The following is a 112,064-nucleotide window of genomic DNA, read 5'->3' on the forward strand; positions in this document are numbered from 1 at the left end:
GGCGCGCGCCCCGCCGGCGGGGCCCCGGGGGGTTTCCCCCGGCCCGCCCCTCCGTCGTAGGCGGTGACGCCGGGCCTACGGCCCGTTCCCGCCGCGGCCGCCGCCATTGCCGTGGCTGCCGCCGATCAGGTCCGGCGGGATGGAGATGTCGGGCCAGGGGCTGCCGCCGCCGTTGTCCCCACCGCCGTCGCCGGGCTTGCCGTCGTCGTGGCCGCTCTCCTCGTCCTCGTCGTCGCGCTTGTCCCGGTCGCCCTTGCCCTTGTCGGGCTCCGGGATGTGCACGGTGTTGAAGCCGGGCGCCGGCTTGCCGTCCAGCGCGCCGCTCATCGCGTCCTTCCAGATCGGTCCCGGGACCTGACCGCCGAAGACCTTGTCGTGGTAGACGCCACCGATGGTGATGCGCTCCATCGGGACCTGCTTGGCGCCGGCCGCGCCGACCCAGACCGCACCGGCCAGGTTCGGCGTGTACCCGACGAACCAGGCGTTGTGGCGGCCGTCCGTCGTTCCCGTCTTACCGGCGTTGTCCCGGCTGGTGAGCCCCGCCTGCCGGCCCGTACCCGAGTCGACCACGCCCTTGAGCAGGGTGTTGATCGTGTCGGCGGTCTTCTCGGACATCGCCCGCGAGCAGGTCGACTTCGGCACCGGCAGGCTCTTGCCCTGCGCGGTCGTGACCGACTTGATGAAGACCGGCGTGCAGTACGTGCCGCGGTTGGCGAAGGTCGCGTACGCGTTCGCCATCGTGAGCGGCGACATGCCCTCCGTGCCCAGCGAGATCGCGGGCACTTCCTTCAGCTTCTGCCCGTCGGCCTGGATCACGCCGAGCTTGCTGGCCATCTGCGTCACCGGGCAGATGCCGACCTCGGAGATCATCTGGACGAAGTAGGTGTTGACCGACTTCGCCATGGCCTCCTTCATGGCGTACGGCCCGACTTCCTGCTCGTTCTCGTTCTCGACCGTGTCGCCGGTGTTGATCCACGGCCTGTCGCAGGTCTGCACGGGGCTCGGGTACGGCATGTCGTACGGCGCCGAGTAGGTCTTCGTCGCCGGAATGCCCTGCTCTATGGCCGCGGCCGCCACGAACGGCTTGAAGGTCGATCCGGTCGGGAAGCCGTAGGCCGAGCCGCCCATGTTCTTGTTGGCGGAGAAGTTGATCGTCGTCTCGTTGCTCTTGAAGCCGTACGGGCGGGACTGGCCCATGGCGATGACCTTGCCCGTGCCCGGCTCGACGAGCGTGACCGCCGTGGCGATCTTGTCCGACTGGTAGACGTGGTCCTTGATCGACGCCTGCACCGACTCCTGCGCCTGCGGGTCCAGCGTCGTACGGATCTTCAGGCCGCCCTGGTTCCAGACCTTGGCCCGGTCCTCCTTGGTCTTCCCGAAGACCGGGTCGGACAGGAAGACCTCGCGCACGTAGTCGCAGAAGAAACCCGCGCCGGTGACGGCCGTGATGCAGCCGTTCTTCGGCCGGCTGACGTTCAGCTTGATCGGGGTGGCCTTCGCCCGGTCCGCCTCGGCCTGCGACACGTCGCGGACGTCGGCCATGCGCTGGAGCACGATGTTGCGCCGCTTGCTCGCCTCTTCGGCGTCGTTGACCGGGTCGTAGCGGCTCGGCGACTGCACGATGCCGGCCAGCAGCGCGGCCTCCTCCAGCTTCAGGTCCTTGGCGGACTTGCTGAAGTAGCGCTTGGACGCGGACTCGACGCCGTACGCCTGCTGCCCGAAGAAGGTGATGTTGAGGTAGTTCTCGAGGATCTTCTTCTTGCCCAGCTCCTCCTCGACCTGGATCGCGTACTTGAGTTCGCGCACCTTGCGGCCGAGCGTCTGCTGGGTGGCCTGGGCGACCTTGGTGGGGTCGTCGCCGGCCTCCTCGACGAAGACGTTCTTGACGTACTGCTGGGTCAGGGTCGACGCGCCCTGCGAGACTCCGCCCGACTGGGCGTTGCGGTTGGCCGCGCGCAATACGCCCTTGAGGTCGATTGCCCCGTGGTCGTAGAAGCGCGCGTCCTCGATCGCGACGATCGCCTTCTGCATGTACGGGGAGATGTCCTTCAGGTCCACGACGGTGCGGTCACGCGAGTAGACCGTGGCGATGGGCTCGCTGCGCGCGTCGAGGATGGTGGTGCGCTGACTCAGCGGCGGCGTCTTGAGGTTCGCGGGGATTTCGTCGAATCCCTCGACCGTTCCCTTGGCCGCGAGCCCCAGCGCTCCGGCCGCCGGCAGCGCGATGCCCGCCAGTACAGCTCCGGAGAGCGCGGCGACACCGAGGAATTTGGCGGCCTGCTGGGTCCCGGTGAGACCCCCGCCCGAGCGCTTCTTTGGCATGGGGGCAGCCTACGTTCTCATTCGCCGGACACACGTATATGCCTTGGCCTAAGCTGCTCCCAACTGTCACAGCAGTGCGGTTTCGCATCAAGCCCCCTGACACCCCCGGCGTCAAATCCCCCCGTATCGAAAATCTGGCAGAGGCATGTCCGAATACGCCTCATGCGTCACCGGGATTCCGTTGTGGCCTTGCCGAACTGCCCTGCTTCGCCGGGTTGGTCACGTATGCCCTCGGGTCACTCCGTCGGGTGATCTGTCGCTTACGCATAGTCCGTTCGGGCCATTCAAGATTGGGCCCGAAGGGGGTGTTGCGCTGTGCCCACCTTCCGTAACGTCCTCAACTGGCAGCGGTGAATATGCCGCTGCCGCCGTGGGGGAGCCTCGATTCGGGAGAGGACGGCGCCGGTATGGGCTGGGTAACCGACTGGAGTGCGCAGGCAGCCTGCCGCACTACCGATCCGGATGAACTGTTCGTACAAGGAGCAGCGCAAAACAGGGCGAAGGCGGTGTGCACGGGATGTCCGGTGCGGACCGAGTGCCTGGCCGACGCGCTGGACAATCGCGTCGAGTTCGGCGTGTGGGGCGGTATGACGGAGCGGGAACGGCGCGCGCTTCTGCGCCGGCGCCCCACCGTCACGTCCTGGCGCCGGCTCCTTGAGACCGCCCGTACTGAGTACGAGCGCAGCACGGGCATTCTGCCCGAGGACGACGAGAGCGGGGCGTTCATCGAGTACGCGGCTGTGGGTTAGCCCGACCGGAGCTATTCCGGCCGGACGGACTCACCGGGCTCGACGGCCTCAATGTCGGCGAGCCGGTCAGCGATGGCCCGGAGCCCTGCGAGGTCGTGTACGTCGCCGGGGAGGGCGGCTACTTCGGCAACCGCCACCTCGGGGTGGAGTGCGGTGAAGCGGTCGCGCGTTCGCTGTTCACGCGCGAGGACGTGCATGCGTTCCGCATGCAGGCGCAGCAGACCCGCGGTCAGCTGTTCGACGGTGTGGGTGCCGCTGGTGCGGGTGCCGCTCTGGCTCTCGGAGTTCTGATCCGCGGTCTGATCCGTCTGGTCCGGTGAGGATCCGCCTTCGGCTTCGGGAGAGGTGGCCGAGGAGTCACGAACTCCAGCCTTCCCGGTCCCCTGATCCACAATGCCGCCCTCGTCAAGATTTTCTGCGGCGGCAAGGGCCCGTTCGGCCGAGAGCTGAGGGGCGCCGCTGCCGTGGACCCGGTTCAGTACGAGTCCGGCGAACGGCATCTCCTCCGCCGCCAGCCGCTCGACGAAGTACGCGGCCTCGCGCAGGGCGTCCCGCTCCGGTGCGGCGACCACCAGGAACGCCGTACCGGGCGCCTGGAGCAGCCGGTACGTCGCGTCCGCCCGCGTGCGGAAGCCGCCGAACATGGTGTCCATCGCCGCCACGAACGTCTGTACGTCGCGGAGCAGTTGGCCCCCCATCAGCTTGCTGAGCGTGCCGGTCATCATCGACATGCCGACATTGAGGAACTTCATCCCTGCCCGGCCGCCCACCTTCGCGGGCGCCATCAGCACCCGGATGAACTTGCCGTCCAGGAACGAACCGAGGCGCTTGGGCGCGTCGAGGAAGTCCAGCGCGGAGCGGCTCGGCGGGGTGTCGACGACGATCAGGTCCCACTCGTCGCGGGCCCGCAGCTGGCCCAGCTTCTCCATCGCCATGTACTCCTGCGTGCCCGCGAAACCGGCCGACAGGGACTGGTAGAAGGGGTTCTCCAGGATCGCGCGGGCCCGCTCGCCGTCCGCGTGCGCCTCGACGATCTCGTCGAAGGTCCGCTTCATGTCGAGCATCATCGCGGACAGCTCGCCACCGGCCGTCTCGTCTATGCCCTTCACCCGGCGCGGGGTGTTGTCGAGTTCGTCGATGCCCATGGACTGGGCCAGCCTGCGGGCCGGGTCGATGGTGAGGACGACGACCTTGCGGCCGCGCTCGGCCGCCCGTACCCCCAGAGCCGCCGCGGTCGTCGTCTTGCCGACACCGCCCGCGCCGCAGCACACGATGATGCGGGTGGCCGGGTCGTCGAGCAGCGGGTCGATGAGCAGCGCGGGCACCGTGTCCATGGCGTCGGTGGTGTCCGTGGTCTCCAAGGTCATGAAGTTCCCCCAGGGGCGATACGGGTCCGCAGTTCCTTCGCCAGCCGGTACAGCCCCGCGAGGTCCATGCCCTCGCCGAGCAGCGGCAGTTCGTACGTCGCCAGATCCAGCTGGGCCAGCACGGCGCGCTGCTCGCGCTCCAGCTCGACGCGCTGGGCGTGCTCCGCGGCCTGTTCGAGGAGCGGGTCGACGAGGCGCTCGGCGAGGCCGCCGCGGCGCGCGCCGCCCAGGCCGGCCTGGGAGAGCGCCTTGGCCACGGAGGTGCGCTGTTCGCCCGCCGCGGTGCGCAGGGCGTCCTCGTCGAGGAGGTGCGGGCGGACCATGTTCACGATGACGTTGCCGACGGGCAGTTCGGCGGCGTGCAGCTCGGCGATGCCGTCGGCGGTCTCCTGGACCGGCATCTCCTCCAGCAGCGTCACCAAGTGGACGGCGGTCTCGGGCGACTTGAGTACGCGCATGACGGCCTGGGCCTGGTTGTGTATCGGGCCGAACCTGGCCAGCCCGGCGACCTCGTCGTTCACGTTCAGGAAGCGCGTGATCCGGCCCGTGGGCGGCGCGTCCATCACGACGTAGTCGTACGAGAAACGGTTCTGCTTGTCCCGGCGGCGGACCGCTTCGCAGGCCTTGCCGGTGAGCAGCACGTCTCTGAGACCCGGCGCGATGGTGGTCGCGAAGTCGATCGCGCCGAGCTTCTTGAGCGCCCGGCCGGCCCCTCCGAGCTTGTAGAACATCTGGAGGTAGTCGAGAAGGGCGCGTTCGGCGTCTATCGCGAGGGCGTACACCTCCCCGCCGCCCGGTGCGACCGCGATCTTCCTCTCCTCGTACGGAAGTGCTTCCGTCTCGAAGAGCTGCGCGATCCCCTGCCTGCCCTCGACCTCCACGAGGAGGGCGCGTTTGCCCTCCGTCGCGAGGGCGAGCGCGAGTGCCGCGGCCACCGTGGTCTTTCCGGTACCGCCCTTGCCACTGACGACCTGGAGCCTGCTCACGCCTTTGAGCCTAACCAGTCGGCGCCCGGGCTACGCAGGAGGTGTCTGTGGCAGGCACTACAGTCGCCGTATGACCAAGTGGGAATACTCGACCGTGCCCCTTCTCGTGCACGCGACCAAGCAGATTCTGGACACCTGGGGCGAGGACGGCTGGGAGCTCGTCCAGGTCGTGCCCGGGCCCAACAACCCCGAGCAGCTGGTGGCCTACCTGAAGCGGGAGAAGCAGGCATGACCGGTGTTGTCGAGGCGAAGCTCGCCGAGCTCGGCCTGACGCTTCCGGAGGTCGTACCTCCGATCGCCGCGTACCAGCCGGCCGTGCAGTCGGGCGTGTACGTCTACACCGCGGGCCAGCTCCCGATGGTGGAGGGCAAGCTTCCGTGCACCGGCAAGGTCGGTGCGGAGGTCACGCCCGAAGAGGCGAAGAACCTGGCGCGTACGTGCGCGCTGAACGCCCTGGCCGCCGTCAAGTCGGTCACCGGCGACCTGGACCGCATCGCGCGTGTCGTGAAGGTCGTCGGCTTCGTCGCCTCCGCCGCGGACTTCACCGGCCAGCCGGCCGTGATCAACGGCGCGAGCGAGCTGCTGGGCGCGGTGCTCGGCGACAAGGGTGTGCACGCGCGCAGCGCGGTCGGCGTGACGGTGCTGCCGCTCGACGCGCCGGTCGAGATCGAGATCCAGGTCGAGCTCACCTCAGCCTGACGGCGGCGGCGCCGGTCCGGATCTTCCGGGCCTCTGATCCTCTCGAACATCCAACCGGGAGCGGATAGCCTCCGGCCATGTCCAATGGTCAGTGGTACCCGCCCGAGTGGCCGGACCGTATCCGTGCCCTCGCCCGTGGTGAACTCACCGCCGTGCCCCCCAAGAGGGCCGCCACCGTGATGCTCCTGCGGGACACGGCGGGGGGCCCCGCCGTGCACATGCTGCGCAGACGCGCCTCCATGGCCTTCGCCGGAGGCGCGTACGCGTACCCGGGCGGCGGCGTGGATCCGCGCGACGACGACCATCAGGTGGGCTGGGCGGGCCCGTCCCTCGACCACTGGGCTCGGCGCCTGGGCGTGGACCCGGCGTCGGCGCAGGCCATCGTGTGCGCGGCGGTGCGTGAGACGTACGAGGAAGCCGGTGTGCTGCTCGCGGGCCCGACGGCCGGCACCGTGGTCGGCGACACGACCGGGGACGACTGGGAGGCCGACCGGCAGGCGCTGGTGGAGCGGGAGTTGTCCTTCGCGGACTTCCTCCAGCGGCGGTCGCTGGTACTGCGCTCCGACCTGCTGGGTGCGTGGGCGCGCTGGATCACCCCCGAGTTCGAGCCCAAGAGGTACGACACGTGGTTCTTCGTCGCGGCGCTGCCGGCCGGCCAGCGGACCCGTAACGCCTCGACGGAGGCCGACCGCACGGTGTGGATCAGCCCCGCGGAGGCCGCCGCCGGCTACGACAAGGGCGAGCTGCTGATGATGCCGCCGACGATCTCGACGCTGCGTACGCTCCAGCCGTACGCCACGGCCGCCGGGGCGCTCGCGGGCGCGGCGGAGCAGGACATGACGCCGGTGCTCGCGCAGGCGCGCCTGGAGGGCGACCAGGTGGTTCTGAGCTGGCCGGGCCACGACGAGTTCACGAAGCGCATCGGGGGCACAAGGGGCTCGGAGCAGGCTGGAAGCACCGGAAGCACCGGAAGCACCGACAGCACGGGAGGCACCGCATGACCGACGCAGCCGCGCTTCCCGGACAGCCCCGCGGCGGGGTCCTCTCCGGGCCGGCCACCGACCGCGCCGTCAACGTCCTCGCCCCGAACGCTTCGGCGATGACGCTCGACGGCACCAACACCTGGATCGTCTCCGAGCCCGGCTCGGAACTGGCGGTCGTCATCGACCCGGGGCCGCTGGACGACCTACACCTGCGGGCGGTGATCGACACGGCGGAGAAGGCGGGCAAGCGCGTCGCGCTGACCCTCCTGACGCACGGCCACCCCGACCACGCGGAGGGCGCGGGGCGCTTCGCCGAGCTGACGCGTACGTCGGTGCGGGCCCTGGACCCCGCGCTGCGGCTCGGGGGCGAGGGGCTCGCGGCGGGGGACGTCATCACCACCGGGGGCCTGGAGCTGCGTGTGGTGCCGACGCCGGGGCACACCGCCGACTCGCTGTGCTTCCACCTGCCGGCGGACCGGGCCGTACTGACGGGCGACACCGTCCTCGGGCGCGGCACGACGGTCGTGGCGCACCCGGACGGGCGGCTCGGCGACTACCTCGACTCGCTGCGGCGGCTGCGTTCGCTGGCGGTCGACGACGGGGTGCACACGGTGCTGCCGGGCCACGGGCCCGTGCTGGAGGACGCGCAGGGCGTGGTCGAGTACTACCTGGCCCACCGGGCGAACCGGCTGGCGCAGGTCGAGACGGCCGTCGAGAGCGGGTACGTGAGGGCCTCGGAGGTCGTCGCCCACGTGTACGCGGACGTGGACCGGTCACTGTGGCCGGCCGCCGAGCTCTCGGTGCGGGCGCAGCTGGAGTACCTGCGGGAGCACGGGCTCATCTAGCGCGAGCGGGCGCGGACTCGGTCAGGGGGCCGGGAACGCGGAAGGGCCGCCCCTGTCAGGGGCAGCCCTTCCGGCGTCCGTACGCTTCGCCCGTCCTAGCGCGAGCGCTTTGCCAGCCGCTCCACGTCCAGCAGGATCACGGCCCGCGCCTCCAGGCGCAGCCAGCCGCGGCCCGCGAAGTCCGCGAGGGCCTTGTTGACCGTTTCGCGGGACGCGCCGACCAGCTGGGCCAGCTCTTCCTGCGTCAGGTCGTGCACGACGTGGATGCCCTCCTCGGACTGCACACCGAAGCGGCGTGACAGGTCGAGGAGCGCGCGGGCGACACGGCCCGGCACGTCGGAGAAGACCAGGTCGGACATCTGGTCGTTGGTCTTGCGCAGCCGGCGGGCGACCGCGCGGAGAAGGGCCGTGGCCACCTCCGGGCGGGCGTTCAGCCAGGGCTGGAGGTCGCCGTGGCCGAGGCCGAGCAGCTTGACCTCCGTCAGGGCGGTGGCGGTGGCGGTACGCGGGCCCGGGTCGAAGAGCGACAGCTCTCCGATCAGCTCGCCGGGTCCGAGGACGGCCAGCATGTTCTCGCGGCCGTCGGGGGAGGTGCGGTGCAGCTTCACCTTGCCCTCGGTGACCACGTACAGGCGGTCGCCGGGGTCGCCCTCGTGGAAGAGGGCGTCGCCGCGAGCGAGCGTCACCTCACTCATCGAGGCGCGGAGCTCCGCGGCCTGCTCGTCATCGAGCGCCGCGAAGAGCGGGGCGCGCCGCAGAACGTCGTCCACGAGTTCTCTCCTTGTCGACCTGCTCATCACGGGAACCGTGGTCACCATGATGCCGGACGGTAAAACAGTGCGATCAATCACAAGTTTGACGTACCGGCGTGCCCGACCGTGCGGCAGGGGGCCGATTGGGGTGGCAATTGGCTGTGACCGGGGCGGATGTCAGTGCCGGGCTTTAGGCTGGCCGGGTGTCCAAATCGCCGGTGAGAGTGGAGCCCAAGGGGGCCGGACAGGTGACCGAAGGCCGTAATTCCGCTGTGGGCGAACAAGTTCCGGCCCAGCCCAAGAATGCCGCAAAAGAGGTAAAACCGACCAAGCCTGCGAAGGCTGCGGGGAAGGCCGCGACGCCCGCTGCGAAGCCCGCGACGGCGGAGAAGCCGGCGAAGCCCGCCAAGCCCGAGTCGCGCCTCGCCATGGTCCGGCGCGCCCGCCGGATGAACCGTGAGCTGTCCGAGGTCTATCCGTACGCCCATCCCGAGCTCGATTTCGAGAACCCCTTCGAGCTGCTGGTCGCCACCGTCCTCTCCGCCCAGACCACCGACCTGCGGGTCAACCAGACCACCCCGGCGCTCTTCGCCAAGTTCCCCACGCCCGAGGACATGGCGGCCGCGGACCCCGAGGAGCTGGAGCAGCTGATCCGGCCGACGGGATTCTTCCGTGCCAAGGCGCGATCGCTGCTCGGCCTGTCCGCCGCTCTCCGGGACAACTTCGACGGCGAGGTCCCCGGCCGTCTGAAGGACCTCGTCACGCTGCCCGGTGTCGGCCGCAAGACCGCCAACGTGGTCCTCGGTAATGCGTTCGGCGTGGCCGGCCTGACCGTGGACACCCACTTCGGCCGACTCGTGCGGCGCTGGAAGTGGACCGAGCACGAGGACCCCGAGAAGGTCGAGGCGGACATCGCCGCGATCTTCCCCAAGACCGAGTGGACGATGCTCTCGCACCGGATCATCTTCCACGGCCGCCGCGTCTGCCACTCCCGCAAGCCGGCCTGCGGCGCCTGCCCGATCGCGCATCTGTGCCCGTCCTACGGCGAGGGCGAGACGGATCCGGAGAAGGCCAAGAAGCTCCTCAAGTACGAGATGGGGGGCTATCCGGGACAGCGGCTGAAGCCCCCGCCCGGCTACCCGGGCGCGCCCGCGCCCCCGCTGGGGGCCGCCGAGTGACGTGGGCGCGCGATTGCGCGGAACGAACGGGCCCGGTTCGGGCGTTGTGACGACGGGGGTGCCTATGACGCGTGGGAGCGAGACATACGACGGCGGGGTGGCCGCGGCTGCCGGGACCGCCGAGCCGGCCGGTCCGGCCGAAGTCGCCGTGACGAGCAGCGGGCTGCCCGCCTGGCTCGACCCGGTGGCCGAAGTCGCCCGGTCCGTACGTCCCGAGCAGCTCAGCCGCTTCCTGCCGCCGGAGAGCGGCGCCGGGCGCCAGTCGGCCGTACTGATCCTCTTCGGCGAAGGGGAGCAGGGACCTGAGTTGCTGCTCATGGAGCGGGCCGGCAGCCTCCGCTCGCACGCCGGGCAGCTGAGCTTCCCCGGCGGCGCCCTCGACCCCGCCGACGGTGATCCGGAGACGACGGGGCCGCTGCGTGCGGCGCTGCGCGAGGCCGAGGAGGAGACCGGGCTCGATCCCTCGGGTGTCCAGGTCTTCGGCGTACTGCCCCGTCTCTACATCCCCGTCAGCAATTTCGTCGTGACGCCCGTTCTCGGCTGGTGGCGCGAGCCGAGCCCCGTCGGCGTCGTCGATTCCGCCGAGACGGCTAGCGTGTTCACGGTTCCCGTGGCGGATCTCACGGACCCGGCGAACCGCGTGACGAGCGTGCATCCGCGCGGCCACACCGGCCCGGCGTTTCTGGCCGGACCCGCTCTGGTCTGGGGTTTCACGGCCGGCGTGATCGACAAGATCCTTCACTACGCGGGCTGGGAGCGGCCCTGGGACCGCTCCAGGCAGGTCCCGCTCGACTGGCGCGCGTGACAGGGTGGCCATGTGAACGTCCTGGACATCTTGTTGCTGGTCGCGGCGGTGTGGTTCGCGATCGTCGGGTACCGACAGGGATTCGTCGTCGGCATTCTGTCGGTGATCGGCTTCCTGGGCGGCGGCCTGGTCGCGGTCTATCTGCTGCCGTTCCTGTGGGACCAGCTGACTGACGGATCGGAAGTCAGTTCGACCGCCGCCGTCGTCGCGGTCATCGTCGTGATCGTGTGCGCCTCGGTGGGCCAGGCCTTCACCACCCACCTCGGCAACAAGCTCCGCAGATACATCACCTGGTCGCCCGCCCGCGTCCTGGACGCCTCCGGCGGCGCGCTGGTCAACGTCGTCGCGATGCTCCTGGTCGCCTGGTTGATCGGCTCCGCGCTCGCGGGCACCTCGCTGCCCACACTGGGCAAGGAGGTCCGTAACTCCAAAGTGCTCCTCGGTGTGTCGCGCGTGATGCCCGACCAGGCGAGCATGTGGTTCACGGACTTCAGCTCGGTGCTCGCCCAGAACGGCTTCCCGCAGGTCTTCAGCCCCTTCTCCAACGAGCCGATCACCGAGGTCAAGGCTCCGGACCCGGCGCTCGCCGGCAGCCCCGTCGCCGCCCGCGCCAAGAAGTCCATCGTCAAGGTCGTCGGTACGGCGCAGAGCTGCGGCAAGGTCCTCGAAGGCACCGGCTTCGTCTTCGACAGCCGCCGTGTCATGACCAACGCGCATGTCGTCGGCGGCGTGGACGAGCCGACCGTGCAGATCGGCGGCGAGGGCCGCCGGTACGACGCCACCGTGGTGCTCTACGACTGGGAGCGCGACATCGCCGTACTGGACGTCCCCAACCTCGACGCACCCGCGCTGGAGTTCACGGCCCCCGACCGCGACGCCCGCAGCGGCGACAGCGCGATCGTCGCCGGCTTCCCGGAGAACGGCGCGTACGACGTCCGGTCCGCCCGCGTCCGCGGCCGGATCAACGCCAACGGCCCCGACATCTACCACCGCGGCACGGTCCAGCGAGACGTCTACTCGCTCTTCGCGACCGTCCGGCAGGGCAACTCGGGCGGCCCGCTGCTGACGCCCGACGGCAAGGTCTACGGCGTCGTCTTCGCCAAGTCCCTCGACGACGCCGAGACGGGATACGCCCTGACGGCCGACGAGGTGCGCGAGGACGTCCGTCTCGGCCGGGTCGCCAACCAGCAGGTCGACAGCCAGGGATGCGCGCTCTGAGAAGGCGCGACTGAACGGGCGCGTTCCGGGAGGGCGCGCCCCGAGAGACGGCGGGTACAGCAGATGCGTCTGACCATCCTCGGGGGCGGCGGCTTCCGTGTCCCTCTCGTGTACGGCGCGCTCCTGCGCGACCGCGCCGGGGGCCGCGTCACTCACGTCACCCTCCACGACCTGGACCGGGCCCGGCTGACCGCCATCGCCCGGGTCCTGGCCGACCAGGCCGACGGGGTCACGGACGCGCCGTCCGTGACCGTGACCACCGACCTCGACGAGGCGCTGCGCGGCGCCGACTTCGTCTTCTCCGCCATCCGCGTCGGCGGACTGGAGGGCAGGGCCGCCGACGAACGGGTCGCCCTCGCCGAGGGCGTCCTGGGTCAGGAGACGGTCGGCGCGGGCGGCATCGCGTACGGACTGCGCACGGTGCCGGTGGCCGTCGACATCGCGCGTCGCGTCGCGCGGCTCGCCCCCGACGCCTGGGTCATCAACTTCACCAACCCGGCCGGACTGGTCACCGAGGCCATGTCCCGCCACCTCGGCGACCGAGTCATCGGCATCTGCGACTCGCCGGTCGGCCTCGGCCGGCGCGTCGCCCGGGTGCTCGGCGTGGCGGACCCGGCGCGGGCGCGGCTCGACTACGTCGGGCTCAACCACCTCGGCTGGCTGCGCGGGGTGTACGCCGACGAGCAGTCCGGGACCGGCGCCGCGGTCAATCTGCTCCCGGCTCTGTTCGACGACGAGAGCGCGCTGACCTCGTTCGAGGAGGGCCGGCTCTTCGGACCCGATTGGCTGCGCTCGCTCGGGTCCGTCCCCAACGAGTACCTGCACTACTACTACTTCAACCGCGAGACGGTCACCGCCTACCGTGAGGCGAAGCAGACCCGCGGGGCCTTCCTCCGCGACCAGCAGGCCCGCTTCTACGAAGGCATGGCGGACCGCGCGACGGCGTCGGGCGCCCTGGCCGCGTGGGACCGCACGCGCGCCGAGCGCGAAGCCACGTACATGGCGGAGAACCGGGAGGCGGCGGGCGCGGGCGAGCGCGCCGCCGACGACCTGGAGTCCGGCGGGTACGAGTACGTCGCGCTCGCCCTGATGCGGGCCATCGCCCGCGACGAGCGCGCCACGCTCATCCTCAACGTCCGTAACCGGGGCACCCTGTCGCTGCTCGACGCGGCAGCCGTCGTCGAAGTCCCGTGCCTGGTCGACTCGACCGGCGCCCGCCCCGTCGCCGTATCACCGCTGACCGGCCACGAGGCGGGCCTGGTGGCCGCGGTCAAGGCGGTGGAGCGGTGCGTACTGGAAGCGGGGGAGAGCGGGTCGGCGCGGGCGGCTGTGAAGGCGTTCGCCCTGCACCCGCTCGTCGACTCCGTCGGGGTGGCGCGCAGGCTCCTCGACGGCTACCGCAGCGCGCACCCCGGACTCGATTACCTCAAGTCCGGGGCTCGGTAGCGTCCGTAGCGTCGGTAGGTTCAGGTGTTTGAGTAGTAGCTTCAGTCGCGGGGATGGCGCAGCCGCGCCGAGACCCAGCGGGCCCTGCGGCGGAGGATGCGCGGAATCCCGATCGCGCGGGAAGGCGGGCCGTGGCCCTGATCCTGCGGACCGCCCCCTTCGTGGGTGCTCAGCGCTGTGGCCGAGCGGCGGTTGCGTGCTGCGTCACCGTAGTCGTGCGTCCAGCCCATACCCCGACGTTTGCCCGTGCCCCAAGGTCCGTAATCGCGTCGGGGGCAGCCAATTGGCCTATGCGCGAGGCAATTGGCTGTTCGTAGGACAAGCGTTCAAGCGAGGTATGGCGGGCTGACGTCCGATCAGCGGTCGGGCTCGGGATCCTTCAGCCAGTTGACCAGCTCGGCCGAGAAGGCCGCCGGGTCCTCCTCGTGCGGGAAGTGGCCGAGACCGTCGAACAGCCGCCACCGATACGGTGCTTCGACGTACTCACCGGAACCCGCGGCGCTTCGGGTGCGCATCACCGGGTCCAGCGAACCGTGCAGATGCAGCGTCGGCACCCGTACGGGCCGTTTCATGCGTCGGTTGAACTGAATGCCGTCCGGCCGCGCCATCGACCGCACCATCCAGCGGTACGGCTCGATCGAGCAGTGCGCCGTCGACGGAATCGACATCGCCCGCCTGTACACGTCGACGTCCTCGTCGTCCGGCAGCCGGGGACCCGACCAGTCGCGGACCAGCCGGCCCACCAATGCCGCGTCGTCCGCCATCAGCTGACGCTCCGGCAGCCACGGCCGCTGGAAGCCCCAGACGTACGATCCGGCCCGCGTCTGCGACACGTCGGAGAGCATCGCCGAGCGCCAGCGCCGCGGATGCGGCATCGAGGAGACCGCGAGCCGGCGTACCAGCTTGGGCCGCATCACGGCCGCCGTCCACGCCAGGTAGCCGCCCAGGTCGTGGCCGACGAGCGCCGCGTCCGGCTCGCCGAGCGAACGCACCACACCCGTGATGTCGAGCGCGAGGTTCGCCGGGTCGTAGCCCCGCGGCGTACGGTCGCTGCCGCCCACGCCCCGCAGGTCCATCGCCACGGCCCGGAACCCGGCGTCGGCCAGCGCGGTCATCTGGTGCCGCCACGTCCACCAGAACTGCGGAAAGCCATGCAGCAGCATCACGAGCGGCCCGTCCCCGACTTCCGCGATGTGGAAGCGCGCGCCATTGGCCGCGACGTCGCGATGGGTCCATGGGCCGTCGGGACGTACGACAGAGAGGGGGGAGGCGGAGCCGGAATCTGGGGCGGTCATGTGGATGAGCGTGCCACAGCCACCGCCTTGTCACCGACCTGGCGCGGATGAGGCTTGACGCCCTGGAGCACGGCCGCGGTCTGCTTGGCCGAGGCGATGCTCTTCTCCGGGGGCTTGACCTTCTTGAACTTGGTGACGGCGATCAGCGCCAGCAGACCCGCCAGCAGCAGAAACGCTCCGCCCACGATCAGGAAGGACCAGGCGAGCCCGAGCCCCAGGTTGTGGATGCCGTACGCCGCGGCGAAGCTCAGCACCGGCAGGGAAAAGAGCGCGAACACCCCCGCGACACCGATCGCCGTGCCGCCCGTGCCGACGCGCTTGGCGTCCTGTCGCAGCTCGGCCTTGGCCAGTGCGATCTCGTCGTGCATGAGTGCGGACATCTCGGCGGTCGCCGACGCGACCAACTGGCCGAGGCTGCGGTCGACGCTGTCAGCCGTCGCTGTGCGGGCGGGGTCGCTCATCGCTCTCTCCCTCTTCTACGTCTACTACGTCGTGTGCGTGGTGCGTACTGCGTGTTGTGCGTCTGCTACGTCTGCTACGTCTGTACCTGATGTCGAATCATGCCGGACTGTCGTCCTTGCCGCTGGATGCCCCCGCGAGTTCCGCCAGCCTGCGGTGTTCGGCGGCCTTCGCCTCGTGGATCGCGGCCATCCGCAAGTGGTACTCCGGCTGGCCGAGCTCGTAGATGTCCGGGATGCCGTCCTGGTCCTCGTCGCGCTCCTCGTCCTCGACCATCGCGCGGTACTTGCGTACCCGCAGCTTGAGGAGAATCCCGGACAGCAGGGCGGCGAACAGCGATCCGATGAGGACGGACGCCTTGATCCGGTCGGTGAGCGCGGCGTCCCCGGTGAAGGCGAGTTCCCCGATGAGCAGCGAGACCGTGAAGCCGATCCCGGCCAGGGAGGCGATGGCGAAGACGTCCGGCCAGGCGAGGGCGTCGTTGAGCTCGGCCTTGGTGAAGCGGGCCGCGAGCCACGTGCCGCAGAAGATGCCGAAGGCCTTGCCGACCACCAGCCCGAGGACGACGCCGAGCGTCTCGGGCTGGGTGAATACGCCGCCGATCGCACCGCCGGTGACGGAGACGCCGGCCGAGAACAGCGCGAACAGCGGCACGGCGATGCCCGCGGAGATAGGCCGGACCAGGTGCTCGATGCGCTCACCGGAGGAGGGCGTGTCGCCGTTGCCGTCCCGGGTGCAGCGCAGCATCAGGCCCATCGCGACACCGGCGATGGTGGCGTGTACGCCGCTGTTGTACATCAGGCCCCAGATCACCAGGGCGAGCGGTACGTAGAGGTACCAGCCGCGCACGCGCTTGCGCAGCAGCAGCCAGAAGACGGCCAGGCCCGCGACCGCGCCGCCGAGCGCGGCGAAGTTGAGGTCGCTGGTGAAGAAGACGGCGATGATCAGGATGGCGAACAGGTCGTCCACGACGGCCAGGGTGAGCAGGAAGGCGCGCAGCGCGGACGGCAGCGAGGTGCCGATCACGGCGAGGACGGCCAGCGCGAAGGCGATGTCGGTGGCCGTCGGCACGGCCCAGCCGTCCAGCGACCCGTCCCCGGCCAGGTTGACCACGACGTACACGAGGGCCGGTGCGAGCATGCCGCTGAGCGCGGCGATCACGGGGAGGGCGGCGGCCCTGGGGTCGCGCAGTTCGCCGGCGACCAGTTCGCGCTTGAGCTCGATGCCGGCGACGAAGAAGAAGACGGCGAGAAGACCGTCGGCCGCCCAGTGCTGGAGCGAGAGGTCGAGGCCGAGGGACGCGGGGCCGATGTGGAAGTCGCGTACGGACTCATAGCTGTCGCTGAGGCCGGTGTTGGCCCAGATCAGCGCGACGATCGCGGCTGTCAGCAGAAGCACGCCGCCGACCGTCTCGGTGCGCAGCGCGTTCGCGACGTAGGTGCGCTCGGGGAGCGAGAGCCGTCCGAGGAACGTGCGGGTGCCGGGCGGGGGCGGCGGTGCCGACGGGCTGGACGGTGCGGTAGGGCGGGGCGCGGCCACGGGTGAGACCTCCGGTCGGTGGGCAGCATGGAGCACATTGCCGACCAGACTTCCCGGCACCCCTGTGGAGTTTTGACGCGTTCCTGACGCGAGCGACCACTCTACCGGGGCGCGCAAGGGTGCAATCCGGTGATCTTCACTTTACGAGCAGAACGGACAGAACGGTCAGTCGGCACGGAGAGCCGACTGACCGTTCTGGACCCTTGACGACGTGTCCGGAGCCCTCAGTCCTCGCTGGACGCGCTCGGAAGCTTCGTCTGGATGAGGTCCATCACCGAGGAGTCGGTGAGCGTGGTGACATCACCCAGCTGCCGGTTCTCGGCGACGTCCCGCAGCAGCCGTCGCATGATCTTGCCGGAGCGGGTCTTGGGCAGCTCGGCGACCGGCAGGATCCGCTTCGGCTTGGCGATGGGGCCGAGGGTGGCGCCGACATGATTGCGGAGTTCGGCGACGAGGGTGTCCGTCTCGGACGCCGTACCGCGCAGGATCACGAAGGCGACGATCGCCTGGCCGGTCGTCTCGTCGGCCGCGCCGACGACCGCCGCCTCGGCGACCGATGGGTGGGAGACGAGCGCCGACTCGACCTCGGTGGTCGAGATGTTGTGGCCGGACACCAGCATCACGTCGTCGACCCGGCCGAGCAGCCAGATGTCGCCGTCGTCGTCCTTCTTGGCGCCGTCACCCGCGAAGTACTTGCCGGGGAAACGGGACCAGTACGTGTCGATGAACCGCTGGTCGTCGCCCCAGATCGTACGGAGCATGGACGGCCACGGCTCGGTCAGGACGAGGTAGCCGCCGCCCCCGTCGGGGACCTCGTTCGCCTCGTCGTCGACGACGGTCGCGCCGATGCCGGGCAGGGCGCGCTGCGCGGACCCGGGCTTGGTCGCGGTGACGCCGGGCAGCGGAGAGATCATCATCGCGCCGGTCTCGGTCTGCCACCAGGTGTCCACGATCGGGGTCTTGCCGGCGCCGATGTTCTCCCGGTACCAGATCCACGCCTCGGGGTTGATCGGCTCGCCGACCGAGCCGAGGATGCGGAGACTGCTCAGGTCGAACTTGGCGGGGATGTCGTCCCCCCACTTCATGAACGTCCGGATCGCGGTCGGCGCGGTGTAGAGGATCGTGACGCCGTACTTCTGCACGATCTCCCAGAAGCGGCCCTGGTGCGGGGTGTCGGGCGTGCCCTCGTACATGACCTGCGTCGCGCCGTTGGCCAGCGGTCCGTACACGATGTACGAATGCCCGGTCACCCAGCCGATGTCGGCCGTGCACCAGTAGACGTCGGTCTCCGGCTTGAGGTCGAAGACGGCGTTGTGGGTGTACGCGGTCTGGGTGAGGTAGCCGCCGGACGTGTGCAGAATGCCCTTCGGCTTACCCGTCGTGCCGGACGTGTAGAGGATGAAGAGCGGGTGCTCGGCGTCGAAGGCCTCGGGGGTGTGCTCGGCGGACTGGCGGGCGACGATCTCGTGCCACCACACGTCCTTGCTGTCGTTCCATGCGGTGTCCTGGCCCGTGCGGCGTACGACCAGAACGTGCTCCACCTGCGGGCACTTGGCGACGGCCTCGTCGATGGCGGGCTTGAGGGCGGAGGGCTTGCCGCGCCGGTAACCGCCGTCGGAGGTGATGACGAGCTTCGCGTCGGCGTCCTGGATGCGGGAGGCGACGGCGTCGGCCGAGAAGCCGCCGAAGACCACCGAGTGCGCGGCTCCGATGCGGGCGCAGGCCAGCATCGCCACGGCGGCCTCGGGAATCATCGGCAGGTAGACGGCGACCCGGTCGCCCTTCCGCACGCCCAGCTCCGTCAGGGCGTTGGCCGCGCGCGAGACCTCGTCCTTGAGCTCGGCGTAGGTGATCGCGCGGGTGTCGCCCGGCTCGCCCTCGAAGTGGATGGCGACGCGGTCGCCGTGGCCGGCCTCGACGTGGCGGTCGACGCAGTTGTACGCGACGTTGAGCCTGCCGTCGGCGAACCACTTGGCGAACGGCGGGTTCGACCAGTCGAGCGTCTCGGTCGGCTCGGTGGCCCAGGTGAGCCGCCGGGCCTGCTCGGCCCAGAAGCCCAGCCTGTCTGCCTCGGCCTGCTCGTACGCCTCCGCCGTGACGTTGGCGTTCGCGGCCAGCTCGGCAGGCGGCGCGAAGCGGCGCTCCTCCTTCATGAGGTTGGCCAGGCTTTCGTTGCTCACGACATCTCCCATTCCCAGGGCGTCCGATGTGTCCCGTGCCCTAGCTCATCAGTCCCGTGCCCGGGTGACAAGAGCCTTCCGGAAATTGGTTTAGACCTGTGAGCTGCGGCGGGCCGCATCCGGGCCGGTGTTCTTGGCGGCGTACGGCCCTCCTCGCCGTCCGGCGCGGGGAGGGCCATACGGTCTCACGGACGCGGCGCCGGATCGGTTCAGGCGCGTCGGTTCAGGAGCGCGCCGCCTGGAGCCAGCCGTCCGCCTCCGAGTCCTCGGCCGGGCCGACCCGGTCGAAGACCTCCTCGGTCTCCCCGATCCGGACCCCGTCCTGGAGCAGGTACGCCTGGGCCTCGCCGACATGGAAGTACATGCCGTGCAGCTCGAGCGTGCCCTCGTCGAGCCGCCGCCGCACCGCGTCGTGGGTACGCAGATGCTCCAACTGCTGGACCACATTGGTCAGGCAGAGCTGCTCGACCGCGTCGGCCGGCAGCCGCCCCGAGATCCGCGCCCAGGAGTGCTTCCTGCTGCGCATCCGTTCCAGGCTGGGCGTACCGTGCCGCAGCCAGCGCCGCAGCGGTGTCCGGGCTCCGTCCGGCGGCGTGTTGAGCGGCGTATTGAGCAGTGCCTGCATCGCGCCGCAGCCCGAGTGCCCGCAGATGGTGATGGACTGCACCTTCAGTACGTCCACGGCGTACTCGATGGCGGCTCCCACCGAGTCGTCCGCGCTCTCCGCACCGGGCGGCGGCACCAGATTGCCCACGTTGCGTACGGTGAAGAGGTCGCCGGGGCCACTGGACGTGATCATGCTCGTCACCAGGCGCGAGTCGGCGCAGGTGATGAAGAGCTGCGACGGCGTCTGCCCCTCGCGGGCGAGCCGCGCCAGCTCCTCGCGCACCAGTGGTGCCGTATTCCGCTGGAACGCACTCAGCCCGGTCGCGAGTTGGCCTGCGCTTGCGCCGGCCCGGCCCGGGTCGGCAGACGACGGGGCGGTGGCGTGGTCGTCGCAGTGGTGGTTGCGCCACGGGGTCCACGGCCTGCAGCAGGTGTGGGTGGAGTGCGCGCTGCGAGGGGTGGTGCCGGTGGGACCGTCGGAATCGGCGCCGGAGGACGGGCCGGTGAAGCGGTGGCCGGAACGCCCCGTGATCTCCACCCGACCGCCCTGCGCGGCATGGGTGTCCTGCCAGTCCTTGAGCGTCTCGTAGGCCGCGTGGTCCATGAACGACCCGTCCAGTTCCACGACCGCCCCGGACCCTTGGGGCACCTGGTGCAGTGCCCGGCTCAGCCGTGGCACCGCCAGGAAGGTCAACTGTCCGCGCACCCGGATGTGGTGGACGCCGTCCGGTGTCGTCTCCGTGGTGACATGGGTCTTGGCCAGCCGGTGGAGTGCCACCGCGACTGCCACCGCGACCCCGATCGCCACACCTTCCAGCACACCGAGGAGGACGACCCCGGCGATCGTCACCACGTAGACGAGCATCTCCCGGTGCCGGGAGGCGCTGCGGATGTGCGTGATGCTCACCATCTGGAAGCCGACGAGCATCACCAGCGCGGCGAGCGCGGGCAGCGGGATCAGGTCGAGGGCGGGCACGAGGAACAGCGCGGCGAGCACGATCCACAGGCCGTGCAGCATCGTCGAGTGCCGACTGACCGCACCCGCCGACACGTTGGCGACGCTGCGTACGGCGACACCGGCGACCGGCAGTCCGCCGAGCGCGCCGGACACGACGTTCGCGGCGCCCTGCCCGGCCAGTTCACGGTCCAGATTCGAACGCGCCACCTCGGTCCGTGGCTGCTTGCGGGCGGCCACCAGTTTGTCCACGGCGACGGCCGACAGCAGTGACTGCACGCTGGTGACCAGCGTGACGGTCAGCACGGCCGCGGCGATGCCGAGCACCGGACCGTGCGGCAGCCCCGGTAGCGCGTGACTGGTCCAGGACGGCAGGTCGACGTGCGGCACGTTCATCCCGGCCAGCGCGGAGAGCGTGGCCGCGGCGGCCACGGCGACCAGGGCGGCCGGGACCTTCCGGGCGACCCGGCCCGTACGCCCCGGGATGCGCGGCCAGATGAGCAGCACGGCGAGGGTGAGGACGCTCACCACGGTGGCCGGCCCGTGCAGGTCGGCCAACTGGGCGGGCAGGACCCGGACGTTGTCGACGGCGGAGCTTTCGGGGCTGCCGCCGAGGACGATGTGCAGCTGCGCCAGCGCGATGGTGACGCCGATGCCGGCGATCATGCCGTGCACGATCGCCGGACTGACGGCGAGGGCGGAACGGGCCACGCGCACGGCGGACAGAGCGAGTTGGGTCACGCCGGCCAGGACTGTGATGGCGCAGGTGACGCGCCAGCCGTACTGCTGGATCAGGTCGGCGGTGACCACCGTGAGACCGGCGGCCGGCCCGCTGACCTGGAGCGGAGCGCCGCCGAACCGGCCGGCGACGAGGCCGCCGACAGCGGCGGCGACCAGGCCGGCCTGGAGGGGGGCGCCGGTGGCCAGGGCGATGCCCAGGGAGAGCGGCAGCGCGATCAGGAAGACGCAGATCGAGGCGGACAGGTCCGCTCCCGCGATACGCAGACGGGGCCGGCGGCCACCGCTGGGCGGGGGGCTGTGCGGACGCTTGAGTCGGGATGCGCCGGTGGCGCGCGAGGAGCGGTCGGTGCGGGTGGGGACGCAGGCAGACATGGTTCCCGTCTCCTCCGGGGCAGCGCGGTCGCGGAAAGTGGGACGCGGCCGTGGGTCACGGCGTGCAGCGGCGGGATTTTCAACTCTCGGTAAATGAATAGTAATGCAGAGTAAAGAACTAAAGGGGTGAATAGGTGCAAATGGCTGAAGCTTCACCTGTTTCAGTGAATAAATAATTTAAGCGGCTTGTCATATCAATCCCTCTGTCGGGGCGTGCGAGGTTTGCCCGGCTGTGTCGGTTTTCAGCTCATACGACTGACGGAAGAGGGTGGGCGGAATGATGGCCGCCAAGAAGAGGATCGTCTTCGGCGTCACCGCCGTGGCCTTGGCCGGCGCGCTCGCCGCCTGCTCGGGGCCGGGCGGCCCGGGCTCACCGGGCCCCGAGCAAGGCGCCCACGGAGCAAAGAAGAACGCGCCGAAAGCGGCGCCCAAGAGTGCGGTACGCCTGATCGGCGACGGCTCGACGGCGTACACGGGTCGGCAGCCGCACCTGCCCAGGCCCGAGCGGCTGAAGCCCGGTCAGAAGCCTCCGCAGTTCGTGGTGTTCTCGTGGGACGGAGCCGGCGAGGACAGCCAGCGGCTCTTCTCCCACTTCCGCGAGGTCGGCAAGAAGTACGACGCGACGATGACGTACTTCCTCAGCGGTGTGTACCTGCTACCGGAGGACAAGCGGCACCTCTACGACCCGCCGCAGCATTCCACGGGCCGTTCGGACATCGGCTTCAACGACGTCGCGGGAATCAGCGACACGGTCGACCAGCTGCGCGGCGCCTGGCTGGAGGGCAACGAGATCGGCACGCACTTCAACGGCCACTTCTGCGGCAAGGACGGCGGTGTCGGCACCTGGTCCACGGACGAGTGGAAGAGCGAGATCGCACAGGCCAAGGCGTTCGTGAAGCGCTGGAAGACCAACTCGGGCCTGCAGAACGCCAAGCCGCTGCCGTTCGACTACGACAAGGAGCTCGTCGGCGCCCGCACCCCGTGCCTCGAGGGGCAGAAGAACATGATGCTGGCCGCGAAGGACCTGGGCTTCCGCTACGACTCCAGCGGGGTCGGCAAGCAGGTGTGGCCGAAGAAGACCGAGGGCCTGTGGGACATGCCGCTCCAGCTGGTCCCGGTGCCCGGACGAGCCTTCGAAACGCTCTCGATGGACTACAACTTCATGGTCAACCAGTCGGGAACGGTCAAGGGCGATCCGTCCCGGCACACGTTCTGGGGCAACCAGATGCGGGACGGCCTGCTGGAGGCCTTCGACCGTTCGTACAACGGGAACCGCGCCCCGCTGATCATCGGCAACCACTTCGAGTCCTGGAACGGCGGCACGTACATGCGCGCCATCGAGGAGACGATCAAGACGGTCTGCGTGAAGCAGGACGTGCGCTGCGTCTCCTTCAGGCAGGTGGCCGACTGGCTGGACGCGCAGGATCCGCAGGTGCTGGAGAAGATGCGCACCCTGGAGGTCGGAGCGGCCCCGACGGAGGGCTGGGCGTCATTCCTGACCGCCCAGCCCGCGCCCGCAGCCGCGTCCGGCCACCCGGACGCCGCCCACCCCGACGCGGCTGAGGCGAGCGCCGGTGTGCCCTCCCCCGGTCAAGCCGGCTGAACGGCCCTGACCTCCGCGAACCGCTCCCCGAGGACGAAGGCGGGATCGACCTGCGTGGCCGGGCAGATCCCTCTTCCGGCGCCCCTCGCACCGCTCGGCGCCGGGGGCGCCTCCCGGGCTTCGGGTCGCCGCGCCGGACTCCGTCCATCCGGCCCGCCTCCACGCGTGGGCCCGACGGCGGCTTCAGGAGGGCTGGGAAACCAGCATCGACTCCCTGAGCACGAAAGCGGGATCGACCTGTGCGGCCAGGTCGGTGCCCGTCTTCGCGTTGCCCCAGCTCTCGGCGTTCTTCAGGTGGAAGTGCACCATCTGGCGCGTGTAGCGCTCCCAGTCGCGCTCGGAGTACGAGTCCTCCGCGGCATTCTGCAGGGCCTGGAGGGCGAGGCGGTTGTCGGCCTCCAGAAGCTCGAAGCGGGAGGGGCGGCCCTTCTCCATCGCGCGGACCCAGTCGGACGCGCGGACGGTGACCAGAAGGTCGTCGCCCACCTGCTCGCGCAGAAAGTCGATGTCGTCCTGGCCCTGCACCTTGTTGCCGATGACCTTGAGGGATACGCCGTAGTCCCGGGCGTACTCCTTGTACTGGCGGTATACGGACACCCCCTTGCGGGTCGGTTCGGCCACCAGGAAGGTCATGTCGAAACGGGTGAACATGCCGGAGGCGAAGGAGTCGGAGCCGGCCGTCATGTCGACGACGACGTACTCCTCGGGACCGTCGACGAGGTGGTTGAGGCACAGCTCGACCGCCCCGATCTTGGAGTGGTAGCAGGAGACGCCCAGATCCGACTCGGTGAACGGGCCGGTGGCCATCAGCCGGATCTCACCGTCGTCGAGCCGGACGGTACGGGCGCACGCGTCGTACACGGGGTTGTCCTCATCCACCCGCAGCAGACGCGAACCCTCTCCCGGCGGCGTCGTCTTGATCATGGTGGTGGCGGAGGCGATGCGGGGATTGGAGCCGCGCAGGTAGTCCTTGATGAGGGACAGGTGCGCGCCCATCGCCGGCAGCGCGGCGGCCTCGGCCTCGTCGAGGCCGAGCGCGGCGCCCAGGTGCTGGTTGATGTCGGCATCCACGGCGACGACCGGGGCCTCGTTGGCGGTGAGGTGGCGAATGAAGAGCGAGGACAGCGTCGTCTTGCCGCTGCCGCCCTTCCCTACGAAAGCGATCTTCATGTTCGCCAAGGGTAATCGCATGATCGCGTGCCGTGCGCACGGTGAGTGAAGAAGACCACTCCAAGGTGGGGCGCGTGCCAAGGGTGCGTAGGCTTCTTACTTATGAGTACGACTGCTGATCCACTCGCGGCGCTGGTCGCGCTGCCCGGCGTGCCCGAGGCCGTGGACTCCGTACGCAAGGCCGTCGACCGGGTCTACGGGCACCGCGTCATGCGGCGCCGCAGCAACGAGATCACCGCGGAGGCGGCCCTGCGGGGCTCCCGCGGCTCGGCGGCCCTTTCGGGTGCGGACTGGGCGCTGGAGGAGGTGCGCCGGCGTACCGACTTCAGCATCGACGAGGAGTCCCGGAGGGTCGGCGCGGCGCTGCGGCTGACCGCTGAGGCCGGGCAGTTGCTCTCCATCTGGCGCCAGTCGCCACTTCGGGTCCTGGCCCGGCTGCACCTGGTGGCCGCGGGCGGCGCCGGGGTGTCCGACGAGCTGGTGGGCCGGCCGCGGCTCGCGGGCGAGACGGTGGACGAGCCCCTGGTCGAGCTGCCGCTGCCCGGCGCCGACGAGGTGGCGGGCCGGCTCGAGGGACTTTCGGAGCTCATCATCGCGGGCGGTTCCGCGCCGGCGCTGGTGACGGCAGCCGTGGTGCACGGTGAGCTGATGGCGCTGCGGCCCTTCGGCTCGCACAACGGCCTGGTGGCGCGCACCGCCGAGCGCATCGTGTTGATCGGCAGCGGCCTCGACCCGAAGTCGGTCTGCCCGGCGGAGGTCGGGCACGGCGAACTGGGGCGCGCGGCGTACGTCGCGGCGCTGGAGGGCTACGTCTCGGGGACCCCGGACGGCATGGCGGCGTGGATCACGCACTGCGGGCGCGCGGTGGAACTGGGGGCCAGGGAGTCGACGGCTGTGTGCGAGGCGCTTCAGCGCGGAGCTGCCTGAGCTTTCCCGGCCGCTTCAGGCCCGGACAAGGGGTTGCGGCGGTACCAGTAACTGGTACCGCCGCTGGCATGTCCGCCGAGTTACCATGCGTCCTCGAATTTATGCCCATCAGGTCGGGAACTTTGCCCGTCACCTGGTGCGGTGGCCCGTAATCGACGGGTCGACGTCGCGTGGGTGCTCAACTTCCATGCTCGGTCCGTGGGGCCTTACTGCGTTCTCGGTCATCCTCTCGGATGTCCCTGGTCTCGCGGGCCGTTAAATCCTTTGTACTCCTGAAGCCGGGGAAGCGAAAGCCCTGGACGTGCTTCTTTGCATTCTGGTTCAAATGCGGGCAAAGCTTTCGTATTGTCTGCGGGCCCGCCTCCGGCCGGGCCTGCGGCTGACGTACCAGACCAGGCCGGCGGTCGCCGCGGCCGCTCCGACCGCGGCTGCGGCGACGAGCGCGGGGCGGGGCGGCATGGAGAACGCGGGCAGTCGCTGCTTGAGGCGGACCGGCCGGTTGAAGACGAGAATCGGCCATTCGCGGGCGACCGCCTCGCGGCGCAGCGCCCGGTCCGGATTGACCGCGTAGGGGTGGCCGACGGACTCGAGCATGGGGACGTCGGTGGCCGAATCGCTGTACGCGTAACAGCGCTCCAGGTCGTACCCCTCGGATGCGGCGAGCTCCTTGATCGCCTCGGCCTTGGTGGGGCCGTACGCGTAGTACTCCACTTCGCCCGTGAAGCAGCCGTCGTCACCGACGACCATCCGCGTTGCCACGACGCGGTCGGCCCCCAGGAGCTCACCGATCGGCTCGACCACCTCCGCCCCGGAAGTGGAGACGATCACGACGTCGCGGCCGGCCGTGTGGTGCTCCTCGATGAGGGAGGCAGCCTCGTCGTAGATGATCGGGTCGATCAGGTCGTGCAGCGTCTCGGCGACGATCTCCTTGACCTGCTGGACGTTCCAGCCCTTGCAGAGCGCGGAGAGGTACTCGCGCATGCGCTCCATCTGGTCGTGGTCCGCGCCACCGGCGAGGAACACGAACTGGGTGTACGCGGTGCGCAGAGCGGCTCTGCGGTTGATCAGTCCGCCTTGATAGAAGGACTTGCTGAAGGTCAGCGTGCTCGACTTCGCAATGACGGTCTTGTCGAGGTCGAAGAAGGCGGCTGTTCGCGGCAAGGAGCGTTTTTCCACGAGGCGAGCATAGGCGCCCACCATTCGGCGTACGCTGTGGCGCGTGGGTTTGCCTGAGAAGGCTCTCGGGTACACCATGGAAGTCACGGATCGTTCGCGACCGTGCTACCCCGGTCCGACTCCTCCCCCCCCGAGTCGGCCGTGGAGACGACCCCCGTTCTCCCCCCCGACGGGGGTCGTCGCATGTCCGGATGCTTTTCTGCCTTCCGGTTCGGATCATTTCTCCCCCTCTTGGCCTGCGGCCGAAGCGGCCTTCCCCTGGTGAGACGTGTCACGCTCCGTAGTCGTTCCGCCGCTCTCCGGAAGTCACTGGTATAGGTGAGCGGGATATTCACAACCGATGAGTTGTCCCCGGTTTTTCAGCAAGATCCACACGATTTTCCGGATCCCCGCACGGTGATTCCGTTCGCGAAGTTCGTGAACAGAAGGAATCGCAGTGAGAGGGGGCGGAGATCGTGGCCGGATCCATCACACCCGATCGACCGCAGGCCGCCGGAGCACGACAGGGCGGACCGCTGATCGTCACCGAGGACGTCGACCTGCTCGACGACCTGCTGCGGCTGTGCGCGGCGGCCGGCGCGGAGCCGGAAGTCCATCACGCGGTGCCCGAGCGCCGGGGCAGCTGGGAGAGCGCGCCACTGATCCTCGTGGGCGACGACGCCGCCGAGCGGGTTCGCGGTGCGGTGCTCGGACGCGGGGGAACACGCAGACGTGGCGTGATGCTCGTGGGCAAGGACCAGGACGACCCGCACGTGTGGCGGCGCGCGGTGGAGATCGGCGCCGACCATGTGCTGCGGCTGCCCGACGCGGAGAGCTGGCTCGTGGAGCGCATCGCCGATGTGGCGGAAGGCGTCGGGCGGCAGGCGGTGACCGTGGGGGTGCTCGGCGGGCGGGGCGGCGCAGGGGCGTCGACTCTGGCGTGTGCGCTGGCGGTGGCGGCGGCTCGGACGGGGCTGCGCACGATGCTCATCGACGGCGATCCGCTGGGCGGCGGCCTCGACGTACTGCTCGGCGGGGAAGCCGTGGAAGGCATGCGGTGGCCCGATTTCGCCGAATCCAGAGGGCGGGTCGGCAGCGGCGCGCTCGAGGAGTCGCTGCCCGAGCTGCATGCGCTGCGCGTGCTGAGCTGGGACCGCGGCGACCGTGTGGTGATCCCGCCGGAAGCGATGCGCGCGGTGCTGGCCGCCGCGCGAAGGCGCGGCGGGGTGGTGGTCGTCGACCTGCCGCGACGGGTCGACGAGGCGGTGGCTGAGGCCTTGGCGCAGCTGGACCTCGGCCTCCTGGTGGTGCCCGCCGAGCTGCGCGCCGTCGCGGCGGCGAGCCGGGTGGCGTCGACCGTGGGCATGGTGCTGCGGGATCTGCGGGCCGTGGTGCGCGGGCCGTACGCCGCGGGCCTGGACGAGGAGTCGGTGGCAAAGCTGCTCGGGCTTCCGCTGGCGGGCGAGCTGCCGGTGGAAGCGGGGCTGCTGGAGGCACAGGCCGGTGGAACGCCGCCGGGCGGGAGCGCGCGCGGGCCGCTGGCGCGGTTCTGCACGGCGTTCTGGGAGCAGGCGCTCGCCGGGGGCGGTGTCTCATGAGCACACGCATGCTGGACGCGGTGAGGCAGCGGCTCGCCGAGAGCGGGGCGGAGCCGACGCCGGCGCGGGTGGCCGCGGCGCTGCGCGCACAGGGGCGGCTGCTGGGGGACGCCGAGGTGCTGGGAACGGCCGAGGAACTGCGCTGCGAGCTGGTGGGCACGGGGACGCTGGAACCGCTGCTCGCCGACCCCGCGGTGACGGATGTGCTGGTGTCCGCACCGGACCGGGTGTGGGTGGACCGGGGCGGCGGCCTCGAGCTCACCGGGGTTTCCTTCGCCGACGCGGCCGCGGTGCGCAGGCTCGCGCAGCGGCTCGCGGCGGCGGCGGGGCGGCGGCTGGACGACGCGAGGCCGTGGGTCGACGCCCGGCTGCCCGACGGCACACGGATGCACGCGGTGCTGCCACCGGTCGCCGTCGGCTCCACGTGCCTGTCGCTGCGGGTGGTGCGGCCGAAGGCGTTCTCGCTGGCCGAGCTGGTCGCAGCGGGGACGGTGCCGCCCGGCGGGGAGGTGGTGCTGCGGGGACTGATCGAAGGCAGGCTCTCGTACCTGATCAGCGGAGGCACGGGTACGGGGAAGACCACGCTCCTCTCGACGCTCCTGGGACTCGTGGGGGAGCGGGAGCGGATCGTGCTGGCCGAGGACTCGGCGGAGCTGAGACCCGATCATCCGCATGTGGTGCGCCTGGAGTCACGGCCCGCGAACCAGGAGGGCGCGGGGCAGGTCACGCTGCAGGACCTGGTACGCCAGGCGCTGCGGATGCGGCCCGACCGGCTGGTGGTCGGCGAGGTGCGCGGGGCCGAGGTCACGGAGCTCCTGGCCGCGCTCAACACGGGGCACGAGGGCGGGTGCGGGACCGTGCACGCCAACGCGGCGGCGGATGTCCCGGCGCGGCTCGAGGCGCTCGGTGCGGCCGCGGGACTCGACCGGGCCGCGCTGCACAGCCAGTTGGCCGCGGCTCTGAACGTGGTGGTGCACCTCGCGCGTGGGCGGGGCGGGCTGCGGCGGGTCGCCGAGGTCCATGTGCTGGAGCGGGACGCGGCGGGGCTGGTGGTGACCGTGCCGGCGCTTCGGTGGGGCGCGGAGGCCTTCTCGTACGAACGCGGCTGGCCCCGGCTGCGTGCGCTGCTCGGGAGTGCGCTGTGACGGGCGCGGGCGTGGGGCCCGTGTGCGCGGCTGCTGTGTGCGCGGGGGCGGCGGCGTGGCTGCTGGCCGGGCGGGACCGGGATGTGCGGCGGGCGCGGCTGATGCTCGCGGGCGGGGTGGTGGATCCCGGCGGCCCGGGCGTGCTGTGGGAGCGGCTGATGACGCCGGTGTGGAGGCGGCTGGGGCGGGAGTGGCTGTGTGTGCCGGTGGCGGTGCTCGTGGCCGTGCTGGGCGCTTCGGTGCTGCCGCTGGTCGCGGGGGCGGCGGCGGTACCTCTGGTGCGGCGCCGATTGCGCGCCGGGGTGCGGCGCCGGGAACGGGAACGGCGGGCGGACGCGGTCATCGCGCTGTGCGGGGCCGTGGCGGGCGAGCTGCGGGCCGGGAGACAGCCGGACCAGGCGCTCTTCACCGCCGCCTCGGGCACCGGTGGGCTCGGTGGGGCGGAGTCCGAGGTGATGGCGGCGGCGCGGTTCGGTGGCGACGTACCGGACGCGCTGCGGACGGCGGCGCGGGAGCCGGGGGCCGACGGGCTTGCCGGGGTCGCCGCGTGCTGGCGGGTGGCGGTGGACGGCGGCGCCGGTCTCGCGGCAGGGCTCGACCGGCTGGAGGGCGCGCTGCGGGCCGAGCGTGACCAGCGGGAGAACCTCCGGGCCCAGTTGACGGGGGCCTGGGCGACGGTGGCGCTCCTGGCGCTGCTTCCGGTGGCCGGGCTGGTGATCGGCACCGCGCTGGGGGCGGGACCGCTGCGGGTGCTGCTGCACACGCCGGCCGGGCTCGGGTGCCTTCTGGTCGGCGGGCTGTTGGAGGGGGCGGGTCTCTTCTGGGCCCGGCGGATCGTACGACGGGGGGAGAGCCCATGTTGAGCGGTGAAGTTGTCCACAGGCTGGGTGCGGTGGTGTCGGTCGCGGCCACTGCGGTGTGGCTGGTGCTCGCGCTGGCCGGGCGGCGGCGGGAGCGGTCGCACCGCAAGCGGCTGGAGGCGCTGCTGGCCATGGAGGCAGCGGGGAAGGCCGGGCGGGACTTCCGGCGAGGGTGGCGGTGGAGGCCTGAGTACGGCGTGCGGTTGCTGCGCTGGGGCCCGCCGGTGGGAGCCGCCGCGACGGGCTATGTGCTGGTCGGAGGGCTGAGCGGCTGCGCTGTCGGTGCGACCGTCGCGTACGGGACCTTCCGGTGGCAGCGGCGCGTGAGCAAGCCGCGTGGAGACGGCCCGGTCGATGCCCGGCAACTCCCGCTGGCCGCCGATCTTCTGGCGGCTTGTATCTCGGCCGGTGCCGGGCCGCGTGAGGCGGCGGAGGCGGTGGGGGATTCGCTCGGCGGCCCGGTGGGCGAGCGGCTCGCGCGGACCGCCGCCGAGCTGCGGCTCGGAGGCGAACCGGCGGACGCGTGGGGCCGGCTGGGCGCGATACCGGGCGCTGCGGGACTGGCCCGCTGCCTGGAACGGGCGGGCGCCTCGGGGGCCCCGGCGGCCGAACCCGTTTCCCGGCTGGCCGAGGGCCTCAGGGCAGAGCGGGCCAGGGAGGCCTCGGCCCGGGCCCAGCGGGCGGGCGTGCTGATGGTCGGGCCGGTCGGGCTGTGCTTTCTGCCCGCCTTCCTGGTGGTCGGAGTGGCGCCCGTGGTGATCGGACTGGCGAGCGGACTGATGAACGGCAACTGACCTTGGGGGTCGACATGTGGGTGTGGATGCGGGTGCGGGCACACGGGCTGGTGCGTGGGGTGGCCGGCGGCGGTGACGCGGGGATGACGACGTCCGAGTACGCGATGGGGACGATCGCGGCCTGCGGCTTCGCGGCGGTGCTCTACAAGGTGGTCACGAGCGACATGGTCGCGTCGGCTCTGGAAGCGGTCGTGGGGAGGGCGCTCGATGTGCCGTTCTGAGGCTTTGAGAGGCGCGGACCGGGGTTACGTCACGGCGGAGGCCGCCGTGGTGCTGCCGGCGCTGGTGCTCTTCACCATGGCGCTGGTCTGGGCGCTGATGGCGACCTCGGCGCAGATCCAGTGCGTGGACGCGGCGAGAGCGGGCGCCAGGGCCGCCGCACGACAGGAACCGGAGGCCGAGTCGGTCGCGGCGGCCCGGCAGGCGGCGCCGCGCGGGGCGCACGTCACGATCGGCAGGCAGGGCGATCAGGTCCGCGTGACGGTCGAGGCCCCCACGCCGGGCCTGGGGGCGCTGTCACTGACCCTGCGTGCGGAGGCGGTGGCGCCGGCCGAGGAGACCGTGGGGGTGGCGGTGTGAAGCGGAGGTGGGGCAGCGGTGTCCGGTCCGGCCGGGCCGGGTGGGGTGAACGGGGGTCGGCCGCTGTGTGGGGACTGGTGGGGGTGGTCGTCCTGGGGGTGGTGTTCGCGGGGGCGCTGGCGGCGGGGCAGGCGGTGGTGGCCCGGCACCGGGCCGGGGGCGCCGCGGATCTGGCGGCGCTCGCGGCGGCGGGGCAGTGGATGCGGGGTGAGGCCGCCGCGTGCGGTGAGGCGGCGGAGGTCGCAACGGCTCAGCAGGTGCGCCTGGTGCGGTGTTCCGTGGACGGCGAGATCTCCGACGTTACGGCGGAGGCCGCCGCAGGGCCGTACAGCGTGGCTGTGAGGGCCCGGGCGGGCCCCGCCGGACCCGTGGCCGCCGGGCTCACTCCGAGGGGCTCTCAGCGACCTCTGGAGGCTTCTGGCCACCGGGGCCGCCACCGTGCCCATCGGGATCAACCGGGCCGCCCCGGTCATCCGGGTCGGCCGGGGCTCCCCTGAGGAGCACCGTCAGGAGGCGGACGGCGGCCCGCTTGTCGAGGGGATCGTTGCCGTTGCCGCACTTGGGCGACTGGATGCAGGAGGGGCAGCCCGCCTCGCACTCGCAGGAGGCGATGGCCTCGCGGGTGGCGGTCAGCCACTGACGGGCCGTGTGGAAAGCCCGCTCCGCGAAGCCCGCGCCGCCCGGATGGCCGTCGTACACGAAGACCGTCGGCAGCAGGGTGTCCGGGTGGAGCGGGACCGAGACGCCGCCGATGTCCCAGCGGTCGCAGGTGGCGAAGAGCGGGAGCATCCCGATGGAGGCGTGCTCGGCGGCGTGCAGGGCGCCGCCCAGCTGCTCCGGGTTGACGCGGGCGGCGTCGAGCTGGTCCTCGGTGACCGTCCACCACACGGCGCGGGTCCGGAGCGTGCGGGGAGGGAGGTCGAGTTTGGTCTCGCCGAGCACTTCGCCGGTGATGAGTTTGCGACGGAGGAAGGAGACGACCTGGTTGGTGACTTCGACGGAGCCGAAGCAGAGGCGGCCCTCGCCCCAGGGAACCTCGGTGTCGGTCTCCAGTACGGAGACGGCCGTGGTGTCGCGGGCAGTGGTGGAGTACGGCGGATTCGCCTCCTCGACCAGGGCCACCGCGCCGTGCGGGTCCTCCAGGTCCAGGTGGCGCACCAGGTACGTACGGCCCTGGTGGAGGTGGACCGCGCCGTCGTGGACGGAGGCGTGGGCGGCGGACGCGTCGACCGTGCCGAGCAGCCGGCCGGTCTCCGCCTCGACGATCTGCACGGGCCGCCCGCCCTCGCCCCGGATGTCCGTGAGGTCGGCGGCCCGCTCCCGGCGGGTCCAGTACCAGGACTGGCCCCGGCGGCGGAGGAGGTTGGCGGCCTCCAGCTGCGGCATCAGTTCGGCGGCGGCGGGGCCGAAGAGCTCCATGTCGGCATCGGTCAGCGGGGTCTCGGCGGCGGCGGCGCACAGATGGGGGGCGAGGACGTACGGATTGGCCGGGTCGAGGACGGTCGACTCCACCGGTTGGCGGAACAGGGCGTCGGGATGGTGGACGAGGTATGTGTCCAGCGGGTCGTCGCGGGCCACGAGGATCGCCAGGGCGCCCTCGCCCCTCCGGCCGGCCCGCCCCGCCTGCTGCCAGAGGGAGGCCCGGGTGCCGGGATATCCGGCGATCACGACGGCGTCCAGCCCCGACACGTCGACGCCGAGTTCGAGCGCGGTCGTCGCGGCGAGCCCGAGGAGCTGTCCGGAGTGCAGGGCGCGTTCCAGAGCCCTGCGTTCCTCGGGGAGGTAGCCGCCGCGGTAGGCGGCGACCCGAGCGGGGAGGGAGCGGTCCACGGCGGCCAGGCGTTCCTGGGCGATGAGGGCGATCAGCTCCGCGCCGCGCCGCGAACGTACGAAGGCCACCGAGCGGACGCCCTGCACGGTCAGGTCCGTGAGCAGGTCGGCGGTCTCGGCGGTGGCGGTACGGCGGACGGGCGCGCCCTTCTCGCCCTGCAGTTCGGTCAATGGCGGCTCCCAGAGGGCGAACACCAGTTCACCGCGCGGGGAGGCGTCGTCCGCCACCTGCCGGACGGGAAGGCCGGTCAGGCGGCCCGCGGACACGGCCGGTTCCGCGGAGGTGGCGGACGCGAGCAGGAAGACCGGATTCGCGCCGTAGCGGGCGCACAGGCGGCGAAGGCGACGGACCACCTGGGCGACGTGGGAGCCGAAGACGCCGCGGTAGGTGTGGCACTCGTCGATGACGACGAAGCGCAGAGCCCGCAGGAAGGAGGCCCAGCGGGGGTGGGAGGGAAGTATTCCCAGGTGCAGCATGTCTGGATTGGTGAGGACGTAGTTGGCGTACTGACGTACCCATTCGCGTTCCTCGACCGGCGTGTCGCCGTCGTAGACCGCCGGCCTGACGGCGTTGCCCAGCGGCGCGGCGAGGGCCTTCACCGCGCGGCGCTGGTCGGCCGCGAGGGCCTTGGTGGGGGCGAGATACAGGGCTGTGGCGCCGCGCCCGTTCGGTGCCTCGGAGCCGTCGAGGAGGGTGGTGAGGACGGGGGCCAGATAGGCGAGCGACTTGCCGGACGCGGTACCGGTGGCGATGACGACGGACTCGCCGTCCAGGGCGTGCTCCGCGGCCTGCGCCTGGTGGGTCCAGGGATGTTCGATCCCGGCGGCCTGGATCGCCGCGATCACTTCCGCACGGATGCGGTCGGGCCACACTGCATGAGAACCCGCACGTGGGGGCAAGTGCTCCGTATGAGTGATGCGCGAGGAGCGGCTCTCGCCTGCGGTGAGCCGGTCGAGGACCGTACGCGGAGAGGGGCGCGCACCCGTGTTCTCCGTAAGTCTGCTGGGACGGTGATTCTTGGCCATCGGCACCGAGTGTGTCACTGGCGTGAAGGACAATGGTTCCAAGGCATCGTGCATGCCTGCAGGTAAGTGATTGAATGCCATCGCGGCTGGCGTTCCGTCCTCTGGCTCCGCCGGGGAGACCTCAGGGGGGCGGCCGCTCGATAGCAAGGTGCTGGAGGATCCGTGGACCTGTCCCTGTCGACTCGCAACGTGTCTGGACCTGGTGGCGACCGTACGGTCGTCGAGGTCGGTGGCGAGATTGATGTGTATACCGCGCCCAAGCTGCGCGAGCAGTTGGTCGAGTTGGTGAACGACGGCAGCTACCACCTGGTTGTCGACATGGAAGGCGTGGACTTCCTCGACTCCACCGGACTCGGCGTGCTCGTGGGTGGACTCAAGCGCGTCCGGGCCCATGAGGGCTCGCTGCGACTGGTCTGCAACCAGGAGCGCATTCTCAAGATCTTCCGAATCACCGGGCTGACCAAGGTGTTCCCCATTCACACCTCGGTCGACGAAGCCGTCAACGCCACCGACTGACGGCTTCCGGGAGACCGGAAGAAGGAACAGGGGCACCGGGCCGCAGGCCTGGGCCCCTGAGAAGCACGCCCGTACGTCCGAGGGGGACCGCAGATGGCCACCGTTGAACTCCGCTTCAGCGCCCAGCCCGAGCACGTCAGGACGGCCCGCCTGGTGGCGGCCGCCGTGGCGCGCCGTGCCGGGGTGGACGAGGCGGTTCTGGACGAAGTCCGACTCGCGGTCGGCGAAGCGTGCACCCGTGCGGTGGGACTCCACCGCAGCAATGGCATCTCGGCTCCGGTCCGGGTCGCACTGACCGAGGAGGAGAAGTCGTTCTCCATCGAGGTCGGGGACGAGGTGCCTGGTTCGGGCGGCGGTGCGGCCGGATCGGTTCCCGGGGTGCGCAGCACCACGGGGCCCGGGTCCGGCGATGCCGGCGTCGGCTCGGCGTCCGACTCCGACGCCGATTCCGACGGTGAGGACGAGATGGGGCTGGCGGTCATCAGCGGACTCGTCGACGATGTCGAAGTCGTCTCCGGCGCGTCCGGTGGCACCATCCGCATGAGCTGGCCGACGACACCCACGACCGTTCTCCCCTGATTTCCGGCCGGTCCCGTGGACCGGATCTTTTCCGTGAGGCCCTGCTGAGCAGGGCCTTTCGTATTTCCCTGGATCTTTGCCGGAGATCATTCCGGAATCGACAATGCGTTTGCCCCATTACCGCCTTTGAGGAGATGGGGGGAACGCGATCATTTGCTGAGTGGCAAGCGAAGGTCAATTCGGTTTGCGGCGCTCTGTTTTGATCAGGTTCCGCTCCCTACAATCCGTCCACATCTTGAGCGCTGAGCGTCAAGGAGGACGAATGGCGGGGCTCTTTACAACGGATCAGCTGGACCACCCCTCTACTCTCGCGGCCGCGGTACTCACCGACGAGAACCGGATCATCGTGATCGTCATCGCCGTAGTGGCACTGGCGGCCCTGGTCGTCGCCCAGCTGCTGGTACGTCAGGTACTGGCAGCCGGCGAAGGCACCGACAAGATGAAAGAGATCGCGGCGGCCGTGCAGGAAGGCGCGAATGCCTATCTCGCACGTCAGTTGCGCACACTCGGCGTTTTCGCCGTCGTGGTGTTCTTCCTGCTCCTGCTGCTTCCGGCTGACAACTGGTCGCAGCGCGCGGGACGTTCCGCGTTTTTCCTGGTCGGCGCGCTTTTCTCGGCGGCGACCGGATACATCGGGATGCGGCTGGCCGTACGCAGCAATGTCCGCGTGGCAGCCGCCGCGCGTGAAGCCACGCCGGCCGAAGGCGAGCCGGAAAAGGATCTGACAGCGGTCGCGCACAAAGCGATGAAGATCGCTTTCCGTACGGGTGGCGTGGTCGGCATGTTCACGGTGGGCCTCGGCCTGCTCGGAGCCTCCTGCGTCGTCCTCGTCTACGCGGCCGACGCGCCCAAGGTTCTGGAGGGTTTCGGTCTCGGCGCCGCGCTCATCGCGATGTTCATGCGAGTCGGCGGCGGCATCTTCACCAAGGCCGCCGACGTGGGCGCCGACCTGGTCGGAAAGGTCGAACAGGGCATCCCGGAGGACGACCCGCGCAACGCCGCCACCATCGCCGACAACGTCGGCGACAACGTGGGGGACTGCGCGGGCATGGCGGCCGACCTCTTCGAGTCGTACGCCGTCACACTCGTCGCGGCACTCATCCTCGGCAAGGCCGCCTTCGGTGACGCCGGACTGGCCTTTCCGCTGATCGTTCCGGCGATCGGCGTGGTCACCGCGATGATCGGCATCTTCGCGGTCGCCCCGCGGCGCGCCGACCGCAGCGGAATGACCGCCATCAACCGCGGCTTCTTCATCTCGGCGGCCATCTCCCTCGTCCTGGTCGCGGTGGCGGTCTTCGTCTATCTGCCGTCCTCGTACGCCGACCTGGACGGTGTGACCGACGCGGTCGTCCGTGGGCACGACGGCGACCCGAGGGTGCTGGCGCTCGTCGCCGTCGCCATCGGCATCGTGCTGGCCGCTCTGATCCAGCAGCTGACGGGTTACTTCACGGAGACGAACCGGCGCCCCGTCAGGGACATCGGCAAGTCCTCGCTGACGGGACCCGCGACCGTCGTCCTGGCCGGCATCGCCATCGGTTTGGAGTCCGCCGTCTACACCGCGCTGCTCATCGGTCTCGGCGTGTACGGCGCCTTCCTGCTCGGCGGTACGTCGGTCATGCTCGCCCTCTTCGCGGTGGCCCTCGCGGGCACCGGCCTGCTCACCACCGTGGGTGTCATCGTCGCCATGGACACCTTCGGCCCCGTCTCCGACAACGCCCAGGGCATCGCCGAGATGTCCGGCGACGTCACAGGCGCGGGCGCGCAGGTCCTCACCGACCTGGACGCCGTGGGCAACACCACCAAGGCCATCACCAAGGGCATCGCCATCGCCACCGCGGTCCTCGCCGCGGCGGCGCTCTTCGGCTCGTACAAGGACGCCATCGCGACGGCGCGCGACGACGTCGGGGCGAAGGTGAGCGAGCTGGGCCTGCAGATGGACATCTCGCAGCCCAACAACCTGGTCGGGCTGATGCTCGGTGCCGCGGTCGTCTTCCTCTTCTCGGGACTGGCGATCAACGCGGTGTCCAGGTCGGCGGGCGCGGTGGTCTTCGAGGTGCGGCGCCAGTTCCGCGAGCACCCGGGGATCATGGACTACACGGAGAAGCCGGAGTACGGCCGTGTGGTCGACATCTGCACCAAGGACGCGCTGCGCGAGCTGACCACACCCGGCCTGCTCGCCGTGCTGACCCCCATCGCGGTCGGCTTCTCCCTCGGCGTCGGCGCGCTCGGCGCGTTCCTCGCGGGCGCCATCGGCACCGGGACGCTGATGGCCGTCTTCCTCGCCAACTCCGGCGGGGCGTGGGACAACGCCAAGAAGCTCGTCGAGGACGGCCATCACGGCGGCAAGGGCAGCGAGGCCCATGCCGCGACCGTCATCGGCGACACCGTCGGCGACCCGTTCAAGGACACCGCCGGCCCGGCGATCAACCCGCTGCTGAAGGTGATGAACCTGGTGGCTCTGCTCATCGCTCCCGCGGTGGTGCAGTTCAGTTACGGCGACGACGCCAACGCCGGGGCGCGGGCGGTGGTGGCGACGCTCGCGATCGTTGTCATCGTCGGCGCGGTGTACGTCTCCAAGCGGCGCGGAATCGCCGTGGGTGACGAAGACAACTCCGCGGGGGCCTCCGGACGGGTGCCCAAGCCGGCGGATCCGCCGGTGGCGTCCAAGATCGTCTCGTAGTACTTCGCGACACCTGCTGTAACGCCTGCTCAGAAGGCGGGCGGACGCCGTGTGCTGATGCGGCGTCCGCCCGTCCTCGCTGTTTTCGGGGCTGTCCCGTGAGGTGCCTCTCCCTTGGTGCAAATGGCTTCAATACCCCATGGACCGGACGTACGGCATGCGGATGTCGCCCACTTGGCGTGTATGTTCCGGGGCCGAGAGCCTTGGAAGGGACCAATCCGGTGAACAAGAAGTTTGCGGCCGCGCTGTCCGGCGGCGCGGTACTGGTAATGGCGCTGTCCGGCTGCAGCAGCGACGACAGCGACGACAAGGTCAACGACTGGGCGAAGACGGTCTGCGACCAGGTGCAGCCCCAGTTGAAGAAGATCTCGGACGCCAACACCGCCATCCAGAAGCAGACCGCGGACAACAGCAAGCCCGTCGACGTCCAGCGGACCGACTCCCAGGCCTTCCAGCAGATCTCCGACGCCTACAAGGCCATGGGTACCGCGGTGGACAAGGCGGGTCCCCCGCCGGTCGACGACGGCGAGACGACCCAGAAGGAAGCGGTCCAGGAGCTCAACGCCTCCTCGGCGGCGTACGCCGGCCTGAAGAAGCAGGTCGACGAGCTCGACACCAAGGACCAGGCGAAGTTCGCGGACGGTCTCAAGGGCGTCGCGGACGAGCTGAACAAGATCAGCAAGAGTGGCGACCAGGCGCTCCAGAAGCTCCAGTCCGGCGAGGTCGGCAAGGCGATGGCCAAGCAGCCCGGCTGCCAGAAGCCGGGCGCGAGCACTGCCGCCTCGCCCGACGCGAAGGCGTAATCGCCGCGCGAAGAGCCCTGTTGCGGCGCGCTCGGCCGCTGTGACGGCGCGCGTACGGCCCTGCCCGCGTGGTCCGGAATCCCGAAGAGGGGCCGGGCCGCGCGGCTTTTGTCAGTGGGAGCGGTGACAATGGCCGGGTGAGTAAGACCAGCCTTCCCGCGCCCGAAAGCTCCGCCCGCCTGCGCGACGCGCTCCTCGCCGCCGACTTCACCGCCGACGGGCTGCTGGAGCTGCTCGGCGCGCCCGCGTACGCCGCGCTCGCCCGCAGCGAGACCGTTCCCGCGTTGCGGGCCACCCGCGGTGACAGCCCGCTCGAAACGCTCGTGCGGCTCTTCCTGCTCCAGCAGGCCGTGCCCGTCGGCCGTGCCGGGGCCGCCCTGCCCCTGGAGCAGTGCCTGGCCGACGGCTGGCTGGTGCGCGAAGGGGCGGACGGGGGCGACAGCACGGGCGACGCCGTACGGGCGACCGTGGACGTACGGCCGTACGGCGGCGAGGAGGGCCAGGACTGGTTCATCGTCTCCGATCTCGGCCGCGCGGTCGGTGGCGCCGGGGGCGCGGGCACCCGAGACGAAGCGGTGGTCCTGGGGGTCGGCGGCGCCTCCACCACGCTCGCCGGCATCACTGTCCGTACGCCGGTCACCCGCGCCCTCGATCTCGGCACCGGGTCCGGCATCCAGGCACTGCACGCGGCGCAGCACGCCGTGCGCGTCACCGCCACCGACCTGAATCCGCGCGCACTGCACTTCACGCGCCTGACGCTCGGGCTCTCCGGAGCGCCCGAAGCCGACCTGCGCGAGGGCTCGCTCTACGAGCCGGTCGGCGAGGACACGTACGACCTGATCGTGTCCAACCCGCCCTTCGTCATCTCGCCGGGTGCGCGGCTGACCTACCGGGACGGCGGGATGGGCGGGGACGATCTGTGCCGCACGCTCGTTCAGGGAGCGGGAGAGCGGCTGAACGACGGGGGGTACGCGCAGTTCCTCGCCAACTGGCAGCACGTGGAGGGCGAGGAGTGGCAGGAGCGGCTGCGCTCCTGGGTGCCGGCCGGGTGCGACGCGTGGATCGTGCAGCGCGAGGTGCAGGACATCACGCAGTACGCCGAACTGTGGCTGCGCGACAGCGGCGACCACCGCACCGGCCCCGCGGAGTACGCCGCGCGTTACGACGCCTGGCTCGACGAGTTCGAGGCCCGCAAGACCAAGGGCGTCGGCTTCGGCTGGATCACGCTGCGCAAGTCCGGCGCCGAGAACCCCTCGATCACCATCGAGGAGTGGCCGCACCCCGTCGAACAGCCTCTCGGTCCCGTCGTGCGCGCCCATTTCGAGCGTCAGGACTATCTGCGGTCGCACGACGACGCGGCGCTGCTCGCCGGTCACTTCAGGCTGGCCGACGAGGTCGTGCAGGAGCAGATCGGGCTGCCGGGAGCGGAGGACCCGGAGTACGTGGTGCTGCGCCAGAACCGCGGCATGCGGCGCGCGACGAAGGTCGACACGGTCGGCGCGGGCTTCGCCGGGGTGTCCGACGGGTCGCTCAGCGCGGGCCGCATTCTCGACGCCATCGCGCAACTGCTGGGCGAGGACCCGGTGCTGCTGCGGGACCGTACGCCCGAGGCGATCCGGCTGCTGGTCGAGCAGGCCTTCCTGGAGCCGCTGGACTGAGCTGCCGGACTGAGCCGCGGGCCGAGTCGCCGGGCCGGCCAGCGGGGCGCCCCTGCCGCCCACGCGCCGTTCACCGGCAGTTCGTATCCAGGTCGCCCGGCGGTGATTCGCAGGTGCCAGCCTCACCGTCCGGGGAGCCAGGTCGGCCGACGGTGACGGCGAGGGTGAGGGGTACGACGATGGAGAGCGGGCCGGCAATTTTCGCGGGAGCGGCGTTCACGGTGTTCGGAGCCGGGCTGCTCTGGTGGACGGGGGCGCGCGCCCTGCACCGTGCGCCGGTGGCGTACGGAACGAGCCCCGCGATCTCCTTCGCGCTGGCCACAGCCTTCGGAGCGGCCTTCGTCGTTCTCGGAGTGTGGTGTTTCGGCCGGATCTGATCGGAAGAGATCCACACGGCATCTGCACGAGGTCTTCAAGGGGGTCCCGCAGAGGCGGTCGGGCGGTCCGGGCGGCAGGAATGCCGGGAGTCGGGTTACCGTTCGAGTGGCCGTTGCGGGCTTTTGCCGTTTGACACGGGGACGGGTTGTACCGTCACACTCCGCAGCGTCACGTACAGACCACTGAGTGTCGACCGGAGAGAAGAGCCAAGTTGTCCCCGACCAGCGAGACCGCACACGGCGGCCGCCGACTCGTCATCGTCGAGTCGCCCGCCAAGGCGAAGACGATCAAGGGCTACCTCGGCCCTGGCTATGTCGTCGAGGCGAGCGTCGGGCACATCCGCGACCTCCCGAACGGCGCCGCCGAGGTGCCCGACAAGTACACGGGCGAGGTGCGCCGCCTCGGCGTCGACGTACAGAACGACTTCCAGCCCATCTATGTCGTCAATGCCGACAAGAAGTCGCAGGTCAGGAAGTTGAAGGAGCTCCTTGCGGAGTCCGACGAACTCTTCCTCGCCACCGATGAGGACCGCGAGGGCGAAGCCATCGCGTGGCACCTCCTGGAAGTGCTGAAGCCCAAGGTCCCGGTCCACCGGATGGTCTTCCACGAGATCACCAAGGACGCGATCCGCGAGGCCGTGGCCAATCCGCGCGACCTCAACAAGCCCATGGTCGACGCCCAGGAGACGCGCCGCATCCTGGACCGTCTCTACGGCTACGAGGTCTCGCCGGTCCTGTGGAAGAAGGTCATGCCCCGGCTGTCCGCCGGCCGTGTCCAGTCCGTCGCCACCCGCCTTGTCGTCGTCCGGGAACGCGAGCGCATCGCTTTTCGTTCTGCTGAGTACTGGGACCTGACCGGCACGTTCTTCACGGGACGCACCGGTGACGCCTCCGACCCGTCCTCTCTGGTCGCCCGCCTGACGACGGTCGACGGCCGGCGTATCGCCCAGGGCCGCGATTTCAACTCCGTGGGACAACTCAAGAGTGATGTCCTTCACCTCGACGAAGCGAACGCCCGCGCCCTGGCCGTCGCGCTCGCCGACTCGCCGTTCGCCGTCCGCTCGGTCGAGTCGAAGCCGTACCGCCGCTCGCCGTACGCCCCGTTCCGTACGACGACCCTCCAGCAGGAGGCCTCGCGCAAGCTGGGCTTCGGCGCGAAGTCCACGATGCAGGTCGCGCAGAAGCTGTACGAGAACGGCTTCATCACGTACATGCGTACCGACTCCACGACGCTCTCCGACACCGCGGTCCAGGCGGCCCGTGCCCAGGTGACGCAGCTGTACGGCTCCGAGTACCTGCCGGACAAGCCCCGCACGTACGCCGGCAAGGTCAAGAACGCGCAGGAGGCGCACGAGGCGATCCGCCCCTCGGGCGACCGCTTCCGCACCCCTGCCGAGACCGGCCTGAGCGGCGACCAGTTCCGGCTGTACGAGCTGATCTGGAAGCGCACCGTCGCCTCCCAGATGAAGGACGCCGTCGGAAACAGCGTGACGGTGAAGATCGGCGGCCGGGCGAGCGACGGCCGGGACGCCGAGTTCTCCGCCTCCGGCAAGACGATCACCTTCCACGGCTTCATGAAGGCGTACGTCGAAGGCGCCGACGACCCGAACGCCGAGCTCGACGACCGCGAGCGCAGGCTGCCGCAGGTCGCCCAGGGCGACGCGCTCACCTCCGAGGAGATCTCGGTCGACGGGCACGCGACCAAGCCCCCGGCCCGCTACACCGAGGCCTCGCTGGTCAAGGAGCTCGAGGAGCGCGAGATCGGCCGCCCGTCGACGTACGCCTCGATCATCGGCACGATCCTCGACCGCGGGTACGTGTTCAAGAAGGGCACGGCGCTCGTGCCGTCCTTCCTGAGCTTCGCCGTGGTCAACCTGCTCGAGAAGCACTTCGGCCGGCTCGTCGACTACGACTTCACGGCGAAGATGGAGGACGACCTCGACCGCATCGCGCGGGGCGAGGCGCAGGCCGTGCCGTGGCTGCGGCGCTTCTACTTCGGTGAGGGAGACGCCGACGCCGGTGTCGCCCCCGGTGGTGCGGCGGACGCCGGCAACGGCGACGGCGACCACCTCGGCGGCCTCAAGGAGCTCGTCACCGACCTCGGTGCGATCGACGCCCGTGAGATCTCGTCCTTCCCGGTCGGCGACGGCATCGTGCTGCGCGTGGGTCGCTACGGCCCGTACATCGAGCGCGGCGAGAAGGACGACGAGAACCACCAGCGCGCCGATGTGCCGGAGGACATGGCGCCGGACGAGCTGACCATCGAGTACGCCGAGGAGCTGCTGGCCAAACCGAGCGGCGACTTCGAGCTGGGCGCCGACCCGGAGACGGGCCGCCAGATCGTGGCGAAGGACGGCCGGTACGGCCCGTACGTCACGGAGATCCTTCCCGAGGGCACTCCGAAGACCGGCAAGAACGCGGTCAAGCCGCGCACGGCCTCGCTCTTCAAGTCGATGTCCCTGGACACGGTCACGCTCGCGGACGCGCTCAAGCTGATGTCGCTGCCGCGCGTCGTCGGTACGGACGCCGAGGGCGTCGAGATCACCGCGCAGAACGGCCGGTACGGCCCGTACCTCAAGAAGGGCACGGACTCGCGCTCGCTGGAGACCGAGGACCAGCTCTTCTCGATCACGCTGGAAGAAGCGCTGGCGATCTACGCCCAGCCCAAGCAGCGGGGTCGCGCGGCCGCCAAGCCGCCGCTGAAGGAACTGGGTACGGACCCGGTCAGCGAGCGTCCGGTGGTCGTGAAGGACGGGCGCTTCGGCCCGTACGTCACGGACGGCGAGACGAACGCGACGCTGCGGACCGACGACAGCGTGGAGGACATCACCCCGGAGCGGGGTTACGAGCTCCTCGCGGAGAAGCGAGCCAAGGGCCCGGCGAAGAAGAAGACCGCCAAGAAGGCTCCGGCCAAGAAGGCCACGGCGAAGAAGACCGCCGCCAAGAAGACGACCACGGCCAAGACCGCCGCGGCCAAGAAGACGACGGCCAAGAAGACGGCGACGGCGAAGACCACCACCGCCGCGAAGAAGACCGCCGCCAAGAAGGCTCCGGCCAAGAAGGCGACGGCCTCCAACGCGTCGTCCTCGGCTTCGGAGGACTAGGAGCGGAAGAGCGCCATGTGCAGCCCCCCGGTGCCTCGCGGCGCCGGGGGGCTGTTCATGTGCCGGCGTCCGCACGTGCGCCCCGGAGCAGACGTTTGTTCGGGCGGGGCCTCCAGGGAGTGGCGGGCTCCGGATAGGCTGGGCGGATGACGCGAGCCGAGCAGCCAACGGTCGTGAGCCCCAGCTCCGACGCACTAGCCGCAGACTCACGCGAGCGAGCTGTACGGGCCCTGCTGCGCCTTCCTCCGCTCAGGCGGTTGTGGAGCGCGCAGCTCGTCGGCAATACCGGCGATGCCCTCGCCCTTCTCGTGCTGCTGTTGCTGTCGCTTCAGGTGGCGATCTCCGAAGGGTCGTTCGGCGGTGGTTATCGCGGTGCGGCTTTCGCGGTCGCGGCGGTGTTCGGGGCCCGGATCCTTGCCACCTTCATCTTCGGAGCCCTGCTCCTGGGCCCCGTCTCCACGCTGACCGGGCCGTCGGGGCCGCTCGACCGCCGCTGGACGATGATCGGGGCGGACGGGCTACGGCTCGCCCTCCTCGTCGTCGCACCGCTGTGGATCGACTGGACCCCGGACACGGCCCAGGCCGTACTGCTGATCACCGTCTTCGTCACCGGCGTCGCCGAACGCTTCTGGACGGTCGCCAAGGAGGGAGCCGCTCCCGCGCTGCTGCCCGCGCCGCCGCCCGAGGGCGCGACGGTACGGCCGCTGCCGGACCACCTGGACGCGCTGCGGCGACTGTCGCTGCGTACGAGCTTCGTCGCTCTGCCCGCGGCTGCCGCCGTGCTGCTGGCGGCGACGCTGGTCGGCAATCTGCTCGGCTCCGGCATCGACTGGTTCTCGCAGCACCAGGCGGCCCTCGGGTCGTACGTCGCCGCCGGTCTCTTCGCCGCTTCCGTGTCCACGCTGTACTTCCTCGAGCTCCCCGGCGCGCAGACGCCCCGCGCTCGCTCTCCGCTGGAGGGCCTGCGCCGTCCCAAGACCGGCACCGGTGTCGAAAAGGGGCGTACGGGTGCGATCCGGCTCCTCGTCGTGGCCTGCGCCTCGGTCGCCGGAGCGGTCGCCGCCGCGGCGGCCGTCGCCGTACTGCACGCGAAGGATCTCGGCGGCGGCCCGGTCACTTTCGCGTTGCTCTTCCTCGCCCTGACGGGCGGCACGGTCATCGGCATCCGCAGCGCGCAGAAGGTGCTGCCGAGGCTGTCGCGGCGCCGCCTGCTGTCGCTCGCGATCGCCGGCACCGGCGTCGCCCTGCTCGCCATGGGCATGGTGCCCGACACGGCGACCGTCATCATGATCACTCTCCTGGCCGGCTTCTGCGCCGGGGTCGCCGCGAACACCGGGCACACGCTGCTCGACCAGGAGACCGAGGAGTACCGGCAGGCGCGTACGACGGAGCACCTCCAGGCCGTCGTACGGGTCTACGTGGCCCTCGGCGCGGTCGTTGCCCCGGTGCTCGCCGCCGCGATCGGCCCGCACCGCCTGGCCAACGGCAGCTTCGTCTTCGCCCACGGCGGCGCGGCCTTCACGCTGATGCTCGTCGGCGCGCTGCTCCTGCCGCTGGCCGCGCTCGTCCTCGCCAAGGCGGACGACCGGCAGGGTGTGCCGCTGCGCCGTGACCTGCGGGAGGCGCTGCGGGGCGGCGAGCCGCAGCAGGCGCCCGCCGCGACCGGCTTCTTCATCGCGATGGAGGGCGGCGACGGCGCGGGCAAGTCGACCCAGGTCGAGGCGCTCGCCGAGTGGATCCGCAACAAGGGCCACGAGGTCGTCGTCACCCGCGAGCCGGGTGCCACGCCGATCGGCAAGCGGCTGCGTTCGATCCTGCTGGATGTGTCGAGCGCGGGCCTGTCGAACCGCGCGGAGGCGCTGCTGTACGCCGCCGACCGCGCGGAGCACGTCGATTCCGTCGTGCGTCCGGCGCTGGAGCGCGGCGCTGTCGTCATCACGGACCGGTACGTCGACTCGTCCGTGGCCTACCAGGGCGCGGGCCGCGACCTGTCGCCGACCGAGATCGCCCGCATTTCGCGCTGGGCGACGGACGGACTCGTACCGCATCTGACGGTTCTGCTCGACGTCTCGCCGGAGACCGCGCGCGAGCGGTTCACGGAGGCACCGGACCGGCTGGAGTCGGAGCCTCCGGAGTTCCACGCGCGCGTGCGGCACGGTTTCCTGACGCTGGCCGCCGCCGATCCCGGGCGCTACCTGGTGGTGGATGCCGGCCAGGACCCGGAATCGGTCACCACGGTCGTACGCCACCGTCTGGACCGGATGCTGCCGCTGTCCGATGCCGAGGTGAAGGCGCAGGAGGACGCGCGGAAGGCCGCCGAGGAAGAGGCGCGGCGACTCGCCGAGGAGGAAGCCGCGCGCAAGGCGGAGGAGGAGCGCCTGGAGCGCGAGCGCCAGGAGCAGCTTGCGAAGCTCCGCGCCGAGGAGGAGGAGCGAAAGCGCCGCGAGATCGAAGAGGCGCGGCAGCGCGAGGCCGAACGGCAGGCGGAGGAGGCCCGCCGCCGGGCCGAGGAGGCGCGTCGGCTCGCCGAGGAGGAGCGGCTGCGCCGCGAGGCCGAGGAGAAGGCACGCGCCGCCGAGCAGGAACGGCTGCGCAGGCAGGCCGCTGAAGAGGCGAGGCTGCGGGCGGAGGCGGAGGAACGCCGCCGCGAGAAGCAGCGCAGGGCGGAAGAGGCGCTGCTGAGGGCGGAGGAGGCGCGCCGGCTCGCGGAGTCGGCTGCGGCGGCTTCCGCGGCGGCGGCGCTGGCGGAGCGGTCGCAGTCCCCGTCCGGGGCTCCGTCCGATTCCGCCTCCGATTCCGCCTCCGCCTCTGTCTCCGCTTCCGATGCCGAGCTGACTGTGCCTACGCCGGTCGTGCGTCCGGACGAGGTGACGCAGACGGTGGAGACGCCGCGCGTCGACATGCGCAAGGAGGAGGCGCAGAAGCCTTCTCAGGCCTCTCAGGCCTCCCCGTCCTACGCCGCGGATGACACGACGGTGCTGCGGCCGGTGCGGGAGGCGGGGCCGGCGTCGCCCGTGCGGGACGCCGGGCCGGCGGACGAGACAGCTGTGCTGCCGCCGGTGCGGGACGTCGCGCCGGCGGAAGAGACGGCCGTGCTGCCGCCCGTACGGGATGTGGCTCCTGCGGACGAGACGGCTGTGCTGCCGTCCGTACGGGACGAGCCTTCCGACCGGGTGCCGCCGGGCTTCTTCCGGGACGAACGGGCCGAGGCCGGCGACGAGGGCGCCGGCGGCAACGACCGTACGCGCGAGCTGCCGTGGCTGGATCCGGAAGCCGCACACCCGACCGCGGGTCAGAACGCCCGGGCGACGCGTCGGCGCTCCGACTGGGCGGAGGAGACGCCGCTCGACGATCTGCCGTCGTTGGCGGACGAGCTGCTGGGTGGCCGGGACGCGGACGAGGACGACGGCGGTCAGCGGGGTGGGGGCGGGCGCCGCTAGGAGTGCGTCCCCGGGGCCCGGCCCGCTGGGCCCGGCCCCGGCCCCTTCGGCTCGCCCCGCCCCACTCCGCCCCGCCCCTTCCCGAAACCGGGGCTCCGCCTCGGACCCCGGTCGCGAACGCCCGACGGGCTGCATCCGCGGTCGAGGTCTTCGGAGCACCGCACATGACGCCCGGTCCGAAGGCCGTGGGCGATGGATGTCAGTGGGGTCGACCACAATAGGGGCGGTCGGGGTTCACGAACGCAAGCGCACGCCGGAGGCGGTAGCACCATGGCCGTATGGGACGACCTGGTCGGGCAGGGGCGGGTTCAGGCGCAGCTGGCCGCCGCCGCGCGGGACGCCGACGGGCTCGTGACCGCCGTCGCCGACCGTTCCGGGGCCACCCTCGCCCCCGCCGCGTCCAGGATGACGCACGCCTGGCTCTTCACCGGGCCGCCGGGCTCCGGGCGGTCCACCGCCGCCCGGGCGTTCGCCGCCGCGCTGCAGTGCGTCAGCCCGGACCGGGCCCTGGGCGGGGCCCCGGGCTGCGGATTCTGTGACGGGTGCCACACGACCCTGGTCGGCACGCACGCCGATGTGGAGATCGTCCGTACCGACCAGCTCTCCATCGGCGTGAAGGACACCCGCGAGCTCGTCCGGCGGGCCCAGCTCTCCCCGGCGGGCGGCCGCTGGCAGGTCATCGTCCTGGAGGACGCCGACCGGCTCACCGAAGGCGCGGGCAACGTGCTGCTGAAGGCCATCGAGGAGCCCGCTCCCCGCACGGTCTGGCTGCTCTGCGCGCCTTCCCTGGAGGACGTCCTTCCGACCATTCGCTCCCGCTGCCGCCACCTCACCCTCAGCACGCCGTCCGTGGACGCCGTCGCCGACGTGCTCGTACGACGTGACGGAATCGACCCCGCCACCGCGGCGACGGCCGCGCGCGCGACCCAGGGCCACATCGGGCGGGCCCGTCGGCTCGCCACCGACGAGCGCGCGCGGGCACGCCGCGCCGTGGTGCTCAAGCTTCCGCTGCGCGTCGCCGACATCGGCGGCTGCCTCAAGGCGGCCCAGGAGCTGGTCGACGCGGCCGGTGAGGACGCCAAGCAGGTCGCCGAGGAGATCGACGTCAAGGAGACGGACGACCTGAAGGCGGCCCTCGGCGCCGCGTCGGGCGGCCGGATGCCGCGCGGTACGGCGGGCGCGATGAAGGAGCTGGCCGACCGCCAGAAGCGCCGCTCGACCCGCACGCAGCGGGACAGTCTCGACCTGGCGCTGACCGACCTCACCGGGTTCTACCGCGACGTACTCGCGCTCCAGCTCGGCTCGCGGGTCGCCCTCGCCAACGAGGACGTACGGGACTCCCTCGACCGCATCGCGCAGAGCTCGACGCCCGAGCGCACCCTGCGCCGGATAGAGGCGATCATCGCCTGCCGCCAGGCCCTGGACCGCAATGTCGCGCCGCTGCTCGCGGTGGAGGCCATGACGGTGGCGCTGCGCGCCGGCTGAACCGGGCCAGTCGGCGCCGAGATTGACCGGGATCACTCGTACGAGCCGCTCTCCACACAATCCGTCACTGCCGCACTACGCTCCGAGGATGGACACCAGGCACCTGATCCGGATCTCCGCCACCGCCCTCGCGACGGCCGGACTGCTCATCTCCGGCTGCTCGTCGGGAGGTTCGTCACACAGTGCCTCGGCGTCCGCGCCGCAGAGAGCGGTCCCGGCCGCCCTCAAGACGTACTACGCGCAGAAGCCGAGCTGGGGCGAATGCGGGGTACCAGGGTTCCAGTGCGCCACGGTGAAGGCTCCGCTCGACTACAAGAAGCCGGAGAGGGCCGACATCAAGCTGGCCGTTTCCCGGAAGAAGGCCACCGGCCCCGGCAAGCACCTCGGTTCCCTGCTGGTCAATCCGGGCGGTCCCGGCGGCTCCGCGATCGGCTACCTCCAGTCGTACGCCGCGATCGGGTATCCGGCGCCGGTCCGCGCGCGCTACGACATGGTGGCCGTCGACCCGCGCGGCGTGGCCCGCAGCGCGCCCGTCCAATGCCTGACGGGCAAGGAGATGGACGCGTACACGCAGGTGGACCAGACACCGGACGACCAGGGGGAGACGGGCAGGCTCGTCACGTCCTTCAAGGGGTTCGCGTCCGGCTGCGCGAAGCGCTCGGCCACGATCCTGCCGCACGTCTCCACCGTCGAGGCGGCCCGCGACATGGACATCGTGCGCGCGGTGCTGGGCGACAGGAAGCTGAACTTCGTCGGGGCGTCGTACGGAACCTTCCTGGGCGCCACGTACGCCGAACTCTTCCCCGCCCGGGCCGGCCGCCTGGTGCTCGACGGCGCGATGGACCCGTCCCTTCCGTCCCGCGACATGAGCCGCGACCAGACGGCCGGCTTCGAAACCGCCTTCCAGTCGTTCGCCGCGGACTGCGTCAGGCACAAGGACTGCCCGCTGGGCACCGGTACGCCGAACCAGGCCGGCCGGCGCCTGAAGGGCTTCTTCGACAAGCTCGACGCCAAGCCCGTCCCCACCGGCCAGAGCCGCCCGCTCGGCGAGTCCCTCGCGACCACGGGCGTGATCGCCGCGATGTACGACGAGTCAGCCTGGACGGAGCTGCGCGGCGGCCTGACGCGCGCGATGGGCGGTGACGGCGCGGCGCTGCTGGCGCTGGCCGACACCTACTACGAGCGCTCCGGCGACGGCACATACCAGAACCTCATGTACGCGAACGCCGCCGTGAACTGCCTCGACCTCCCCCTGGCCTTCGCCGGTCCCGATGACGTCCGCACCGAGTTGCCGACCTTCGAGAAGGCGTCACCGGTCTTCGGCGAGGGCCTCGCCTGGGCCTCCCTGAACTGCGGTTACTGGCCGACGAAGGCCACCGGCAAGCCGCACCGCATCGAGGCGAAGGGGGCCGCACCGATCGTCGTGGTCGGCACCACCCGCGACCCGGCGACCCCGTACAAGTGGGCCCAGTCCCTGGCCGGCCAGCTGGCGTCCGGCAGGCTGCTGACGTACGACGGCGACGGCCACACGGCGTACGGGCGCGGCAGCGACTGCATCGACACGGCGATCAACACCTACCTCCTGTCGGGCACGCCTCCGGAGGCCGGCAAGAAGTGCTCGTGACCCGCCACCGGCATGCCGCTCGCCTTTGCTGACCTGCGCGGATGGGCGCCGCCGAGGGCTGTGCGGAGCACCCCTCGAAACTGTGTAGACTTGGGCCCGCTGCTGATCGCACCATGGTGTCGGCAGCGGCGCCGCCTTAGCTCAGTTGGCCAGAGCAACGCACTCGTAATGCGTAGGTCTCGGGTTCGAATCCCGAAGGCGGCTCTGTAGAAGCCTCAGGACTCACTCGCCGTGACCTGGGGCTTTTGCTTTTCCCTGAATCGGCTGCCCGAGGGCGATGTCTGGAAACGGTGCCCGCGGGCGTCGACTTGCGCCAGAATCGTCGGGGCTTGACGAGAACGCGGGCCGCAGACGCTCCGTAGAGGCCCCTCTGCCCGGACGCCCGGGCCGGCGAGCCGATGGCGGACCGGCCTGCCCCTGACGTACTTCCTCGATATCCGCCGTGCCGCGCGTTCGGGGGCGCTCACCGACGCGCTGCGCGGCACCGAGGACGACCAGCTGGTCGGCCTGGTGACCGCGCTGACGCGAGCGGCATCGTCGCCGCCAAACACCGGTGGATCAGAGCGGGGCTCGGTTGCTTCGCTCTGGGCGCGGCCGCGCTCGTGGCGGCGGTACTGGTGGGCATCTGAGAAACGGGTGGGGTGTCCGCGCGCCGGGCGATCCGTTGGTTCGGCGGACTGGTGCGCGGGGTACCCGGCGGGGCGCCGTCACAGAGGCTCGCGTGTGTGGTCGCGCGTGGGCGGGGCGCTGTTTCCTCTTCTGCGGTCCGGGTCATAGCTGTGACGTTGCCCCCCACACGGCTGGAGAACAGATGAGCGAGAAGAACCCGTTGAAGGCGGCGGCGGCGAAGGCCGCCGAGGTGCTGAGCGGCGACGGTCCGCAGGACGGCATCCCCGGCAGGCCCGGTGCCGAGGCGCCGCCCGCCGACGAGCCGACCGAGGTACGGGGGCCCCTGCCGCCCAAGGCCGACCAGAGCGGACCGGCGACGGTCAGTCCCACCGGCAGGCCCACCGGGGCCGCGCAGGACGACATGGCTCAGGGCGGCGCGTATCTGACCACCGCTCAGGGCACTCGCCTGTACGACACCGACCACTCCCTGAAGGCCGGAGCCCGCGGGCCGGTGCTGCTCCAGGACCATCACCTGCGCGAGAAGATCACTCACTTCGACCACGAGCGCATTCCGGAGCGGGTCGTCCACGCGCGCGGCGCCGCGGCGCACGGTGTCTTCCAGGGGTACGGCACCGCCGCGCAGGTCACCAGGACGGCCTTCCTGGCCAAGGGGGTCGAGACGCCGGTGTTCACGCGGTTCTCGACCGTGCTCGGATCGCGCGGTTCGTCGGACACCGTGCGGGACACACGGGGCTTCGCGACGAAGTTCTATACGGACGAGGGCACCTTCGACCTCGTCGGCAACAACATCCCGGTCTTCTTCATCCAGGACGCGATCAAGTTCCCCGACATCATCCACGCCGGCAAGCCCCATCCGGACCGGGAGATCCCGCAGGCGCAGAGCGCGCACGAAACGTTCTGGGACTTCGTCACGCTGCACACCGAGGCGACCCACCACACTCTGTGGAACATGTCGGACCGGGGCATCCCGCGTTCCTTCCGGATGATGGAAGGCTTCGGCGTCCACACCTTCCGGCTGGTCAACGCCGAAGGAGTGACGACGCTGGCGAAGTTCCACTGGAAGCCCAAGCTCGGTGTGCACTCGCTGGTGTGGGAAGAGGCGCAGCTCATCAACGGCATGGACCCCGACTTCCACCGCCGGGACCTCGCCGACGCGATCGAGGCCGGCGCGTACCCGCAGTGGGAGCTCGGCATCCAGACTTTCCCCGACACCCCGGAGCAGGTGTTCCAGGGCATCGACCTGCTCGACCCGACGAACATCGTCCCGGAGGAGCTCGCCCCCGTACAGCCGGTCGGTCTGCTGACGCTCAACGCCAACCCGTCGAACTTCTTCGCCGAGACCGAGCAGGTCGCCTTCCATCCCGGGCATCTCGTGCCCGGCATCGACATCACCGACGACCCGCTGCTCAGCGGCCGGCTGTTCTCGTACCTGGACACCCAGATCAGCCGTCTCGGCGGGCCCAACTTCGCCCAGATTCCCATCAACCGCACCCATGCGCCGGTCAACGACATGCTGCGCGACGGCATGCACCAGACGGCCGTGCACTCCGGCGCCGCTCCCTACCGGCCCAACTCCCTGGACGGCGGCTGTCCGTTCCTGGCGGGCGCGGACACCGGTGCGTACATCGAGGTGCCCCGGGAGGTGCCGGCGGCGAAGAAGGTCCGGGAGGCGCCTGCCACCTTCGCGGACCACTTCAGCCAGCCCCGGTTGTTCTGGCTCAGCATGTCGCCCGTCGAGCGCGAGCACATCATCGCGGCGTACAGCTTCGAGCTGAACAAGTGCTACGAGCCGGCCATCAAGGAGCGTGCGCTGAAGGTGCTCGCCAATATCGACCCGGAGCTGTGCGAGCAGGTCGCCATGGGTCTGGGCCTGCCGGCGCCGGCGGCCACCGTGACGCTGACGACGCCCGAGCCGAGCGCGGCCCTGTCCCAGCTCGGGCAGACCTGGCCGCTGGACGGACGCGTCATCGGGATCATCGCCGACTCCGACGGCGACCTGGACGGGGTGCGTTCGGTACGCGAGGCGGTGCTGGGCGCCGGGATGGTCCCGCTGGTGATCGCCCCGGCGGGCGGCAGGCTGGAGGCCGGCGGCGAGCCGGTGGCCGTGCAGCGCACCTACGTCACCGCGCGGTCGGTCGAGTACGACGCCATTCTGGTGGCCGGGGTGCCCGGGATCGGCAGTGACGCGTTCGCCGCGCGGGACGCCAAGGCCGCCGAGGCGGTGGCGCCGTCGGGTGCGGCGACCGATCCGCGGGTTCAGCTGCTGCTGTCGGAGGCGTTCCGGCACGGCAAGGCGATCGGGGGCTGGGCCGGCGCCGAACGCGTCCTGGAGACCGCGGGGATTCCCGTCGGTACGCCGGGCGTGGTGATTGCCGACAGCGGCACGGGCACGCTGGAGCAGGTCAAGGAGCTCCTGGGGAAGCACCGCGTGTGGGACCGCTTTCCCCTTTCCGTCTGACCTGATCGACGGCAGCTCCACCGGCGCGGCCGACGGCGGTCGCGCCGGTGGCGTTACGCCGTAGTGCTCTCCAGGACCACGGACCGGGTGAGGTTGCGGGGCTTGTCCGGGTCGTAGCCGCGGGACTCGGCGAGCGCGACCGCCAGGCGCTGGGCGCGGATCAGGTCGGCGAGCGGGTCCAGGCCGCCGTCGGCGGAGCTGCCGGACTCGGCGCTCATCGTGCCGCCGACGCGCGCGATGTCGTCGGCGAGGCCCTCCGGCAGGACGCCGAAGATCCAGGCCACCCGCCCGGGGCCGGTGATGCTGATGGGTCCGTGCCGGTACTCCATCGCCGGGTAGGCCTCGGTCCAGGCGCCCGCCGCCTCGCGCATCTTGAGCCCGGCCTCCAGTGCGAGACCGTACGTCCAGCCGGTGCCGAGGAAGGTGAACTGCTCGGCGCCGAGCACCTCTGGGGGCAGTGGCACGGCGACAGCCCGCTCGGCGTCCCGGATTGCCTCGGACAGGGGGCGCACGCCGGGCGGAAGCGCGACCTCCGCCTCCAGGTGGGCACGCAGGAGGGCGAGGGCGGTGGTGGCGAAGCGGGTCTGGACGACCGATTCCTCGTCGGCGAAGTCGAGCACGGCCACGGCGTCCGCCGCGCTCATGACCGGCGTCGCGGGGTCGGCGGTGAGCGCACCGGTTGCCACGGTGCCGCGCACACGCCGGAGTACGTCCAGGACCTCGGTCGTGGTGCCGGAGCGGGTGATCGCCAGGACCCGGTCGTAGCCGGTGCGGTACGGGAACTCCGAGGCGGCGAAGGCATCCGTTTCGCCGTGACCGCCGCTCTCGCGCAGTACCGCGTACGCCTGGGCGATGAACCAGGAGGTGCCGCAGCCGACCACGGCGACGCGCTCACCCCGGAGCGGCAGGGCGTCCGTGTGGGAGGAAAGGGTTCTGGCCGCCTGGGCCCATGTGGCAGGTTGAGAGGCGATCTCGGCCGAGGTGCGGGAGGCGGAGGTATCTGCGGTGGGCATTGAACGTACTCCCATATGATTGAAACTGCTCGAAGGGCGGGCGTTCCAAGCAGATTCGAGCGTTGGCTCGCCGTCTGCGAAGTATCCACCAAGCTGAACTCGCCGTCCATGCATCCCCTGTTGTGAAGGAGTCCGGCCGCATGTCGAAACACGAGCGGTGGAGCGCGCTGCTGGAGCTGCTGGCCGCCGAGGGGCGGCTGGAGGTCGAGGAGGCCGCGACCACGCTGGAGGTCTCGGCCGCGACGATCCGCCGGGACCTCGACGAACTGGCGGAGCAGCAGATGCTCGTGCGGACGCGGGGCGGTGCGATCGCCCACGGGGTGTCGTACGAGCTGCCCCTGCGCTACAAGTCGTCGCGCCACGCGTCCGAGAAGCAGCGGATCGCGGCGGCCGCGGCGGACCTGGTCGCGGACGGGGACGTGGTGGGGCTCAACGGCGGTACGACGACCACGGAGGTGGCGCGTGCGCTGGCGCTGCGGGCCTCTGCCGCTGCCGCCCCCGCCGGCGGTCCTGTGCTGACCGTGGTGACCAACGCGCTCAACATCGCGGGTGAGCTGGCGGTGCGGCCGCAGATCAAGATCGTGGTCACGGGCGGGGTGGCGCGGCCGCAGACGTACGAGCTGGTCGGGCCGCTGACCATGGGCGTACTCAACGAGGTCGTGCTGGACGTGGTCGTACTCGGCGTCGACGGCGTGGACCCGGATCTGGGGGTCATGGCGCATCAGGAGGACGAGGCGAGCGTCAGCCGGCTGTTCGCCGAGCGTTCGCACCGGGTGATCGTGGTGACCGACTCGTCGAAGATGGGGAAGCGGGCGTTCGCGCGGATCTGCGGGCTGGACCGTATCGATGTGGTCGTGACCGACTCGGGGATCTCCGCGGAGGCGGCGGGGCGGCTCACCGATGCCGGGATCAAGGTGATCACCGTCTGAGTGGGTGAGTGGGTGAGTGGGTGTGCGTCCCGTGCGGCTGTGCGGCCGTGCGGTCCCGCGAAACGCCGGAAGGGCTGAACGGTGCCGCAGCCGTTCAGCCCTTCCGGCGGTCGAAGGCACGCCGCCCACCGGGCGCTCGCGCCGCCCCTACCCCGTCACGGCGCGATCGCCATGGCGAAGATGTGCACATTGGCGTTGGCCGGCAGGACCACGAACTCGACCGTCTTCGCCGGGTCCAGCGCCACCGAGTGGGCGAACACGCTGTACTTCACCGTGGCGTTGCCGTATCCGTCCTGCCGGTTCCGGCCGTCGGTCGACTTGACCAGCGTCGCGCCGTGCGCCGTCACCGGGTCGAACGACCAGTTGGGGAAGCCGAACGATCCCGTACTGGACGACCCGTCGGTGTAGTGGACGGTGGCGTTCCCCGTCGCGGAACTGGTGACACCCGACCCGAGGAAGACCAGCTTGCCGCCCTTGCCCCCCAGCGTCACCGCCTGCCCCGCGCTCGTCACGTTGTCCTTCGTCCCGGCCGGCACATCCGGCCAGGTCAGCTCGGCGCCGAGGGCCTTGACCGCTGCCCCGGGCGTCAGACCCACCGCGGCGAGCTTCTGCGCCGAGAAGCTGTTGCCCTCGCCGTCGTAGTTGCCCGCCTTCGTCGCCGACTCGTCCGTGATCGCCACGTTGTTGTACGCCGCAGCCAGGCTCGCCAGCGGGCTCCCGGACCGCTCGGACCGGGTGCCGGTGGCCGTGCCCTCACCGTCGCCGCCCTGATACGTCGCGGTCGCCGTGAACGTACGGATCACGAAACCGGACCGCTTCTCCGGGACTTGGATCCGGAACGTCGTATCGGCCGACGCACCCGCGGCGAGCGAGCCGTCCACGCTGCGCACGGCCGGCTGGACCGCCCATCCGACCGGTCCGGCGAACGTCACCTTCAGCGCACGCAGACGCTGGGGGCCGGCGTTCCTGACGGACACCTCGACCGTCGAGATGGCCGGACCGTCCAGGTCCACGGGCGAGATGCTCACCTCGGTCCTTGCCGCTGCCGGGGGTTCCGGCTCGGCCGCGACCGCCTGCGCGGGGACGAGCGCGACCGCCACCGCCGCCACCACCGCCGTCAACGAACCGACCAGTCGAGCTGAGGCTGATCTCATGGCTGCTCCTTCGCGTGCGCGGGCTCAGGAAACGGGGGGCATCTCGGTCATGCGCGAGTCGAGGCCGGAGCGCAGGTTGACCCAGCCGCCGCGTGTGAAGTCCGGTATCGCGACCGGCCGGCCCTTGTTCGCCAGCGACATGACGCTCAACGGAACCGGCGAACACCAGGCGGCCGAGTCATACACGTCGATGTCCGGGACCAGTCCCGCCCGCATCGACTGCACCGTGCGCCACTGCAGGACGTAGTCCATGCCGCCGTGGCCGCCGTTGTTCGCGGCGTCGTCGCCGATCTTCTTCCACAGCCAGTGGTCGAACTCCTTGCGGTACGTGTCGAAGTCGCGCCAGGAGTGGCCGCCGTGGTCCGGCTCGACGTAGATGCGGCCGCCGGTCGTCGACGTACCGGCGTAGTCCTCGAAGATCCCGCGCGTGCCCGCGATGGAGTTGATGCGGCTGTAGGGGCGGGGGGAACTCACGTCGTGCTCGGCCCGGATCGTCCGGCCGTTCGCCGTCTCGATCGCGCAGGTCACCAGGTCGCCGTTGACGTACGTCTCGTTCCACGACGGGTGGGACTTGGGGACGAAGCGCTCGCGGTAGTCGGCGAGGCCCTTGGGCGCGGTCGCGGTGGCCTTCAGGGTAGTCATCCGGTCGCCGCGGTTGATGTCCATGGCCGCCGCGATGGGGGCCAGCCCGTGCATGGCGTAGAAGGACGCCGTACTGCGGGTGTGCCAGAGCCGGCGCCACGAGTCGGTGTAGTACGTGTTGGAGAAGAGCAGCTCGCGCAGGTCGTGCAGGTAGCCGCCGTGGCCGTTGGTGATGTCGCCGAACAGGCCCTCGTGCGCGGCCTTGAGCATGGCCAGCTCGTTGCGGCCGTAGTTGCAGTTCTCGGACAGCATCAGGTTCTTGCGGGTGCGCTCCGAGGTGTCCACCAGGTCCCAGAGCTCGCGGAGTTCGGTCGCGATGGGCAGCTCGACGACGACGTGCTTGTCCGCCAGCAGCGCGGCCTTGCCCTGCTCGTAGTGGAACTCCCACGGCGTCGCGATGTACACGAGGTCGATGTCGTCGCGCTTGAGCATGTCCTCGTACGAGTCGGCGGAGCCGCCGAACTCCGCCGGGCGCGGCTTGCCCTTCGCGACCAGCTGGTCGGCGGTTCGCTTGGCGCGGTCGGCGCGGATGTCGCAGACGGCGGTCACGACGCAACCGGGGACCACGGACCAGCCGGTGGTCATGCCGGAGCCGCGGTTGCCGAGTCCGATCACGCCGACGCGGACGGTCTTGTACGGCTTGAAGGGGACGTTGATCATCGACTTCTGACCCGGCCTGCGGGCAGGCGCCGAAGCGGCAGCGGCGGACGCGACGGACGCGGAAGCGGCAGCCGCCGTTGCCGCCGACGCGCTGCCGGCCGATCCGATCCCGGCCGCGAGCGACGCTCCTGTGGCCAGCGTTCCTCCCAGGAGCAACCGGCGTGATACTGCGGGGATTTCGGGCATACGAGACGCTCCTCGATACGTGACCGGCATCACTTCACTGGCGGGGTCGACTCTGGCGGGCTTGCCAGTTGCATGTCAATAGGTGCTTGCAGGAACCGGGTTACGAACAAAATCAAGCATTCGGGGGTGCGGGGCGGCCCGGGCGACGGTGTACCCAGGTACACCCGCGCCCGGTGTTTACGCCCATCGGCACGGCTCCTTCCCGTCCGTAGCGTCGTTTCCGACGGCACAGCAGGTGCCACGAGGGAGTGATGAGGATGTTCCGCCGCGCACAGCAGGAGCACACCCGCCGGGCGGCCGAAGCCCTGCGGCTCGTGTCGGTCAGCAAGGTCTACGGGACGGCGGACAGCGCCGTGACCGCGCTGGACGGGGTGACACTCAGCCTGGGGGCCGGGACCTTCACCGCCGTCATGGGGCCCTCCGGGTCGGGGAAATCGACCCTCCTCCAGTGCGCGGCGGGCCTCGACCGGCCGGACAAGGGGCAGGTCGTGGTCGACGGCGAGGAGATGACCGGCGGCACCGAGGCCGAGCTGACGAAGTTTCGGCGGCAGCGGATCGGCTTCGTCTTCCAGCAGTACAACCTCCTGCCCACGCTCACCGTCGCGCAGAACACCGTCCTTCCGCTCAAGCTCGCCGGCCGGCGGATCGACCGGGACCGGGCGCGGCAGATCCTCACCCAGGTGGGCCTCGGTGACCGCCTCGGCCACCGCCCCGACCAGCTGTCCGGCGGCCAGCGCCAGCGCGTCGCCATCGCCAGGGCGCTGGTCACCGAGCCCAGCGTGGTCTTCGCGGACGAGCCGACCGGCGCGCTGGACACGCGCAGCGCACGCGACGTACTACGGCTCCTTCAGGAAGCCGTACGGATCCACGGCCGCACGGTGGTGATGGTGACCCACGACCCGGTGGCCGCGTCGTACGCGGACACCGTGCTCTTCCTGGCGGACGGCCGGCTGGCGGGGCACCTGAGCGCGCCGACCGTGGACGCGGTCGCGGAGCGGCTCGCGCACCTGGGTGACCGGGTGCACGGCGATGTGCGGGGTGAGGGGGGCGGTGATGTGCGGGGCGTCAGCGGCACAAGTGGCGCGGGTGGCGTCAGTAGTACGCGTGGTATCCGCGACGGTGGCGAGGGCCGCGACGGCCGCGATGTCCCGGCGGGGGTGTGAGCGATGTTCGCACTGGCCATGAGCTCCGTCCGGCAGCGCCCCGGACGCTTCGCCGCGACGCTGCTGTCCGCCTTTCTGGGGGCCGCGATCATCATGACGTTCAACTCGCTGCACGACACGGCGGGAGCGCGGGGGGTCGATGACGTCAGCGCGGAGTCGATGTCCACCGCCGCCGCCGTGGTCGGCGGCTACGGATCGCTGCTCGTGTTCTTCGCCATCGCCTCGACGCTCACCGTGAACGTACGGCAGCGGGGCGAGGAGATCGGCCTGCTGCGCAGCACCGGCGCGACCCCGGCGCAGATCAAGCGGATGGTCGTCGGCGAGGCGTCCGTGGTCGGCCTGGTGGGGGCGCTGCTGGCGATCGTGCCCGCGATGTTCGCCGGGAGGGCGCTGCTGGGGATGTTCCAGGACAGCGGACAGGTCGCGCGCAGCGTGGAGTACGCCTTCGGGCCCATCGCGCTCGGCTCGGGCCTGGCCATCGCGCTGCTCGCCTCGGTGGGCGCCGCGTTCCTCGCGGTCCGCCGGGCGACCAGGGCCGCGGCGGGTGCACGTGAATCCGGCGGGCGGGGCCGGAAGTTCGCCGGATACGGCGCGCTCGTGGCCGGCGGCGCGTCGGCGCTCACCACCCTCGCCATGGACGGTACCGATCCCATGACGATGGCTCCGGCGGCGTACGGCGCGATCCTGCTGGCCGTGGGCTTCGCGGTCTTCTCACCCGTACTGCTCCGGACCGCGCTGGGGCGGCTCGGCCGTCCGATCGAGGCGCTCGCCGGGGCGAGCGGCTATCTGACGATCCACAACATGCGCCGCCGCGCGGCGGAACTGTCCGGCGTGCTCATGCCGTTGGTCCTCTTCACCGGCATGGCGACCGCCACGCTCTACATGCAGGCCGTCGAAAGCGACGCGATCAAGGCGTCCGGCCTCACCAAATCGGTCGAGGACAAGAACCTGGAGACGCTGAACCTGGTGGTCGTCGGCATCATCGTGGTCTTCTCCTGCATCATGCTGATCAACAGCCTGTACGCCACCACGTCCTACCGGCGCCGCGAGTTCGGCCAGCAGCGTCTCGCCGGGGCCACCCCGGGTCAGGTGCTCGGGATGGTCGGCTGCGAGGGGCTCGTCCTGACCGTGACCGGAGTGTTCTTCGGCACGGTGGCGGGGCTCGCCGGGATCGTGCCGTTCACCTACGTCCGTACGGACGAGCTCCTCCCCGGCCAGGGGCTCGGCATCTGGCTCGGGATCGTCGCGGTCGCCGCGGCGGCGACGCTCGTCACCAGCCTGGGGACGGCTCGCCGGACGCTGCGCACACCGGCGGTGGGCGCGGTGACGGTGGCGGCCTGAACGCGGGGGAGTCCGGGCCGGCGCACCGCCGGCCCGGACTGCTTCGCTGTGCCGCATGCGTCGCAACCGGTGCCGCGCGTGCCCTCAGGAGGGGGTCGGTGTGGCAGGGGTGAGTACCACGAAGTCCGCGCCGTTCGGGTCGACGCAGACGGCCAGCCGTCCGACGCCCTCGGCGTCCTCCGGGCCCATCTGCATGCGTCCGCCGTTCCTGGCGACCTTGTCGACCGTGGCGTCGCAGTCCTCGACCGCGAACACCGGATGCCAGTACGGCCTGCCGCTGGTCAGCGTGAGTGCTTCGGACGGGAGCTCCATGAGGCCGCCGTGCATGCGTTCCGGGGGAAGGCCGGCGGGGGTGATCATCGAGTACGTCCCGCCACCGCCCGGCAGCTCCATGTCCTGGGCCTCCCAGCCGAAGAGGTTGCCGTAGAACTCCTTCGCGGCGGCCGAGTCGGTGGTGTAGAGCTCCGTCCAGCAGAGGGTGCCCGGCTCGTCCGCGGCCTCCATCCCCTTGGTCTTGCCCGGCTGCCAGACGGCGAACTGACCGCCCTGCGGGTCGGTGTACTGAGCCATCCGCCCCTCGCCGTCGGCGTCCATCGGGGCGACCCGCACCGTGCCGCCCGACCGCTCGACGGCCCCGGTGGTGGCGTCGGCGTCCGGGGTGCAGAAATAGATCATCCAGGCGGAGCGCGCGCCTTCCTCGGTGAGCCGTCCGATGCCCGCGACGGCCTTGCCGTCCCTCTTCAGGACGCCGAAGTCGCCGGCGTCCGGTGAGTCCGGGCCATAACTCTGGAACTGCCAGTCGAACACCGCTTTGTAGAACTCGGCCGCGGCGGGGACATCGGGGGCGCCGAGGTCGATCCAACAAGGGGAACCGGGCTGGAAGTCAGTGGTGATCATGACGTTGCCTTTCGTCGCAGATCCTCGTGGATCCAGCCTGTCATCCACGACTGACAACCGCCCGTCGGCTTCCTCCGGCCCGGGCCGGCCGGCTTCCCCCGGCCCGCGTCCGGTCGAGGGCCGATTCCCGTGTCCCGTGCGTCAAGCCGCCTCCAGCCGTCGAGCCCGGCCCAGGTGATGGCAGAGGGGCTGGGTGGTGCCGAGCAGGTCGGCGCGGGACTTGAGCACCTGCGGGTCGATCAGGTCGCCCCGCATACGGGTTACCTCTGACAGGGCGGTCGATGCCTCTCGGGGCCTCGGGCCTCGGGGCTCGGGGTCTGGGGGCCTCGGGGTCTGGGGGTCTGGGGCTTCAGGGCCTCGCGGCGGCGGAGAAGCGCAGCGCGAAGTGACTGAGGGTGTACGGCAGCGGCCGGCCGGCGCGCAGCCCACCCGGACCGTGCAGCCGGAAGTCGTGCCGCTCCATGAGCGCGGCGACGAGCGTCGACGTGACGAGCAGGACCAGATCCTCGCCCGGGCACACGCCGGGCCCCGCACTGAACGGCACGAACTCGGGGCCGGTGTGCGCCGTGCCGTCCAGCCAGATCTCCGGGACGAAGCGGTCACCGTACGGCGCGGAACCGTCGCGGTGGAAGTAGGGGGCGTACAGGAGGAACGCCGTGCCCTCGGGCAGAGTTCCCTCTCCCCAGCGGGTCTGCCGGGTGCTCTCGCGCATCAGGAACGGAGTCGTCGGCCACAGCCGCAGGGATTCCATGACGCAGGCGCGCGTGTAGGGCAGCAACTGGGGCCGGGCCAGGTCGGGGATGGCCAGCTCGTTGCGTACTTGCTGCTCCTGCGCCGGGTGGGTGGCCAGCAGGGCCAGCGTGCGCGCGGCCGCGATGCCCGCCGCGTCGAACGCGAACAGCCAGTGCGGCACCTGGCCCGCCGGGTCCACGCCCGGCTTGGCGGGCGTCCGGTCGAGCGCCTCGGCGAGGCTGCCCGGCTCCGCCCGGTCCAGGTGGGCGCGCAGGCCGCGCCGGAAGCGTTCGCGCGGGCCCGCGGTGACGCGCGGAGGGACCAGGGACGACCAGTTGCCGAAGGCGCGCAGCCGGGCGAGGCGGTCGGTGGGCGTGGTGTCGTCGCGCGCCGCGTCACCGAGGACGACGCGGCGTACGATCCGCCACCAGGCGGCGTCGAAGGCGTCCCAGTCCAGCGGGCCGGCCCCGGCGCCGACGAGCAGCTCGTCAGCCTCCTCGCGGACGGTGCGTACGAACCGGGGGGCGAGGTGGTGGAGGTGCCGCCCGGTTTCCAGGACGTCCTCGTTGAAGGCCCGGCGTTCCTCGCGTTCCGGGCCGGTGGAGATCAGCACGCCGTGCGGCTGGAAGTGACCGAGCGCGTCGCGCTTCTCGCGCGCCGCAGGGGTGAACGGCTCGGGTGTCTCGTCCAGTACGCGCTGCGCGTCCTCGGCGGACAGGGGGAGCGCGATGTCCCGGCCCGCCAGGCGCAGATGGAGCGGACCGGGACCGTACCGCGCGCGCAGGTCGTTCAGGAGCTGTACGGCGTGGCGGTCCGCGTCGAGGCGGGCGGCGAGCGCCATGCCCCGCCTGCGACGGACGACGACGCCGCCGACGAGCGTCGGCAGGGCCACCCGTGCGGCGACGCGGGCCGTGTCCCGGACGGACGCGCGGGCGGGCGTCGACGCACGGCGCGCGGCCCGGTCACCCGGTTCGCACCCTTCGCCCGTACGGTCCCGCTCGGCCTCGCCGGTCTGTCCGGCGGCTCGCTCTGTCCCGGCCATCGTGAGGCTCCCTCGGTGCCGGTGGGACTCAGTGCTGGTTCTCCGCCTGGAACATCCAGTGCTGCTTCTCCAGCTCCGCCGTGAGGCCGATGAAGATGTCCTGGGTCACCGGGTCGGGCTTGTCGGTCGCTTCGATCCGCTCCCGCATCCTGGCGCCGATGGTGCCGAGCGTCTCGACGATCAGGGCGACGACATCGCTGTCCTGGGTCCAGCCGTCCACCGGCGTGGGAAGCTCGCTGGTCTTGGCGACCGTCTCGACGCGGCCGTCCGGCGCGACACCGATGGCGGACGAGCGCTCCGCGACGACGTCGGCGTACGAACGGGCGAAGGACACCACCTCGTCGAGCTGGAGGTGGATGGAGCGGAAGCGGGGTCCCACGATCGTCCAGTGCGCCTGCTTGGCCAGGAGTGACAGGCCGAGCAGGTCCACCAGCGTGCCCTGGAGGGCTTCCGCGGTGGTCTGACGGGCGGCTTCGGGCAGGGTGCTCTTGAGGGCGGCCATGCAGTTGCTCCTTGTCGACACTCTCGTCTGGCTTCAGTCTCTTTCCGGAAGGTGTGGTTCCGCCTGTCGGCGGTCAGCCGGCGGGGCCACCGCTGCCGAACGCACCACCGGACTTCTCGTCCCACCGCGGCCGTTCCGCCGAGTCCCCCTCGCTGGGCTCCCCAGAGGCGTGGCCGGTGTTCCTGAGCTCGTGCGGGAGGAGTCGTCCGCGTCCGCCTTCCGGGGGGACCACCTCGTCGGCTTCCCGGCGCTCCGTCACCTCGGGCGGACCTGAGTCGTCCGGGCGGTGCGGCTGCTCCTGGGGCGTAGGAGGAGACGGCTCGCGGTTCCTGATGCGAATGCCCCACCACACGGCAGCGATCAGAGCAGCCGCGATGGCGAGCCCCGCGACGAACGGCGCGATGCCGATGACCAGGTCACTCGCGGCCGTGGGGTCGGCGAGGCCGGCGATTTCGCTGGTTCTTGTGCTCTGGAGTTCGCTCATGCGCGGCGGGTACCCACGAGGGCCCGAGTCATGAGCCGCCGTTCAGGTGAAACATTCCGCACAGGGCGAACGCACAGGGCGAACGGGCGGGGCGAACGGGCGGGGCGAACGGGCGGGGCGTACGGGCGGGTCATTCGGGCGGGTCATTCGGGCGGGGCGTAGGCAGGGTGAGTACGGCCGGGGCGCCCGGATGTCACTTCGCGTCGGCGTAGCACTCCACGACCGCCGTGGTGAAGGGGAAGCGCACCGGCGTCACCCCGAAGGCGACCCGCCCGGCCAGATCACCTGCCGCACGGATCGCCTCCGCGACGGTCCGCGCCTCCTCGGCGGGGCAGTGCACGATCACCTCGTCGTGCTGGAAGAACACCAGTTCCGCCCGGAGCCCCGCGGCCTTCAGGCTTTGCCGCAGGGCCGCCATCATCAGCAGCGCCCAGTCCGCGGCGCTGCCCTGCACCACGAAGTTGCGGGTGAAGCGGCCGCGTGCGCGGGCGTTCGTCGACGCGTACCCCGGCGTGAACTCCCCGTCGCGCGCCGCTGCCGCCACCGGCTGGGCCTCCTCCTGCGGGATCCCGGCCTCCCCGTCGTCGCCGGCCCCCGCCGCCGGCGGGCAGGTGCGTCCGAGCCACGTCCGTACGAGCCGCATCTCCTCGCCCGCGCGCGCCGCGTCGTCCACGTACGCGACGGCACGCGGGAAGCGTCTTCGCAGCGCCGCGAGGTTCTTCAGGCCGTCCCCGGAGGTCTGCCCGTACACCGCGCCGAGCACGGCGAGCTTCGCCATGTCGCGGTCACCGGCGAACGCCCGGTCCGACACCGCCTTGTAGAGGTCGCCGGGCTGTCCCGCCACCTCCATCAGCCCCGGATCGCGTGAGATCGCGGCGAGGACGCGGGGCTCCATCTGGTCCGCGTCGGCGACCACGAGCCGCCACCCTTCGTCGGCGATCACCGCCCGCCGGATCACCTTCGGGATCTGGAGGGCGCCGCCGCCGTTGGTGACCCACCGCCCGGTGATCGTGCCGCCGGGCAGGTACTGGGGTCTGAACCGGCCGGCGCGTACCCAGTCCTGGAGCCAGCCCCAGCCGTGCGCCGTGTAGATCCGGTACAGCTTCTTGTACGCGATGAGCGGCTCCACCGCCGGATGATCGACCTCCTCCAGCTCCCACCGGCGGGTGGTCTTCACCTTGATCCCGGCCTGCGCGAAGGCCTTGATCACATCGGCGGGCAGCTCGGGCCGTACACGCCGCCCGAACGCCGCCGAGATCTCGTCCGTCAGCTCCGCCATGCGGCGCGGGTCGCCGCCGCCCGCGTACCGCTCGCCGAGCAGCTCGTCCAGCACCGCCCGGTGCACGTCCGCCCGCCACGGCAGCCCCGTTCCGTTCATCTCGGCGGCCACGAGCATCCCCGCCGACTCGGCGGCCGTCAGCAGCCGCATCCGGTCGGGGTGCTCCGCCGTCCCGTGGCGGCGCTGTTGATCGGCGTACACCTCCAGCAGGTCTTCGAACGGCACCGGGACCGGTTGCGGTTCGAAGAGCGACGACTGCGATCCGGGCTCGGCGGCGCGCTGGGGCGGGTCCGGCGGTACGGGCCGGTTGTGCAGCCGGGCCCAGGCGGCCGCGGCCGAGTGAGGCTCGCCGTGGCGCCCCTCGTGGCCGAGGAGGAGTGACTCGGCGTCCTCGATGTCGTAACACCGCTCGACGCGGACGCCGGCCGCGAGCAGCCGGGGGTAGATCTCGGCGGTGGACCGCCACACCCACCGGCCGACCCCGGGCCTGGAGCCGACCGCCGCCGCGAGGTCGGGCTCCTTGAGCACGTCACCGGCCGGCCGCCCGTCCCGCCCCAGCGGCACGAGCAGCGCCCCACCCCCGTCCGTCGCGGTCACGGCCCAGCGATCGCTCATGGGTGCGAGTCTGACACCCGGCACTGACAACGCCCTTGGGGCTGCGCCGCCGTGTCTGCTCTGAGGCCTGCGGGTGCCTGCAGGGCCTGCCCCGGTCCGCCCCTTCTCTCCGCCGGACCCACCCGCCCGGCCCGCCACGACGCGGCCCATGCCCCGACGAGCGCGACCAGCAGCCCGGTCCAGAAGGCGACGTACACGATCCGGTCCCGCCGCAGCAGCGTCAGCGCGCGCTCGCTCAGCCCGCTCAGCTCGGTTCCGCCGACGGTGACCGTCCCGGAGGTGGGCCGGTCGAGCCCGGCGGCGCACCGCAGAGCGTCGATTTTCCGGAGCCCGAGGGCCCCATGACGGCGGTGAAGGTCCCGCTCGCGAAGTCGATGTCGAGCCCGTCGAGGGCTTTGACCCCGCCGTACGCCCTGTGGAGTGCGGTGAGCCGCACGGCCGGTGTGATCATGTGCCCAGCCTTCCGGCCGGGCGCCCGCCGGGCACGACCGCTGAACCGACTCCTGGGGTATGCCTGGCCCTACGCCCGAAGCCCCCCATGACACCATCGACGGCATGGAGCAGGTGGAGAAGGCGGTATCGGCAGCGGTGTACGCCGAAGGTGACGCGGGCCTGGACCTCGGCGCCTCGCTGATCGCCGCCGCGCCCTGGCCCGGGGCGGGGCGCGAGCTGCTCCGCCGGGGCGAGGAGTTCGTACGCCGTGCCTGGGAGCGGGGCTGGCAGCCCGCCGACGTGGTCCGCATCGTCCGCCGCGACCTCGACGACCGCCACGTGCGCCTGGCGACCGACCTGATCGCCGCCGAGAACCGCAGATACGCCAGAACGGCGCCGCGCTGGGAGGCGCAGCTGCGCGACCTGGAAGCGAGCCGGACCTGGTGGGGCAGCGACGAGAGGTACGCCGACGAGCTCGCGGCCCGCGAGAGGACGGACCGCTTCTCACTCGCCACGGCGCTCCTCGAACTCTTCCGCCTCCTGATCCGCGTGCCCGCGATCGAGCCGGTCGGCCCGCCCCCGGGTGATCCCGTGCACGTACGCCCGCACACGCCCACCGCCGACGAGCCGCGCATGCTCACCCGCATCCGGGCGCTGCTGGCCAAGGCGGAGGCGACCGACTACCCGGACGAGGCGGAAGCCCTCACCGCCAAGGCGCAGGAGCTGATGGCCCGCCACAGCATCGATGCCGCGCTGCTCGCCGCGCAGGGGCACACCGGCGACGTACCGACGGCGTGCCGGATCGGTGTCGACGCACCGTACGAGACGGCCAAGGCGATCCTCCTCGACGCCGCAGCCTCGGCGAACCGCTGCCGCGCGGTGTGGAACAGCGGCCTCGGTTTCTCCACGGTCGTGGGCTTCGAACCGGACCTGGACGCCGTCGAGCTGCTCTACACCTCGCTCCTGGTCCAGGGCACGGCGGCGATGACCCGGGCGGAGGCGGCGCAGCGCGCGGGCGGCCGCAAGCGCACGAAGGCGTTCCGCCAGGCGTTCCTGACGGCGTACGCGAGCCGGGTGGGCCACCGCCTGTCCGAGGCGACGGAACACGTCACGGAGGAGACGGACGGCTCGCTGCTGCCGGTCCTGGCGGCGCGGGACGTGGCGGTGGAGGACCGGGCGGAGCGCATGTTTCCGGAGACGACGTCGACGCGGGTGCGCGGGGTCAGCGACCACGCGGGCTGGGAGCACGGCACGGCCGCCGCCGACCAGGTCAGCATGCGCCCCCGACCGGGCGTGACGGGCTGAGCCACCCGCCCCTTCCGTAGCCGCAGGGCCGCCGAACCACCTACATCATGCAGTGCCGAACGCCGCCCCCGGAGCGGCACGCCCCCGCCCGGACCCACGGCGCGGGCATGCTGCGGCACACCCCCGCGGCGTCGGCCGGAACCGGCATGCACCCGCACGAACCGGCCCACTTCAGCCTCCCCCCGTACGCTCACGCCCATGAGCTGGCTCCGGGCCCTGACGGAGACCGCCCGGCTGGCGGCCCGGGACGGCGAGGGCGTCCCGGACCGCGTCGTACGCACGGGCGCCGCCATGCTCCTGGAGGCCCTGGAGGACCTGTCACGGGCGCTGGACGACGAGGGGCCGCGGCCCCGTGAGGGAACCGCGGCCCGCGCGTAGCCGTGAACCTGCGAGCCGACGGGCCGTCAGGATCCCGGAATCTTCGGCATGTCGGTGGGAATCCCGTCCGGCAGCTTCTCGCCGGCGGCCGACTTCTTGAAGCGGTCCTCGATCCCGCTTCCCCACTTCACGGTGATCGAGTCACCGCCGGAGCCCGGGGTGACCACCCCGGTCGTACGGTCGGCGTTGCCGTCGGGGCACTTCAGCTCCAGTGTCACCTTGTCCTTCCTGGCAACCGTGCCGGAGCAGACGTGCTGACCGGCGACAGCCGCGTCGGAACCCTGGATGATCAGCGCGACGATCTTCCCGTCGGTCGTCGCCAGCCAGGACCCGGAGACGTCCGCCGACGCCCCCTGGTCCTCGCCGGGCGGGGTGCTGCTCTGCCCGGTGCCGGTGTTGTTTCCGCCCTTGTCCTTGCCCTTGTCGCCGCCCGTGCCGCCGCCGCTGTCGCCGCTGCAGCCGGTCAGGACGAGGGTGGCCGCGACGGCCGCCGCCGCGACGGTGGTACGCAGGTACTCACGCACTCCGCACTCCCCAGATTCGGTGGGTCAGAGCGCGCCAAGCTACCAGGAGGACTTGCGCACTCCGGGGAGGAAACCGGCATGCGCCTGTTCCCGCATCCGCACCCTGGAGAGCCCGAACTTCCGGAGGTGGCCCCGGGGCCGGCCGTCCACGCTGTCGCGGTTGCGTACGCGCGTGGCGCTCGCGTCGCGCGGCTGGCGGCGCAACTCCTCCAGCGCGGCCGCCCGTTGCGTCTCGCCCGTTCCGGGCTTGCGGAGGATCTCCTTCAACTCCGCCCGCCGGACGGCGTACCGCTCGACGACGGCCTTGCGCCGTTCATTGCGTGCGATCTTGCTCTTCTTCGCCATCAGACCTTCACTCCCCGCGCGCGGATGCGGGCCACGGCCGCCTCGACGCCGATCAGGTCGACGGTCTTGATCGCCCTGGCGCTGAGCACGAGCCGCACATGGCGGCCCTCACTCGCCAGCCAGTAGCGCTTGCGCTGGATGTTCGGGTCGAAGCGGCGCGAGGTGCGCCGGTGCGAGTGGGAGATGTTGTTGCCGAATCCCGGCTGGGCGCCGGTCAGCTGACAGTGGGCGGACAAGGTCGATCCCTCCTCTTTGAAAATGGGAACCATTTCCATATACTAACCACATGGCACGCAACGAAGTCCGCCCGATCATCAAGCTCAGGTCCACGGCGGGGACCGGCTACACGTACGTGACCCGCAAGAACCGCCGCAACGACCCCGACCGCATGACGCTGCGCAAGTTCGACCCGGTCGTCCGCCGGCACGTCGACTTCCGCGAAGAGCGCTGACCGGCCACCACCGCCCGACCGGACCAGAAGCCACACCAGAAGGGGGCATCGCCTCATGAAGCCCGGAATCCACCCGCCGTACGGCCCCGTCGTCTTCCGCGACAAGGCCGGCGGCTTCGCGTTCCTCACCCGTTCCACCATGACCGGCGACAAGACGGTGGAGTGGGAGGACGGCCGTACGTACCCCGTCGTCGACGTCGAGATCTCCTCGCAGAGCCACCCCTTCTACACGGGCACGGCGCGTGTACTGGACACGGCGGGCCGAGTGGAGCGCTTCGAGCGCCGCTACGGAGCGAAGTAGTGAGTGACAAGGGGAAGCTGCCCGTCGTCATCGTCGGCGGGCTGCACTCCGAGGCCCGCAAAGAGGTTGTCGAGCAGCTCCTGCGCCGGGTCCCCGGCAGCGTCGCTCTGCATCACGACCTTTCGACCGCGGCCGAGGGGACGGTACGCCGTACCGTCCGCGACGCCCTCGGCGAGAGCGCGTCGGGCGACGCGCCGCTGGTCAACGACTGTGCGTGCTGCGCGCTGCGCGAGGACCTCGTGCCCGAGCTGGAGCGGCTGGCCGGCAGCGGGCTCACCCGCCTCGCCGTAGTCGAGCTGTGGGACTCCGTCGAGCCCAAAGCGATGGCCGAGGTCGTCGTCGCGCACGGCGGGGACGTGCTGGACCTGACGGCCGTCATGACGGCCGTCGATCCGGCGCTGCTCCTGCCCTGTCTCGGCTGCGGCGACGACCTGGCGGAGGCCGGGCTGGCGGCGGCCGCGACCGACCGGCGCACGGTCGCCGACACCTGGGCGCGCCAGCTGGAGTACGCCCCGGTCCTCGCCGTGGTGGACAGCGAGGAGGCGGACGAGCAGGACGAGGCGCTGCTCGCCCAGCTGCATCCGACGGCCCGCCGGGTGCGGGCCGACTCCGGCGAGCTGGCCGAGGCGGCCTTCGCGGGCTTCGACATCGAGGCGGCGGCGGCCCGCCAGCACCCGGCCTGCGCGCTGCTGCCGCAGGACGCGGACGACAAGGGAGTCGGCACGCTGGTGTGGCACCGCAGCCGCCCCTTCCACCCGGAGCGGCTGTACGCGGCGCTGGAGGATCTGACCTGCGCGGCCGCCCGCAGCCGCGGCCGCTTCTGGCTCGCGGACCGCCCGGACACGCTGATGGCGTGGGACGCGGCAGGCGGCGCGCTGTGCGTGGAGAGCGCGGGGCCGTGGCTGGCGTCGCTGCCCGACGCCGCGTGGGAGATGGTCCCGCCCGTACGCAGGGCGGCGGCCGCGCTCGACTGGCACCCCGAGCACGGGGACTGCTGCCAGCACCTGGTCTTCACTTCACCGGGACTCGACCGCGACGGGCTCGAAGAGCTCCTCGAATCCTGCTTGCTGACCGATGCCGAATACGCGGCGGGGCGTGATGCGTGGAAGCTCCTGCCGCCCGCTTTTGATTCCCTTCTGGAGGCCTGATGTCCCGCCTGTCCCGAGGTAAAGATCCTCGTAAGCCCCTCAAGTCCCGCCCCAATCCGCTGGACGAGGCGAAGATTACGTACATTGACTACAAGGACACCGATCTCCTGCGGAAATTCATTTCGGATCGCGGGAAGATCCGCAGCCGTCGTGTGACAAGGGTCTCGGCCCAGCAGCAGCGACAGCTCACCCGGGCCGTCAAGAACGCCAGGGAGATGGCCCTGTTGCCCTACTCCTCGCGCTGAGCCCGGGTTCTGTAACCGAGGGAGCACCCCGCGTGCACGTGCATCTGCCCATGCATCGGCAAGTGAACAAAGCTATGATCCGGGGCAGTTGACATCTGCACTTTCCGGGAGCGACCTGTGCACCACGCGTACAACGGCATGGCGGCCACAGAGCTTCACGGGGTGGTCTGGCAGAAGAGCAGGCACAGCAACTCACAGGGGTCCTGTGTGGAGTTTGCCAAATTGCCGGGCGGGAATGTGGCGGTCCGCAATTCGCGGCACCCGGACGGGCCCGCACTGGTCTACACGCCTGCCGAGATCCAGGCGATGCTGCTCGGCATCAAGGACGGCGAGTTCGACCACCTGATAGCCGGAGGCTGACCGGAATCAGCCGGTCCGCCGCCCTGCTCCGCCTCGTCCCGTCACCGCCTGTTACTTCTGCTCGGCGCCTATCCGGAACAGCGCCCACACGACCTTGCCGCTCAGTGTCCCGGCGAGCGGGTGCCATCCCCAGCTGTCGCTGAACGAATCCACCAGAAACAAGCCACGTCCGGACTCGGCGGAGAAGTCGTCCGTCTCACGCGTCACGGGGCTCTCGTGGCTGGGGTCGCGCACCGCGCACACCAGACGCGAGGTCCAGTGCATCAGATGCAGCCGTACTGGAGGGTCCTGCCGGTCCGGGCGCGGTGTGTCGGCCGGCAGGGCGTGCCGCAGCGCGTTGGTGACGAGCTCGGAGACGACCAGGGCCACATCGTCGAAGCACTCGCCGAGCTCCCACTGGGCCAGCGTCGCCTTGGTGAACTGGCGGGCTCCGCGCACCGCTTCGTGCCTGGGGGGCAGCGCGCAGGACGCCGAGCTGGAGACCGCTGCGGGGTCGACGGGTGGAAGCCCCTGCCTTAACGGCTCGAGCATGGTCGATCCATTCGTCCCCATGCGAGGCACTCCCGGGATTCGCGGTCGTTGCGATACAGCGGTAGCGATGCGGCGGTAGTACGGCGTCAGCACGAAAGAGCATGCAGGTGCGCGCCGACCATGGTTCCGAATGCGCACGGCAGATGCAAGGGCAGATGCACGTGCACGCGCCGGACCTGTCCGAACCCGTGCCGTTTCTTGCTCATTTCTTCCGGGGATCTCTTTTGGTGACTTGTACAGCTCTTGCTATTTCCGTAATCGGATGAGTACGGGCTGAAGCGTTTTAATGGCAGACTGCGGCTCTCGGGCACCTGGGGGAGGTCGCTCCGCAAGTGAACTGTCGGACTGGGGAGGGCTGGAGAAGTGACCGCAGGTGAGTCGAGCGGCTCTGTGGTGCGGCGCATCCTGTTGGGATCCCAGCTCAGGCGGCTGCGTGAGTCGCGTGGGGTCACCCGCGAAGCGGCCGGCTACTCGATCCGCGCATCCGAATCGAAGATCAGCCGCATGGAGTTGGGACGGGTGAGCTTCAAGGCCAGGGACGTCGAGGACCTGCTGACGCTCTACGGCGTCACGGACCAGGCGGAGCGCGAGTCGCTGCTGAGCCTGGCGCGGGAGGCCAATGTGGCGGGCTGGTGGCACGGTTACGGCGATGTGCTGCCCGGCTGGTTCCAGACGTACATCGGGCTGGAGGGTGCCGCCTCCCTCATCCGGATTTACGAAGTCCAGTTCGTTCACGGACTGTTGCAGACGGAGAGCTACGCCCACGCTGTCGTCTCCCGCGGCATGCCGCACGCGAGCGCGGCCGAGATCGACCGCCGGGTGGCCCTGCGCCTGGAGCGTCAGAAAGTGCTCGTGTCCGAGCGGGCGCCGCACTTCCACGCCGTACTGGACGAGGCCGCGCTGCGCCGCCCGTACGGCGACCGGGCCGTGATGCGGAGCCAGTTGCAGCACCTCATAGAGGTCTCCGAGCAGCCGAACATCACGCTCCAGGTCATGCCGTTCAGCTTCGGCGGCCACGCGGGTGAGAGCGGCGCGTTCACGATGCTGCAGTTCCCCGAGTCGGACCTCTCCGACCTCGTCTACCTGGAGCAGCTCACCAGCGCGCTCTACCTGGACAAGCGCGAGGAAGTGGCGCAGTACCAGCGGGTGATGGAGCGGCTCCAGAAGGACAGCCCGAGTGCCGCGGAGACGAGGGACGTGCTCCGTGGTCTACTCCAACTCACATAACCAGCCAGTAGGATGACGTTTTATCAGGAGTCTGCACCTGCACACCTTGCAGTAGGGGATCGCATGTCCTTCTTCACCGACCTGGCCCACCAGTACATCGACGGCGAGTGGCGGACCGGCAGCGGCTCGTGGGACATCATCGACTTCAACCCGTACAACGGGGAGAAGCTCGCCGCGATCACGGTCGCCTCGGTGGACGAGGTCGACGAGGCGTATCTGGCCGCCGAGCGCGCGCAGCCGGCCTGGGCCGCGTCGAGCGCCTACCGGCGCCGGGACGTCCTCGAACGCGCTCTGCGGATCACGCAGGACCGCGAGGACGAGATCACCGAGGCGATCATCGACGAGCTCGGCGGTACGCGGCTGAAGGCGGCGTACGAGGTCCATCTCGCCAAGGAGTTCCTGCGCGAGGCGATGCAGACCGCGGTGCGCCCCGAGGGGCGGATCCTGCCGTCGCCCGTGGAGGGCAAGGAGAACCGCGTCTACCGGCTGCCGGTCGGCGTGGTCGGGGTCATCAGCCCCTTCAACTTCCCCTTCCTTGTCACGCTCAAGTCGGTCGCCCCCGCGCTGGCGCTGGGCAACGCCGTCGTGATCAAGCCGAACCAGAACACGCCCGTGGTCGGCGGCGGCCTCATAGCCAAGATCTTCGAAGACGCCGGGCTGCCCGCCGGCCTGCTGAACGTGCTGGTCACCGACATCGCGGAGGTCGGCGACGCGCTCATAGAGCACCGGGTGCCGAAGGTGATCTCCTTCGCGGGCTCCGACAAGGTGGGGCGGCACGTCGCCGCCGTCGCCGCGAGCCACTTCAAGCGCGCGGTGCTCGAACTGAGCGGCAACAGCGCGCTGGTCGTCCTGGACGACGCGGACATCGACTACGCGGTCGACGCGGCGGTCTTCAGCCGTTTCGTCTACCAGGGCCAGGTCTGCATGGCCGCCAACCGCATCCTGGTGGACCGGTCGGTCGAGGCGGAGTTCACGGAGAAGTTCGTGGCGAAGGTGCGGTCCCTGGTGACCGGCGACCCGGCCGACTCCAGAACCCATATCGGCCCGGTCATCAACACCTTCCAGGCGGACTCCCTGACGGCGCTCGTGGAGCAGGCGCTCGAGGAGGGCGCCACGGCGCTCGTACGAGGGTCTACGCGCGGCAACCTCGTCGAGCCGACCGTACTGAACGGGCTGCCGGCCGACTCCCGGATCCTCGAGCAGGAGATCTTCGGCCCTGTGGTGCTGCTGATCCCCTTCGACGGCGAGGAAGAGGCCGTACGGATCGCCAACGACAGCCAGTACGGGCTGAGCGGCGCGGTCCACACGGGGAACCTCGAGCGGGGCGTGCGCTTCGCGAAGCGCGTCGAGACCGGGATGATCCACATCAACGACTCGACCGTCCAGGACGAGCCGCAGGTGGCCTTCGGCGGCGAGAAGTTCTCGGGGATCGGGCGGCTCAACGGGGACTCGGCGGTGGAGGCCTTCACCACGCAGAAGTGGATCTCGGTCCAGCACGGCCGGACGCACTTTCCGTTCTGATTCCGTTCCGACCCTTCGTCGTTGCGGACAGAAGCTGTCCGCAAGGGCTCGTACGTTGGTTCTTGTCAGTTCGACGACGACAAGAGGCGGACATCATGGTCGTGCACGTGAACGCTGAGGCCCCCGGTGACGAGCGCGGCGCGCTCCTGGCCTTCCTGGACGCCGAGCGCGGCGGCATCCGCAGGGCGCTGCTCGGCCTGACGGACGAGCAGGCGGCCACCCGGCCGAGCGCGAGCGAACTGTCGCTGTCCGGGCTCCTCAAGCACGTCTCCGAGGCCGAGCAGGGCTGGCTGGCCCGGGCGAAGCAGGTCGCGCCGGAAGTTCAGCGGTCCGAGGAGAACTGGGACGAGAGCTTCCGGCTGGTGGGGGGCGAGACGGTTGAGAGCCGACTGGCGTACTGGGAGAAGGTCGCGCGGCAGACCGAGGAGTTCATCCGCTCGGCGCCCGGCCTCGACGACACCTTCCCGCTGCCCGACGAGCCGTGGTTCCCCGACTCGGAGCGCGTGTCGATGCGCTGGCTGCTGCTCCGGCTGATCACAGAGATGTCCCGGCACTCCGGCCACGCCGACATCATCCGCGAGAGCCTGGACGGCAGGACGGCGTTCGAGCTGGTGGCCCTGGAGCGCGGCGAGACCTGGGGCTGAGCCGGGACTGAGCCGGGGCCGAGCCGGGGCTGAGCCGCCCGTTCTGTCCTCGGTCGCACCCGCTACTCTCTAATCAAAGTTGAGTAGAAGGGTGCGGCGATGTCAGCGATCAGGCTGCTGGTCCTCGGCGCCGTCCGTCAGCACGGGCGCGCGCACGGCTATCAAGTACGCAACGACCTGGAATTCTGGGGCGCCCACGAGTGGTCCAACGCCAAGCCCGGGTCGATCTATCACGCGCTGAAGCAGATGGCCAAGCAAGGGCTGCTGCGCGCCCATGAGATCGCGCCGAGTACGGCCGGCGGGCCGCCCAGGACCGAGTACGAGGTCACGGACAAGGGCACCGAGGAGTACTTCGCGCTGCTCCGCGAGGCCCTGACGGCGTACGACGAGAAGATGGACGTGCTGTCGGCGGGGATCGGCTTCATCGTCGACCTGGAGCGGACCGAGGCGGTCGAGCTGCTGAGGAAGCGGGTGCGGGGGCTGGAGGAGTGGCGCTCGGCCGTCACCGAGTACTACACGCCGGAGGAAGGGCCCGAGTCGATCGGTCACATCGGCGAGATCATGAACATGTGGGTCCACTCGTCGGACGCGGGGGCCGAGTGGACGCGCGGCCTCATCGCGCGGATCGAGGGTGGGGCGTACACCTTCGCCGGCGAGGGCGGGGAGCCGTTCGTGGGGGTGCTGGCGGACGGGCAGGAGAACCCGTACGCCAGCTAATCAAGTTTGACGAATGGGAGGCGCGAGTCTACCTTTGAGCTAGTAGTCAAGTTTGACTACGCGGTCCGAGGAGAGGGATGGCATTGGCTGACGCTCATGCTCACGCCGACGTCGACGCGGTGGTCGTCGTCGAAGGAGCACAGAAGCGGTACGGGGAGAAGCGGGCTCTGGACGGGCTCGACCTGGTGGTGGGACGCGGCACGGTGCACGGCGTTCTGGGGCCCAACGGCGCGGGCAAGACCACGATCGTGCGGATCCTGGCGACGCTCCTGCGGCACGACGCGGGACGGGTGGAGATCGCCGGGTACGACGTACGGTCGCAGGCCGGCGAGGTGCGGCGGCGGATCGGGCTGCTCGGGCAGCACGCGGCGGTGGACGAGGAGCTGGGCGGGCGGCAGAACCTGGAGATGTTCGGCCGGCTGTACCACCTGGGAACGCGCCGGGCGGGCGCGCGGGCCGACGAGCTCCTCGAGCGGTTCGGGCTCGCGGACACGGGGCGCAAGGCGGTCGGGCAGTACAGCGGAGGCATGCGGCGGCGGCTCGACCTGGCGGCCTCGCTCATCACCGATCCCCACGTGCTGTTTCTGGACGAGCCGACGACCGGGCTCGACCCGCGCGGGCGCGCGGAGGTGTGGGGCGCGGTGCGGTCGCTGGTCGGGGGAGGCACGACCGTACTGCTCACTACGCAGTATCTGGAGGAGGCCGACCAACTGGCCGACCGGATCACGGTGGTCGACCGGGGCAGGGCCGTCGCCGAGGGCACACCGGACGAGCTGAAGGGCAAGGTCGGCGGTGACCGGATCGACGTGGTGCTGCACGACGTACGCCAACTGGGCGCGGCTGCGGCGCTGATGGGGCCGGACGCGGAGGAGGACGCTGACCGGCGTCGGATCAGCGTGCCGGTGGTGGACCGGATGGCGGCGCTGACCGGGACCGTACGGGCGCTGGAGGCGGCCGGGATCGAGGCGGAGGACATCGCGCTGCGCAGGCCGACGCTCGACGAGGTGTTCCTGCACCTCACGAAGGGGACCGGATCCGAGACCGCGGAGGTCGCGGTATGAGCGCGGGTGCGGTCGGCTGGGCGGTCGCCGATTCCTGGACCATGACGCGGCGCGAACTCGCCCGGTGGGGGCGGCAGCCGGTCCAGGTCGTCGTCGGCCTGGTGTTCCCGGTGATGCTGCTGATGATGTTCGGGTTCCTGATCGGCGGCGGCAAGGGGGTGCCGGGGAATTACGTCGACTTCCTGGTGCCCGGCATGCTGGCGCTGACCATGGCCTTCGGCCTGGAGTCGACGATGCTCGCGGTCACCCAGGACCTCAACAAGGGGGTGATCGACCGGTTCCGCTCGATGCCGATGACCTCGGGGGCGGTGCTGGTGGGGCGCTCGGTCGCGGACATGCTCCAGTCGGCGGCCGGCCTGGTGGTCATGATCGCCGTCGGCTGTGCGATCGGCTGGCGCTGGCACGGCGGCCTGCTCGGATTCCTGGGCGCGATCGGGCTGTTGCTGCTGCTGCGCTTCGCGATGCTGTGGATCGGCATCCAGCTGGCGATGGTCGCGGGCAAGCCGGAGATGGTCCAGGCGGTGCAGATCCTCGTCTGGCCGGTCGGCTTCCTGTCCAACGCCTTCGCGACGCCGTACTCGATGCCGGACTGGCTCGGCGCGGTCGTCGCCTGGAACCCCCTGTCGGCGACGGCCACGGCCGTACGGGACCTCTTCGGCAACACGGCGGTGGCCGGAAGCTCCTGGCCCGCCGAACACGCGGGGCTGCTGGCGGTGGTGTGGCCGGTGGTGCTTGTGGCGGTGTTCCTTCCGCTGGCGGTACGGCGGTTCGGGCGGCTGAGCCACTGAAACTGACGGGCTGAGAAGGGGAACCCGGTCGCGGTCTGCGGTGTACCAGAAGCAGAAGCGGTCCATGGCGGGACCGCAGACCGCGAGACCGGGGGCTTCGATGAGCAAGCGGTTCACTTCGGGCGGGGCGCTGACGGGCGCTGTCCTCTTCGTACTGGCGCTGCTGTCGGCGGGGTGCACGGCTGGGGCGTCACGGCCACCGGCGCCGGAGGTGCCGTCCGCCCCCGACCTGCCGGGCTCGGCGCACATGGTGGGGCTCGCGGCGGACGGCAGCGGGTTCGTCCTGCTCGCGAAGTGCGTGGCGGACGTGGAGCGGCCCGGGAACGGGTTCTGTCGTCAGTACGTGGCGGTGCTGGACAAGGGCGCGTCGCAGTGGCGGCTGCGGAGGTCTCCGCTGCACGACCCGTCCGGTACGGGCGGGGTGTCGGCGGACCTGAGGGTGCTCGGCTCCGGCCGGGCGTGGCTTCACGAGGCGGTGGGGGACGACCGGCACCGTACGTGGTTCACGGCGGACGGCGGGCTCTCCTGGCAGGCGCGTGACGTGAAGCGCGCGGGGTCGGCGCGCTCGATCCCCCGGGGCGCCGCGCTGTCGACGCTGTGCGGGTATCCGACGGCCCCCGACGGGGGCGCGTGCGCGCAGGACCAGCTCCTGGTGATGTCCCCCGCCGACGGCAGGCTGCGCGAACTGAAGTCGCGGCCGCCGCTTGCCGGTCAGCTGCATCCGGCGCCGTACGCCGAGCCCGACGGCTCGTGGTGGGTCTCCGGGGAGGACCCGCGGAGCGGCGAGCCGGCGCTCGCGGTGTCCCGTGACGCGGGCCGGACATGGACGGCGAGCCGGCTGGACAGGCCGCTGAGGAAGCCCGGTTGGGGCGTGCGGGTCTCGGTGGGCGACGGCGTGGTCTACGCGGCGGAGCTGGGCGAGCTGCCGGCCGGTGAGCCGGTCAAGAATCCGGTTCGGGCCATCCACCGCAGCAGGGACGGCGGCCGTACCTGGGAGCGGACGTGGAAGGCGGGCGCGACCCGCGAACCGCGCACGCTGCTGGGCGTGCTGGTCCCGGGGGCGGGCGACACCCTGCTGTTGCACGGGGAGCGCGGCGACTACACCAGCCCGGACGGCGGCCGCACCTTCCGCCCCGTGACCGGCGGCCCCGCCCTCGGCTACGCCTCCACGATCCCTCTGGGCCGGCTACAGGCACGCGACTCCTGTGAGTACGGCATATCCACCGACGGCGTGCGCTGGACCACCTTCATGCTCGGCGCCTGCGACGACTGAGCGGGTGACCCGCTCAGTGGTGGAACGACGTCGCGGCCGACGCGTCCCGGGTCGCCGGGTGAGACTGTGCGCGCAGCTCGGGGAGCAGCTCCTCGAGGCTCTCCACCAGCAGCTCGGCCAGATCCGCGGAGAAGCCGTTGCGGCAGACGACCCGCAGGACGGCGAGATCCTCCCGGTTCTCGGGAAAGGTGTACGCCGGCACGAGCCAGCCCCGCTCCCGCAACCGCCGGGACACGTCGAAGACATCGAAGTTCCGCACGTCGGGGGCCGTGGTGAAGGCGAACACCGGCAACTCGTCGCCCCGCGAGAGGAGGCGGAAGTCGCCCGTCGCCTCGATCCGCTCCGCGAGCCCCCGCGCCACGTCTCGCGACGCCTGCTGCACGGCCCGGTACCCCTCCCGGCCGAGCCGCAGGAAGGTGTAGTACTGCGCGACCACCTGTGCGCCGGGCCGGGAGAAGTTGAGGGCGAAGGTCGGCATGTCGCCGCCCAGGTAGTTGACCCGGAAGACCAGTTCCTCCGGGAGCTCGGCGGCCGAGGGCCACAGCGCCCAACCGACCCCGGGATAGACCAGGCCGTACTTGTGCCCCGAGGTGTTGATGGAGGCCACCCTCGGCAGCCGGAAGTCCCAGACCACGTCCTCGTCGACGAAGGGAGCGACCATCGCGCCGGACGCCCCGTCCACATGCACCGGGACATCGAGACCCGTGCGCTCCTGAAGGTCGTCCAGGGCCGCGCAGATCTCGGCGACCGGCTCGTACGAGCCGTCGAAGGTGGAGCCGAGCACGGCCACCACACCGATGGTGTTCTCGTCGCAGAGTGCTGCCGCCGCCTGTGGGTCGAGGTGGAAGCGGTCTCCCTCCATGGGCACTTGACGCGCCTCGACCTCCCAGAAGTTGCAGAACTTCTCCCAGCAGACCTGGACGTTCACGCCCATCACCAGGTTGGGCCTGGCCCGGCCCGGATAGCGGTCGGGGTTCTTCTTGGCCCAGCGGCGCTTGAGCGCCATCCCGGCGAGCATGCAGGCCTCACTGGACCCCGTCGTCGAGCAGCCCACGGCCGCCGCCGGGTCCGGCGCGTGCCAGAGGTCGGCGAGCATGGCGACGCAGCGCCGCTCCAGCTCGGCGGTGCGCGGGTACTCGTCCTTGTCGATCATGTTCTTGTCCCGGCACTCGCCCATCAGCTCGCCCGCCTGCGGCTCCATCCAGGTGGTGACGAAGGTGGCGAGATTGAGCCGGGAATTGCCGTCGAGCATCAGCTCGTCGTGCACGAGCTGATACGCCGTCGCGGGCGCCATCGGCCCGTCGGGCAGCCGGTGCCGGGGAGGGGCGGCTTCCATGTCGCCGACCGGGTCGGCTGTGCCGTAGAAGGGGTTCAGGGCGAGCTTGCTGCGCTGCTGACTGTCCTGACCCGTACGGCCTCGGTGAAGTCCCATGCGCTCACCATAAGGGTCGATAAGCGGACATAACGCTCCAGGGAATGGGGCTTGCACCTCACGTGGCGTGAGGGCTCAGGCTGAGGGCGTACCGAGAAAGAAGGAAGAAGGAGCGGAAAGCGATGAGCTACTCCGTCGGACAGGTCGCCGGATTCGCCGGAGTGACGGTGCGCACGCTGCACCACTACGACGAGATCGGGCTGCTCTCCCCCGGCGGCCGCAGCCACGCGGGCCATCGGCGCTATGACGACGCCGACCTCGACCGGCTGCAGCAGATCCTGTTCTACCGGGAGCTCGGCTTCCCGCTCGACGAGGTGGCGGCCCTTCTCGACGACCCGGACGTGGACCCGCAGGAGCATCTGCGGCGCCAGCACGAGCTGCTGTCCGGCCGTATCGCGAAGCTGCAGGAGATGGCCGCCGCCGTCGAAACCGCCTTGGAGGCACGGAAGATGGGCATCAACCTCACCCCGGAAGAGAAGTTCGAGGTCTTCGGCGACCACGATCCCGAGCAGTACGCCGAGGAGGCCGAGCAGCGCTGGGGCAACAGCGAGGCGTACAAGGAGTCGCAGCGCAGGTCCGCGTCGTACACCAAGGAGGACTGGCTGCGGATCAAGGCGGAGGGCGAGGAGAACACCGCCGGCCTGGTCGCCGCCATGGAGGCCGGCGCCGCGCCGGACTCGGTCCGGGCCATGGACCTCGCCGAGGAGCACCGCGCACTGATCTGCCGCAATCACTACGACTGCGGTTACGACATGCACGTCTGCCTCGCCGAGATGTACGTCGCCGACGAGCGCTTCACCACGTCCATCGACGCGGCGAAACCCGGCCTGGCCGCCTACCTGCGCGAGGCGATCCTGGCCAACGCCGCCCGCCACGCGTAGCGCCCGCCGCCCCGCACGGCGCGAGCAGTACGGCCCCGGAGGCGCCCCGGAGCCGTACCCGTGCCCGCCGTCACTCCTTGGTGAGAACGACCGCAGTGCCGTACGCGCACACCTCGGTCCCCACGTCGGCCGCGTCGGCCACGTCGAAACGCATCATCAGCACGCCGTTGGCGCCGCGCGCCCTGGCCTGCTCGACGAGCCGCTCCATCGCCTGGTTGCGGGTCTCCACCAGCGTCTTGGTGAGCCCCTTGAGCTCGCCGCCGATCATCGACTTCAGCCCGGCGCCGATCTGGCTGCCCAGGTGCCGTGAGCGCACCGTCAGACCGAAGACCTCTCCGATCACGCGGTCCACCCGGTAGCCGGGTGCGTCGTTCGTGGTGACCACCAGCACATCGGACTGCGCGCCCTGCCCGCCGCCGTATTCATCGATGCCCATCCGCATCCACCTCCTGGCGAACAGCTTTGCCGCAGTCCGTCCCCCGCGCATCCCCTGGGGCCTACTGGAACCAGGAGCACCCACCCGGCGTTGATAGCTTTGGGCAGCACACCCGCAGACGATCCCACCCTGGAGCCCGGTACCCGTGAATACGCTTGCGCTCGGACCGACCTGGCTGGATCCGGACTATCTGCTGGAGCAGTTCGGGCTGATCGGCCTGCTGGTCATCGTCTTCGCCGAGTCCGGGCTGCTCATCGGCTTCTTCCTGCCGGGCGACTCACTGCTGTTCACCACCGGCCTGCTGGTGACCACGGGCGCGCTGGACACCCCACTGTGGCTGGTCTGCACCCTGGTCTGCCTCGCGGCGATCATCGGCGATCAGGTCGGTTATCTCTTCGGCCGCAAGGTCGGACCTGCCCTCTTCAAGCGCCCGGACTCCAGGCTCTTCAAGCAGGAGAACGTCGAGAAGGCCCACGACTTCTTCGAGAAGTACGGCCCCAAGTCGCTGGTCCTGGCCCGCTTCGTACCGATCGTCCGCACCTTCACGCCGATCATCGCCGGCGTGAGCAGGATGAACTACCGCTCGTTCATCACGTTCAACATCATCGGTGGTGTGCTCTGGGGCGCGGGCGTGACCCTGCTCGGCGCCTCGCTCGGCAAGATCGAATTCGTCCACAAGAACATCGAAGCGATCCTGATCCTCATCGTCCTGATGTCGGTCGTCCCGATCGCCATCGAGTACCTGCGCGCCCGCAGCAAGAACAAGAAGACCTCGGCCGCCGAGGGCGACCGGGCCGACGGCACCCCCCCGTCCTCGCGCGGCCGTCACGCCAAGCGCTGACCCCGGAGCGGCGCCAGGAGGCCCCGGGCCCCGGCCCGGAGACCTCCGGCTCTAGAAGCCGCGCGTCCGCTTGGCCGCGCGGCGGCTGGCCCCACGGCCCGCGCCGGGCACCTTCAGGAACAGCCGGGAGATCTCGCCACCCAGATTCACCCCGATGGCGATGGCCAGCGACAGGGCCGCCGCTGTGGACAGGGACGCGAGCCCCTGGTTCAGGTCGTTCTGCGCGATGCCCAGCAGTCCGAAGTACGTCGACGAACCGGGCAGCAGCGGACCGATCGCCGCCGTGACGTACGGCAGCGCCGACGCGTACTGGTAGCGCGAGAACAGCTGCCCGAAGAGTCCGACCAGACCGGCCGCGACGGCTGTCGAGGCCACCGCGGAGATCTCGCCGACGTCGTGCATCGCGCCGAACACGATCCAGGCCACTCCGCCGTTCAGCGTCACCATCAGCACGGTGTTCCGTTCCTGCTGGAGCAGGATCGCGAAGGCGAAACAGAGCAGCATCGACGCCAGGATCTGGGTCACCGGCCGCTCGACGGTCTCCAGCGCCGTCGCCGCGTGCATCTCGGCGTCGAGCTGCACGCCCAGATAGAGCACGACCAGCACACCGATGACGATCGCGATGAAGAAGTACATGACTTCGAGCAGCCGCGCCGACGCGGTGATGTAGTAACCGGTCAGACCGTCCTGCACGCCCGCGACCAGGGCCCGCCCCGGCAGCAGGGCGAACAGTCCACCGGTGATCACGGCGGAGGGCCGCACGTCCCACATGGTCGTCGTGGGCGCCAGTGTGAGCGCCACGCCTATGGCGGCGGGAGGCATCGCCGCCACCAGGAACTGGTAGAACTCCGGCAGCCCGCGCCCCGCGCACAGCCACGCCAGCCGGTCACCGAGCATCGCCCCGATCGCGGCGGCGAGGAACACCACCGGTCCACCGCCGACCAGCACGGAGGCCGCACCGGCCAGCAGCCCGCTGGCTCCCGTCAGCGCCCAGCCCGGGTACGGGTGACGGTTACGCCGCATCTCCGCGAGCGTGCGGTACGCCTCCTCCAGCGTGACGTCGGTGTCCGGCGACGTGATGTCGTCGATGAGGTGGTAGACCGCAGCCAGCCGGGTGTAGTCGGTGCCCCGTCGGCGTACGGTCCTGCTCGCCGTGACCGGGTCCTCGACCAGCGACGGCTGGTACGAGATCGACAGCAGCGTGAAGGTCACGTTCGGCTCGCAGCGGTCGAGCCCGTACGCCCGGCTCACGCCGAACATCGCCGCCTCGACGTCCTCGGCGCCCTCGCCGCCCGCGAGCAGCAGCTCGCCGATACGCAGTGTCAGGTCAAGCACGCGCGGTACGGCGGGCCCGGCCTCGTCGTGCCGCTGCACCGGCTCCGGCACCGGCCGGTCGCCGACCGGCATGCGCAGCAGCGTACGCATCCGGTCCTGCCAAGGCGCCTCCTTGGTCAGCCGGACCATGGGCATGCCGTGCGCCGGGGTGAAGGCCGGCGGCGCGTTGCGGGCGCTGTAGGTGCTCGGGGTGTCGAAGGCCGACACCTCCGGAGGGACAGGGTGCTCGCCCGTGGTCGTCCCCTCGGGAAGCGCGAACTCGGAGGTCGGGCTGTCCTCCTCGGGAGGTTCCGGCTGTTCCACTCCGGCCGGCGGAGTGAAGGCGCTGCGCGCCTCGTCCGACTGCGGCTTGCGATCCTCGGGGCTCTCGTGGTCAGCCCCGCTGCCGCCGCGTTTCGGCTCCGCCACTACCTGCCTCGCTTCGATTCCTTGATCCCGTACGTCCGCATGCCCAAGCCATGGCCAGACATGCCCAGTATGCGGACGGACACCTTCCCCTCGCGCGCCGCTCAACACGCGGCGGGCGGTGCACCCCCATTGGGGTGCACCGCCCGCCGTGATGTCAGGTAAGCCCAGGGGCTCGTCAGTGGCTGCCGCCCTGGGCCTGCAGGCGCTTGTACGAGGCCTCGACCTCGGCCTCGGCCTCGGTGCGGCCGACCCAGTCGGCGCCCTCTACGGACTTGCCGGGCTCCAGGTCCTTGTAGACCTCGAAGAAGTGCTGGATCTCCAGGCGGTCGAACTCCGACACGTGGTGGATGTCGCGCAGGTGCTCCACCCGCGGGTCCGACGCCGGGACGCACAGCAGCTTGTCGTCGCCGCCGGCCTCGTCCGTCATCCGGAACATGCCGATCGCGCGGCACTTGATGACACAGCCGGGGAAAGTGGGCTCGTCCAGCAGAACGAGCGCGTCCAGCGGGTCGCCGTCCTCGCCGAGGGTGTTCTCGACGAAGCCGTAGTCCGCCGGGTAGCTCGTGGAAGTGAAGAGTCGACGGTCCAGGCGGATCCGGCCGGTCTCGTGGTCCACCTCGTACTTGTTCCGCGAACCCTTCGGAATCTCGATGGTGACGTCGAACTCCACGGGTGGTTCCTCCATGATCAGCACATACTCCGGGTGGCGCTGCGTCCTTCCGGGGGCCACCCCGGACCGCCGGCCGGTTCGGTAGGCCGGACGAGCCGGGGAGTCATGCTCCCGGCAACACGCAGTGGTTAAGTGTCCCTCACGCAGGTGTGTGATCGCGAAAGGGGCTGGTCCGAGGTGCCGGAGCGCAAAACTTGGCAGCTCGCGACGATCGCGGCCGTGGCCGGTCTCGCCCTCTCCGCCGGTGCGGTGGCCGCGGCCGGCCCCTGGGACTCCGGTCAGCGTAAGGCCGAGCGGGCGTGGGCCGCCTCCCAGGACCGTACGGGTGGCGCACATCACGAGTCACCGGCGCGCGGCGTCCCGGCGCCCGCCCCCAGGGCACCCGGCGTGCTCGCCGCGCTCGGTGTTCCCGTGCCGCCGCCCGCCGAGAGCGGCCTCGCGGACGCCCTGGACCCATTGCTGCGCGACCCGGCGCTCGGCACGCTGCGTACGGCGTCCGTGATCGACACCGCGACCGGCGCGCAGGTCTACGGCCAAGGTGACAAGGACGGGATGATTCCGGCCTCCACCATCAAGATCGCGACATCGGTCGCCGCGCTCTCGGCCCTCGGCTCCGACCACCGCATCCCCACCACCGTCACCGCGGCCCCCGACGGCAAGAAGATCGTTCTCGTCGGCGGCGGCGACCCGACGCTGGACCGCGGCGCACTGGCCTCCCTGGCCGACGACACCGTACGGGCGCTGCGGGACCGCGGTGTGGGTGAGACGGAGCTTTCGTACGACACCACGCTGTACTCCGGCCCCGACCTTCACCCCATCGGCCCCAACGACAACATCAGCCCCGTCAGCCCGCTCATGCTGGAGGAGGGCCGGCTCGACGGCTCCCGCAGCGGCCCCGCCCCGCGCAGCACCGACCCGGCCGGCGACACCGCCCGCGCCTTCGCGGAAATGCTGCGCGAACGCGGCATCAATGGGAAGGGCGACCCCGCACCCGGCAAGGGTCCCGACGACGCCGAACCGGTCGCCAGAGTCCTCTCAGCGCCCCTGTCCGCCCTCGTCGAGCGCACTCTCACCAGCAGCGACAACGACATCGCCGAGGCGCTCGCCCGCCAGACGGCACTCGCCTCGGACGAGCCGGCCAGTTTCGAAGGCGCGGGCAGGGCCGTCGAGGCCCGGCTGAAGAAGCTGCAACTGCCGCTGTCCGGCGCCCGTTTCGCGGACGGCAGCGGCCTGGACCGCGACGACAGCATGTCCGCGGCCCTGTTGTCCGCCCTCCTCGCGCGCGCGGCCGACCCGGCCCGCCCCGAGCTGCGGCCCGTCCTGACCGGCCTGCCGGTGGCCGGTTTCAGCGGCACCCTGAAAGGCCGGTACACCCAGGACTCGCCCGGCACGGGCATGGTCCGCGCCAAGACCGGAACCCTCAGCGGCGTGAACACGCTGGCCGGAACGGTCGTCGACGCGGACGGCCGACTCCTCTCCTTCGCCTTCCTCACCTCCGGCACCACAGGCCCCGACGCCGCCCAGTCGGCCCTGGACCGGCTGGCCTCCACGATCGCCAACTGCGGCTGCGAGTCGTCGGGTGGACGGCCGGGCCGCAGCTGAACCCGGGGAAGTTCAGGGGTACGGGTGGAGGACAACACCTCACCGCGGGCCGGTTCGACAACGTACGGTTGACGCATGACGAGCATCGGTGGTGCGGAGATGGTCGACTGGAGCCTCGCGGTGGCGACCGCGACCCGCCTGGTGAGGCCGGGCCCCGACGTGAGCCGGGACGAGGCGCGAGCCGTCGTCGCCGAGCTCCGCCGGCACGCCAAGGCCGCGGAGGAGCACGTCCGTGCCTTCACGCGGATGATCCCCGAGGGGCACGAGCCGCAGGACACCCCGGTCCTCGTGGTCGACCGGGCCGGCTGGATCAGGGCGAACGTCGCCGGATTCAGGGAGATCCTGCGCCCGCTCCTGGACAAGATGCAGGAACGCCGGGGCTCCGGGCCCGGCGGCGCCGTGCTCGGCACGGTCGGCGGCAAGGTGACCGGCGTCGAGGTCGGCATGCTGCTGTCCTTCCTCGCCTCGCGCGTCCTCGGGCAGTACGAGACCTTCGCCCCGCCCTCCCGCGACCTCCCCTCCGGAACCGGCGGCGGGCGGCTGCTGCTCGTCGCCCCGAACATCGTCCACGTCGAGCGTGAGCTGGAAGTGGACCCGCACGACTTCCGGCTCTGGGTCTGCCTGCACGAGGAGACCCACCGCACCCAGTTCACGGCCGTGCCCTGGCTGCGCGACCACCTGGAGGGCGAAATCCAGTCGTTCCTCGCCGAGACCGAGGTCGACCCGATGACCGTGCTCGAGCGTCTGCGCGAGGCGGCCCAGTCGCTGGTCGGCGGCCGCCCCGAGGGCGAGGCGGGCGAGGACGGCGGCCGCAGCCTGGTCGAGATCGTCCAGACCCCCGCCCAGCGCGAGATCCTCGGCCGCCTGACCGCCGTCATGTCGCTGCTCGAAGGCCACGCCGACTTCGTCATGGACGGCGTGGGACCCGACGTGGTGGCCTCCGTCGCCGAGATCCGCGAGAAGTTCCAGCAGCGCAGGGCCCGCGGCGCCAGCCGCCTGGACCTGGCCCTGCGCAAGCTGCTCGGCCTGGACGCCAAGCTCCGGCAGTACCGTGACGGTGAGCGTTTTGTGCGAGCTGTGGTGGAGGAGGTCGGAATGGACGGCTTCAACCGGGTCTGGACCTCCCCGAACACGCTCCCCACCAAGGCGGAGATCGCCAAACCGGCGGACTGGGTCGCACGGGTGCACCGTTAGGCGGAGTCGTAAATCCCGGTGCGGCCGACGGCAGGGGAACGCCCCTCTAATCACCCATCCGAGGGACCGTAGGCGCTGGGTAGGCGTGCAATGCTCGGGGAATGGCCCGGCTCTGTCACCATCGACGCACTCTGAGTGACTGGCTTCTCCTCCCGAGGCACCCCCAACTTCACCGAAGGGCACCGGACATGGGTCCCCATCCTGCGGTCGCAGCGATACGCCTGGCGGTCCGCCGCGTACTCCACGACGTACTCACCGACATCACCGACAACGCCCCGCGCGCCATAGCGGGCACCGTGCCCGGCGCGGCCCCGCACGAGCCGCCGCCGCTCGTGCTGGTGGCGTGCTCCGGCGGCGCCGACTCCATGGCGCTCGCCTCCGCTCTCGCCTTCGAGGCGCCCAAGCTCGGCATCCGGGCCGGCGGTGTCACGGTCGACCACGGCCTCCAGGAAGGCTCCGAAACGCGGGCCGCCGAGGTCGTCAACCGCCTCACCGCACTGCGCCTGGACCCCGTCGAGGCCGTCGCGGTGACCGTCGGCCGCAGCGGCGGCCCCGAAGCGGCCGCCCGCGACGCCCGCTACGCCGCGCTGGACGCCGCCGCCGAGCGCCACGGCGCCGCCGCCGTCCTGCTCGGCCACACGCGCGACGACCAGGCGGAGACGGTCCTCCTCGGCCTCGCCCGCGGCTCCGGCATCCGCTCGCTGTCCGGCATGGCCGCCGTGACCGGCGCGGGGCGCTACCGCAGGCCCTTCCTTCAGATCGACCGGCAGACCGCCCGCAAGGCCTGCATGGTGCAGTCGCTGCCCGTCTGGGACGACCCGCACAACACCGACCCCGCGTACACCCGCTCGCGACTGCGCCACGACGGCCTGCCGGCCCTGGAGAAGGCGCTCGGCAAAGGCGTCGTCGAGGCCCTCGCCCGCACCGCGCAGCTCTCCCGCGACGACGCCGACGCCCTGGACGACTGGGCCGCCGAGGCGGACGCGGCCGTCCGGGACGAATCCGGCCAGCTGGAGTGCGTCAAGCTCTACGCCCTGCCGCCCGCCGTACGGCGCCGCGTCCTGCGCCGGGCGGCCATCACAGCGGGCTCGCCGCCCGGATCGCTCTTCGCGCGGCACGTCGAAGAGGTGGACCGGCTGATCACAGGCTGGCGCGGGCAGGGCGTCATCAACCTCCCCGGCCGGGTGGAGGCGCAGCGGCAGGGTGGCAGACTGGTCATCCGGCAGGGCTGATGCGCTGAAGCACTACGAAAGTGACCCCGGTGAACGAGAAGGACATGGGCACCGACCTCAAGTCGGTGCTCATCACCAAGGAAGAAATCGACGCGAAGCTGGTCGAGCTGGCCGCGAAGATCGATGCGGAGTACGCGGGCAAGGACCTGCTCATCGTGGGTGTCCTCAAGGGCGCCGTCATGGTGATGGCGGACCTGGCACGCGCTCTCTCCACCCCCGTCACGATGGACTGGATGGCGGTCTCGTCCTACGGCGCGGGCACCCAGTCCTCCGGCGTGGTCCGCATCCTCAAGGACCTCGACACCGACATCAAGGGCAAGCACGTCCTGATCGTCGAGGACATCATCGACTCGGGTCTGACGCTCTCCTGGCTGCTGTCGAACCTCGGATCGCGTGAGCCCGCGTCCCTGAACGTCTGCACGCTGCTGCGCAAGCCCGAGGCGGCCAAGGTCCAGCTCGACGTGAAGTGGGTCGGCTTCGACATTCCGAACGAGTTTGTCGTCGGCTACGGCCTGGACTATGCCGAGAAGTACCGGAACCTGCCTTTCGTCGGCACTCTCGCCCCGCACGTCTACGGCGGCTGAGACGGGAACCTCCACCCTTGCCCCGCCGTTGGAGCATGGGAAGGCAGGTTCGCCAGCCGTCCCCGGCAGTCGCGGGTGACAATGCTGGGGTACCGTCCGAAGAACAGTCTTTTTAAACAGCAGCATTTACCTACGGGCAGGAGGGACGGGGCGATTACCGCCCCGTATGGATGGACGTGAAGCGATACTTCCGTGGGCCGGTCATGTGGATCGTGCTGGCCGTCCTCGCCGTGGTCGTGTTGATGCAGGTTGTCGGCTCGTCCGGCGGCTACAAGACGGTGGACACTGCCGAGGTCGTCCAGGCGATCGACAAGAACCAGGTCAAGCAGGCCAAGCTGACGACCGGTGACGAACAAGTCATCAAGGTCGAGCTGAAGGACGGCCAGAAGGTCAAGGACAGCAGCAAGATCCAGGCGAGCTACATCGGCGACCAGGGCGTCGCGCTCGCCAACAAGCTGCAGTCGAAGTTCGACAGCGGGGACATCGACAAGGGCTACACGGTCTCCCCCTCCAAGCAGAACCCGTTCGTCGGGATCCTGCTCTCCCTGCTCCCCTTCGTCCTGATCGTGGTCGTCTTCCTGTTCCTGATGAATCAGATGCAGGGTGGCGGCTCCCGGGTCATGCAGTTCGGGAAATCCAAGGCCAAGCTCATCACCAAGGACACCCCCAAGACGACGTTCGCCGATGTGGCGGGCGCCGACGAGGCGGTCGAGGAGCTCCACGAGATCAAGGAGTTCCTCCAGGAGCCGGCGAAGTTCCAGGCCGTCGGCGCCAAGATCCCCAAGGGTGTGCTGCTGTACGGCCCGCCCGGTACCGGCAAGACGCTGCTCGCGCGTGCCGTCGCCGGTGAGGCCGGTGTCCCGTTCTACTCGATCTCGGGTTCCGACTTCGTCGAGATGTTCGTCGGTGTCGGCGCCTCCCGCGTGCGCGACCTCTTCGAGCAGGCCAAGGCGAACGCTCCGGCGATCGTCTTCGTCGACGAGATCGACGCCGTCGGCCGGCACCGCGGTGCCGGCATGGGCGGCGGTCACGACGAGCGCGAGCAGACGCTGAACCAGCTGCTCGTCGAGATGGACGGCTTCGACGTGAAGGGCGGCGTCATCCTGATCGCCGCCACCAACCGGCCCGACATCCTCGACCCGGCGCTGCTGCGCCCGGGCCGTTTCGACCGGCAGATCGCGGTCGACCGTCCGGACCTGCTGGGCCGCCTCGAGATCCTCAAGGTGCACGCGAAGGGCAAGCCGGTCACGCCGGAGGTCGACCTGCGGGCCGTCGCCCGTCGTACCCCCGGCTTCACCGGCGCCGACCTGGCGAACGTGCTGAACGAAGCCGCGCTGCTGACCGCCCGTACGGACAAGAAGCTGGTCGACAACCACTCCTTGGACGAGGCGATCGACCGTGTCGTGGCCGGACCGCAGAAGCGGACCCGGATCATGAGCGAGAAGGAAAAGAAGATCACCGCGTACCACGAGGGCGGACACGCCCTGGTCGCGGCGGCTTCCCCGAACAGCGACCCGGTGCACAAGGTCACCATCCTGTCCCGCGGGCGCGCCCTCGGTTACACGATGGTGCTCCCGGACGAGGACAAGTACTCGACCACGCGCAACGAGATGCTGGACCAGCTCGCCTACATGATGGGCGGCCGTGCGGCCGAGGAACTGGTGTTCCACGACCCGACCACGGGCGCTTCGAACGACATCGAGAAGGCCACCACCACGGCCCGCGCGATGGTCACGCAGTACGGCATGACCGAGCGCCTCGGCGCGATCAAGTTCGGCCAGGACGGCTCCGAGCCGTTCCTCGGCCGTGACATGGGTCACCAGCGCGACTACTCGGAAGAGGTCGCCGCGCTGGTCGACGAAGAGGTCAAGAAGCTCATCGAGACCGCGCACAACGAGGCGTGGGAGATCCTCGTCGAGAACCGCGACGTTCTCGACAACCTGGTTCTGGCCCTCCTGGAGAAGGAGACGCTGAACAAGGAGGAGATCGCCGAGATCTTCAGCCCGATCGTGAAGCGCCCGGCCCGCCCCGCGTGGACCGGTTCTTCCCGCCGTATGCCGTCCACGCGGCCGCCGGTGCTGTCCCCGAAGGAGCTCTCTCTCACCAATGGCGCCACTGCCAACGGTGCGACTCCCGCGGTGACGGCCGGCCCTGTGGACACTCCGGCCACCGAGGCGATCCCCGAGGAGCGCCCCGAGAGCTGATCGTCCCGACCCCGCGCGGGGCCCGGAATGAACGCCGCGTCCCCCAGGTTTTAGCCTGGGGGACGCGGCGTTTTCATGACTCCGCCCGTTTGCGGCATGTGAAAGCACAGGAACGAGGCACAGATGACCGACCCGGTGACGTTGGACGGCGAAGGCACCATTGGCGAGTTCGACGAGAAGCGGGCCGAGAACGCCGTACGCGAACTCCTCATCTCGATCGGTGAGGACCCGGACCGCGAGGGGCTCCGGGCGACGCCGGGGCGCGTCGCGCGGGCGTACAAGGAGATATTCGCGGGACTGTGGCAGCAGCCCGAGGACGTGCTGACGACGACGTTCGACCTGGGCCACGACGAGATGATCCTGGTCAAGGACATCGAGGTCTTCTCGACCTGCGAACACCACCTCGTTCCCTTCCGCGGGGTCGCCCACGTCGGGTACATCCCGGCGACCAGCGGAAAGATCACCGGTCTGTCCAAGCTGGCGCGGCTGGTCGACGTCTTCGCACGCCGCCCTCAGGTCCAGGAGCGGCTCACCACGCAGGTCGCCGACTCCCTGATGGACATCCTGGAGCCGCGCGGTGTGATCGTGGTCATCGAGTGTGAGCACATGTGCATGTCGATGCGCGGCATCCGCAAGCCCGGCGCCAAGACGATCACGTCGGCGGTGCGCGGGCAGCTTCGCGATTCGGCCACGCGCAACGAGGCGATGAGCCTGATCATGGCTCGCTGAGATCCGCCTCGGGCGACGGGGTACCCGCCCCGGGCGGTGGGGGCCCGGCCTCAGGAGGTGGGGGCCGCGCCCGTCTCCTCGTCGTCCGGGAGCTTGCAGACCCGCTCCAGGAAGAACGCCGCCGCGACGACGCCCGCGCCCGCCAGGACGGCCAGGCCCGCGTAGATGGCCTGGTCGCGGCGGGCGGGCACGTCGAGGCTGTTCAGCAGATAGACGCCCACACCGCCGTACGTCCCGCAGACCAGGGACGCGACGAGCGCGCTCGCCTGGCCGAAAACCACCGCGCGGGCGGCCATCAGCGGTTCCACGCCCTTCGCGCCGGGCCGGCGCTCACGCTGGGCGCGCAGCCTGGAGCGGATCGAGAGCGCGGTCGCCAGGAGGACGACGGCGATCACGGCCAGTACGACGGGGGCCGCAAGCGGCACGCTGGGCAGTGTGCCGACCGCGTCCCACAGGCGCGCGCCGCCCCAGGAGAGGACGCCTGCCACGGCGAAGAGACCGGCCAGTACCCGGAGCCGAAGTTGCTTCACCGAGAGAGCCCCTCACATACGGTCACGATCATTCGTCCGGTCGATGCCGTCCGTCAGCCTAACGACTACTCGGGCAGACGGAGTTCCAGATCGGGGCGTACGAGTACGCCGGTGGCGCCGACGCCGCTCAGCAGATCCGCGACGGGGCCGCGGCCCGGCAGCTGGGCCTCCGGGTCCACGTCGTGCCACGGGGCGAGTACGAAGGCGCGCTCGTGGGCGCGGGGGTGGGGCAGGGTGAGGATCGGGTCCTCGGACACCACATCGGCGTACGCCACGATGTCCACGTCGATCGTGCGCGGGCCCCAGCGCTCCTCCCGGACCCGGTCGAAGGCTTCCTCGATGGCCTGGCCGCGCTCCAGCAGGGAGGCCGGGGGCAGGGTGGTCCTGATGACGACGACCGCGTTGAAGTACGACGGCTGGGAGCCGGGGTCGACGCCCCAGGGCTCGGTCTCGTACACCGGGGAGACGGCCTTGACCCGCAGGCCGGGGGTGTCCTCCAGGGCGTCGATGGCGCCCTGGAGGGTCTCCAGGCGGTTGCCGAGGTTCGAGCCGAGGGAGATCACGGCCCATTTGGGGTTGGACAGCGTGATGTCGGCGGCATCCACCTGTTCCACCACGGAGGCGGGCACCGGCTGCACGGTCGGGTCGCTCTGTGTGCGGTTCATACTCGGCTCCGGGTGATGGTGATGGTCACGTCGTCGAAGGGGACCGTGATCGGGGCGTCCGGCTTGTGGACGCAGACCTCGACCTCCTTCACCCCACCGTGCTTGAGGCACTGCTGGGCGATCCGCTCCGCGAGTGTCTCGATCAGGTCGACCGGCTCGCCCTGGACGACGTCCACGACCTCCTCCGCCACGACGCCGTAGTGCACGGTCTTCGCCAGGTCGTCGTCGGCCGCCGCGGGGCGGGTGTCGAGGCCGAGAACCAGGTCCACGATGAAGGTCTGGCCTTCCTCGCGCTCCCGGGGGAACACGCCGTGGTGCCCACGGGCCTTGAGGCCGCGCAGCGCGACACGATCCACGCGAATCACTCCTGCTGTCGTAGAGAACAAGGGCGCCCGCCGAGTGCGGTCGGCGTGTCACCCTCACCCGAATCTACCTGCGAGCGCCGACACCGGGCGCCCACGGGGGCTATGGACAGAACCTCTTGGGGCTGGTAGCCGCCCATACCCAACGGCTCCGGACGCGAACCTTCCACAGGCCCCTACCCACTCAGGCGGGTGTCTCGTCGTCCTCTTCTTCACCGTTTTCGGTCAGAACGGGGGACCCGTGGTGGGACCACAGTTTCCAGCCGTCCTCTGTGCGACGGAACACATTGGAGGCGACGATCAGCTGGCCGACCAGCGGGCCCAGTTCGCCCGCCTCCTCCGCCGGGCCGCCGCTGAGCGTGTTCTCGGTGCAGACCACCAGGGCGGTGTCGCCGAGGACCGTCACCTTCACGTCGGTGAGGAAGAACTGGATGTACTCCGTGTTCGCCATGATCAGGGCGTACGAGCGCAGCACCTCGCCGCGCCCCGACAGCACCGGCCAGCCCGGGTGGACGCAGGAGATCTCGTCGTCCAGCCAGAGCACCGACAGCTCTTCGAAGTCGCCGCGCTCCACGGCCTCGTAGAACGCCGTGTTGGCCAGTTCGACCTGCTCGGCGTCCGTGCGCGCGCGGCTCACAGGGCTCCTTCCACGGCCCTGGCGACCCGTACGGCGTCGGCGGTGGCCCGTACCTCGTGGACGCGCACCGCCCACGCGCCCTCATGGGCGGCGATGGCGGAGACGGCGGCGGTGGCGGCGTCGCGCTCGCGGGCGGGCGGCGGAGTGGCTCCCTCACCGGCGTCGGCCGCGAGCACGTGGCCGAGGAACCGCTTGCGGGAGGCGGCCACCAGGAGGGGCCTGCCGAGGGCGCGCAGCTCGGCGAGGTGGGCGACCAGCGCCAGGTCGTGCGGGGCTTGTTTGGCGAAGCCGAGGCCCGGGTCCATGACGATGCGTTCGGGGGCGATGCCGCCCGCGACGACGGCCTCCATGCGGGCGCGCAGTTCGGACACGACCTCGCCGACCACATCGGCGTACACCGCACGGCTGTTCATCTGCTCGCTGAAGCCGCGCCAGTGCATCACGACGAAGGGTGCTCCGGCCGCGGCGACGGCGGGGATCATCGCGGGGTCCGCCAGGCCGCCGCTGACGTCGTTGACCAGGACGGCTCCCGCCGCGACCGCCTGCTCGGCGACGGCGGCGCGCATGGTGTCCACCGAGACGGTGACGCCTTCCGACGCGAGGCCGCGCACGACGGGGATCACCCGCTTCAGCTCCTCGTCGGCGTCGACACGCGAGGCGCCGGGGCGGGTGGACTCGCCGCCGACGTCGATCAGGTCGGCGCCCTCGGCGACGAGGTCCAGTCCGCGCTTGACCGCGGCGGTCGTGTCGAACCAGCGCCCGCCGTCGGAGAAGGAGTCGGGCGTCACGTTGACGACCCCCATCACCGCACAGCGGTCCCACTCCGGCAGACCCTCGATCCGGCCACGTGTGCGCAACGTACTCATGCGTCCAGCGTAGGCGTCAGGTGGTGGTGCCAGGACCGCGCGAACCGCAGAAGACGCGGCCGAGGAGTTCGTAGAGCGCGGCGCGGTCCGCGTCGTCCAGGGCGTCGAGGGCGGCGTGGGTGGTCTCCATGCGCGCCCTGATGGCGTCCACGGTCTCCTCGCCCGAGGGGGTGAGGACGACGTTCTTGACGCGGCGGTCGTTGGGGCTGACCTCGCGGCGTACGAGATCGCGCTTCTCCAGCCGGTCGACGATGCCTGTGATGTTGGACGCGTCACAGGCCAGCGTGCTCGCGAGGGCGCGCATCGAGGCGGGGGCCGTGCGCAGCACTCCGAGGGTCTTGGCCTGGCTGGCGCTGAGGCCCGCGTCGGCGGCGGCCAGGGAGAAGTCGCCGTAGTACCCGCTGAAGGAGTCGGCGAGCCGCGCCATCAGCTGGGCCTTGGTGGGGATCGTCCGGATCGTCTGTGCCATGGCACCAGCCTACCGCGTGAAGCTTGACTATCTCAAAGATTGAGGTCTACGGTCTTTCTTGTTGCTTGAGATGCTCAAGCAATTTCCCTCCAGGCACCACGTCACCTCACAGGAGTACCCCCATGAAGGCGATCATCTACCGCACGTACGGCGACCCGGACGTTCTCGAGTACGCGGACGTCAAGGACCCCAAGGTCGGTCCGGACGCCGTCCTGGTCCGCGTCAGGGCCGCCTCGGTCAACCCGGTCGACTGGAAGATCCAGGCGGGCTATCTCGACTCCGCGCTCGACGCGGTCTTCCCCGTCGTGCCCGGCTGGGACGTCGCCGGTGTCGTGGAGCAAGTGGGCGTCGGAGTGACCGAATTCGCACCGGGTGACGAGGTCATCGGGTACGTACGTGAGGACTTCGTCTCCCGCGGCACATTCGCCCAGTACGTCGCCGCCCCCGTGCGCACGCTCGCCCGCAAGCCCGCCAACCTCACCTTCGAGGCGGCGGCGGGGCTGCCGCTGGCCGGCCTCACCGCGTACCAGGCACTCGTCCACCGGCTCAAGGTCGCCGAGGGGGAGACCGTGCTGGTGCACGCGGCGGCCGGCGGTGTCGGCGCGCTCGCGGTGCAGATCGCGCGCAGCCTCGGTGCCCGGGTCATCGGCACGGCGAGCGAGCGCAACCACGACTTCCTGCGCTCCCTGGGGGCCGTCCCGGTGTCGTACGGCGACGGGCTGGCCGATCGCGTCAAGGCGCTGGCGCCCGAGGGCGTCGACGCCGTGCTCGACCTCGTCGGCGGCGAAGCGCTCAAGGTCTCGCCCGAACTGCTCGCACCCGGGGGCCGGCTGGCGTCCGTCGCGGACGGCGCCGTCGTGGGCCTCGGCGGCAGCTACGTCTTCGTCCGCCCGGACGCCGCCGACCTGACGGCGCTGACGGAGCTGGCCGAGCGTGGCGCGCTGGCCGTCGAGGTCGCCGCGGTCTTCCCGCTGGAGAAGACCGCCGACGCCCTGCGGCTGAGCATGGAGGGCCACACCCGCGGCAAGATCGCGATCAGCGTCGGCTGACGGAAGTGGATCAGGCGGCCGGCTGCCCGGCCTCGTGGCGCACCCGCACCTGTTCGAGGTGGGCGCACGGCCGCCGCCGGCCCGCCGCGAACCGGCGGGCGAACGGGCGGGGCAGGGCCAGCGTGACGAAGCCCTCCGCCTGCATCGCGGCGAAGCCGATGCGCGGCAGGTCGCGGGTGGCGCGGAAGACCACGAAGCGCGGCTCCCAGGATGGCCGGAACTTGGCGTTGAACTTGTACAGCGACTCGATCTGGAACCAGCGGGAGAGGAAGACCAGCAGACCGCGCCAGACGCGGAGCACCGGTCCCGCGCCGATCTTCTCGCCGCGGGCGAGGGCCGAGCGGAACATCGCGAAGTTGAGCGAGACGCGGTCGACGCCCAGCCGGGGAGCGGCCGCGAGCGCGGCGACGATGAGCAGCTCGTTCATACCGGGGTCGGCGGAGCGGTCGCGCCGCATGAGGTCCAGCGACATGCCGTCCGGCCCCCACGGCACGAAGTGGAGTACGGCCTTCAAGTCGCCGTACGGCGAATGCGCGACGCCGTACCCGCCGTCCGTCGCGTCCGGCTTGTGGGCCGTGGCGATCACGCAGTCCCCGTCGCCGGGCTCCCCGATGCGGCCGAGCGCCATGGAGAAACCGCGCTCGGTGTCGGTGCCGCGCCAGTCGGCGGCGGCCCGCCGGATGCGGTCCAGCTCGGCTTCGCCGAGGTCACGGACGCGGCGTACGCGGGTCTCGTAGCCGGCCCGCTCAATGCGCTTGACCATCTGGCGTACGTTCCGCATGGCGCGCCCGGCGAGGGAGAAATCCGGCACGCGCACCACCGCTTCGTCCCCGAGCTCCAGCGCGTCGAGCCCGGTCTCCCGGGTCCACACCTCGCCGCCGGTCTCGCTGCAGCCCATCACGGCGGGGGTCCAGGAGTGGGCCTTGGCCTCGTCCATGAAGCGTTCGATGGCGCCCGGCCAGGCCTCCACGTCGCCGATCGGGTCGCCGCTGGCGAGCATCACCCCGGAGACGACGCGGTACGTCACGGCGGCCTTGCCGCTGGGGGAGAAGACGACGGCCTTGTCGTGGCGCAGCGCGAAGTGGCCGAGGGAGTCGCGGCCGCCGTGCCTGGCCAGCAGCGCGCGCAGCCTCTGTTCGTCCTCGGCGGTGAGGCGGGCCGCCGGGTGCTCGGGCCGCAGGGCCAGGTAGATGGTGGTGACGGCGGTGAGCAGGCCCAGGGCGCCGAGCGAGTAACCGACGGTCCAGGACACCCGGTCCGCGTAGTCGACCGGGCCCTCGAAGCCGAAGAGCCCGTACAGGACGTGCTCCAGACGCTCCGCCACGCTCGGGTTGCCGACGACCTTCGCCGGGTGCGAACTGACGATGACCAGGCCGAGCGCGAGCGAACCGGAGCCGACGAGGAAGAAGTTCGCGAGCGCCTTCCAGCGGCTGCGCGGATCGGGCAGGGCCGCGAACTCGCCCCGGTGGCGCAGCAGGAGCGCGAGCAGCGCGAGCGGGATCAGTACGCCGATGACCGAGTGGCGGTACGCGAACTGCGCCACCGCACCGGCGGGCAGCAGGACCACCGCGGCCCGCCAGGCGCGCCGCTTGTGGCGCTTGAGGCCGTGCGCGAGCAGCAGCAGCAGTACGCCCGCGCTGATCGCGAGAGCGGCCGCGAACGGACCGAGCGCCCCGGGCAGTACCTCCACGGCGGCGTGCATGCGGCTGTGCCTGAAGCGCGGGAAGACGCCGGCGGCGATGTCGAGGACGCCCAGGACCGCGCAGGCCGTGCCGACCAGGGAGGGCACGCGTTCGGGCCTCGGACCCCGGAGGATCCGCCGTACCCGACCGGGAACCGCTCCGGTTTCATCCCCATCTAGCCTGATAGACATCGCTTCCCGTGGTTCCGCGAGAGAAATTTCTGCCCTTGGGCCGAAGCAGCCGGACATTTTGCGCCCTCTAGGACGGCGCAGCCGGGGAGCGGGTTCACTCGCTCCCCGGGAAATTCTCAGGCAGAAAGCTTCCACCTCATCATGGGCCTCACCAGCAACAAGGTTCTGGCACTTGCCGCCCTTCTGGCAGTGGTGCTGTTCATCGCCACAGTCTTGCTCTGGCCGCGCCTGGCGGGCCGCAACTGGCGCGCCGTACTGGGGCGCGTCGGTCTGCTGCTCGTGACCCAGCTGACGCTGTTCGCCACGCTCGGTCTCGCCGCCAACAAATCCTTCCTCTTCTACGGCTCCTGGACGGACCTCTTCGGCCGGGAGACGGAACTCGGTGTGGTCGTCGACCACTCGGCCGGCGCCAGGGACCTCACGGTCGTCGACAAGCAGGGCATGGATGTGAAGGGCGGATCGAAGCCGGAGGTGGGAGGCCAGATACAGAAGGTCGTCATAGCCGGCGAGCACTCGAAGATAGCCAGCCAGGCCTACGTCTATCTGCCGCCCCAGTATTTCCGGCCGCGGTACGCCGCGAAGACCTTTCCCGCGGCCCTCGTGCTCACCGGCTACCCGGGCACGCCCGAGAACCTGCTCAAGGGGCTGCGTTACCCGAGAACGGCGCACACCCAGGCCCGGGCGGGCAGGATGCAGCCGATGATCCTGGTGATGCTGCGGCCGACCGTGGCGCCGCCGCGGGACACCGAGTGCGTGAACGTGCCCCGGGGCCCGCAGACCGAGACCTTCCTCGCCAAGGACATTCCCAAGGCGGTGTCGGAGTCGTACCGGGTGGGCACCAGGCCGCGGAACTGGGGCGTCATCGGGAACTCCACCGGTGGCTACTGCGCCCTGAAGTTCGCCGTCCACCACCCCGGGACGTTCGGCGCGGGCGCCGGCCTCTCGGCGTACTACCGGGCCGCCGAGGACCCGACGACCGGTGACCTCTTCCACGGCGACAGCGGCGAGCGGAACCGGGCCGACCTGTTCTGGAGCCTCGACCACGTGAAGCCGTCGAACACCTCCTTCCTGGTGACCAGTTCGAAGGAGGGCGAGGAAAACCTCGCGGACACGATGAGGTTCGTCGGGAAGGTGAGGCCGCCCGCGCGGGTCTCCTCGATCACCCTCGACAGCGGCGGCCACAACTTCGGCACCTGGCGGCGCGAGATACCGGCCGCCATGGAGTGGCTGAGCGGCAGGCTCAGGGCGAGCTGACGGCCGAGACGACGGACGGGCTGACGGACTCCACGTCCACCGCGGTACGGGGAACGTCCTGCGCGTCGGCGTCGATGGAACGGCGCAGCGCCTCGTGCAGACGGGCCGGTGTGAGCACCCCGAGGAAACGCCCCGCGCTCTCCTTGTCGATGACCGCGATCCAGCCCGCGTCGTGCTGGAGCATCGTGGAGAAGGCCTGCTTGAGGGAGGCCCCGACGGGCAGCCAGGCCTCCATGCGGCGCGCGTGTTCCCGTACGGTCCCGCTCGCCGTACGGAGCTGCTCGGCGGAGATCCAGCCGTGCAGGTCGTCGGCGCTGTCGAGGACGACGGCCCAACGGGCCCCTTCGGCGGCCAGCTCGGCGGCCGCCTTCCTGACCGGGTCGTCGAGGTGGACGATCGGCGGCTGCTCCAGGTCGCCGGGCTCGATGGGCGTGACGGACAGGCGCTTGAGCCCGCGGTCGGCGCCGACGAAGTCCGCGACGTACGGCGTGGCGGGTGCGCCGAGGACGGCGGCCGGGGCGTCGAACTGCTCGATCCTGCCGTGCCCGTAGACGGCGATGCGGTCACCGAGGCGCACCGCCTCCTCGATGTCGTGGGTCACGAAGAGGACGGTCTTGCGCACCTGGGACTGGAGCCGCAGGAACTCGTTCTGAAGGTGCTCGCGGACCACCGGGTCGACCGCGCCGAAGGGCTCGTCCATCAGCAGCACGGGCGGATCGGCGGCCAGGGCTCGGGCCACGCCGACGCGTTGGCGCTGGCCGCCGGAGAGCTGGTCGGGGTAGCGGTCGCCGTGGACGGACGGGTCGAGGCCGACCAGGTCGAGGAGTTCGGCGGCGCGCTCGCGGGCCTTGGCGCGCTTGACGCCGAGAAGGTGGGGAACGGTCGCGGTGTTGTCCAGCACGGTCTTGTGGGGAAAGAGCCCGACCTGCTGGATGACGTATCCGATACGGCGGCGGAGCTGGACGGGATCGATGGTGGCGATGTCGTCCCCGTCGAGGAATATCCGGCCGTCGGTCGGCTCGATCAGCCGGTTCACCATCTTCATGGTGGTGGTCTTGCCGCAGCCGGACGGCCCGACGAGCGTGACCAGTTCGCCCTCGGCGACTTCGAAGGAGAGGTCGTCGACGGCGATGGTGCCGTCCGCGTACCGCTTGGTGACGTGCTCGAATCGGATCATGATTCCCCATTGTGGCCGGTCCGGTGTCACGACCATGTTGCGGGAAGGTGGCAGGTCCCGGCAGTTGTCAGTGGCCGGGGATATGGTCGTCAGACATAAGTTCGGGGTCTCGGGGGAGGTGGGGCGGCATGAGCGGCCGGAGCTGTCTGACGGCGAACGACTGGATTTGCGGGGAGTACGTCCGCTCCCGCGGCCAGGAATTGACCGACGCGACCGTCCAGCATGTGTGGATCACCCTGGTTTCGGTGGCGATCGGCCTGCTGATCGCCTTTCCGCTGGCCCTGCTCGCGCGAGGCCGGGACGGCCGCAGGTCCAGGTTCGCGGGCCCCGTCCTCGGCCTGACGACCGTGCTGTACACCGTCCCCTCGCTGGCGATGTTCTCGCTGCTGCTCCCGGTGTTCGGGCTCTCGGCGGCCGTGGTGGTCACCGGCCTGGTGCTCTATTCGCTGACCGTCCTCGTGCGGAACATCCTGGCCGGGCTCGAAGCCGTGCCCGCGGAGGCGCGGGAGGCCGCGCTGGGCATGGGGTACGGCCGCGGACGGCTGCTGTGGGAGGTCGAGCTGCCGCTGGCGCTGCCCGCCCTGCTGGCCGGGGTGCGGATAGCGACGGTGTCGACGGTCGCCCTGACGACGGTCGGCGCGATCGTGGGGTACGGCGGGCTGGGGACGCTGATCGTGGACGGCCTCGACTCCCTCTTCAAGGCGCAGGTGCTCACGGCCTCGGTGATCTGTGTGCTGCTGGCGGTCGTGGCCGACCTGCTGCTGCTCGGCCTGCAGCGGGCGCTGACCCCGTGGACCAGGGCGTCGCGTACGCCCCGCATATGTACGGGCCGGGTTCCCGTCCGTGCCACCCGCGTCGCGAAGGCCGGCTGATCCATGGGTGCGATCGGGGAAGCCTTCACGTGGCTGGCGACCGCCGCCCACTGGCAGGGCGAGAGCGGCGTCTGGAACCGGCTGGCCGAGCATCTGTACTTCAGCGGCGTGTGCCTGCTGCTGTCCTGTCTGATCGCCCTGCCGGTGGCGCTCTGGCTCGGACATCTGGGCCGGGGCGGGGCGCTCGCCATCAACCTCTCCAACGTGGGGCGGGCGATCCCCACCCTCGCGGTGCTGATCCTGCTGACGCTCACACCCCTGGGCAAGCAGGGTGACCTGCCGACGATCATCGCGCTGGTGCTGTTCGCCGTGCCGCCGCTGCTGACCAACGCGTACATCGGCATGCGTGAGGTGGACCGGGCCGTCGTGGAGGCGGCGCGGGGGATGGGCATGTCGGGGTGGCAGCTGTTCGTACGGGTCGAACTGCCCCTCGCGTACCCGCTGGTCATGACCGGGCTCAGGTCGGCGGCCGTTCAGGTGGTGGCCACGGCCACGCTCGCCGCCATGGCGGGCGAGGGCGGCCTCGGCCGGATCATCACGGCCGGTTTCAACACGTACAACACGCCCCAGGTGGTGGCGGGCGCGCTGCTGGTCGCCGGCCTCGCGCTGCTGGTGGAGGGCCTGCTGGTGGCGGCGGACCGGCTGCTCGACCCGATGCGGCGGCGCGGCGCGGTGCGGCGGACGGCCTGACGATGTCTCTCGTCTTTCCTCTTCCTTCTTCTTATTTCTCTTGGATGGTGAACCTCATGAGCAGGACTTCGCGCACAGCGGGTGCGGTGGTGGCGGCGATCGCGCTGGCCGGCGGGCTGGCGGCGTGCGGCGGCGAGAGCCTGGAGAAGGACAAGGACGGCGGCGCGGCCAAGAGCGGGGATGGCAAGAAGGTCTCGCTGGTGGTCGGTTCGGCCGGCTTCACCGAGTCCAAGGTGCTGGCCGAGCTCTACGCCCAGGTCCTCTCCGAGGCCGGATACGCGACGTCCATCAAGACGGTGGAAAACCGCGAACTGTACGAACCCGCCCTGGAGAAGGGCGAGATCGACGTCGTACCGGAATACGCCGCTACGCTTGCCGAATTCCTCAACGCGAAGGCGAACGGCCCCAAGGCGCCCGAGAAGAATCCGGTCGCGTCCAGCGATGTCACCGCCACTTTCGCGGCACTGGAGAAGCTCGCGCAGCCGCGCGGACTGAAGGCGCTGCCCGCCGGCCAGGCCGTCGACCAGAACGCCTTCGCGGTGAGCAAGGAATACGCCGAGAAGAACAGCCTCAAGACACTTTCCGATCTTGGTAAGTCCAAGCTCAAGGTGAAGATCGCGGCGGGCGACGAGTGCGAGATCCGGCCCTTCTGCGCACCCGGCCTGAAGAAGGAGTACGGGATCGACGTCACCGGCGTCGACCCCAAGGGCGTAGGCACCCCGCAGGCCAAGCAGGCGGTGAAGGACGGCGCCGATCAGCTGGTGCTGACGACGACCACCGACGCCACGCTGGAGGGCTTCGGCCTCGTACTCCTGGAGGACGACAAGAAGCTCCAGAACGCCGACAACGTACTGCCGGTGGTCAATGCGAAGGACGCCGGAGCGCCGGAGATCGCGGACGCTCTCGGCAAGCTCACCAAGGTCTTGACGACCGATGATCTGGTGGAGCTGAACCGCAAGATCGACGCCGACAGGGCGAAGCCGGCCGATGCCGCGAAGGAGTACCTGGAGTCCAAGGGGCTGCTCAAGAAGTAGCCCGCGTAAGGAATTGGGTAACCGCCCGGGAACAGATTGCCGGGCGGGGCCCCATCCGCCGTCTACGCACGGTAAATTTCAGGCCATGCCACGTGGACGCCACCGCCATTCGCCACCCCTGCACAGGATCCTTCCGCCTTCCGCGGTCGCCGGAGCGTCGATACTCTGCGCCGCCGGTGCCTGGCTGTTCGCGGAACCGGTGGTGTTGCGCGGCCTGGTCGCGGCGGCCGCGGCCGCGGCGGTCACCGGCGCGGTCCTGATGCGCGGCTGGGACCGTGAGGCGGGTCGGCGCGTCGCGGAGCTGACGCGGGCGCGGGCGAGCGACGAGTGGAAGACCGAAGAGCGAATAGCCGACCTGGAGTCGGACATCGAGGAGTCGCGCGAGCTGCGCGCCAAGCTCGACGTGAAGCTTCGGGCCAAGCGGGTCGAACTGGCCGCCCTGCGCGGCGAGCACGCCGCGCTGCTGCGTCGCTACGCCACCGCCGAGACCGAGCGGGCCAGCGCGCTGGAAGGCCGGCGCCTGCTGGCGATCGAGGCCGCGGCCCCCGCCAAGGCCCTGCCCGCCGCCTCCGGCACGCCGACGCCGTCCGCGTATCTGCGGGCGTCCATGGCGCTGGACAAGCTGTCGCGCAACGCGGCGGAGCAGGAAAAGCGGAAGTCGCGCGAGGCGCGGGGCCGTGGGGTGGAGGAGCCGGAGGGGAAGCACGAGGCGGCCGCCGGTAGCGACGCCGTGCCCTCCACGGAGCACGCTCGCCCGTCGTCCGCCATTGTTCCCCGCCGTGTCGCGGCCGCCTCCGCGGTCGTTCCGTACTCCGCCGAGCGCCGCCGCGCCTCACGCACGCAGGGGGGCTTCGACTTCTTCGGCACCCAGAAGTCGGCCGCCGCGGCGATCGAAGCCGTCCAGAACGAGGACCTCGCGGACGTGGTGGGCGAAGAGGCGCTGGCCGACGCGCACCGGCAGGGGGAGAGCCGGACGGTGGGCCAGGTCATCGACCTGACGGCCCATGACGAAACGGAACAGCTCGACGTGGCGGTCCTGCGCAGCGCGATCTCCTGACCGGCTCCGGACGCCGGCCGGGGGCAGGCAACCCGGGCAGCTTCCACGGTCGGCGGAACGAGCCCCGCGCCGCGGCGCGCCCTATCCCGCGACCGGCCCGCCGTGGCCGCCCGCCCGGACCAGCCCCGACTCGTACGCCAGCACCACCACCTGGACCCGGTCGCGCAGGCCGAGCTTGGTCAGGATGCGGCCGACATGCGTCTTGACCGTCGCCTCCGACAGCACCAGCCGCGCCGCGATCTCCCCGTTCGACAGCCCCTGCGCCACCAGCAGCATCACCTCGCGCTCGCGGTCGGTCAGCCGTGCCAGTGCGGTGTCGACGGCCTGCGTCTCCTTGCCCGTGCTCGGCAGCATCGGCGAGAAGCGGTCCAGCAGGCGCCGCGTCGTGGAGGGCGCGACGACCGCGTCGCCACTGTGCACCGACCGGATCGCGGCCAGCAGCTCACCCGGCGGCACATCCTTCAGCATGAAGCCGCTGGCCCCCGCCTTCAGCCCGGAGAAGGCGTACTCGTCGAGGTCGAACGTGGTCAGGATCAGTACCTTCGGCGCATCGGGCTCCGCGCAGATCCGCCGCGTCGCCTCCACCCCGTCCAGCCTCGGCATCCGTACGTCCATCAGAACGACGTCCACTGCCGCGGAACGCAGCACCTCGATCGCCTCGGCCCCGTCGCCGGCCTCCGCGACGACCTCCATGTCCGGCTGGGCGGCCAGGACCATCCGGAAGCCGGTGCGCAGCAGCACCTGGTCGTCTACGAGCATCACGCGGATGGACATGGGGTGGGGTGCCTTTCGTCGGCGTAACCGGGGTGGAAATGGCGGCTCAGTGGGCGGGTTTGAGCGGCAGCAGCGCGCTGATCCGGAAGCCGCCGCCCGGCCGCGGCCCCGCGTCGAGCGTGCCGCCGACCATACCGACGCGCTCGCGCATGCCGATCAGGCCGTGGCCCCGGCCGTCCGCTCCGCCGTCCTCGTACAGTTCGTGCGCCGCGCCCCGGCCGTCGTCCTCGACGAGCAGGCCGAGCCCGTCGTCGAAGTACACGAGCCGGACGCTCGCACCCGCATCGGGCCCGCCGTGCTTCCGGGTGTTGGTGAGGGCTTCCTGCACGATGCGGTACGCCGTGAGCTCCACCCCGCTCGGCAGCGGCCGCGCCGTCCCCTCGACCTTGAAGTCGACGGTGAGCCCGGCGGTGCGCACCTGCTCGACGAGGTCCTCGATCTGCTGGACGTCGGGCTGCGGTACGTACTCGCCGCTCTCCTGGTGCTCGCCGGTCCGCAGCACGCCGAGCAGCCGCCGCATCTCGGCGAGCGCCTGACGGCCGGTCGTCGAGATCGTCTCCAACGCCTGCCGGGCCTGCGCGGGCGAGGCGTCCATGACGTACGCCGCGCCGTCCGCCTGGACCACCATCACCGAGACGTTGTGTGCGACGACGTCGTGCAGTTCGCGGGCGATACGGGCCCGCTCGGCGGCGACGGCCACCTTCGACTGGGCCTCCCGCTCCTTCTCCAGCCGGGCCGCGCGCTCCTCCAGCTCGGCGAAGTACGCGCGCCGGGTCCGCATCGAGTCGCCGAGAACCCACGCCAGAGCGAACGGCAGGGCCATGACGATCGCGAAGAATATGGACGGGAGAACCGTGCCGTCCTTGTCGGCGGGCCAGCGCAGCTGCGCGAGCGGAGCCGCAGTGAGGCCGCCGATGAGCGCGACGCGCGAGGCCCAGCGGGGCCCGTCGCTCGCGGCGACGGTGTAGATGATGACGAGCATGGCCCAGTCGGCCGGATTGACCTCCACGTCGAACACGAGCTGCGCGACGCCCATCAGGACGGCCAGCAGCAGCATCTTCTCCGGCGCCCGGCGGCGCAGGGCCACCACGAGGCAGAGCAGTGCGACGATCGGGACGGCCGCGATGCGTGGCTCGGTGCCCATCGACGCCTGCACGGCCCACAGCATGGAGAACCCGAAGAGCATCACAGCCCAGAAGCTGTCGACACTCGTCGGGTGCCTGCGGATGAAATCGTAGAGGCGTTGCACGTAACCCAGCGTAGGGAAAACGAATAGGTGCAGGGGTCAACCGGAGGGGCGATCCGGTGGGCCGGAGCCTACTCCCCAAGGTGGAGACTTGGTGCCGTGACGGATGAGTGGCATGGGTGGCGGGAGGCGGCGGAGCAGGCGCTGTACGGTCCCGGGGGCTTCTATGTGCGCCCCGACGGGCCGGGGCCGTCCGGCCATTTCCGTACGTCGGTGCACGCGTCCGCCCTGTTCGCCGGAGCGGTCGCGCGCCTGCTCGGGGACGTGGACGCGTCGCTGGGGCGACCCCCGGAGCTCGCGCTGGTCGACGTGGGGGCCGGGCGGGGGGAGCTGCTGTCGGCGGTACTGGCCGCGCTGCCTCCGGAGCTGTCGGCGCGCGTGAGGGCGTGCGGAGTGGACCGCGCGCCCCGGCAGGCCGGTCTGGATCACCGCATCGAGTGGCTCGAGGAGCCGCCGCAGGGCGTGACCGGGCTGCTGTTCGCGAACGAGTGGCTGGACAACGTTCCGGTGGACGTGGCGGAGACCGACGCGGACGGTGTCGCGCGGTACGTCCAGGTCCGGCGCCGGGACGGCGAGGAGCGCCTGGGTGACGCGGTGACCGGGCCGGACGCGGACTGGCTCGCGCGCTGGTGGCCGCTGCCGCCCGGCGGCGAGCCCGGTCTGCGGGCGGAGATCGGCCGCCCGCGCGACGCGGCGTGGGCGGCGGCGGTCGCGACGCTCGACGCGGGCCTGGCGGTCGCGGTGGACTACGCGCACGAGCGGACGGCGCGGCCCCCCTTCGGCACGCTGACCGGCTTCCGGGCGGGCCGGGAGGTGCGCCCGGTCCCGGACGGTACGTGCGACATCACGGCCCACGTCGCGATGGACGCGTGCGCGCTGCCGGGCGCGGAGCTGCTCCGGCAGCGGGAGGCGCTGCACCGCCTGGGCGTGACGGCCGGCCGCCCGCCGCTGGCCCTGGCGAGCACGGACCCGGCGGCGTACGTCCGGGCGCTGTCGGGAGCGGGCGAGGCGGCGGAACTGACGGCACGCGGCGGCCTGGGCGACTTCACCTGGCTGACGCAGCGGGCGGACTCGTCCCCGCCGGACGCTCCCGGCCCGTCCGGCGTGCCGGGTCCGGTGCCCGGGGCGGAGCCCCGGCCGTGACCGGCACCAGGGATACTGGCCGCATGACGGAGACCACGGTCGGCATCGGCGGCGCGGCGGAGAGCACCGACATGGTGCTCAACATCGGCCCCCAGCATCCCTCCACGCACGGCGTCCTCCGCCTCAGGCTCGTGCTCGACGGCGAACGGATCCAGCACGCGGAGCCGGTCATCGGTTACATGCACCGCGGCGCGGAGAAGCTCTTCGAGGCCCGTGACTACCGCCAGATCGTGATGCTCGCGAATCGCCACGACTGGCTGTCCGCGTTCTCCAACGAGCTCGGCGTCGTCATGGCCGTCGAGCGCATGCTCGGCATGGAGGTCCCGGAGCGGGCGGTGTGGACCCGTACGCTCCTCGCCGAGCTGAACCGGGTCCTCAACCACCTCATGTTCCTCGGCTCGTACCCCCTCGAACTGGGCGGAATCACCCCGGTCTTCTACGCGTTCCGTGAGCGCGAAGAGCTCCAGGCGGTCATGGAGGAGGTCTCCGGCGGCCGCATGCACTACATGTTCAACCGGGTCGGCGGACTCAAGGAGGACCTCCCGGCGGGCTGGCTCGGCCGGGCCCGCGCGGCCGTCGCGGACGTGCGGTCCCGGATGGACGTGTACGACGACCTCGTCACCGGCAACGAGATCTTCCGCGGCCGCACGCGCGGCGTGGGCATCCTGTCGCGCGAGGCCGTGCACGCGTACGGAGTGAGCGGCCCCATCGCCCGCGCCTCCGGCGTCGACTTCGACCTCCGGCGCGACGAGCCGTACCTGGCGTACGGCGAGCTCCAGGACACCCTCAAGGTCGCCACCAGGACCGAGGGCGACTGCCTCGCCCGCTTCGAGATCCTCCTCGAGCAGACGCACAACGCGCTGGACCTGGCGGACGCCTGCCTGGACCGGATGGCCGACCTGGCGCCCGGCCCGATCAACCAGCGGCTGCCGAAGGTGCTGAAGGCCCCGGAGGGCCACACCTACGCCTGGACCGAGAACCCGCTCGGGATCAACGGCTACTACCTCGTCTCGAAGGGCGAGAAGACGCCGTACCGGCTGAAGCTGCGCTCGGCGTCGTTCAACAACATCCAGGCTCTGGTGGAACTGCTTCCGGGCACGCTCGTCGCCGACATGGTGGCGATCCTCGGATCGCTCTTCTTCGTCGTCGGCGACATCGACAAGTGACCGGCTAGCGCAGTACGCCCTCCAGGAAGTCGCTGCCCAGCCGGGACACTACCTGGAGGTCCAGGCCGTGCAGGACATAGCGGCCACGGCGCTGGGTGGTCAGCAGACCGGCCTTCCGCAGAATCGTCAGGTGCCGGGAGACCTCGGGCGCAGTGATGCCGTGCGAATCGGCGAGCTCACCCGTCGTGTACGGCGAGCGGGCCAGGTTCCGGCACAGGCGCATGCGCATGGGGTGGGCCAGCGCCTCCATCCGCAGCTTCAGCAGCTCGACCGAAGCGGGGCACGGCACTTCGGGAGCGCCGACCGGGTAGTGGATCACCGGACGCCAGCCGGGGGCGTGCAGGACCGACAGATGCGGCCAGCCGAAACTCGACGGTACGAGGGTGACTCCCGCGCCGTCCGGCCCGACGGCGCTGGTGCGGCCGTCGGCCAGCTTGTCGGCGTGAATTCGGGTCCTGACCCCGCCGGCACCGTCGCTCTTCTCCAGCGTCAGCGCGGGGGAGACCGCGTGCAGCGCCTCGGCGAGGCCCTTGCGGCGCAGTATCTCGCCCTTGTGCCGCGCGTCGGCGGCCAGTTGGACCCGTATGCGACGCCAGGTGTCCGCGAAGAACGCCTGGTCGCAGTCCTCGAAGAGCCGCCGCAGCCAGGCCCGGACGGACGCAGGGTCGGCCAGCAGCCGGCGGGCGAAGTCCGTCTGCTTCGGCCCGCGCGCGGCGGCGAGGTCGAGCGCCCGGTCGCGCGTCGCCGCGTCGACGAGCGGGGAGGGGCTCGGAATGCCGTACGTACTGGAGCAGGTGAACTCCAGGGCGGCGGAGACGAACCGCTCGTCGTCCAGCCGGTCCAGCGCGTCCAGGTCCTCGCCGAGCGTCGCGCCCGCCCTGCCGTCGCCGCCGCGCACGCCGGCGAACGGCATGAAGACGTCCGAGAACGTGCTGCGCCACAGGAACTCCGCCTCGCTCATCCGGTCGGCGAGGTCCGGCTTCAGCGACGCGGCGGCGGCGGTCGCCCAGCCGTGCAGCCCCGGGTGGTGGCCGGGCTCGGCCAGAGCGTGCAGGGCCATGCCGAGCTCCGCCAGCGGGGAGGTCTCGAAGGTGATGCGCTCGGGGGGCAGGCCGGTGATGTCGATGGACACGCTCATGGGTCCATCGTGCCCGGTGCCACTGACAGCCGGGCCGTCGATTGACGGGGCTCGTCAAACGAAGCGCGTCGGGGGGTGCGGGGTGCGCAGGGTTGGGGCATGAACGCCACTCAGCAGCACATGCTCGATGCCTTTCGCGCCGCCCGGCTCGGCGCGTCCGCTCCGTCGGCGCCCGGACTCGACGACTGGCAGGTGGTGCGGGAAGTACGCGACTACCAGCGCTTCCGCGCGGTGATCGAGGGCCGCCCGCCCCGGTCCCACCGCCTCCGGGCCGCCCTGGCCGCACTCTTCACCTCCGCCCTCCGGAACCGCGCCCCACGGGCCGGGTGCGCGCGAGCGGTGGCCGGTACGGGGTCCGGCACGTGCGGTTAGCGGGCGGGCACGGTTCCCCGCCGGGCTCTCCCCTACGCCCGCAGCCGCCCCGCGAAGTCCGCCACCGCGGCCAGCACGTCCTCCGCCGTCCATTCCAGACCGGCCGAAGCGACCGTCACCTCCGTCACCGCCAGCCCCGGCGGCGTGTCCGCGAACCACCTCCGGAACAGGGTGACGCCCGTCTCCTCCGCCTGCCGCACCGCCGCTTCCGTCAGGAGCTCCGCCGGGTAGGGCAGCCAGACCTGGAACTGGTGCGTGTGCGGCGGATCGGGATGCACCCGGAACCACGGCACGCCGGCCGCACGGAGGCCGTCCGTGAGCGCCGCTGCCACCACCTTCGCGTGGGCGACGTACTCCGGAAGCCGTGGCAGCTCCCGCTCCAGACCGAGCAGCGCGGACAGCGCCGCGGGGTACTGCTGGAAGACCTGCCCGCCGTACCGGTGCCGCCAGGTACGTGCCTCCGCGACCAGGGATTCCGGCCCCGCCAGCACCGCCCCCGACATCGCGTCCAGTGACTTGTAGAAGGACACGTAGACGCTGTCCGCCAGTTCGGCGATTTCGGGGAGCGTACGTCCGAAGTGAGGGGCGCACTCCCACAGTCGCGCGCCGTCGAAGTGCACTACCGCATCCCGTTCCCGCGCCGCGTCCACGACGGCCGTCAGCTCCTCCCACGAGGGCAGTACGAAACCGGCGTCTCGCAGCGGCAGTTCCAGC

At 70.9% G+C, this 112,064-nt stretch carries 105 protein-coding genes and 1 tRNA gene (1 of these 106 running past the window's edge); 64 read left to right on the top strand and 42 right to left on the bottom strand.

Annotated features, from left to right (window positions below):
* Positions 1-75: 75 nt before the first annotated feature.
* Positions 76-2,322, bottom strand: coding sequence for a transglycosylase domain-containing protein (locus ACWIHY_RS21595; RefSeq protein WP_454377284.1), 2,247 nt, complete (start codon positions 2,320-2,322; stop codon positions 76-78).
* Between the two features lie 407 nt (positions 2,323-2,729).
* Here ACWIHY_RS21595 and ACWIHY_RS21600 point away from each other — a divergent pair, with 407 nt between their 5' ends.
* Positions 2,730-3,071 (top strand): WhiB family transcriptional regulator, encoded by a 342-nt coding sequence (locus tag ACWIHY_RS21600; RefSeq protein ID WP_189715524.1) that lies wholly within the window; start codon positions 2,730-2,732, stop codon positions 3,069-3,071.
* An 11-nt stretch (positions 3,072-3,082) separates the two neighbouring features.
* On the opposite strand, the gene ACWIHY_RS21605 is transcribed toward ACWIHY_RS21600, so the two are convergent.
* Both ACWIHY_RS21605 and ACWIHY_RS21610 read right to left on the bottom strand, forming a co-directional pair.
* On the bottom strand, positions 3,083-4,438 hold the full coding sequence (locus ACWIHY_RS21605) for an ArsA family ATPase (RefSeq protein ID WP_454377285.1): 1,356 nt from the start codon (positions 4,436-4,438) through the stop codon (positions 3,083-3,085).
* Entirely contained in the window at positions 4,435-5,424 is a 990-nt protein-coding gene (locus ACWIHY_RS21610) for an ArsA family ATPase (protein WP_454377286.1), read from the bottom strand. The genes ACWIHY_RS21605 and ACWIHY_RS21610 overlap by 4 nt, the downstream gene beginning before the upstream one ends.
* Before the next feature lie 70 nt (positions 5,425-5,494).
* On the opposite strand from ACWIHY_RS21610, the gene ACWIHY_RS21615 reads away from it, so the two are divergent.
* From ACWIHY_RS21615 to ACWIHY_RS21630, 4 genes are all read left to right on the top strand, one after another.
* Positions 5,495-5,656 (top strand): DUF4177 domain-containing protein, encoded by a 162-nt coding sequence (locus ACWIHY_RS21615; RefSeq protein ID WP_019355547.1) that lies wholly within the window; start codon positions 5,495-5,497, stop codon positions 5,654-5,656.
* Entirely contained in the window at positions 5,653-6,123 is a 471-nt protein-coding gene (locus tag ACWIHY_RS21620; RefSeq protein WP_454377287.1) for a RidA family protein, read from the top strand. The genes ACWIHY_RS21615 and ACWIHY_RS21620 overlap by 4 nt, the downstream gene beginning before the upstream one ends.
* A 77-nt stretch (positions 6,124-6,200) precedes the next feature.
* Entirely contained in the window at positions 6,201-7,124 is a 924-nt protein-coding gene (locus tag ACWIHY_RS21625; protein ID WP_454377288.1) for an NUDIX hydrolase, read from the top strand.
* Positions 7,121-7,951, top strand: a complete 831-nt coding sequence (locus ACWIHY_RS21630) for an MBL fold metallo-hydrolase (RefSeq protein WP_454377289.1) — start codon at positions 7,121-7,123, stop codon at positions 7,949-7,951. Before ACWIHY_RS21625 ends, ACWIHY_RS21630 begins: the two co-directional genes overlap by 4 nt.
* A gap of 95 nt (positions 7,952-8,046) precedes the next feature.
* Here ACWIHY_RS21630 and ACWIHY_RS21635 read toward each other — a convergent pair whose 3' ends face one another.
* Complete coding sequence (locus tag ACWIHY_RS21635) at positions 8,047-8,721, bottom strand: Crp/Fnr family transcriptional regulator (protein ID WP_014046869.1); 675 nt, start codon at positions 8,719-8,721, stop codon at positions 8,047-8,049.
* A gap of 185 nt (positions 8,722-8,906) precedes the next feature.
* On the opposite strand from ACWIHY_RS21635, the gene nth reads away from it, so the two are divergent.
* From nth to ACWIHY_RS21655, 4 genes are all read left to right on the top strand, one after another.
* Positions 8,907-9,881: an endonuclease III gene (gene nth, locus ACWIHY_RS21640; protein WP_454377290.1), complete on the top strand. Its 975-nt coding sequence runs from the start codon at positions 8,907-8,909 to the stop codon at positions 9,879-9,881.
* 64 nt (positions 9,882-9,945) lie between these two features.
* Positions 9,946-10,686, top strand: a complete 741-nt coding sequence (locus tag ACWIHY_RS21645) for an NUDIX hydrolase (RefSeq protein ID WP_454377291.1) — start codon at positions 9,946-9,948, stop codon at positions 10,684-10,686.
* A gap of 12 nt (positions 10,687-10,698) precedes the next feature.
* Positions 10,699-11,904, top strand: coding sequence for a MarP family serine protease (locus ACWIHY_RS21650; RefSeq protein ID WP_454377292.1), 1,206 nt, complete (start codon positions 10,699-10,701; stop codon positions 11,902-11,904).
* Positions 11,905-11,967: 63 nt separating this feature from the next.
* Positions 11,968-13,350 carry a 6-phospho-beta-glucosidase gene (locus ACWIHY_RS21655; RefSeq protein WP_454377293.1) on the top strand — a complete coding sequence of 461 codons (1,383 nt, stop codon included), beginning with the start codon at positions 11,968-11,970 and terminating at the stop codon, positions 13,348-13,350.
* Positions 13,351-13,391: 41 nt separating this feature from the next.
* Here the strand turns inward: ACWIHY_RS21655 and ACWIHY_RS21660 are convergent, their stop codons facing one another.
* The 6 genes from ACWIHY_RS21660 to ACWIHY_RS21685 all read right to left on the bottom strand — a co-directional run bounded on the left by ACWIHY_RS21660 (position 13,392) and on the right by ACWIHY_RS21685 (position 21,497).
* Entirely contained in the window at positions 13,392-13,580 is a 189-nt protein-coding gene (locus ACWIHY_RS21660) for a hypothetical protein (RefSeq protein ID WP_251061080.1), read from the bottom strand.
* Positions 13,581-13,706: 126 nt separating this feature from the next.
* Positions 13,707-14,645, bottom strand: a complete 939-nt coding sequence (locus ACWIHY_RS21665; protein WP_454377294.1) for an alpha/beta fold hydrolase — start codon at positions 14,643-14,645, stop codon at positions 13,707-13,709.
* Positions 14,642-15,106 (bottom strand): phage holin family protein, encoded by a 465-nt coding sequence (locus ACWIHY_RS21670; protein WP_454377295.1) that lies wholly within the window; start codon positions 15,104-15,106, stop codon positions 14,642-14,644. The genes ACWIHY_RS21665 and ACWIHY_RS21670 overlap by 4 nt, the downstream gene beginning before the upstream one ends.
* Positions 15,107-15,203: 97 nt before the next feature.
* On the bottom strand, positions 15,204-16,643 hold the full coding sequence (gene nhaA, locus ACWIHY_RS21675) for a Na+/H+ antiporter NhaA (RefSeq protein WP_454377296.1): 1,440 nt from the start codon (positions 16,641-16,643) through the stop codon (positions 15,204-15,206).
* Positions 16,644-16,867: 224 nt separating this feature from the next.
* Entirely contained in the window at positions 16,868-18,823 is a 1,956-nt protein-coding gene (gene acs / locus ACWIHY_RS21680; RefSeq protein WP_454377297.1) for an acetate--CoA ligase, read from the bottom strand.
* A 223-nt stretch (positions 18,824-19,046) separates the two neighbouring features.
* Positions 19,047-21,497, bottom strand: coding sequence for a bifunctional SulP family inorganic anion transporter/carbonic anhydrase (locus tag ACWIHY_RS21685; protein ID WP_454377298.1), 2,451 nt, complete (start codon positions 21,495-21,497; stop codon positions 19,047-19,049).
* Positions 21,498-21,774: 277 nt separating this feature from the next.
* On the opposite strand from ACWIHY_RS21685, the gene ACWIHY_RS21690 reads away from it, so the two are divergent.
* Entirely contained in the window at positions 21,775-23,100 is a 1,326-nt protein-coding gene (locus tag ACWIHY_RS21690) for a hypothetical protein (protein WP_454377299.1), read from the top strand.
* Positions 23,101-23,283: 183 nt separating this feature from the next.
* Here the strand turns inward: ACWIHY_RS21690 and ACWIHY_RS21695 are convergent, their stop codons facing one another.
* Positions 23,284-24,270 carry an ATP-binding protein gene (locus ACWIHY_RS21695; protein ID WP_454377300.1) on the bottom strand — a complete coding sequence of 329 codons (987 nt, stop codon included), beginning with the start codon at positions 24,268-24,270 and terminating at the stop codon, positions 23,284-23,286.
* Between the two features lie 102 nt (positions 24,271-24,372).
* Here ACWIHY_RS21695 and ACWIHY_RS21700 point away from each other — a divergent pair, with 102 nt between their 5' ends.
* Complete coding sequence (locus ACWIHY_RS21700) at positions 24,373-25,197, top strand: oxidoreductase (RefSeq protein WP_454377301.1); 825 nt, start codon at positions 24,373-24,375, stop codon at positions 25,195-25,197.
* Positions 25,198-25,518: 321 nt separating this feature from the next.
* Here the strand turns inward: ACWIHY_RS21700 and ACWIHY_RS21705 are convergent, their stop codons facing one another.
* Positions 25,519-26,397, bottom strand: coding sequence for an HAD family hydrolase (locus tag ACWIHY_RS21705; RefSeq protein WP_454377302.1), 879 nt, complete (start codon positions 26,395-26,397; stop codon positions 25,519-25,521).
* Between the two features lie 431 nt (positions 26,398-26,828).
* Here ACWIHY_RS21705 and ssd point away from each other — a divergent pair, with 431 nt between their 5' ends.
* The 7 genes from ssd to ACWIHY_RS21740 all read left to right on the top strand — a co-directional run bounded on the left by ssd (position 26,829) and on the right by ACWIHY_RS21740 (position 31,825).
* Positions 26,829-27,950, top strand: a complete 1,122-nt coding sequence (ssd, locus tag ACWIHY_RS21710; protein ID WP_454377303.1) for a septum site-determining protein Ssd — start codon at positions 26,829-26,831, stop codon at positions 27,948-27,950.
* Complete coding sequence (locus ACWIHY_RS21715; RefSeq protein WP_454377304.1) at positions 27,947-29,095, top strand: TadA family conjugal transfer-associated ATPase; 1,149 nt, start codon at positions 27,947-27,949, stop codon at positions 29,093-29,095. Before ssd ends, ACWIHY_RS21715 begins: the two co-directional genes overlap by 4 nt.
* A complete protein-coding gene (locus tag ACWIHY_RS21720; RefSeq protein ID WP_454377305.1) occupies positions 29,092-29,958 on the top strand; it encodes a type II secretion system F family protein in 867 nt (288 codons plus the stop codon). Before ACWIHY_RS21715 ends, ACWIHY_RS21720 begins: the two co-directional genes overlap by 4 nt.
* Positions 29,952-30,749 (top strand): type II secretion system F family protein, encoded by a 798-nt coding sequence (locus ACWIHY_RS21725; RefSeq protein ID WP_454377306.1) that lies wholly within the window; start codon positions 29,952-29,954, stop codon positions 30,747-30,749. Before ACWIHY_RS21720 ends, ACWIHY_RS21725 begins: the two co-directional genes overlap by 7 nt.
* Before the next feature lie 14 nt (positions 30,750-30,763).
* Positions 30,764-30,970 carry a DUF4244 domain-containing protein gene (locus ACWIHY_RS21730; protein ID WP_454377413.1) on the top strand — a complete coding sequence of 69 codons (207 nt, stop codon included), beginning with the start codon at positions 30,764-30,766 and terminating at the stop codon, positions 30,968-30,970.
* Positions 30,957-31,328 (top strand): TadE family type IV pilus minor pilin, encoded by a 372-nt coding sequence (locus ACWIHY_RS21735; RefSeq protein WP_454377307.1) that lies wholly within the window; start codon positions 30,957-30,959, stop codon positions 31,326-31,328. The genes ACWIHY_RS21730 and ACWIHY_RS21735 overlap by 14 nt, the downstream gene beginning before the upstream one ends.
* A gap of 101 nt (positions 31,329-31,429) precedes the next feature.
* Complete coding sequence (locus ACWIHY_RS21740; protein ID WP_454377414.1) at positions 31,430-31,825, top strand: Rv3654c family TadE-like protein; 396 nt, start codon at positions 31,430-31,432, stop codon at positions 31,823-31,825.
* Here the strand turns inward: ACWIHY_RS21740 and ACWIHY_RS21745 are convergent.
* Complete coding sequence (locus tag ACWIHY_RS21745) at positions 31,710-34,265, bottom strand: DEAD/DEAH box helicase (protein WP_454377308.1); 2,556 nt, start codon at positions 34,263-34,265, stop codon at positions 31,710-31,712. The genes ACWIHY_RS21740 and ACWIHY_RS21745 overlap by 116 nt on opposite strands.
* A gap of 81 nt (positions 34,266-34,346) precedes the next feature.
* On the opposite strand from ACWIHY_RS21745, the gene ACWIHY_RS21750 reads away from it, so the two are divergent.
* The 12 genes from ACWIHY_RS21750 to ACWIHY_RS21805 all read left to right on the top strand — a co-directional run bounded on the left by ACWIHY_RS21750 (position 34,347) and on the right by ACWIHY_RS21805 (position 53,538).
* Positions 34,347-34,700 carry an STAS domain-containing protein gene (locus tag ACWIHY_RS21750; RefSeq protein ID WP_028810414.1) on the top strand — a complete coding sequence of 118 codons (354 nt, stop codon included), beginning with the start codon at positions 34,347-34,349 and terminating at the stop codon, positions 34,698-34,700.
* Between the two features lie 93 nt (positions 34,701-34,793).
* Positions 34,794-35,279, top strand: a complete 486-nt coding sequence (locus ACWIHY_RS21755) for an ATP-binding protein (RefSeq protein ID WP_454377309.1) — start codon at positions 34,794-34,796, stop codon at positions 35,277-35,279.
* 262 nt (positions 35,280-35,541) lie between these two features.
* Positions 35,542-37,959 (top strand): sodium-translocating pyrophosphatase, encoded by a 2,418-nt coding sequence (locus tag ACWIHY_RS21760; RefSeq protein WP_454377310.1) that lies wholly within the window; start codon positions 35,542-35,544, stop codon positions 37,957-37,959.
* A gap of 221 nt (positions 37,960-38,180) precedes the next feature.
* Positions 38,181-38,762: a small secreted protein gene (locus tag ACWIHY_RS21765; RefSeq protein ID WP_454377311.1), complete on the top strand. Its 582-nt coding sequence runs from the start codon at positions 38,181-38,183 to the stop codon at positions 38,760-38,762.
* Positions 38,763-38,899: 137 nt separating this feature from the next.
* Positions 38,900-40,420 carry a DUF7059 domain-containing protein gene (locus ACWIHY_RS21770; RefSeq protein WP_454377312.1) on the top strand — a complete coding sequence of 507 codons (1,521 nt, stop codon included), beginning with the start codon at positions 38,900-38,902 and terminating at the stop codon, positions 40,418-40,420.
* A gap of 179 nt (positions 40,421-40,599) precedes the next feature.
* Positions 40,600-40,797, top strand: a complete 198-nt coding sequence (locus tag ACWIHY_RS21775; RefSeq protein ID WP_454377313.1) for a hypothetical protein — start codon at positions 40,600-40,602, stop codon at positions 40,795-40,797.
* 212 nt (positions 40,798-41,009) lie between these two features.
* Entirely contained in the window at positions 41,010-43,901 is a 2,892-nt protein-coding gene (gene topA, locus ACWIHY_RS21780; RefSeq protein ID WP_454377314.1) for a type I DNA topoisomerase, read from the top strand.
* Positions 43,902-44,047: 146 nt separating this feature from the next.
* Positions 44,048-47,341: a dTMP kinase gene (tmk, locus tag ACWIHY_RS21785; protein WP_454377315.1), complete on the top strand. Its 3,294-nt coding sequence runs from the start codon at positions 44,048-44,050 to the stop codon at positions 47,339-47,341.
* A gap of 270 nt (positions 47,342-47,611) precedes the next feature.
* Positions 47,612-48,826, top strand: coding sequence for a DNA polymerase III subunit delta' (locus tag ACWIHY_RS21790; protein ID WP_454377316.1), 1,215 nt, complete (start codon positions 47,612-47,614; stop codon positions 48,824-48,826).
* Positions 48,827-48,914: 88 nt separating this feature from the next.
* Complete coding sequence (locus tag ACWIHY_RS21795; protein ID WP_454377317.1) at positions 48,915-50,450, top strand: alpha/beta hydrolase; 1,536 nt, start codon at positions 48,915-48,917, stop codon at positions 50,448-50,450.
* 130 nt (positions 50,451-50,580) lie between these two features.
* Positions 50,581-50,654 (top strand) — tRNA-Thr (locus ACWIHY_RS21800).
* 607 nt (positions 50,655-51,261) lie between these two features.
* Positions 51,262-53,538: a catalase gene (locus tag ACWIHY_RS21805; protein ID WP_454377318.1), complete on the top strand. Its 2,277-nt coding sequence runs from the start codon at positions 51,262-51,264 to the stop codon at positions 53,536-53,538.
* A gap of 53 nt (positions 53,539-53,591) precedes the next feature.
* Here the strand turns inward: ACWIHY_RS21805 and ACWIHY_RS21810 are convergent, their stop codons facing one another.
* Positions 53,592-54,551: an SIS domain-containing protein gene (locus tag ACWIHY_RS21810; RefSeq protein ID WP_454377319.1), complete on the bottom strand. Its 960-nt coding sequence runs from the start codon at positions 54,549-54,551 to the stop codon at positions 53,592-53,594.
* Between the two features lie 140 nt (positions 54,552-54,691).
* On the opposite strand from ACWIHY_RS21810, the gene ACWIHY_RS21815 reads away from it, so the two are divergent.
* Positions 54,692-55,480, top strand: coding sequence for a DeoR/GlpR family DNA-binding transcription regulator (locus tag ACWIHY_RS21815; RefSeq protein WP_454377320.1), 789 nt, complete (start codon positions 54,692-54,694; stop codon positions 55,478-55,480).
* Positions 55,481-55,635: 155 nt separating this feature from the next.
* On the opposite strand, the gene ACWIHY_RS21820 is transcribed toward ACWIHY_RS21815, so the two are convergent.
* Both ACWIHY_RS21820 and ACWIHY_RS21825 read right to left on the bottom strand, forming a co-directional pair.
* The gene (locus ACWIHY_RS21820) at positions 55,636-56,634 is read right to left on the bottom strand and encodes an NEW3 domain-containing protein (protein WP_454377321.1); all 999 of its coding nucleotides are present in this window, start codon (positions 56,632-56,634) and stop codon (positions 55,636-55,638) included.
* Between the two features lie 24 nt (positions 56,635-56,658).
* A complete protein-coding gene (locus ACWIHY_RS21825) occupies positions 56,659-58,122 on the bottom strand; it encodes a Gfo/Idh/MocA family protein (protein WP_454377322.1) in 1,464 nt (487 codons plus the stop codon).
* Positions 58,123-58,373: 251 nt separating this feature from the next.
* Here ACWIHY_RS21825 and ACWIHY_RS21830 point away from each other — a divergent pair, with 251 nt between their 5' ends.
* Complete coding sequence (locus ACWIHY_RS21830) at positions 58,374-59,285, top strand: ABC transporter ATP-binding protein (protein ID WP_454377323.1); 912 nt, start codon at positions 58,374-58,376, stop codon at positions 59,283-59,285.
* Between the two features lie 3 nt (positions 59,286-59,288).
* Positions 59,289-60,626 (top strand): FtsX-like permease family protein, encoded by a 1,338-nt coding sequence (locus tag ACWIHY_RS21835; protein WP_454377324.1) that lies wholly within the window; start codon positions 59,289-59,291, stop codon positions 60,624-60,626.
* Between the two features lie 84 nt (positions 60,627-60,710).
* On the opposite strand, the gene ACWIHY_RS21840 is transcribed toward ACWIHY_RS21835, so the two are convergent.
* The 6 genes from ACWIHY_RS21840 to ACWIHY_RS21865 all read right to left on the bottom strand — a co-directional run bounded on the left by ACWIHY_RS21840 (position 60,711) and on the right by ACWIHY_RS21865 (position 66,628).
* On the bottom strand, positions 60,711-61,523 hold the full coding sequence (locus ACWIHY_RS21840) for a VOC family protein (RefSeq protein ID WP_454377325.1): 813 nt from the start codon (positions 61,521-61,523) through the stop codon (positions 60,711-60,713).
* Positions 61,524-61,872: 349 nt separating this feature from the next.
* Complete coding sequence (locus ACWIHY_RS21845; RefSeq protein WP_454377326.1) at positions 61,873-63,297, bottom strand: cytochrome P450; 1,425 nt, start codon at positions 63,295-63,297, stop codon at positions 61,873-61,875.
* 28 nt (positions 63,298-63,325) lie between these two features.
* Entirely contained in the window at positions 63,326-63,799 is a 474-nt protein-coding gene (locus tag ACWIHY_RS21850) for a Dps family protein (protein ID WP_454377327.1), read from the bottom strand.
* A gap of 73 nt (positions 63,800-63,872) precedes the next feature.
* Positions 63,873-64,283 carry a DUF6479 family protein gene (locus tag ACWIHY_RS21855; protein WP_454377328.1) on the bottom strand — a complete coding sequence of 137 codons (411 nt, stop codon included), beginning with the start codon at positions 64,281-64,283 and terminating at the stop codon, positions 63,873-63,875.
* Positions 64,284-64,476: 193 nt separating this feature from the next.
* Positions 64,477-66,177, bottom strand: coding sequence for a bifunctional 3'-5' exonuclease/DNA polymerase (locus ACWIHY_RS21860; RefSeq protein WP_454377329.1), 1,701 nt, complete (start codon positions 66,175-66,177; stop codon positions 64,477-64,479).
* Between the two features lie 244 nt (positions 66,178-66,421).
* A complete protein-coding gene (locus ACWIHY_RS21865) occupies positions 66,422-66,628 on the bottom strand; it encodes an ATP-binding cassette domain-containing protein (RefSeq protein WP_454377330.1) in 207 nt (68 codons plus the stop codon).
* Positions 66,629-66,732: 104 nt separating this feature from the next.
* Here ACWIHY_RS21865 and ACWIHY_RS21870 point away from each other — a divergent pair, with 104 nt between their 5' ends.
* On the top strand, positions 66,733-67,914 hold the full coding sequence (locus tag ACWIHY_RS21870; RefSeq protein WP_454377331.1) for a DUF2786 domain-containing protein: 1,182 nt from the start codon (positions 66,733-66,735) through the stop codon (positions 67,912-67,914).
* A gap of 198 nt (positions 67,915-68,112) precedes the next feature.
* On the top strand, positions 68,113-68,292 hold the full coding sequence (locus ACWIHY_RS21875; protein WP_454377332.1) for a hypothetical protein: 180 nt from the start codon (positions 68,113-68,115) through the stop codon (positions 68,290-68,292).
* A gap of 26 nt (positions 68,293-68,318) precedes the next feature.
* On the opposite strand, the gene ACWIHY_RS21880 is transcribed toward ACWIHY_RS21875, so the two are convergent.
* Genes ACWIHY_RS21880 through rpmB form a run of 3 tightly spaced genes read right to left on the bottom strand, consistent with a single transcriptional unit; the run spans position 68,319 to position 69,397 of the window.
* Positions 68,319-68,816 carry a hypothetical protein gene (locus tag ACWIHY_RS21880; RefSeq protein WP_454377333.1) on the bottom strand — a complete coding sequence of 166 codons (498 nt, stop codon included), beginning with the start codon at positions 68,814-68,816 and terminating at the stop codon, positions 68,319-68,321.
* A 39-nt stretch (positions 68,817-68,855) separates the two neighbouring features.
* Positions 68,856-69,161 (bottom strand): 30S ribosomal protein S14, encoded by a 306-nt coding sequence (gene rpsN / locus ACWIHY_RS21885; protein WP_454377334.1) that lies wholly within the window; start codon positions 69,159-69,161, stop codon positions 68,856-68,858.
* Complete coding sequence (gene rpmB / locus ACWIHY_RS21890; protein ID WP_214973879.1) at positions 69,161-69,397, bottom strand: 50S ribosomal protein L28; 237 nt, start codon at positions 69,395-69,397, stop codon at positions 69,161-69,163. The genes rpsN and rpmB overlap by 1 nt, the downstream gene beginning before the upstream one ends.
* A 50-nt stretch (positions 69,398-69,447) precedes the next feature.
* On the opposite strand from rpmB, the gene rpmG reads away from it, so the two are divergent.
* The 5 genes from rpmG to ACWIHY_RS21915 all read left to right on the top strand — a co-directional run bounded on the left by rpmG (position 69,448) and on the right by ACWIHY_RS21915 (position 71,666).
* The gene (gene rpmG, locus ACWIHY_RS21895) at positions 69,448-69,612 is read left to right on the top strand and encodes a 50S ribosomal protein L33 (RefSeq protein WP_138898864.1); all 165 of its coding nucleotides are present in this window, start codon (positions 69,448-69,450) and stop codon (positions 69,610-69,612) included.
* A gap of 55 nt (positions 69,613-69,667) precedes the next feature.
* Positions 69,668-69,913, top strand: a complete 246-nt coding sequence (locus tag ACWIHY_RS21900) for a type B 50S ribosomal protein L31 (protein ID WP_454377335.1) — start codon at positions 69,668-69,670, stop codon at positions 69,911-69,913.
* The gene (locus ACWIHY_RS21905) at positions 69,913-71,061 is read left to right on the top strand and encodes a CobW family GTP-binding protein (RefSeq protein ID WP_454377336.1); all 1,149 of its coding nucleotides are present in this window, start codon (positions 69,913-69,915) and stop codon (positions 71,059-71,061) included. The genes ACWIHY_RS21900 and ACWIHY_RS21905 overlap by 1 nt, the downstream gene beginning before the upstream one ends.
* Positions 71,062-71,069: 8 nt before the next feature.
* Positions 71,070-71,306, top strand: coding sequence for a 30S ribosomal protein S18 (gene rpsR / locus ACWIHY_RS21910; protein ID WP_454377415.1), 237 nt, complete (start codon positions 71,070-71,072; stop codon positions 71,304-71,306).
* A 117-nt stretch (positions 71,307-71,423) separates the two neighbouring features.
* Positions 71,424-71,666: a DUF397 domain-containing protein gene (locus tag ACWIHY_RS21915; RefSeq protein WP_454377337.1), complete on the top strand. Its 243-nt coding sequence runs from the start codon at positions 71,424-71,426 to the stop codon at positions 71,664-71,666.
* Between the two features lie 51 nt (positions 71,667-71,717).
* Here ACWIHY_RS21915 and ACWIHY_RS21920 read toward each other — a convergent pair whose 3' ends face one another.
* Entirely contained in the window at positions 71,718-72,218 is a 501-nt protein-coding gene (locus ACWIHY_RS21920; protein ID WP_454377338.1) for an ATP-binding protein, read from the bottom strand.
* A 342-nt stretch (positions 72,219-72,560) separates the two neighbouring features.
* Between ACWIHY_RS21920 and ACWIHY_RS21925 the strand changes: the two genes are divergently transcribed.
* From ACWIHY_RS21925 to ACWIHY_RS21955, 7 genes are all read left to right on the top strand, one after another.
* On the top strand, positions 72,561-73,424 hold the full coding sequence (locus ACWIHY_RS21925; RefSeq protein ID WP_454377339.1) for a helix-turn-helix domain-containing protein: 864 nt from the start codon (positions 72,561-72,563) through the stop codon (positions 73,422-73,424).
* A gap of 63 nt (positions 73,425-73,487) precedes the next feature.
* Positions 73,488-74,945 (top strand): aldehyde dehydrogenase family protein, encoded by a 1,458-nt coding sequence (locus tag ACWIHY_RS21930; RefSeq protein WP_454377340.1) that lies wholly within the window; start codon positions 73,488-73,490, stop codon positions 74,943-74,945.
* A 95-nt stretch (positions 74,946-75,040) separates the two neighbouring features.
* On the top strand, positions 75,041-75,589 hold the full coding sequence (locus ACWIHY_RS21935) for a DinB family protein (RefSeq protein ID WP_454377341.1): 549 nt from the start codon (positions 75,041-75,043) through the stop codon (positions 75,587-75,589).
* A gap of 99 nt (positions 75,590-75,688) precedes the next feature.
* On the top strand, positions 75,689-76,306 hold the full coding sequence (locus ACWIHY_RS21940) for a PadR family transcriptional regulator (RefSeq protein WP_454377342.1): 618 nt from the start codon (positions 75,689-75,691) through the stop codon (positions 76,304-76,306).
* Positions 76,307-76,389: 83 nt separating this feature from the next.
* Positions 76,390-77,367, top strand: a complete 978-nt coding sequence (locus ACWIHY_RS21945; protein WP_454377343.1) for an ATP-binding cassette domain-containing protein — start codon at positions 76,390-76,392, stop codon at positions 77,365-77,367.
* The gene (locus ACWIHY_RS21950) at positions 77,364-78,155 is read left to right on the top strand and encodes an ABC transporter permease (protein ID WP_454377344.1); all 792 of its coding nucleotides are present in this window, start codon (positions 77,364-77,366) and stop codon (positions 78,153-78,155) included. Before ACWIHY_RS21945 ends, ACWIHY_RS21950 begins: the two co-directional genes overlap by 4 nt.
* 100 nt (positions 78,156-78,255) lie before the next feature.
* The gene (locus ACWIHY_RS21955; RefSeq protein WP_454377345.1) at positions 78,256-79,428 is read left to right on the top strand and encodes a WD40/YVTN/BNR-like repeat-containing protein; all 1,173 of its coding nucleotides are present in this window, start codon (positions 78,256-78,258) and stop codon (positions 79,426-79,428) included.
* Between the two features lie 13 nt (positions 79,429-79,441).
* Here ACWIHY_RS21955 and ACWIHY_RS21960 read toward each other — a convergent pair whose 3' ends face one another.
* On the bottom strand, positions 79,442-80,860 hold the full coding sequence (locus ACWIHY_RS21960; protein ID WP_454377346.1) for a glutamate decarboxylase: 1,419 nt from the start codon (positions 80,858-80,860) through the stop codon (positions 79,442-79,444).
* 122 nt (positions 80,861-80,982) lie between these two features.
* Here ACWIHY_RS21960 and ACWIHY_RS21965 point away from each other — a divergent pair, with 122 nt between their 5' ends.
* On the top strand, positions 80,983-81,741 hold the full coding sequence (locus ACWIHY_RS21965) for a MerR family transcriptional regulator (protein WP_454377347.1): 759 nt from the start codon (positions 80,983-80,985) through the stop codon (positions 81,739-81,741).
* 70 nt (positions 81,742-81,811) lie between these two features.
* On the opposite strand, the gene ACWIHY_RS21970 is transcribed toward ACWIHY_RS21965, so the two are convergent.
* Positions 81,812-82,177, bottom strand: a complete 366-nt coding sequence (locus tag ACWIHY_RS21970) for a YbjQ family protein (protein ID WP_454377348.1) — start codon at positions 82,175-82,177, stop codon at positions 81,812-81,814.
* 145 nt (positions 82,178-82,322) lie between these two features.
* On the opposite strand from ACWIHY_RS21970, the gene ACWIHY_RS21975 reads away from it, so the two are divergent.
* Positions 82,323-83,018: a DedA family protein gene (locus ACWIHY_RS21975; RefSeq protein ID WP_454377349.1), complete on the top strand. Its 696-nt coding sequence runs from the start codon at positions 82,323-82,325 to the stop codon at positions 83,016-83,018.
* A 51-nt stretch (positions 83,019-83,069) separates the two neighbouring features.
* Here ACWIHY_RS21975 and ACWIHY_RS21980 read toward each other — a convergent pair whose 3' ends face one another.
* Both ACWIHY_RS21980 and ACWIHY_RS21985 read right to left on the bottom strand, forming a co-directional pair.
* Complete coding sequence (locus tag ACWIHY_RS21980) at positions 83,070-84,761, bottom strand: threonine/serine ThrE exporter family protein (protein ID WP_454377350.1); 1,692 nt, start codon at positions 84,759-84,761, stop codon at positions 83,070-83,072.
* 175 nt (positions 84,762-84,936) lie between these two features.
* Positions 84,937-85,431 (bottom strand): inorganic diphosphatase, encoded by a 495-nt coding sequence (locus tag ACWIHY_RS21985; protein ID WP_069930540.1) that lies wholly within the window; start codon positions 85,429-85,431, stop codon positions 84,937-84,939.
* A gap of 177 nt (positions 85,432-85,608) precedes the next feature.
* Between ACWIHY_RS21985 and dacB the strand changes: the two genes are divergently transcribed.
* The 6 genes from dacB to folE all read left to right on the top strand — a co-directional run bounded on the left by dacB (position 85,609) and on the right by folE (position 92,976).
* The gene (gene dacB / locus ACWIHY_RS21990; protein ID WP_454377351.1) at positions 85,609-87,033 is read left to right on the top strand and encodes a D-alanyl-D-alanine carboxypeptidase/D-alanyl-D-alanine endopeptidase; all 1,425 of its coding nucleotides are present in this window, start codon (positions 85,609-85,611) and stop codon (positions 87,031-87,033) included.
* A 75-nt stretch (positions 87,034-87,108) separates the two neighbouring features.
* Complete coding sequence (locus ACWIHY_RS21995) at positions 87,109-88,227, top strand: zinc-dependent metalloprotease (protein WP_454377352.1); 1,119 nt, start codon at positions 87,109-87,111, stop codon at positions 88,225-88,227.
* Between the two features lie 188 nt (positions 88,228-88,415).
* Positions 88,416-89,459: a tRNA lysidine(34) synthetase TilS gene (tilS, locus tag ACWIHY_RS22000; RefSeq protein WP_454377353.1), complete on the top strand. Its 1,044-nt coding sequence runs from the start codon at positions 88,416-88,418 to the stop codon at positions 89,457-89,459.
* Between the two features lie 44 nt (positions 89,460-89,503).
* Complete coding sequence (gene hpt / locus ACWIHY_RS22005) at positions 89,504-90,043, top strand: hypoxanthine phosphoribosyltransferase (protein WP_069930539.1); 540 nt, start codon at positions 89,504-89,506, stop codon at positions 90,041-90,043.
* A gap of 170 nt (positions 90,044-90,213) precedes the next feature.
* Complete coding sequence (gene ftsH, locus ACWIHY_RS22010) at positions 90,214-92,247, top strand: ATP-dependent zinc metalloprotease FtsH (protein ID WP_454377354.1); 2,034 nt, start codon at positions 90,214-90,216, stop codon at positions 92,245-92,247.
* A gap of 123 nt (positions 92,248-92,370) precedes the next feature.
* The gene (gene folE / locus ACWIHY_RS22015; RefSeq protein ID WP_454377355.1) at positions 92,371-92,976 is read left to right on the top strand and encodes a GTP cyclohydrolase I FolE; all 606 of its coding nucleotides are present in this window, start codon (positions 92,371-92,373) and stop codon (positions 92,974-92,976) included.
* Between the two features lie 50 nt (positions 92,977-93,026).
* Here folE and ACWIHY_RS22020 read toward each other — a convergent pair whose 3' ends face one another.
* From ACWIHY_RS22020 to ACWIHY_RS22045, 6 genes are all read right to left on the bottom strand, one after another.
* Complete coding sequence (locus ACWIHY_RS22020; protein ID WP_454377356.1) at positions 93,027-93,506, bottom strand: DUF3180 domain-containing protein; 480 nt, start codon at positions 93,504-93,506, stop codon at positions 93,027-93,029.
* Between the two features lie 65 nt (positions 93,507-93,571).
* Positions 93,572-94,171, bottom strand: coding sequence for a 2-amino-4-hydroxy-6-hydroxymethyldihydropteridine diphosphokinase (folK, locus tag ACWIHY_RS22025; protein ID WP_454377357.1), 600 nt, complete (start codon positions 94,169-94,171; stop codon positions 93,572-93,574).
* A complete protein-coding gene (gene folB, locus ACWIHY_RS22030; RefSeq protein WP_454377358.1) occupies positions 94,168-94,527 on the bottom strand; it encodes a dihydroneopterin aldolase in 360 nt (119 codons plus the stop codon). Before folB ends, folK begins: the two co-directional genes overlap by 4 nt.
* A 190-nt stretch (positions 94,528-94,717) precedes the next feature.
* Positions 94,718-95,170: a nuclear transport factor 2 family protein gene (locus ACWIHY_RS22035; protein WP_454377359.1), complete on the bottom strand. Its 453-nt coding sequence runs from the start codon at positions 95,168-95,170 to the stop codon at positions 94,718-94,720.
* On the bottom strand, positions 95,167-96,036 hold the full coding sequence (gene folP / locus ACWIHY_RS22040) for a dihydropteroate synthase (RefSeq protein ID WP_454377360.1): 870 nt from the start codon (positions 96,034-96,036) through the stop codon (positions 95,167-95,169). Before folP ends, ACWIHY_RS22035 begins: the two co-directional genes overlap by 4 nt.
* A 16-nt stretch (positions 96,037-96,052) precedes the next feature.
* Positions 96,053-96,505 carry a MarR family winged helix-turn-helix transcriptional regulator gene (locus ACWIHY_RS22045; protein ID WP_454377361.1) on the bottom strand — a complete coding sequence of 151 codons (453 nt, stop codon included), beginning with the start codon at positions 96,503-96,505 and terminating at the stop codon, positions 96,053-96,055.
* Between the two features lie 122 nt (positions 96,506-96,627).
* Between ACWIHY_RS22045 and ACWIHY_RS22050 the strand changes: the two genes are divergently transcribed.
* Positions 96,628-97,554: an NADP-dependent oxidoreductase gene (locus ACWIHY_RS22050; protein ID WP_454377362.1), complete on the top strand. Its 927-nt coding sequence runs from the start codon at positions 96,628-96,630 to the stop codon at positions 97,552-97,554.
* Positions 97,555-97,564: 10 nt separating this feature from the next.
* Here ACWIHY_RS22050 and ACWIHY_RS22055 read toward each other — a convergent pair whose 3' ends face one another.
* Positions 97,565-99,427, bottom strand: a complete 1,863-nt coding sequence (locus ACWIHY_RS22055; protein ID WP_454377363.1) for a phosphatidylglycerol lysyltransferase domain-containing protein — start codon at positions 99,425-99,427, stop codon at positions 97,565-97,567.
* 141 nt (positions 99,428-99,568) lie between these two features.
* Here ACWIHY_RS22055 and ACWIHY_RS22060 point away from each other — a divergent pair, with 141 nt between their 5' ends.
* Positions 99,569-100,681 carry an alpha/beta hydrolase gene (locus tag ACWIHY_RS22060; protein ID WP_454377364.1) on the top strand — a complete coding sequence of 371 codons (1,113 nt, stop codon included), beginning with the start codon at positions 99,569-99,571 and terminating at the stop codon, positions 100,679-100,681.
* Here the strand turns inward: ACWIHY_RS22060 and ACWIHY_RS22065 are convergent.
* Positions 100,668-101,858 (bottom strand): ABC transporter ATP-binding protein, encoded by a 1,191-nt coding sequence (locus tag ACWIHY_RS22065; protein WP_454377365.1) that lies wholly within the window; start codon positions 101,856-101,858, stop codon positions 100,668-100,670. The two genes, ACWIHY_RS22060 and ACWIHY_RS22065, sit on opposite strands and share 14 nt — an antisense overlap.
* Positions 101,859-101,986: 128 nt before the next feature.
* Here ACWIHY_RS22065 and ACWIHY_RS22070 point away from each other — a divergent pair, with 128 nt between their 5' ends.
* From ACWIHY_RS22070 to ACWIHY_RS22085, 4 genes are all read left to right on the top strand, one after another.
* A complete protein-coding gene (locus ACWIHY_RS22070) occupies positions 101,987-102,730 on the top strand; it encodes an ABC transporter permease (RefSeq protein ID WP_454377366.1) in 744 nt (247 codons plus the stop codon).
* Between the two features lie 3 nt (positions 102,731-102,733).
* Positions 102,734-103,420, top strand: a complete 687-nt coding sequence (locus ACWIHY_RS22075) for an ABC transporter permease (RefSeq protein ID WP_454377367.1) — start codon at positions 102,734-102,736, stop codon at positions 103,418-103,420.
* Between the two features lie 56 nt (positions 103,421-103,476).
* Entirely contained in the window at positions 103,477-104,454 is a 978-nt protein-coding gene (locus tag ACWIHY_RS22080; protein ID WP_454377368.1) for an ABC transporter substrate-binding protein, read from the top strand.
* A gap of 85 nt (positions 104,455-104,539) precedes the next feature.
* On the top strand, positions 104,540-105,511 hold the full coding sequence (locus ACWIHY_RS22085; RefSeq protein ID WP_454377369.1) for a hypothetical protein: 972 nt from the start codon (positions 104,540-104,542) through the stop codon (positions 105,509-105,511).
* Between the two features lie 81 nt (positions 105,512-105,592).
* Here the strand turns inward: ACWIHY_RS22085 and ACWIHY_RS22090 are convergent, their stop codons facing one another.
* Entirely contained in the window at positions 105,593-106,285 is a 693-nt protein-coding gene (locus tag ACWIHY_RS22090) for a response regulator (RefSeq protein ID WP_454377370.1), read from the bottom strand.
* A gap of 46 nt (positions 106,286-106,331) precedes the next feature.
* Entirely contained in the window at positions 106,332-107,534 is a 1,203-nt protein-coding gene (locus ACWIHY_RS22095; RefSeq protein ID WP_454377371.1) for a sensor histidine kinase, read from the bottom strand.
* A gap of 96 nt (positions 107,535-107,630) precedes the next feature.
* Between ACWIHY_RS22095 and ACWIHY_RS22100 the strand changes: the two genes are divergently transcribed.
* Both ACWIHY_RS22100 and ACWIHY_RS22105 read left to right on the top strand, forming a co-directional pair.
* Entirely contained in the window at positions 107,631-108,674 is a 1,044-nt protein-coding gene (locus ACWIHY_RS22100; RefSeq protein WP_454377372.1) for an SAM-dependent methyltransferase, read from the top strand.
* A 23-nt stretch (positions 108,675-108,697) separates the two neighbouring features.
* Positions 108,698-109,840: an NADH-quinone oxidoreductase subunit D gene (locus ACWIHY_RS22105; RefSeq protein WP_454377373.1), complete on the top strand. Its 1,143-nt coding sequence runs from the start codon at positions 108,698-108,700 to the stop codon at positions 109,838-109,840.
* 4 nt (positions 109,841-109,844) lie between these two features.
* Here the strand turns inward: ACWIHY_RS22105 and ACWIHY_RS22110 are convergent, their stop codons facing one another.
* Entirely contained in the window at positions 109,845-110,972 is a 1,128-nt protein-coding gene (locus ACWIHY_RS22110) for a DUF5937 family protein (RefSeq protein WP_454377416.1), read from the bottom strand.
* Positions 110,973-111,077: 105 nt separating this feature from the next.
* Here ACWIHY_RS22110 and ACWIHY_RS22115 point away from each other — a divergent pair, with 105 nt between their 5' ends.
* Positions 111,078-111,350 (top strand): hypothetical protein, encoded by a 273-nt coding sequence (locus ACWIHY_RS22115; protein ID WP_454377374.1) that lies wholly within the window; start codon positions 111,078-111,080, stop codon positions 111,348-111,350.
* 32 nt (positions 111,351-111,382) lie between these two features.
* Here the strand turns inward: ACWIHY_RS22115 and ACWIHY_RS22120 are convergent, their stop codons facing one another.
* A protein-coding gene (locus ACWIHY_RS22120) for a threonine aldolase family protein (protein WP_454377375.1) crosses the window boundary here: on the bottom strand, positions 111,383-112,064 show its 3' portion. The gene runs 467 nt beyond the window's last position; only the last 682 of its 1,149 coding nucleotides appear in the window; its start codon lies beyond the right edge, outside the window — the gene reads right to left on this strand; its stop codon occupies positions 111,383-111,385.

The organism is Streptomyces sp. NPDC055287, from assembly GCF_053646035.1.

Excerpts from the sequence above, each read along its gene's own strand:
- ACWIHY_RS21645 (WP_454377291.1), top strand. The coding sequence starts at position 9,946 with ATGACGCGTGGGAGCGAGACATACGACGGCGGGGTGGCCGCGGCTGCC.
- ACWIHY_RS21660 (WP_251061080.1), bottom strand. The coding sequence starts at position 13,580 with ATGGGCTGGACGCACGACTACGGTGACGCAGCACGCAACCGCCGCTCG.
- ACWIHY_RS21920 (WP_454377338.1), bottom strand. The coding sequence starts at position 72,218 with ATGGGGACGAATGGATCGACCATGCTCGAGCCGTTAAGGCAGGGGCTT.
- ACWIHY_RS21620 (WP_454377287.1), top strand. The coding sequence starts at position 5,653 with ATGACCGGTGTTGTCGAGGCGAAGCTCGCCGAGCTCGGCCTGACGCTT.
- ACWIHY_RS21775 (WP_454377313.1), top strand. The coding sequence starts at position 40,600 with ATGGAGAGCGGGCCGGCAATTTTCGCGGGAGCGGCGTTCACGGTGTTC.
- ACWIHY_RS22070 (WP_454377366.1), top strand. The coding sequence starts at position 101,987 with ATGAGCGGCCGGAGCTGTCTGACGGCGAACGACTGGATTTGCGGGGAG.
- ACWIHY_RS21950 (WP_454377344.1), top strand. The coding sequence starts at position 77,364 with ATGAGCGCGGGTGCGGTCGGCTGGGCGGTCGCCGATTCCTGGACCATG.
- rpmG (WP_138898864.1), top strand. The coding sequence starts at position 69,448 with ATGGCACGCAACGAAGTCCGCCCGATCATCAAGCTCAGGTCCACGGCG.
- ACWIHY_RS22055 (WP_454377363.1), bottom strand. The coding sequence starts at position 99,427 with ATGTCTATCAGGCTAGATGGGGATGAAACCGGAGCGGTTCCCGGTCGG.
- ACWIHY_RS22060 (WP_454377364.1), top strand. The coding sequence starts at position 99,569 with ATGGGCCTCACCAGCAACAAGGTTCTGGCACTTGCCGCCCTTCTGGCA.
- ACWIHY_RS21600 (WP_189715524.1), top strand. The coding sequence starts at position 2,730 with ATGGGCTGGGTAACCGACTGGAGTGCGCAGGCAGCCTGCCGCACTACC.
- rpsN (WP_454377334.1), bottom strand. The coding sequence starts at position 69,161 with ATGGCGAAGAAGAGCAAGATCGCACGCAATGAACGGCGCAAGGCCGTC.
- ACWIHY_RS21900 (WP_454377335.1), top strand. The coding sequence starts at position 69,668 with ATGAAGCCCGGAATCCACCCGCCGTACGGCCCCGTCGTCTTCCGCGAC.
- ACWIHY_RS21795 (WP_454377317.1), top strand. The coding sequence starts at position 48,915 with ATGGACACCAGGCACCTGATCCGGATCTCCGCCACCGCCCTCGCGACG.
- ACWIHY_RS21820 (WP_454377321.1), bottom strand. The coding sequence starts at position 56,634 with ATGAGATCAGCCTCAGCTCGACTGGTCGGTTCGTTGACGGCGGTGGTG.
- ACWIHY_RS22045 (WP_454377361.1), bottom strand. The coding sequence starts at position 96,505 with ATGGCACAGACGATCCGGACGATCCCCACCAAGGCCCAGCTGATGGCG.
- ACWIHY_RS21670 (WP_454377295.1), bottom strand. The coding sequence starts at position 15,106 with ATGAGCGACCCCGCCCGCACAGCGACGGCTGACAGCGTCGACCGCAGC.
- ACWIHY_RS22085 (WP_454377369.1), top strand. The coding sequence starts at position 104,540 with ATGCCACGTGGACGCCACCGCCATTCGCCACCCCTGCACAGGATCCTT.
- ACWIHY_RS21745 (WP_454377308.1), bottom strand. The coding sequence starts at position 34,265 with ATGGCATTCAATCACTTACCTGCAGGCATGCACGATGCCTTGGAACCA.
- ACWIHY_RS21735 (WP_454377307.1), top strand. The coding sequence starts at position 30,957 with ATGTGCCGTTCTGAGGCTTTGAGAGGCGCGGACCGGGGTTACGTCACG.
- ACWIHY_RS21695 (WP_454377300.1), bottom strand. The coding sequence starts at position 24,270 with ATGAAGATCGCTTTCGTAGGGAAGGGCGGCAGCGGCAAGACGACGCTG.
- ACWIHY_RS21690 (WP_454377299.1), top strand. The coding sequence starts at position 21,775 with ATGATGGCCGCCAAGAAGAGGATCGTCTTCGGCGTCACCGCCGTGGCC.
- ACWIHY_RS21705 (WP_454377302.1), bottom strand. The coding sequence starts at position 26,397 with ATGGTGGGCGCCTATGCTCGCCTCGTGGAAAAACGCTCCTTGCCGCGA.
- ACWIHY_RS21940 (WP_454377342.1), top strand. The coding sequence starts at position 75,689 with ATGTCAGCGATCAGGCTGCTGGTCCTCGGCGCCGTCCGTCAGCACGGG.
- ACWIHY_RS21845 (WP_454377326.1), bottom strand. The coding sequence starts at position 63,297 with ATGGCCGGGACAGAGCGAGCCGCCGGACAGACCGGCGAGGCCGAGCGG.
- ftsH (WP_454377354.1), top strand. The coding sequence starts at position 90,214 with ATGGACGTGAAGCGATACTTCCGTGGGCCGGTCATGTGGATCGTGCTG.
- tmk (WP_454377315.1), top strand. The coding sequence starts at position 44,048 with ATGACGCGAGCCGAGCAGCCAACGGTCGTGAGCCCCAGCTCCGACGCA.
- ACWIHY_RS21970 (WP_454377348.1), bottom strand. The coding sequence starts at position 82,177 with ATGGGCATCGATGAATACGGCGGCGGGCAGGGCGCGCAGTCCGATGTG.
- ACWIHY_RS21930 (WP_454377340.1), top strand. The coding sequence starts at position 73,488 with ATGTCCTTCTTCACCGACCTGGCCCACCAGTACATCGACGGCGAGTGG.
- folP (WP_454377360.1), bottom strand. The coding sequence starts at position 96,036 with ATGAGTACGTTGCGCACACGTGGCCGGATCGAGGGTCTGCCGGAGTGG.
- ACWIHY_RS21655 (WP_454377293.1), top strand. The coding sequence starts at position 11,968 with ATGCGTCTGACCATCCTCGGGGGCGGCGGCTTCCGTGTCCCTCTCGTG.
- ACWIHY_RS21700 (WP_454377301.1), top strand. The coding sequence starts at position 24,373 with ATGAGTACGACTGCTGATCCACTCGCGGCGCTGGTCGCGCTGCCCGGC.
- ACWIHY_RS21850 (WP_454377327.1), bottom strand. The coding sequence starts at position 63,799 with ATGGCCGCCCTCAAGAGCACCCTGCCCGAAGCCGCCCGTCAGACCACC.
- ACWIHY_RS22115 (WP_454377374.1), top strand. The coding sequence starts at position 111,078 with ATGAACGCCACTCAGCAGCACATGCTCGATGCCTTTCGCGCCGCCCGG.
- ACWIHY_RS21810 (WP_454377319.1), bottom strand. The coding sequence starts at position 54,551 with ATGCCCACCGCAGATACCTCCGCCTCCCGCACCTCGGCCGAGATCGCC.
- ACWIHY_RS22090 (WP_454377370.1), bottom strand. The coding sequence starts at position 106,285 with ATGTCCATCCGCGTGATGCTCGTAGACGACCAGGTGCTGCTGCGCACC.
- ACWIHY_RS22105 (WP_454377373.1), top strand. The coding sequence starts at position 108,698 with ATGACGGAGACCACGGTCGGCATCGGCGGCGCGGCGGAGAGCACCGAC.
- tilS (WP_454377353.1), top strand. The coding sequence starts at position 88,416 with ATGGGTCCCCATCCTGCGGTCGCAGCGATACGCCTGGCGGTCCGCCGC.
- ACWIHY_RS21830 (WP_454377323.1), top strand. The coding sequence starts at position 58,374 with ATGAGGATGTTCCGCCGCGCACAGCAGGAGCACACCCGCCGGGCGGCC.
- ACWIHY_RS21855 (WP_454377328.1), bottom strand. The coding sequence starts at position 64,283 with ATGAGCGAACTCCAGAGCACAAGAACCAGCGAAATCGCCGGCCTCGCC.
- ACWIHY_RS21965 (WP_454377347.1), top strand. The coding sequence starts at position 80,983 with ATGAGCTACTCCGTCGGACAGGTCGCCGGATTCGCCGGAGTGACGGTG.
- ACWIHY_RS21630 (WP_454377289.1), top strand. The coding sequence starts at position 7,121 with ATGACCGACGCAGCCGCGCTTCCCGGACAGCCCCGCGGCGGGGTCCTC.
- ACWIHY_RS21805 (WP_454377318.1), top strand. The coding sequence starts at position 51,262 with ATGAGCGAGAAGAACCCGTTGAAGGCGGCGGCGGCGAAGGCCGCCGAG.
- ACWIHY_RS22065 (WP_454377365.1), bottom strand. The coding sequence starts at position 101,858 with ATGATCCGATTCGAGCACGTCACCAAGCGGTACGCGGACGGCACCATC.
- ACWIHY_RS21665 (WP_454377294.1), bottom strand. The coding sequence starts at position 14,645 with ATGACCGCCCCAGATTCCGGCTCCGCCTCCCCCCTCTCTGTCGTACGT.
- ACWIHY_RS21860 (WP_454377329.1), bottom strand. The coding sequence starts at position 66,177 with ATGAGCGATCGCTGGGCCGTGACCGCGACGGACGGGGGTGGGGCGCTG.
- ACWIHY_RS22080 (WP_454377368.1), top strand. The coding sequence starts at position 103,477 with ATGAGCAGGACTTCGCGCACAGCGGGTGCGGTGGTGGCGGCGATCGCG.
- ACWIHY_RS21960 (WP_454377346.1), bottom strand. The coding sequence starts at position 80,860 with ATGGGACTTCACCGAGGCCGTACGGGTCAGGACAGTCAGCAGCGCAGC.
- ACWIHY_RS21935 (WP_454377341.1), top strand. The coding sequence starts at position 75,041 with ATGGTCGTGCACGTGAACGCTGAGGCCCCCGGTGACGAGCGCGGCGCG.
- ACWIHY_RS21875 (WP_454377332.1), top strand. The coding sequence starts at position 68,113 with ATGAGCTGGCTCCGGGCCCTGACGGAGACCGCCCGGCTGGCGGCCCGG.
- ACWIHY_RS21755 (WP_454377309.1), top strand. The coding sequence starts at position 34,794 with ATGGCCACCGTTGAACTCCGCTTCAGCGCCCAGCCCGAGCACGTCAGG.
- ACWIHY_RS21730 (WP_454377413.1), top strand. The coding sequence starts at position 30,764 with ATGTGGGTGTGGATGCGGGTGCGGGCACACGGGCTGGTGCGTGGGGTG.
- ACWIHY_RS21870 (WP_454377331.1), top strand. The coding sequence starts at position 66,733 with ATGGAGCAGGTGGAGAAGGCGGTATCGGCAGCGGTGTACGCCGAAGGT.
- ACWIHY_RS21595 (WP_454377284.1), bottom strand. The coding sequence starts at position 2,322 with ATGCCAAAGAAGCGCTCGGGCGGGGGTCTCACCGGGACCCAGCAGGCC.
- hpt (WP_069930539.1), top strand. The coding sequence starts at position 89,504 with ATGGGCACCGACCTCAAGTCGGTGCTCATCACCAAGGAAGAAATCGAC.
- ACWIHY_RS21865 (WP_454377330.1), bottom strand. The coding sequence starts at position 66,628 with ATGATCACACCGGCCGTGCGGCTCACCGCACTCCACAGGGCGTACGGC.
- ACWIHY_RS21615 (WP_019355547.1), top strand. The coding sequence starts at position 5,495 with ATGACCAAGTGGGAATACTCGACCGTGCCCCTTCTCGTGCACGCGACC.
- ACWIHY_RS21685 (WP_454377298.1), bottom strand. The coding sequence starts at position 21,497 with ATGTCTGCCTGCGTCCCCACCCGCACCGACCGCTCCTCGCGCGCCACC.
- ACWIHY_RS22050 (WP_454377362.1), top strand. The coding sequence starts at position 96,628 with ATGAAGGCGATCATCTACCGCACGTACGGCGACCCGGACGTTCTCGAG.
- folK (WP_454377357.1), bottom strand. The coding sequence starts at position 94,171 with ATGAACCGCACACAGAGCGACCCGACCGTGCAGCCGGTGCCCGCCTCC.
- ACWIHY_RS22075 (WP_454377367.1), top strand. The coding sequence starts at position 102,734 with ATGGGTGCGATCGGGGAAGCCTTCACGTGGCTGGCGACCGCCGCCCAC.
- ACWIHY_RS21790 (WP_454377316.1), top strand. The coding sequence starts at position 47,612 with ATGGCCGTATGGGACGACCTGGTCGGGCAGGGGCGGGTTCAGGCGCAG.
- ACWIHY_RS21840 (WP_454377325.1), bottom strand. The coding sequence starts at position 61,523 with ATGATCACCACTGACTTCCAGCCCGGTTCCCCTTGTTGGATCGACCTC.
- ACWIHY_RS21605 (WP_454377285.1), bottom strand. The coding sequence starts at position 4,438 with ATGACCTTGGAGACCACGGACACCACCGACGCCATGGACACGGTGCCC.
- ACWIHY_RS21955 (WP_454377345.1), top strand. The coding sequence starts at position 78,256 with ATGAGCAAGCGGTTCACTTCGGGCGGGGCGCTGACGGGCGCTGTCCTC.
- ACWIHY_RS21835 (WP_454377324.1), top strand. The coding sequence starts at position 59,289 with ATGTTCGCACTGGCCATGAGCTCCGTCCGGCAGCGCCCCGGACGCTTC.
- ACWIHY_RS21815 (WP_454377320.1), top strand. The coding sequence starts at position 54,692 with ATGTCGAAACACGAGCGGTGGAGCGCGCTGCTGGAGCTGCTGGCCGCC.
- ACWIHY_RS21725 (WP_454377306.1), top strand. The coding sequence starts at position 29,952 with ATGTTGAGCGGTGAAGTTGTCCACAGGCTGGGTGCGGTGGTGTCGGTC.
- ACWIHY_RS21995 (WP_454377352.1), top strand. The coding sequence starts at position 87,109 with ATGACGAGCATCGGTGGTGCGGAGATGGTCGACTGGAGCCTCGCGGTG.
- ACWIHY_RS21760 (WP_454377310.1), top strand. The coding sequence starts at position 35,542 with ATGGCGGGGCTCTTTACAACGGATCAGCTGGACCACCCCTCTACTCTC.
- ACWIHY_RS21625 (WP_454377288.1), top strand. The coding sequence starts at position 6,201 with ATGTCCAATGGTCAGTGGTACCCGCCCGAGTGGCCGGACCGTATCCGT.
- ACWIHY_RS21825 (WP_454377322.1), bottom strand. The coding sequence starts at position 58,122 with ATGCCCGAAATCCCCGCAGTATCACGCCGGTTGCTCCTGGGAGGAACG.
- folE (WP_454377355.1), top strand. The coding sequence starts at position 92,371 with ATGACCGACCCGGTGACGTTGGACGGCGAAGGCACCATTGGCGAGTTC.
- ACWIHY_RS21715 (WP_454377304.1), top strand. The coding sequence starts at position 27,947 with ATGAGCACACGCATGCTGGACGCGGTGAGGCAGCGGCTCGCCGAGAGC.